At 35.2% G+C, this 91602-nt stretch carries 89 protein-coding genes and 3 pseudogenes (1 of these 92 only partly in view); 59 read left to right on the top strand and 33 right to left on the bottom strand.

Translation table 11 applies throughout. The features are described 5' to 3' along the window. The 3 genes from PSA_RS18600 to PSA_RS18590 form a co-directional block, all read right to left on the bottom strand. Window positions 1-373, bottom strand: a 373-nt coding sequence (locus PSA_RS18600; protein WP_059364986.1) for a secondary thiamine-phosphate synthase enzyme YjbQ, incomplete at its 3' end; no start/stop codon positions are given. A gap of 14 nt (window positions 374-387) precedes the next feature. After that, a complete protein-coding gene (locus PSA_RS18595; RefSeq protein ID WP_042152151.1) occupies window positions 388-855 on the bottom strand; it encodes a chemotaxis protein CheX in 468 nt (155 codons plus the stop codon). A gap of 140 nt (window positions 856-995) precedes the next feature. After that, on the bottom strand, window positions 996-1445 hold the full coding sequence (locus PSA_RS18590) for a transcriptional repressor (protein ID WP_042152154.1): 450 nt from the start codon (window positions 1443-1445) through the stop codon (window positions 996-998). Between the two features lie 379 nt (window positions 1446-1824). Between PSA_RS18590 and PSA_RS18585 the strand changes: the two genes are divergently transcribed. The 31 genes and pseudogenes from PSA_RS18585 (at window position 1825) to PSA_RS18440 (ending at window position 32062) form a co-directional block, all read left to right on the top strand. Then, a complete protein-coding gene (locus PSA_RS18585) occupies window positions 1825-2091 on the top strand; it encodes a hypothetical protein (protein WP_042152156.1) in 267 nt (88 codons plus the stop codon). Between the two features lie 12 nt (window positions 2092-2103). Then, entirely contained in the window at window positions 2104-2670 is a 567-nt protein-coding gene (locus PSA_RS18580; RefSeq protein ID WP_042152158.1) for a hypothetical protein, read from the top strand. 187 nt (window positions 2671-2857) lie between these two features. Further along, window positions 2858-3462: pseudogene (locus tag PSA_RS18575) on the top strand (hypothetical protein). 247 nt (window positions 3463-3709) lie between these two features. Next, window positions 3710-4687: a tRNA dihydrouridine(20/20a) synthase DusA gene (dusA, locus tag PSA_RS18570; protein ID WP_082305777.1), complete on the top strand. Its 978-nt coding sequence runs from the start codon at window positions 3710-3712 to the stop codon at window positions 4685-4687. A gap of 270 nt (window positions 4688-4957) precedes the next feature. Beyond that, a complete protein-coding gene (locus PSA_RS18565) occupies window positions 4958-5245 on the top strand; it encodes a hypothetical protein (RefSeq protein WP_042152162.1) in 288 nt (95 codons plus the stop codon). Window positions 5246-6162: 917 nt separating this feature from the next. Then, window positions 6163-6822 carry a phage shock protein PspA gene (gene pspA, locus PSA_RS18560; protein ID WP_042152165.1) on the top strand — a complete coding sequence of 220 codons (660 nt, stop codon included), beginning with the start codon at window positions 6163-6165 and terminating at the stop codon, window positions 6820-6822. A 22-nt stretch (window positions 6823-6844) separates the two neighbouring features. Beyond that, complete coding sequence (locus PSA_RS18555) at window positions 6845-7048, top strand: PspC domain-containing protein (RefSeq protein WP_042152168.1); 204 nt, start codon at window positions 6845-6847, stop codon at window positions 7046-7048. 53 nt (window positions 7049-7101) lie between these two features. Further along, window positions 7102-7443, top strand: coding sequence for a hypothetical protein (locus PSA_RS18550; protein WP_042152170.1), 342 nt, complete (start codon window positions 7102-7104; stop codon window positions 7441-7443). 97 nt (window positions 7444-7540) lie between these two features. Beyond that, window positions 7541-7990, top strand: coding sequence for a copper chaperone PCu(A)C (locus tag PSA_RS18545; protein ID WP_052380241.1), 450 nt, complete (start codon window positions 7541-7543; stop codon window positions 7988-7990). Window positions 7991-7999: 9 nt separating this feature from the next. Then, window positions 8000-8986 carry a DUF2333 family protein gene (locus PSA_RS18540; protein ID WP_042152172.1) on the top strand — a complete coding sequence of 329 codons (987 nt, stop codon included), beginning with the start codon at window positions 8000-8002 and terminating at the stop codon, window positions 8984-8986. A 3-nt stretch (window positions 8987-8989) separates the two neighbouring features. After that, the gene (locus PSA_RS18535) at window positions 8990-9751 is read left to right on the top strand and encodes a TIGR04219 family outer membrane beta-barrel protein (RefSeq protein WP_042152175.1); all 762 of its coding nucleotides are present in this window, start codon (window positions 8990-8992) and stop codon (window positions 9749-9751) included. Window positions 9752-9907: 156 nt separating this feature from the next. Next, window positions 9908-11263 carry an EAL domain-containing protein gene (locus tag PSA_RS18530; RefSeq protein ID WP_042152178.1) on the top strand — a complete coding sequence of 452 codons (1356 nt, stop codon included), beginning with the start codon at window positions 9908-9910 and terminating at the stop codon, window positions 11261-11263. A 268-nt stretch (window positions 11264-11531) separates the two neighbouring features. Continuing rightward, window positions 11532-12476, top strand: coding sequence for a hypothetical protein (locus PSA_RS18525; protein ID WP_127924239.1), 945 nt, complete (start codon window positions 11532-11534; stop codon window positions 12474-12476). Continuing rightward, window positions 12460-13059, top strand: coding sequence for a PilN domain-containing protein (locus PSA_RS18520; RefSeq protein WP_042152184.1), 600 nt, complete (start codon window positions 12460-12462; stop codon window positions 13057-13059). Before PSA_RS18525 ends, PSA_RS18520 begins: the two co-directional genes overlap by 17 nt. Then, window positions 13056-13745, top strand: a complete 690-nt coding sequence (gene gspM / locus PSA_RS18515) for a type II secretion system protein GspM (RefSeq protein ID WP_042152187.1) — start codon at window positions 13056-13058, stop codon at window positions 13743-13745. The genes PSA_RS18520 and gspM overlap by 4 nt, the downstream gene beginning before the upstream one ends. Then, on the top strand, window positions 13723-14088 hold the full coding sequence (locus tag PSA_RS18510; protein WP_052380242.1) for a hypothetical protein: 366 nt from the start codon (window positions 13723-13725) through the stop codon (window positions 14086-14088). The genes gspM and PSA_RS18510 overlap by 23 nt, the downstream gene beginning before the upstream one ends. After that, entirely contained in the window at window positions 14072-15751 is a 1680-nt protein-coding gene (mshL, locus tag PSA_RS18505) for a pilus (MSHA type) biogenesis protein MshL (RefSeq protein WP_042152188.1), read from the top strand. Before PSA_RS18510 ends, mshL begins: the two co-directional genes overlap by 17 nt. Beyond that, window positions 15752-16678: an ExeA family protein gene (locus tag PSA_RS18500; protein ID WP_042152191.1), complete on the top strand. Its 927-nt coding sequence runs from the start codon at window positions 15752-15754 to the stop codon at window positions 16676-16678. Continuing rightward, window positions 16675-17778, top strand: a complete 1104-nt coding sequence (locus PSA_RS18495; RefSeq protein WP_042152194.1) for a tetratricopeptide repeat protein — start codon at window positions 16675-16677, stop codon at window positions 17776-17778. Before PSA_RS18500 ends, PSA_RS18495 begins: the two co-directional genes overlap by 4 nt. Window positions 17779-17829: 51 nt before the next feature. After that, window positions 17830-19563: a GspE/PulE family protein gene (locus PSA_RS18490; protein WP_269432838.1), complete on the top strand. Its 1734-nt coding sequence runs from the start codon at window positions 17830-17832 to the stop codon at window positions 19561-19563. Next, a complete protein-coding gene (locus tag PSA_RS18485) occupies window positions 19564-20787 on the top strand; it encodes a type II secretion system F family protein (protein WP_042152199.1) in 1224 nt (407 codons plus the stop codon). It begins immediately after the preceding gene. A 1071-nt stretch (window positions 20788-21858) separates the two neighbouring features. Then, window positions 21859-22161, top strand: coding sequence for a hypothetical protein (locus PSA_RS18480; protein WP_042146887.1), 303 nt, complete (start codon window positions 21859-21861; stop codon window positions 22159-22161). 72 nt (window positions 22162-22233) lie between these two features. Further along, complete coding sequence (locus PSA_RS25415; RefSeq protein ID WP_157575793.1) at window positions 22234-22386, top strand: hypothetical protein; 153 nt, start codon at window positions 22234-22236, stop codon at window positions 22384-22386. A 104-nt stretch (window positions 22387-22490) separates the two neighbouring features. Further along, window positions 22491-23075, top strand: coding sequence for a prepilin-type N-terminal cleavage/methylation domain-containing protein (locus tag PSA_RS18475; RefSeq protein ID WP_042146889.1), 585 nt, complete (start codon window positions 22491-22493; stop codon window positions 23073-23075). 412 nt (window positions 23076-23487) lie between these two features. Next, window positions 23488-24006 carry a prepilin-type N-terminal cleavage/methylation domain-containing protein gene (locus PSA_RS26915; protein WP_052380052.1) on the top strand — a complete coding sequence of 173 codons (519 nt, stop codon included), beginning with the start codon at window positions 23488-23490 and terminating at the stop codon, window positions 24004-24006. 8 nt (window positions 24007-24014) lie between these two features. Continuing rightward, window positions 24015-24539: a prepilin-type N-terminal cleavage/methylation domain-containing protein gene (locus PSA_RS26910; protein ID WP_042146891.1), complete on the top strand. Its 525-nt coding sequence runs from the start codon at window positions 24015-24017 to the stop codon at window positions 24537-24539. A 19-nt stretch (window positions 24540-24558) separates the two neighbouring features. Then, complete coding sequence (locus PSA_RS26905) at window positions 24559-25101, top strand: prepilin-type N-terminal cleavage/methylation domain-containing protein (protein WP_042146893.1); 543 nt, start codon at window positions 24559-24561, stop codon at window positions 25099-25101. Beyond that, the gene (locus tag PSA_RS18455; protein ID WP_082305776.1) at window positions 25091-25780 is read left to right on the top strand and encodes a prepilin-type N-terminal cleavage/methylation domain-containing protein; all 690 of its coding nucleotides are present in this window, start codon (window positions 25091-25093) and stop codon (window positions 25778-25780) included. Before PSA_RS26905 ends, PSA_RS18455 begins: the two co-directional genes overlap by 11 nt. Then, on the top strand, window positions 25780-26760 hold the full coding sequence (locus PSA_RS18450; RefSeq protein ID WP_127924148.1) for a prepilin-type N-terminal cleavage/methylation domain-containing protein: 981 nt from the start codon (window positions 25780-25782) through the stop codon (window positions 26758-26760). The genes PSA_RS18455 and PSA_RS18450 overlap by 1 nt, the downstream gene beginning before the upstream one ends. A gap of 376 nt (window positions 26761-27136) precedes the next feature. Next, the gene (locus PSA_RS18445; protein WP_042146895.1) at window positions 27137-27643 is read left to right on the top strand and encodes a hypothetical protein; all 507 of its coding nucleotides are present in this window, start codon (window positions 27137-27139) and stop codon (window positions 27641-27643) included. A 321-nt stretch (window positions 27644-27964) separates the two neighbouring features. After that, window positions 27965-32062, top strand: a complete 4098-nt coding sequence (locus PSA_RS18440) for a DUF6701 domain-containing protein (protein WP_042146897.1) — start codon at window positions 27965-27967, stop codon at window positions 32060-32062. Between the two features lie 70 nt (window positions 32063-32132). Here the strand turns inward: PSA_RS18440 and PSA_RS18435 are convergent, their stop codons facing one another. Further along, a complete protein-coding gene (locus PSA_RS18435) occupies window positions 32133-33011 on the bottom strand; it encodes a DMT family transporter (RefSeq protein WP_082305775.1) in 879 nt (292 codons plus the stop codon). A gap of 153 nt (window positions 33012-33164) precedes the next feature. Here PSA_RS18435 and PSA_RS18430 point away from each other — a divergent pair, with 153 nt between their 5' ends. Then, the gene (locus tag PSA_RS18430; RefSeq protein WP_042146900.1) at window positions 33165-34232 is read left to right on the top strand and encodes an OmpA family protein; all 1068 of its coding nucleotides are present in this window, start codon (window positions 33165-33167) and stop codon (window positions 34230-34232) included. Window positions 34233-34354: 122 nt separating this feature from the next. Here the strand turns inward: PSA_RS18430 and PSA_RS18425 are convergent, their stop codons facing one another. Next, on the bottom strand, window positions 34355-34546 hold the full coding sequence (locus PSA_RS18425) for a hypothetical protein (protein ID WP_042146902.1): 192 nt from the start codon (window positions 34544-34546) through the stop codon (window positions 34355-34357). Between the two features lie 204 nt (window positions 34547-34750). Next, complete coding sequence (locus tag PSA_RS18420) at window positions 34751-37507, bottom strand: choice-of-anchor B family protein (RefSeq protein WP_052380053.1); 2757 nt, start codon at window positions 37505-37507, stop codon at window positions 34751-34753. A 66-nt stretch (window positions 37508-37573) separates the two neighbouring features. On the opposite strand from PSA_RS18420, the gene PSA_RS18415 reads away from it, so the two are divergent. From PSA_RS18415 to PSA_RS18380, 7 genes and pseudogenes are all read left to right on the top strand, one after another. After that, window positions 37574-38338, top strand: a complete 765-nt coding sequence (locus tag PSA_RS18415) for an MbnP family copper-binding protein (protein WP_042146904.1) — start codon at window positions 37574-37576, stop codon at window positions 38336-38338. Continuing rightward, window positions 38335-39462 (top strand): methanobactin export MATE transporter MbnM, encoded by a 1128-nt coding sequence (locus PSA_RS18410; RefSeq protein ID WP_042146907.1) that lies wholly within the window; start codon window positions 38335-38337, stop codon window positions 39460-39462. The genes PSA_RS18415 and PSA_RS18410 overlap by 4 nt, the downstream gene beginning before the upstream one ends. A gap of 77 nt (window positions 39463-39539) precedes the next feature. Next, window positions 39540-40586 carry a proline racemase family protein gene (locus tag PSA_RS18405; protein ID WP_042146908.1) on the top strand — a complete coding sequence of 349 codons (1047 nt, stop codon included), beginning with the start codon at window positions 39540-39542 and terminating at the stop codon, window positions 40584-40586. Beyond that, window positions 40583-41662 (top strand): Xaa-Pro peptidase family protein, encoded by a 1080-nt coding sequence (locus PSA_RS18400; protein WP_042146910.1) that lies wholly within the window; start codon window positions 40583-40585, stop codon window positions 41660-41662. The genes PSA_RS18405 and PSA_RS18400 overlap by 4 nt, the downstream gene beginning before the upstream one ends. Window positions 41663-41749: 87 nt before the next feature. Beyond that, window positions 41750-42697 (top strand): ornithine cyclodeaminase family protein, encoded by a 948-nt coding sequence (locus tag PSA_RS18395; RefSeq protein WP_042146912.1) that lies wholly within the window; start codon window positions 41750-41752, stop codon window positions 42695-42697. 191 nt (window positions 42698-42888) lie between these two features. Continuing rightward, on the top strand, window positions 42889-43278 hold the full coding sequence (locus PSA_RS18390) for a hypothetical protein (protein ID WP_042146913.1): 390 nt from the start codon (window positions 42889-42891) through the stop codon (window positions 43276-43278). Window positions 43279-43542: 264 nt separating this feature from the next. Further along, a pseudogene (locus PSA_RS18380) lies at window positions 43543-44209 on the top strand (hypothetical protein); the annotation flags it as partial. A 360-nt stretch (window positions 44210-44569) separates the two neighbouring features. Here PSA_RS18380 and PSA_RS18375 read toward each other — a convergent pair. The 10 genes and pseudogenes from PSA_RS18375 to PSA_RS18330 form a co-directional block, all read right to left on the bottom strand. Beyond that, window positions 44570-44767 (bottom strand): hypothetical protein, encoded by a 198-nt coding sequence (locus PSA_RS18375; RefSeq protein WP_042146920.1) that lies wholly within the window; start codon window positions 44765-44767, stop codon window positions 44570-44572. 370 nt (window positions 44768-45137) lie between these two features. Continuing rightward, window positions 45138-46240 (bottom strand): IS3 family transposase gene (locus PSA_RS18370; RefSeq protein WP_127924149.1). Its coding sequence is split into 2 segments (ribosomal slippage): window positions 45138-45988 and window positions 45988-46240, totalling 1104 coding nucleotides; the frame shifts between segments, so codons are not numbered across the junction. Between the two features lie 35 nt (window positions 46241-46275). Continuing rightward, a complete protein-coding gene (locus tag PSA_RS18360) occupies window positions 46276-46572 on the bottom strand; it encodes a hypothetical protein (RefSeq protein WP_042146925.1) in 297 nt (98 codons plus the stop codon). Next, complete coding sequence (locus PSA_RS18355) at window positions 46553-46744, bottom strand: hypothetical protein (RefSeq protein ID WP_042146928.1); 192 nt, start codon at window positions 46742-46744, stop codon at window positions 46553-46555. The genes PSA_RS18360 and PSA_RS18355 overlap by 20 nt, the downstream gene beginning before the upstream one ends. A 185-nt stretch (window positions 46745-46929) precedes the next feature. Beyond that, window positions 46930-47103, bottom strand: a pseudogene (locus PSA_RS27295) (diguanylate cyclase domain-containing protein); the annotation flags it as partial. A 12-nt stretch (window positions 47104-47115) separates the two neighbouring features. Further along, window positions 47116-47448, bottom strand: coding sequence for a PAS domain-containing protein (locus tag PSA_RS18350; RefSeq protein ID WP_042146930.1), 333 nt, complete (start codon window positions 47446-47448; stop codon window positions 47116-47118). Between the two features lie 239 nt (window positions 47449-47687). Beyond that, on the bottom strand, window positions 47688-49031 hold the full coding sequence (accC, locus tag PSA_RS18345; protein ID WP_042146933.1) for an acetyl-CoA carboxylase biotin carboxylase subunit: 1344 nt from the start codon (window positions 49029-49031) through the stop codon (window positions 47688-47690). 15 nt (window positions 49032-49046) lie between these two features. Next, window positions 49047-49502 carry an acetyl-CoA carboxylase biotin carboxyl carrier protein gene (gene accB, locus PSA_RS18340; protein WP_042146936.1) on the bottom strand — a complete coding sequence of 152 codons (456 nt, stop codon included), beginning with the start codon at window positions 49500-49502 and terminating at the stop codon, window positions 49047-49049. Window positions 49503-49526: 24 nt separating this feature from the next. Next, window positions 49527-49979, bottom strand: coding sequence for a type II 3-dehydroquinate dehydratase (gene aroQ / locus PSA_RS18335; RefSeq protein WP_042146938.1), 453 nt, complete (start codon window positions 49977-49979; stop codon window positions 49527-49529). 315 nt (window positions 49980-50294) lie between these two features. Continuing rightward, complete coding sequence (locus PSA_RS18330; RefSeq protein ID WP_042146941.1) at window positions 50295-52094, bottom strand: protein-disulfide reductase DsbD; 1800 nt, start codon at window positions 52092-52094, stop codon at window positions 50295-50297. A gap of 306 nt (window positions 52095-52400) precedes the next feature. Here PSA_RS18330 and PSA_RS18325 point away from each other — a divergent pair, with 306 nt between their 5' ends. From PSA_RS18325 to PSA_RS18270, 12 genes are all read left to right on the top strand, one after another. Beyond that, on the top strand, window positions 52401-52925 hold the full coding sequence (locus PSA_RS18325) for an FxsA family protein (protein ID WP_042146945.1): 525 nt from the start codon (window positions 52401-52403) through the stop codon (window positions 52923-52925). Between the two features lie 123 nt (window positions 52926-53048). Next, the gene (locus PSA_RS18320) at window positions 53049-53336 is read left to right on the top strand and encodes a co-chaperone GroES (RefSeq protein WP_042146947.1); all 288 of its coding nucleotides are present in this window, start codon (window positions 53049-53051) and stop codon (window positions 53334-53336) included. Between the two features lie 56 nt (window positions 53337-53392). Further along, entirely contained in the window at window positions 53393-55048 is a 1656-nt protein-coding gene (gene groL / locus PSA_RS18315; protein WP_042146950.1) for a chaperonin GroEL, read from the top strand. Between the two features lie 948 nt (window positions 55049-55996). Beyond that, window positions 55997-56272 (top strand): hypothetical protein, encoded by a 276-nt coding sequence (locus tag PSA_RS18305; RefSeq protein ID WP_042146956.1) that lies wholly within the window; start codon window positions 55997-55999, stop codon window positions 56270-56272. Continuing rightward, complete coding sequence (locus tag PSA_RS18300; RefSeq protein WP_042146958.1) at window positions 56269-57900, top strand: PepSY domain-containing protein; 1632 nt, start codon at window positions 56269-56271, stop codon at window positions 57898-57900. The genes PSA_RS18305 and PSA_RS18300 overlap by 4 nt, the downstream gene beginning before the upstream one ends. A gap of 152 nt (window positions 57901-58052) precedes the next feature. Then, window positions 58053-60338, top strand: coding sequence for a TonB-dependent receptor (locus tag PSA_RS18295; RefSeq protein WP_042146960.1), 2286 nt, complete (start codon window positions 58053-58055; stop codon window positions 60336-60338). 637 nt (window positions 60339-60975) lie between these two features. Next, a complete protein-coding gene (locus tag PSA_RS25410) occupies window positions 60976-61113 on the top strand; it encodes a hypothetical protein (RefSeq protein WP_157575792.1) in 138 nt (45 codons plus the stop codon). A 100-nt stretch (window positions 61114-61213) separates the two neighbouring features. Next, entirely contained in the window at window positions 61214-61693 is a 480-nt protein-coding gene (locus PSA_RS18290) for an RNA polymerase sigma factor (protein ID WP_042146962.1), read from the top strand. A 29-nt stretch (window positions 61694-61722) separates the two neighbouring features. Beyond that, window positions 61723-62280, top strand: a complete 558-nt coding sequence (locus PSA_RS18285) for a hypothetical protein (protein ID WP_042146963.1) — start codon at window positions 61723-61725, stop codon at window positions 62278-62280. A gap of 79 nt (window positions 62281-62359) precedes the next feature. Then, entirely contained in the window at window positions 62360-63820 is a 1461-nt protein-coding gene (locus PSA_RS18280; RefSeq protein ID WP_042146966.1) for an amidohydrolase family protein, read from the top strand. Beyond that, window positions 63813-64352: a hypothetical protein gene (locus PSA_RS18275; RefSeq protein WP_042146968.1), complete on the top strand. Its 540-nt coding sequence runs from the start codon at window positions 63813-63815 to the stop codon at window positions 64350-64352. Before PSA_RS18280 ends, PSA_RS18275 begins: the two co-directional genes overlap by 8 nt. A 742-nt stretch (window positions 64353-65094) precedes the next feature. Then, window positions 65095-65505, top strand: a complete 411-nt coding sequence (locus PSA_RS18270) for a hypothetical protein (RefSeq protein ID WP_042146969.1) — start codon at window positions 65095-65097, stop codon at window positions 65503-65505. A gap of 57 nt (window positions 65506-65562) precedes the next feature. Here the strand turns inward: PSA_RS18270 and PSA_RS18265 are convergent, their stop codons facing one another. The 3 genes from PSA_RS18265 to PSA_RS18255 form a co-directional block, all read right to left on the bottom strand. Beyond that, the gene (locus PSA_RS18265) at window positions 65563-66198 is read right to left on the bottom strand and encodes a 2OG-Fe(II) oxygenase (protein ID WP_042146972.1); all 636 of its coding nucleotides are present in this window, start codon (window positions 66196-66198) and stop codon (window positions 65563-65565) included. Between the two features lie 47 nt (window positions 66199-66245). After that, the gene (locus PSA_RS18260; protein ID WP_052380054.1) at window positions 66246-67136 is read right to left on the bottom strand and encodes a LysR family transcriptional regulator; all 891 of its coding nucleotides are present in this window, start codon (window positions 67134-67136) and stop codon (window positions 66246-66248) included. Window positions 67137-67318: 182 nt separating this feature from the next. Continuing rightward, window positions 67319-68845, bottom strand: a complete 1527-nt coding sequence (locus PSA_RS18255) for a DUF3369 domain-containing protein (protein ID WP_042146976.1) — start codon at window positions 68843-68845, stop codon at window positions 67319-67321. 251 nt (window positions 68846-69096) lie between these two features. Here PSA_RS18255 and PSA_RS18250 point away from each other — a divergent pair, with 251 nt between their 5' ends. Genes PSA_RS18250 through PSA_RS18240 form a run of 3 tightly spaced genes read left to right on the top strand, consistent with a single transcriptional unit; the run spans window position 69097 to window position 71795 of the window. After that, entirely contained in the window at window positions 69097-70836 is a 1740-nt protein-coding gene (locus PSA_RS18250) for a hypothetical protein (protein ID WP_042146979.1), read from the top strand. After that, a complete protein-coding gene (locus tag PSA_RS18245; protein WP_042146983.1) occupies window positions 70836-71156 on the top strand; it encodes a DUF2007 domain-containing protein in 321 nt (106 codons plus the stop codon). Before PSA_RS18250 ends, PSA_RS18245 begins: the two co-directional genes overlap by 1 nt. A gap of 48 nt (window positions 71157-71204) precedes the next feature. After that, a complete protein-coding gene (locus PSA_RS18240) occupies window positions 71205-71795 on the top strand; it encodes a YjaG family protein (protein ID WP_042146984.1) in 591 nt (196 codons plus the stop codon). A 53-nt stretch (window positions 71796-71848) separates the two neighbouring features. Here PSA_RS18240 and PSA_RS18235 read toward each other — a convergent pair whose 3' ends face one another. From PSA_RS18235 to rpsU, 12 genes are all read right to left on the bottom strand, one after another. Next, window positions 71849-72655 (bottom strand): DUF2797 domain-containing protein, encoded by an 807-nt coding sequence (locus PSA_RS18235; protein WP_042146987.1) that lies wholly within the window; start codon window positions 72653-72655, stop codon window positions 71849-71851. Window positions 72656-72694: 39 nt separating this feature from the next. Beyond that, window positions 72695-75163: an EAL domain-containing protein gene (locus PSA_RS18230; RefSeq protein ID WP_193216531.1), complete on the bottom strand. Its 2469-nt coding sequence runs from the start codon at window positions 75161-75163 to the stop codon at window positions 72695-72697. A gap of 208 nt (window positions 75164-75371) precedes the next feature. After that, the gene (gene purD / locus PSA_RS18225) at window positions 75372-76658 is read right to left on the bottom strand and encodes a phosphoribosylamine--glycine ligase (RefSeq protein ID WP_042146992.1); all 1287 of its coding nucleotides are present in this window, start codon (window positions 76656-76658) and stop codon (window positions 75372-75374) included. Window positions 76659-76672: 14 nt separating this feature from the next. Beyond that, a complete protein-coding gene (locus tag PSA_RS18220) occupies window positions 76673-77512 on the bottom strand; it encodes a class I SAM-dependent methyltransferase (RefSeq protein ID WP_231665292.1) in 840 nt (279 codons plus the stop codon). A 182-nt stretch (window positions 77513-77694) separates the two neighbouring features. Further along, the gene (gene purH / locus PSA_RS18215; protein WP_042146995.1) at window positions 77695-79299 is read right to left on the bottom strand and encodes a bifunctional phosphoribosylaminoimidazolecarboxamide formyltransferase/IMP cyclohydrolase; all 1605 of its coding nucleotides are present in this window, start codon (window positions 79297-79299) and stop codon (window positions 77695-77697) included. A gap of 102 nt (window positions 79300-79401) precedes the next feature. After that, window positions 79402-79692, bottom strand: a complete 291-nt coding sequence (gene fis, locus PSA_RS18210) for a DNA-binding transcriptional regulator Fis (RefSeq protein WP_042146997.1) — start codon at window positions 79690-79692, stop codon at window positions 79402-79404. A gap of 17 nt (window positions 79693-79709) precedes the next feature. Next, window positions 79710-80672 (bottom strand): tRNA dihydrouridine synthase DusB, encoded by a 963-nt coding sequence (gene dusB, locus PSA_RS18205; protein WP_042146999.1) that lies wholly within the window; start codon window positions 80670-80672, stop codon window positions 79710-79712. A gap of 510 nt (window positions 80673-81182) precedes the next feature. Next, complete coding sequence (gene prmA / locus PSA_RS18195) at window positions 81183-82061, bottom strand: 50S ribosomal protein L11 methyltransferase (RefSeq protein ID WP_042147002.1); 879 nt, start codon at window positions 82059-82061, stop codon at window positions 81183-81185. A 94-nt stretch (window positions 82062-82155) separates the two neighbouring features. Further along, window positions 82156-83985, bottom strand: a complete 1830-nt coding sequence (rpoD, locus tag PSA_RS18190) for an RNA polymerase sigma factor RpoD (RefSeq protein WP_042147005.1) — start codon at window positions 83983-83985, stop codon at window positions 82156-82158. A gap of 125 nt (window positions 83986-84110) precedes the next feature. Then, window positions 84111-85895: a DNA primase gene (gene dnaG / locus PSA_RS18185; RefSeq protein ID WP_042147007.1), complete on the bottom strand. Its 1785-nt coding sequence runs from the start codon at window positions 85893-85895 to the stop codon at window positions 84111-84113. 198 nt (window positions 85896-86093) lie between these two features. Beyond that, on the bottom strand, window positions 86094-86540 hold the full coding sequence (locus PSA_RS18180) for a GatB/YqeY domain-containing protein (RefSeq protein WP_042147010.1): 447 nt from the start codon (window positions 86538-86540) through the stop codon (window positions 86094-86096). Window positions 86541-86562: 22 nt separating this feature from the next. Next, complete coding sequence (gene rpsU / locus PSA_RS18175; protein ID WP_042147013.1) at window positions 86563-86778, bottom strand: 30S ribosomal protein S21; 216 nt, start codon at window positions 86776-86778, stop codon at window positions 86563-86565. A gap of 228 nt (window positions 86779-87006) precedes the next feature. Between rpsU and tsaD the strand changes: the two genes are divergently transcribed. Continuing rightward, window positions 87007-88032 carry a tRNA (adenosine(37)-N6)-threonylcarbamoyltransferase complex transferase subunit TsaD gene (tsaD, locus tag PSA_RS18170; RefSeq protein ID WP_042147017.1) on the top strand — a complete coding sequence of 342 codons (1026 nt, stop codon included), beginning with the start codon at window positions 87007-87009 and terminating at the stop codon, window positions 88030-88032. A 53-nt stretch (window positions 88033-88085) separates the two neighbouring features. On the opposite strand, the gene plsY is transcribed toward tsaD, so the two are convergent. Then, window positions 88086-88673 (bottom strand): glycerol-3-phosphate 1-O-acyltransferase PlsY, encoded by a 588-nt coding sequence (gene plsY, locus PSA_RS18165; RefSeq protein ID WP_042147020.1) that lies wholly within the window; start codon window positions 88671-88673, stop codon window positions 88086-88088. A gap of 183 nt (window positions 88674-88856) precedes the next feature. On the opposite strand from plsY, the gene folB reads away from it, so the two are divergent. The 4 genes from folB to PSA_RS18145 all read left to right on the top strand — a co-directional run bounded on the left by folB (window position 88857) and on the right by PSA_RS18145 (window position 91207). Next, window positions 88857-89222: a dihydroneopterin aldolase gene (gene folB, locus PSA_RS18160; RefSeq protein ID WP_042147022.1), complete on the top strand. Its 366-nt coding sequence runs from the start codon at window positions 88857-88859 to the stop codon at window positions 89220-89222. Window positions 89223-89236: 14 nt separating this feature from the next. Beyond that, the gene (folK, locus tag PSA_RS18155; RefSeq protein WP_042147025.1) at window positions 89237-89725 is read left to right on the top strand and encodes a 2-amino-4-hydroxy-6-hydroxymethyldihydropteridine diphosphokinase; all 489 of its coding nucleotides are present in this window, start codon (window positions 89237-89239) and stop codon (window positions 89723-89725) included. Then, window positions 89722-90540 (top strand): undecaprenyl-diphosphate phosphatase, encoded by an 819-nt coding sequence (locus PSA_RS18150; RefSeq protein ID WP_042147028.1) that lies wholly within the window; start codon window positions 89722-89724, stop codon window positions 90538-90540. Before folK ends, PSA_RS18150 begins: the two co-directional genes overlap by 4 nt. Window positions 90541-90631: 91 nt before the next feature. Then, window positions 90632-91207: a hypothetical protein gene (locus PSA_RS18145; RefSeq protein ID WP_127924151.1), complete on the top strand. Its 576-nt coding sequence runs from the start codon at window positions 90632-90634 to the stop codon at window positions 91205-91207. Here the strand turns inward: PSA_RS18145 and PSA_RS26900 are convergent. Further along, a protein-coding gene (locus PSA_RS26900) for a CCA tRNA nucleotidyltransferase (RefSeq protein WP_042147033.1) crosses the window boundary here: on the bottom strand, window positions 91197-91602 show its end. 701 nt of this gene lie beyond the right edge of the window; the window shows 406 of its 1107 coding nt (coding positions 702-1107); the start codon falls outside the window, past its right edge — the gene reads right to left on this strand; it ends in the stop codon at window positions 91197-91199. The genes PSA_RS18145 and PSA_RS26900 overlap by 11 nt on opposite strands.

Below are 91602 nucleotides of genomic sequence, written 5' to 3'. Positions count from 1 at the left end.
TATGCTCACCTAAATAAATTCCTTGCCAAGTACCTAAGCTCAATTGACCATTTGAAATAGGAATAGATAGGCTATTCCCTAACGTGCTAGCTTTAATATGTGCAGGCATGTCGTCATCACCTTCATAATCATGTAAGTAGTAGCTTTGTTGTTCAGGAATAAAGTGATTGAAATGACTTTCCATATCTATTCTAACGGTTGGATCGGCATTTTCATTAATGGTGAGACTTGCGGAGGTGTGCTGAATAAAAATATGGGCTAAGCCAATATGGTATTTACTCAGTTGAGGCAATGCGTGCTCTATTTCATTAGTGATTAAATGAAAGCCACGAGAACGTGGCTTTAATGTAATTGTTTTTTGAAACCAGCTCATTACTATAAGTTCAGTTATAGTTTATCGAAACAGACTTCAATATGAGCAGCGCCTGCATCACAGGAAAATGGCATTAATACTTTAGGACCATCACATTTATGAGTGATAGTATGGCCTTTACCTGATACAACTACGGGTGTCGCCATATCAAACTCATAGCCTTTTTCACCTAAAAGGTTTTTAGCACCGCCTGCAACCATATTAGTAATTTCACCAACCATATCGGTGACTTCTTCATTAATGTCATCAGGTCGCTCGCCTAACATACGTTCCATTATGGTTAATGATAGTTCTTCATCAAAAGAGATAGATAAAGAACCTTTGGTTTGTGGGCCCACCATGCCAATTAAACCTGATACATCGCCTTTTGCGACTTCCGATTTTTTCATCATAGGTTTACCTGGCTTTAATTGTGTTTGAGCCATGGTGCTTAATACGTTCATAAGAGATGATAAAAAAGGGTTGATGAATTCTACATTCATTATACAAATCCAATTGTTATTTCAAACGAAGGCTTAATGCCTTTCCTAATTACTAATTCAAGTGCTTTTAGTCTTAAATTGCAAACTATTTTATTAAGTCATTTTAATTTAAATTAAGCTTAAATCATTAAAGTTTACTTTTAATTACACTTTTGACAAAGACCATGTGCTTCAATTGTTTGTCTAGATACTGTAAAACCAAGCTCTTGCGCTTGATTATTAAGCTCATGCGATATAATTGTTGAGTGTAACTCATTAACATTACCACAATTATCGCAAATGAGTAACTGCACAGGGTGTGTATGGTCAAAATGGTGGCATAACATAAATGAGTTTGTGCTTTCTATTTTATGAATAAAGCCCATTTCAGATAAAAAATCCAAAGCACGGTATATTGTAGCTGGTTTGGCGTTTGGCTCAGTGACTTTTAATTGCTCTAGTAAATCATAAGCACCAACACCGCTATCTGTTTCGGCTAACAATCCAAAAACTTTTTCACGTATTGTTGTAAATCGCGTACCTTTGCTTTCACATACATCTTTCGCTTTTTGGATTAGTGCGCTTTGTTCTATTTGACAGTCTATTTTCATGCATTTATATCCTTATACCAACCAGATTATCGCTATATTGGTATTTATTAATGATTTTATTCTATACCAATGTAGCGTGAAAATCTGCTTAATATATGTACCATAATACGTAAGAGCTCTTATTTTCACTTTAAGTTTAACAATTTAAATGTATTTGCTTAATTTTTGCTTTTATAACTCGCAATTTTGAGTTCATTAACCTTTGATCTCAAGGCCATACAATAGCACTTATAAAATACAACTTATTTATTAATTTGAAAAAAATAAATAACAATGTTTTCCCAATATAGAATTACCATAGCTGTCTATTATTTATAACAAGTGGCATAAGTTATTACAGAAAACCTTTGTATTTTAAATAAAAGTCAAGGAGTAAGTTATGAATGTTACAGGAACAAAAGTAAATGATTATCAGGCAATAAATTCACTCAACTCGCAAGACATGAGCTCTTCTAAAGAGGGGGGAAATACTCAAACTAAAGCCACCTTAGAGTCAGATGTTGTAAGTTTTAGCATGGATGGGCTCAGGAAGTTAGCACTTGATAGTGTGATACTTGAACCGAATGGTTCAGGAGGAGGTGACGGTATTGAACCTCCTAAAACTCTAGGTTCAGGAGGAGGTGATGGTATTGAGCCCCCTAAATAAAGGCGCTCTTCAATGATAGGTATTGATATCGCACTTAAGACTTTAGGGGTCTTGATCATTAAATTTGAAGCGCTTTCGTTTACAATGATTTTGCTCTTATTTATGCGTGAAATAATTCCTTTAATATTTGGCGAAAAAAATAAAGATGAAAGTAATCATATTTTACTTTCTAGTTTTCTAAGTGCGCTCACAGTTTTCATTTTTCATTTTATGACTTCTGAAGTCAGAGATTTTACGTTCTCATTTGAAGTGGAAAAAATGAAACTTAGAAAGCTGTTTTATTTATCTATGTTTATGATGGAGCTTTTATTTGTTATTGCTTTATTTTATGTGCATAGAATTAAGAAATGTCCGTTTTATTTCGTCGCCCATTTTTGTTTTATGACATCGAGTATTATGTGTTTGATACAGCTTATTCAACTGTATTTAAGAGGTTTTCTTGACCTTGATTCTTTTGTGCCATATTACAAATTAACCGTTGTTAGTATTAATTTACTTGTTTTGGTTGTCATAAGTATTTATCCAATACATTCCCTTTATAAGTTATTCAATATATATAACCCATTTTATAAAAAATAATCCACTTCGTAATAATTATTAACAAGGTAAGTTCAAATCTTGTATTAACTATATCAACTGAGAATACAAGTAGCCGCATCTTAATAGCATACTAACTTAAGTTATTAGTAAGTGCCTGTAATGATATGCCAATATGTCGTTCACTTTAATTAAGCTTAGAACTCAGCCAATAAAAAATATAATAAAAATGATTTCAACTACGCTAGCTTTAGCCGCAGCTACGAGCGCAACAGCCAAAGAAACACCGATCATTTTAGAGGTTCCTTTCGTTTCAATCGCCAGCCAAGATGCTTACTTTAATAATTTAAAAGCCCATTGCGGTAAAGCCTATGAAGGCAAGCTAGTTGCAGATAGCGCAAACAGTGATTCTTTTGCAAATAAAAAATTGGTGATGCATGTAAGAAAGTGTTCAGTTCGAGAATTACAGATCCCATTCCACGTGGGTAACGATGCTTCAAGAACTTGGATTTTAACCAAAACAGGTTCGGGTATTTCATTAAAGCACGATGATAGACTAAAAGATGGCTCATATGATGATGTCACTATGTATGGAGGTCACACGGTTGATGCGGGTTTTGCGCTGGCGCAGTTTTTCCCTGCGGATCAATATTAAAAAGAAGATTTTATCCGACGTAAAATTCCACAATCTACTCATAACATTTGGGAAATGCATATTTACCCAAAAAGATTTACCTATAGATTAGTTAGGCAAGGAAAGTTATTTCGTGTTGATTTTGACTTAACTAAACCAATTACACCACCGGCAGCCCTTGGGGTTATTCAGATAAATAAAACATTCGAGGCCGCTAAATTAAAGTGGCCTTTATGAATTATAAATAAGTAAACTTTCTTATTGGCAGGCTTTACAACTTCTATGATAAAATACGCCATTATTTTTATCCGTCACCTAATGCAATTAAGAACAGTTTTATGGTTCATATTTGTGGTCCCGTGTGATGGTTAAATTAACAATTTTGAAGTTGAGCGGTTGCTAGGCCTTAGCCAGCTAAGCCCAGTAAATATAAGGCCTAGATAGAATATGAACAACAAACCTGTTAACCGTAGATTTTCAATTGCACCTATGCTCGATTGGACTGACCGTCATTGCCGTACTTTTCATCGCCAGTTAACTAAAAATACTGTTTTATATACAGAAATGGTCACGACTGGTGCTATTTTATTTGGCCGAGGGGATTATTTACATTTTAATCATCATGAACAACCTGTTGCTTTGCAGTTAGGGGGCTCAGATCCTGAAGCTTTAGCTAAGTGTGCAAAGTTAGCACAAGAACGCGGTTATAATGAAATAAACTTAAATGTAGGTTGTCCATCTGATCGTGTGCAAAATGGACGTTTTGGCGCATGTTTAATGGCTGAACCGACTTTGGTTGCTGATTGTGTTTCAGCAATGAAAGCACAAGTGGATATTCCTGTTACTTTAAAAACACGTATTGGAATAGACGAGCAGGATTCCTATGAGTTTTTATGTGACTTTATAGATACCACACATAAAGTGGGTTGTGATGACTATATTATTCATGCACGAAAAGCATGGTTAAGTGGTTTGAGTCCTAAAGAAAATAGAGAAGTACCACCACTTGATTACGAACGCGTTTATCAGCTTAAAAAAGATTATCCTCATTTAGATATTAGTATTAATGGCGGAGTTAAAACTTTGAGTGAGTCTATTGCGCATTTAGATAAACTTGATGGTGTGATGATGGGGCGTGAAGCATATGCAAACCCGTTTATATTGGCGCAAGTTGATCAGCTTATTTATGGTGATGAAACTGTTAACCCGATTACACGTCATCAGGTTGTACGTAATATGTATGACTACATTGAAGATGAAATGACTAAAGGCGCGAATTTTTGGCATGTGGCGCGTCATATGTTGGGCATGTTTCAAGGGTTACCTGGTGCACGTTCATACCGCCGTCATTTATCTGAAAATGGTCATGGTAAACAAGCTGATATTAATACAATGGAAAAAGCATTATCATTTGTGCCGGAATAACTGCACTTTAGATATTATAAAATGTAAGAAATAGTGTCTTGATTTCGGGATTTAGATTCCCGAAATCGGAATCACATTAAAGATAAATTTATAATTTTATCGTCAAACTCACCAATTATTTCGTTAAATTCACCACTTTATAAGTCTTTTATTTTAAAATCCCTTTACAATCAACTGCTTGCATCTTTCCTTTATAGTTGGCACATACCTTGTAATACCTAATGTAACTTTAAAACAAAATCGACATTATTTAATTTCAAGGAGAATAAAATGTCACAGTTTACTCAAAAAGTTGCAGTAGGTATTTTTACTATTTTAGGTGTATCAGCATCAGTTAGCGCAGAACAAGTAAATTTTAAAACTATGATGGATCATATTGTTTTATCTCAAGTTAATGAAGCAAAACTTCAAATAGAAAAAGAGACTTATAGAAGCATTAGTAAATATTTGAATGAATTTAATAATGAAATTCGACCAAATCGCGTGATTATCAGAGATTTAAAAGCCCAATCTCATACGAAAAAAAAGTCTATCATTATCAAACAATTAACTAAGTAGGGATGTTGCTATGATTCAATCATCATTATTGTTCAGCATATTACTTACACCTGTAGCAAGTTTATTAGTAACGTTTATGGGGATTCAGTTAAGTAAAAGAGCGCCAAATTTAATGCAATTGTGTTTTGACAGGAGATAAGTTTAACCTAAGTCACTCAGGTTAGATTTATCAATGTTTTAGTGTTTTTCCATTCATCATTTATATTAACCATTCATCACTTTATGAAATAATTTAAAAATAATTACGTTATTTTACGGTTTCTTCTTTATAGATAACATAAAATTAGGTGGCTCCAATGTTCGATTTATTTCCGCTTTTAACATTATTCTTAATTCCAGTATTAAGCATGGCTGCAACCTATATAGGTGTTAACTTATTTCAAAAGCTGCCTTATTACTCACAACTGTAATAGTCTGAAATCGTTGCCTTAAACAATGTCGACTTTATTTAAGTGATTACATGTATGAGATCTTAATACTTATATACTTTGCAAAAATCATAAATATTCATTCTGTTTTTTTATCCAGCAAAATTAATCTTCAAAAATTCATATTACTCCTCGAAAAACAAACATCTTGAATAATATTTTCGAACCTCGAACCTCGAACCTCGAACCTCGAACCTCGAACCTCGAACCTCGAACCTCGAACCTCGAACCTCGAACCTCTAACCTAAAAATGACTATAAATTCTCCTTCAAATCAGTTGGTCAATTAGACTATTTGTAGTGGTTAAATTAACCAAAATTTATACTGGCTAGAATACTTTAGCATTGTTAATTACTAAATATTTTTAAGTATTTGTTTTATCTTGTTGTTTTTATAGTGTTTTATTTTTTATAACTTAGTTGGCACAGCACTTGTAATAGTTAAATATATAAATTTAAAAATAAATATTAATCAACAAGGAGAAAGGTTATGGGAGTATTTACTCGTTTAACAGATATTATTCAATCAAATGTTTTATCAGCATTAGATAAAGCTGAAGACCCTGAAAAGCTAGTGCGCCTAATGATACAAGAAATGGAAGAAACATTAGTCGAAGTTAGAAGTACGCAGGCAGGATTTTTAGGAGATAAAAAAACGCTTAATAGAGAGTTGAGTTCAGTTAATCAATCAATTGACTTCTGGCAGGAAAAAGCTGAACTCGCACTGGAAAAACAACGAGATGATTTAGCAAAATCAGCTTTAATCGAAAAAAGTAAAGGAGCTAAAGCAGTCGAGAGTTTAACGCTTGAATTGGCAAAGGTTGATGATGCTTTAAATAAATTAAAAGAAGATGTGGATAATTTACAAGCCAAGTTAGATCAAGCAAAAGCAAAGCAAGCAAGCATTATGAAAAGGGAAGAAACCGTTACTTCGCTATTAAGAGTTAAAACACAGCTTCATAGCGAACAAATAAATAAAGCGTTTGAGCGTTTTGAATCTGTAGAGCGAAAAGTTGATGAGATTGAAGCAAAAGTTGAATCTTATGATTTAGGAAAAGCATGCAGTTTACAGCAACAATTTGAAGAGCTTGAAAAAAATGATGAAATAGAAGCTCAGTTAGCTGAACTGAAAAAGAAAGTTGCAGTTTAGTTTATAAATATAGGGGGAAGTTATGCGTAAATATCGAAATACAAGTTCATTTTATAAAGATAAGTTAAATAAAAAAATATCTGGTGTATGTGCTGGGTTAGCTAAAAGTAATGACTTTCCTGTTTGGGGTGTACGTTTAGCGACATTACTTTTATTTTTCATGTTTCCTGTTGCAGTTTTAATTGGATACTTTGTTGGTGCGATGGTTTTACCAGAGCGTTATTAGCCTTTTTCAATTTGATAGCCCCAAATCGAAATGAGATGGGGTTAGGAGCTTTTATGAAAACACTGATAATTATTGGCTTGATATGTTTTTTATACATGTGTGGGTTTTTCCACTTTGAGCATTTTCATATCCACTGGCCATTTAACTTTCAATTAGATGATTTATGGTTTGAACCTATCGCAACAGTGCTTTTTGTTGTTTTTGCAATTTGTGCCGTGATCGCGGTATGTGTATTTTTAGCTGTAGGTATTGCAGGTATTATTGGAGCGAGTTTGTTAGTTGTTGCGGGTGCGTTACTTTTTAGTGGCGTTGCTGTTTTATGGCCATTTTTATTAATCGGCTTAGTAATTTGGCTACTTATTGGAGAAAAACAGCCTGCTTCAGCACGTTATTAACGAAAAACTCATTAATACAAATTAATACAATGAGATAAGTGCGCCAAAGCATATGATGAGGTAAAATAAATATTCATTAGATAAATTGGGTACATTTATGAAGTGTTTAGTATTTATTTTTGCTTTTTTTATTTTAAATATCAGTATCGCTAAGGCGCATACAAATATAATCGATGCGCAAGTTCGTGCATTTATACCTGGCGCTAGCAACAGCGTCGCTTATTTTAATTTAGATAATGATACTAAAGATACGCGCACACTTGTCTCTGCTGAAGTTGCAGGTATACAAAGGGTTGAAATTCATCAACATGAATTTATTGATGGCATGATGAAAATGAGCCAGTTAAATACACTTGATATAAAACCTTATAGCCAAGTGCAATTTCGTCCAGGTGGACTACATTTGATGTTATTCAAGCCCGTTCACCTTCCAAAACCCGGAAAGAAAATCAAATTAACACTTCACTTTACAAAAGGTGAACCTATTTCTATTCTTGCCGATGTTGTAAAGATCGGTGAAGAAAAACAAAACCATAGCCATCATTAAGGAAGTTATATGTTAGAGCATAAAGGCAAAATAGCGGCTGGGCTATTAGGTGTATTATTAATTAATTATTTTATTGCTGTGTATTGGAGCTTTGAGCCCGCTGTTTTTAATGTCAAACAGCATGCGCAGCAGCAAGCAAATGAAAAAAATCAAAAATTAGTTGTAGGTTATGTCACGACTTCAACCTTAATTGAAGTCGCTAATACATTATTAGATAAACCTGGTGGTTATTTATCAAATGATATGATGCCACCTTCGGTGGTGATGGATAATATACCGGCTTGGGAATACGGTGCATTGGAAATGACACGAGACTTAGCGTTATCTATGCGTAAAGACTTTAGTCGTTCCCAGTCTCAATCAACAGAGCATGCAGCACTTAAAAAAGCGCAGCCACAATTTAATATTAGCTCTACGGCTTGGGCATGGCCAAGTGCTGAATCTGAATATAAAAAAGGTATAGATTTTTTAATTCAATATCGTGATGGCATTGCAGATGAAACTGTTAATTCAAGCCAGTTTTATGCGCGTGCGGATAATTTAAGGGAATGGTTAAAAGAGTCAGAAAAGAGATTAGGAAGTTTAAGCCAAAGATTAAGCGCCAGTGTCGGTCAAGATCGTATTAATACGGATTTAGCAGGTGATAGTGCAGCACAGCAAGCAACATATAGCCCAAAACAAAGCCAAATAAAAACATCTTGGTGGCAGATTGATGATGTATTTTATGAAGCGCGAGGTGCATCATGGGCATTGCTGCATTTTTTAAAAGCGGCTGAATTTGATTTTTCTGATGTATTAGAGAAAAAGAATGCTAAAATCAGTTTACAACAAATAATCAGAGAGTTAGAAGCGACTCAGGATACAGTTTGGAGTCCTATGATTCTTAATGGTAGTGGTTTTGGAATTGGAGCTAATCACTCTTTAGTGATGGCGAATTATATTTCCAGAGCTAATGCCGCTTTAATTGAACTTTCAGAACTTTTATCACAGGGATAAATTATGAAAAAGCACTTGTTAGCAGCTTTAGTTGCAACTGGTTTAACAGCACCTCTTGTACAAGCTGATACTATTTTAGGTGTTTATGCAGGTATTGAAGGCTGGCAGTCTCAAACAACAGGTAGTTTTGCTCAAGGAAATAATCTTGAAACTTTTGATTTTGAGGATGACACACTAACCAGTTTTTATGTTGCGCTTGAGCATCCAATCCCTTTAGTGCCAAATATTAAAATTAAACATAATGAACTTGAAGTTGTAGGTTCTACAACTTTAACTGAAGGGTTTAAGTTTGGTGATACCGTTTTCCAAGTAAATTCAGAAGCTGGTACTGTTTCAGATTTATCACATAATGATTATGTTTTATATTATGAAATTTTTGATAATGACTTACTTTCAATTGATTTAGGTTTTAATATTAAAGATATAGACGGTAGTATTTCAGTTTCAGGTACTGATGGTGTAGCCACCATAACTGAAGAGGAAAGTTTTTCTGCTTACGTGCCATTAGGTTATGCTGCTGCTGAAGTGGGTATCCCTATGACTGACTTTAGTGTATTTTTTGAAGGTAGTTTATTAGCAATTGACGATAGTGAAATTCAAGACTTTCAAGTAGGTGTTGCTTGGGAAGTGATTGATAATATGGCTGTAGATGTTGCAGTTAAATTTGGTTACCGTTCATTAGTGATCGAACTTGATGATGTTGATGATATTTCAACAGATCTAGACGTTAAAGGCCCATTTATGGGTGTGCAAGTGCATTTCTAAAATCATATTTTTAGCTATTTAAATGAGCTTAATTAAAAGCCTGCTTTATGCAGGTTTTTTTTGTGATTAAAATTTAAAACTTATTATTGCCTGGCTTGAATTCCCCTGATTGTTGAACAACACTTATGTTATTGCATCAATCATTGAAAGTATCTCATGGCAAAGTTATTTGAATTTATTATAAAGTTTTATGATTTGTTATTTTTTAAATTTCTTTCTAAAACTGTAAAACAAAAAAAACATCCTCTGAAAGTGTTTGAAAAAAAAATACAAGGTCCCGTATCCGAGTCTAAATTAACAGTTTCTTTATTAGGTGCACAGCAAGCTAATATTCAGAGTCTTGACTCAAAAAATAAAAAAATATTTTCTATTATTGAGGTATCTCAAATAGAAATCACACATGCTTTTTTTTCAATACTTAAAACACAATTACTTAAACAGTTTTCAAAGGTGAATAATGTCTCCATTAAAAAACTCAATACAGTCAGTTTTACATTAACCTTAAATAAAGCACCTTCTCATAGCGAGGCGCTATTTATACAAAGATTACATGAAGTGATATTACAGTGCATCTCATTAGCAGGTAAAAATAAACCGCACGATTTAATCAAAAACTTAAAAATGGGTGTATGCGATTTTAATGCGGGAGCCAATCAATTGATGGTTTATCAACTGGCACAGTCAGCACTGATGATCAGCAAAACTAGCGAGTGGTTATCTTATTATCGTTATTCATATAATCATACTCAAACTCAGTTACTTGCCTTAATATCTACTGATATCTCAGACTATATTGCAAAAAAACGCTATATATTATTGTTTCAGCCTGTTTTTTCAATTTTTAATGGCGATATTTTACAGCATGAAGCATTAATCAGAATTAGACACGAAACCTTAGGTTTACTGAATGCATCGCAGCTGCTACCAAACGTAAATTCAAAAAAGCAAATGTTGTTACTAGATAAAGCGATTGTAACGCAAGCGATGAATGTGATTAATTCTGAGGCCAGTTATCAACATGTCAGCATAAATTTATATCAATCAAGCTGGTTAGATATGAGTTTTTTTCAGTGGTTTTCTGATGTTTTACTGCGTTCACAGCGCCGTAAAAATATTATTTTAGAACTTTCTGAAACAGACTTAATCAACAAAGAAATACAATTGCAGGAAGCTTTATATTTATTAACACAGCATGATATTTCGATTATTTTAGATAAAGTCGAGGGTGCTATTTTAGATAAAAAAATAACTCCGGAGCTATTTGTTAAATATAACATTAAGTCATTTAAGTTGAGTTATAATTTAGTGCACAATATAAACTTTGATATCAATAAACAGAAAAAAGTTAAGGAAATAATAGGGTTTGCAAAAAAGAGTTTATTGCCTGTTTTTGCCGTTGGTATTGAGCAAAAATTGGAGTTAGATGTATTAAAAATCTTAGGCGTCGTTGGTGCGCAAGGACATTATTTTAGTGAACCTTTACAGGAGTTAAGTGAGTTTTCTAAAGCCTAAAATTAAAAGTTTTATATTAAATAAAGATACTTAAAATGTAACTGTTACATTTTCAATGCGATTACTTGTAATTATTTAATATTAATTTGAATTTTATCTCGTAAATATCCTCTTCATAAATGTGTTCTATAACAGTTTCTGTTAGTATGAAATTTATTTTGAAAATTCTCCATATTTAAACTACTTGCTATCTTTTAGTAATAATTGATAATTTACGTTATTGGGTATCTAAACTGAGTCATGTTATTTGAGTGATAATAAAAAATATATGATAAAAAACCTTCTTTCACGTTTGCCTTTTTTAAATAAAGGTAAAGGTTACACTAATTATATTGGTCTTGTAGTTCAGCTAGATAAAGTCATAGCTGTTAACTTAGCGTTTAAACAAGAGCAGTGGTTAATGGTAGCTCATAAAACAGTTTCGTATACTAATGACTCGCAATTGTCAGAATCAATTACGCACTGTATTGACGAACTTGATGTAGAATGTGCCCAAGTAGCGATTGTTTTACCCTCTCACTTATATCAAATAGTGCAAATGGATAAACCGAGCCTATCTATTGAAGAAATAAAACAATCACTGCCTTGGACTGTTAAAGATTTAGTGACAATTCCGGCTGAAAGCATTATTGCAGATTTTATAGAAAACCCTATTAAACAAGCAGGACAAGAAAAAATATCTGTTTTTGCTGCCAATAAAACATTATTAATGCCTATCATCAAAGCAGTTCACAAAAGCAAAGCAGAATTGGAGCTAATCACCTGTGAAGAGCTTGTATTAACAAATTTATTAGCGGTAGATACTTCAGCACATTTAATTGTGTATCAAGACGCTGGACTGGAACCTAGTATTCAAATAGTAAGAGATGGTTGCTTACTATTTTCGCGACGTTTAAGAGGTTTTTCTCGCTTGCCAACAATGTCTATAGAAGATTTATCTATGGGGTTATTGGACTCTTTTAGTTTAGAGCTGCAACGTTCCATTGATTTTTTTGAATCTCAGTTAAAGCAACCACCATTAAAATCACTGCAACTATATTTACCAAGTGACCACTTGGATCAAATAGTAGAGCAGTTAAAAGTACACTTTCCGGTTAAGGTTACAACATTGCAAAGACATTTAGCCTGTTGTGCTGGGCAAGATGAGTCATTACACTTTGCAATTAGTGCTGCAATTGAGATGATAGGAGGCGAAAATGAAGCAACGCATTAATCTCTATTTATCTGAATTAAGACCAGTTAAAGACCCATTAAGCTTAAATAACATCGCATTATCTTGGGCTATCGTACTCGTACTTTGTATCGGATATATGAGTATATTAATATATGTTAATAAAGACTTAACTCAGGAATTAACTCAATTAAAACGCAAGCTTACGCAACAAACTGCGCAAGTTAACGAGTTACAGGCTGCGCTTGCAGTTAAACAAGACAAAACTTTTTTATCTCAGCAATTAAATAAACTTAAGAAAGAGTATCAACATAAAGAAATGATGCTTAAGTATATTTCAGAAAAAAATAATGAAGATAAAATTAGCTATGCGGATGTTATGTCTGATTTAGCGCAGTTTCATCATTCAGATGTATGGTTAACTCAGTTTGAATTTATGAATCATGAAATTGAGCTTAAAGGTTTAACTCAGTCACCTTCAAAATTACCATATTGGTTTGATGGGCTTAAACAATCTGATTTCTTTTCAGGGAAATCATTTTCTGTTTTAGAATTTACCCATGTAGACGAGCAGTCAAAAATTGAGTTTCGTGTCGCTACCGCTAAAAAAGGTGATAACTCATGAAGCAACAATGGGAAATGTATTGTGAAAAAGTATCACAATTACAAATTCGCGAAAAGTATATGCTGCTTGGCATAGGGCTATTTTTAATATTGTATTTAATAGTGTGGTTTATTATTACACCTTTACATGATGAAATAGCTAAAAGTAAAAAACACATTAAGCAAAATCATCAATCATTAGCGCAAGCTAAAACTAAAATTGATATGTTTAACCATGCTTTAACACAAGACTATACTTTGCAGTTGCGTAAAGAGTTAGAACAAGCAAAATTAGAGCTTAAAAATATAGATCAAGATTTATCTCAATTTAGCCAGGGATTCATACCGCCATATAAAATGGCTCAGGTGCTAAAACAGCTACTTAAGGTTAATCAATCTTTGCAGTTAAAATCTTTTGGTTTAGAGGCTGTTAAGCCAATAGTGATAGGGCAAGCAGCTAAAGAAGGCAATGCTAAAAATAATAGCCAAACAAATCAAAATAAGGAAGTTGCTTTTTATGAGCATGGTATGTCTCTTACAATAGTAGGTGATTATTTTAGCTTATTAAATTATGTAAAAAGCCTAGGAAAAATAAAAGAAAAGCTTTTTATTAGTCAGTTCCAATATCAGGTTATGGAGTATCCTAAAGCGGAACTTAAATTGGTAATAGCAACAGTGAGTGCAGATGAGAAATTTATTGCACTTTAATTTAGTATTTTTAATAGTGATGACCTTATTCAGTACTATTAATGTAAATGCGAGCACAGTTAATTCTTTGCAATTAATTGATCCTACTCGCCCTAAATTAAGTGGAAATACAACAGGTTCAACAAGTGGTGAATCAGAAACTAATAAAAATTCTGAATTAAGACTTCAATCTTTAATTTTTAAAAATGGTCGATATAAAGCGATTATTTCTGGAAAACTTTATAAAGCGGGCGAGGCAGTAGGCGAATTTAATATAGCCAAAATAACGGCAAAAAAAGTTTACTTATCTCGAGGATCAGAACAACGTATATTAGAACTTTACTCTTATGAAATTAAACGTTAAAAAAATATATCAACTTAGTATTTTATCGCTAGCCATCAGTTTCATTGCCGGTTGTGAAATAACAGATAATAAAAGCGCAATACAACCTCATATTACAGGTGAGTTAACACCTAAAGAAGGTGATGCAAAAAACGTTGATGAAGATATTGTTCCTGATGCATTAGCACAAGAGTTATTAACTTCTGTAAGCTCAAATTTATTAATTCCAAAAGAATTGGAAATTAAACGTTTTGAAGTTGCGGCAAATGAAGTTGAAATCCGTGATTTTTTTGTCGGTCTTGTCGACGATACCCCTTATAGTGTTGCTGTTCACCCTGAAGTAAGCGGAAAAATAAGTCTAAATTTAAAAGATGTGAGCCTAGATGAAGTAATTAAAGTCATCATTCGCATGTATGAAATAGATGTTTTTCGTGAAGGTAAAGTAGTGCAAGTTTTACCTGCAAAAATGCGAACAGAATCAATTCCTGTAAACTACTTAATGATGAAGCGCTCGGGTAGTTCAAGTGTAAGTGTGGTCGCTGGTGGTGTTAGTCAGTTTGATCAAGGTGCAGGTAGTTCATCTAGCTCAGGTAATTTAAATAATAGCGTAAACAATCAAAATAGCTCAAGTGGCAATGGTTCTGGCGGGTCAGGTGGTGGTTCTCAGTTAAACGGCGCTAATATTCAAAGCTCTTCTAATACAGATTTTTGGGGTGAATTAAAAACAGCATTAGAATCTTTAGTTGGAAAAGATAAAGGCCGCTACGTGATAGTGAGTCCTCAAGCGAGTATGGTTACGGTTCATGCGTTGCCAAGTGAAATAGCAGCAATGAAAGATTTTTTAAATAAAAGCGAAGAAAGCCTGCAACGACAAGTCATATTAGAAGCAAAAGTAATCGAAGTGACACTTAAAGATGATTACCAGCAAGGAGTTAACTGGGAACAAGTAATAGGGCATATTGGCAGTACAGATATTACTTTTGGCACATCTGCTGTTGGTGCTGCTACAAATTCAATTGCTGCTGAACTTGGCGGTTCAACTAGTATTTCTTTTAAAAATACCGATTTTTCTGGTGTGATTAACTTACTTGAAACTCAGGGCGACGTGCAAATGCTATCTAACCCAAGAGTCACGGCAATTAACAATCAAAAAGCGGTGATTAAAGTGGGTCAAGATGAATATTTTGTAACTGAAGTATCAAGTACTACAGTGACAGGTAATTCAACTACCACAACGCCTGAAATTGAGTTAACACCATTTTTCACGGGTATTGCGCTTGATGTCACACCTCAAATAGATGTCAACGGTTCGGTTATTTTACATGTACATCCTTCGGTAACAGAAACTGCTGAGCAAAAGAAAGTGATCACACTCAATAACGAAGAATTCATATTACCATTAGCACAAAGTAATATTCGTGAGGCCGATACTATTATCAGAGCGGGCTCTGGTGAAATAGTAGTGATTGGTGGCTTAATGCAAACAGTGACAACAGATGAAGAATCTAAAACACCTTTATTAGGCGATTTGCCTGTATTGGGCAATTTATTCAAAAGTATTCGAAAACGCCAAGAGAAAAAAGAGTTAGTGATCTTAATTAAACCTACGGTCGTAATGGCTGACTCTTGGCAAAAACAGCAAAAGCGTTCAATGCAATTATTAAAAAGTTGGTATGCTAACTAAATGTATTTAAGTTTTTTTAACCTTAAAGAAATGCCATTTTCTTTAACGCCTAATACTGAGTTTTTTTGTGCGTTAGAGCCTCATAATGAAGCAATGCAGGTATTGTTTACTGCATTAAATATGGGCGAAGGCTTTATTAAAGTAACGGGCGAAGTTGGCACCGGAAAAACTTTATTGTGCCGTAAGTTGCTTAATAGTTTACCTAAAAATATGGTGAATATGGTTACAGCCTATTTACCCAATTCATATTTGAACCCTGAAGAGTTACGCTGGGCTTTTGCAAGTGAACTAGGTTTAGCGTTAGATGAGCAATTAGATCAGCAGGCATTGATACAAAAAATACAGCATAAATTGTTAGAGCTTCATAAAAATGGCCAAACGGTTGTGTTAATCATTGATGAAGCACAATGTTTAAGTTGGGATACATTAGAAGCCTTACGGCTATTTACTAACTTAGAAACCGAAAGTAAAAAGCTGCTACAAGTTGTGTTATTTGGTCAGCCTGAGCTTGATGAAAAGTTAGCAAATGAAAGGGTAAGACAATTACGTCAAAGAATTAGTTTTTCATATAATCTGCGTCCTATGAATGACTCTGAAGTTGTTCACTACATTCAACATAGGCTCATGGTAGCGGCTAAAGACTTAGCAGATAACAATAACTCACCCAAGCTTTTTTCAAATAACTTAGGATTGCAAATCGCAAAAGCCAGTAGAGGAATACCTAGATTAGTTAACTTATTATGCCATAAGGTATTACTGCAAGCTTTTGGCGAAGGTGCTCAAGAGTTAACGGCAAAACATATACAAGCAGCCATAAAAGATACTGAAGATTGTGCTGAGAATAATAATAACTATTGGTGGATTGGTAGTACGGCTTTGGTGTCGGCATTTGTTGCTGGTATTTGGATTTGGAGACAAGTTTTATGAGCGTAATAAATAAAATGCTCAAAGACATTGAGCATAGAGAGTCAAATGATGCGCTCTACTTAGATCCAACAGTAAAAGTAGAAAATGTTAGAAATAATACTCAGTTATTTCAACGTATAGGTCTAGTAGCAATGGCTGTAAGCATAGCCATTGGTGCATACTGGTTTATTCCGAGCAAACAGCAAGATGAGCCTGTTATAGCTGCACAGATTCAAAAAGTTGAACCGCAAAAAATAAGTCAAGCAGTTGATAAACAAAAAAAGAGTGTTGAATCTGATGATGCAGACTTAAAAAAAGTGAAAACATCGGCTTTAAAGGTAGCTCAAGAACGCATCAAAATACTTGAAGCTGATATTGCTAAAAAAGAAACTGAACAAACACTAAAACCTTTAGCTTCTTCAGAACAAGTTAAAGAGTCAATTAAAGAACCAGAACAGCAGACAATAGCGCTTGCAAAAGAAGTAATACCACCACCGACTATTATTAAAGATAAGCCAAAATCAGTAGCTAAAATCAGAAAAATTTCAACAAGAGAACGTGCTGAAAACTGGTTTACCCAAGGTAAAGAAGCGTTTCAATTTGGCTTAATTGAGGATGCGATTGCAGCTTTAGATAAAACCTTAATTTTAATACCATTACATATTGAAGCGCGTAGTTTACTTGCTGCAGCTTATTATGGCAGAGAGCAATCACAAGAAGCGGAATCTATATTAAGGCATGGTTTAAGTTTAAATCCTGATGTAATGCGCTGGCGTATTTTGTTAGCTAAAATATTAGTAGAGAAAGGGAGTTACCAATCGGTAGCACCTGTTTTATCGAAGCGATATGAAGTGAACGCCAATATTGATTTTTGGATTTTAAAAGGAACAGCTTCACAGCAATTAGGTGAGCATAAAGTGGCACAAAATTGCTTTGGTAAATTAACGCAGTTGGAGCCTGGTGAGGCAAAGTGGTGGTTAGCATTGGCAACATCAAATGATGCTTTAGGTAATTACCATAACGCTAAGCGTTTTTATTTAACAGCGATTGAGTTAGGTGGTTTATCTCCTAATGCACATAACCACGCAAAACAAAGACTTGCAAAAATTGGATTGTTATAATGTTGTTTTGTATCCCTAAAAATGATTTAACAAATAAGAGCTATTAAGATGATCAGACCTAAACTAAAAATGCGACTTGGTGATCTATTAGTTCATGAAGGGATCATTGAAGAACAAGATTTATTAAGCGCATTAAAAGAGCAAAAAGCTTCAGGCCGTAAATTGGGTGCCACCTTAATTGATCAAGGTGTCATTAGTGAGCCGCAGCTATTACGCTTTTTAGCACAACAACTTAATGTGCCATTTTTAGATATATCTCAAAGACAAATACCTTCAAAAATTGCTAATTTATTACCTGAAGTATTTGCACGTCGTTTTAAAGCATTAGTCATAGAAGACCAAGGTGACAGTGTATTACTTGGTATGAGTGATCCAGCAGATTTGAGTAGTTTAGATCAGCTAGCGCCTATGTTGGCACCTAAAGAAATTGCATTAGCGGTTGTTCAAGAAAGCCAAATGATGGCGGCTTTTGATAATTTATATCGTAGAACACAAGATATAGAAAATTTTGCAAGTCAACTTCAAGAAGAAAATAAAGACGAAGAAGAGTTTGATTTAAATGCACTTGATGATGATACCTCAGACGCAACCGTAGTTAAGTTATTGCAATCTATTTTTGAAGATGGAGCACAAATGCGTGCATCAGATATACATATTGAACCTGATGATGGGTTATTGCGTATTCGCCAACGTATAGATGGCATATTGCATGAGAGTGTTTTAAATCAGGTTGCGATTGCTTCTGCATTAGTTTTAAGATTAAAACTAATGGCAGGATTAGATATCTCTGAAAAACGATTACCGCAAGATGGTCGTTTTAATATAAAAGTTAAAAAGCATAGCTTAGATATTCGTGTTTCAACTATGCCAGTGCAGCATGGTGAGTCGGTTGTAATGCGTTTATTGGACCAATCAGCGGGTTTATTAACGTTAGACCAAACGGGTATGCCTGATCGTATGCTAAAGCGTGTACGCGAAACATTAAAACGCCCGCACGGTATGATATTAGTTACTGGGCCAACAGGTTCTGGTAAAACAACAACTTTATATGGCGCATTAAGTGAATTAAATCAGCCTAATAATAAAATTATTACGGTTGAAGACCCAGTTGAATATCGTATTGGTCGAATTAACCAAGTACAAGTGAATAGCAAAATAGGGCTCGATTTTGCGCGTGTTTTACGAACCACATTAAGACAAGATCCCGACATCATCATGGTGGGGGAAATGCGTGACCAAGAAACAGTTGAAATTGGTTTACGTGGTGCATTAACAGGTCACTTAGTATTATCTACACTGCATACCAATGATGCTATCACCAGTGCAATGCGTTTAATTGATATGGGCGCACCTTCATACTTAGTGGCCAGCTCACTTCGAGCGATTTTAGCGCAGCGATTAGTACGCCGTTTATGTGATAACTGTAAAGTAGACTACCAACCAGATGCGCAAGAGCAGTCTTGGATCCAATATTTAAGCAAAGGCAAAGAGCAAAACCATCATTACCATACAGGTAGTGGGTGTACTAACTGTAATCATACAGGGTTTAAAGGTCGAATCGGTGTATTTGAGCTATTAGAAATGAATGAAGCCATGATGGATGCACTTAGATTGTCGGATACTCAAGCTTTTGCCAAAGCCGCCAGAGATAACCCCGATTTTGAACCGCTTTCTATGATGGCGCTAGCTTATGCCACACAAGGTATTACTAGCCTAGATGAAGTATTTAGAGTGGCTGAAAATATGCCTGAAATTGAAGTGAAAACTATGGAAGCCACACTCTAGATGGCATTTTTCACTTATCAGGCTAAGGATAGCCAAGGTAAATTAATTAAGGGCACACTAGAGGCAACAAACCAAGCAGCAGCAGCTGATAGTTTATTAAAAAAGCAATGCATACCAATGCGCATTGTTGAAACAAAAAAATCATCCGATTCTGCTAGTTTTGATATTAATGATTTATTTGAAAAACCAGTTGGGTTAGAAGATTTAATAATTTTTTCTCGTCAAATGTACTCGTTAATGAAAGCGGGTATTCCGATTATTAGAGCAATAATCGGATTAGCCGAAACCACAACCCATAAACGCTTTAGCGAAACCCTCAAAGATTTAGTTGTGCAGTTAGAGCAAGGTCGAAATTTATCTACTGCTATGGCATCTCATAAAAAGGTATTTAACCGACTTATGGTGTCTATTGTGATGGTAGGTGAGAGTACCGGTAAGCTAGAAGATGCCTTTGAGCAATTAGCGACTTATTTTGAACGAGAGCAAGAAACCCGAAAGCAAATAAAATCTGCGATGCGTTATCCTATCTTTGTAATTTTTGCTTTAATCGCAGCGATGTTTATTTTAAACATTTTTGTAATTCCCACCTTTGCGGATATGTTTAAAAAATTCAATGCAGAATTGCCTCTGATGACGCGTATTCTAATTTCTACTTCAGATTTTATGGTGAATTATTGGGGCGCGGTATTAGGTAGCATGGCAGCAACGGGTGTGATTGCACGTAACTACATCGCCTCTGAAGTCGGGCGATTAAAATGGGATCGTATTAAATTAAAAATTCCCTTAGTAGGTAGTATTATTGAACGTTCGTTATTATCTCGTTATAGCCGAAGTTTTGCCATGATATTACGCTCAGGTGTACCTATGACAACAGGGCTTACTTTAGTATCAGAAGCCGTTGATAATGCGCATATGGCTCATAAAGTCATTGATATGCGTCGTGGCATAGAAAAAGGCGAAAGCTTGTTGAGGGTATCTCGTAACAGTGGTTTGTTTTCTCAGCTTGTATTGCAAATGGTTGCGGTAGGTGAGGAAACAGGTCAAGTTGATGAGCTACTACAGGAATCAGCAGAGTTTTATGAACGTGAAGTCGATTTTGATTTAAAAAGCCTAACAGCAAAAATAGAACCCATATTAATTTCTATTGTAGCAGGCATGGTACTTGTATTAGCTCTAGGTATATTTACACCTATGTGGGACATGATGTCAGCAATAAAAGGTTAGTATTCATAAAGGTTAAGTTGCAGAGAGAGTTAGGTAAATTCACCTCTCAATACGGGACATGATGTCAGCAATAAAAGGTTAGTATTCATAAAGGTTAAGTTGCAGAGAGAGTTAGGTAAATTCACCTCTCAATACGGGATATAATGTCAGCAATAAAAGGTTAGTATTCATAAAGGTTAAGTTGCAGAGAGAGTTAGGTAAATTCACCTCTCAATACGGGACATGATGTCAGCAATAAAAGGTTAGTATTCATAAAGGTTAAGTTGCAGAGAGAGTTAGGTAAATTCACCTCTCAATACGGGATATAATGTCAGCAATAAAAGGTTAGTATTCATAAAGGTTAAGTTGCAGAGAGAGTTAGGTAAATTCACCTCTCAATACGGGACATGATGTCAGCAATAAAAGGTTAGTATTCATAAAGGTTAAGTTGCAGAGAGAGTTAGGTAAATTCACCTCTCAATACGGGATATAATGTCAGCAATAAAAGGTTAGTATTCATAAAGGTTAAGTTGCAGAGAGAGTTAGGTAAATTCACCTCTCAATACGGGACATGATGTCAGCAATAAAAGGTTAGTATTCATAAAGGTTAAGTTGCAGAGAGAGTTAGGTAAATTCACCTCTCAATACGGGATATAATGTCAGCAATAAAAGGTTAGTATTCATAAAGGTTAAGTTGCAGAGAGAGTTAGGTAAATTCACCTCTCAATACGGGACATGATGTCAGCAATAAAAGGTTAGTATTCATAAAGGTTAAGTTGCAGAGAGAGTTAGGTAAATTCACCTCTCAATACGGGATATAATGTCAGCAATAAAAGGTTAGTATTCATAAAGGTTAAGTTGCAGAGAGAGTTAGATAAATTCACCTCTCAATACGGGACATGATGTCAGCAATAAAAGGTTAGTATTCATAAAGGTTAAGTTGCAGAGAGAGTTAGGTAAATTCACCTCTCAATACGGGACATGATGTCAGCAATAAAAGGTTAGTATTCATAAAGGTTAAGTTGCAGAGAGAGTTAGGTAAATTCACCTATCAATACGGGATATAATGTCAGCAATAAAAGGTTAATTCATATGGCTAAATATAAAACTAACTTTGATCACAAGCCGCATAAATGGAAATTATTTTATGTTAGTGTGTTTTTTATATTAGTTATTGTATTTTTTGGTCATTTTAGTCGATATATTATTGGTTTTTTAGATTCTGTCGATAAAGTAACAGATAATCAATCTGTTGCTGAGTTTTCTCAAAGTATCAGTGAAATTCATGGTAAATGGTTAGAAAGTAAAAACGCTATAATTACATTACAACTGATCGATTCTTTAGATTTGAAGAGTAAAGGTGAGTTGAGCTTTATCATAAATGAAGTCGGTTGACCTATAAATTTAAGCCAAAATGGTAAAACCCAAGCTACAAAACAAGTAGATTGTAAAGCCCTATTGCTCAACATGCAGTCACAGCAAGTGTTAAAAGCATTGCGTATAGATGCTATGTTTGATACAAAGAAGAATGTAACAGGGTGTATGTATTTTAGAGGTCAAAATAAGCTTTTTGATTATAACTTATTCAACGGTAAGGTTGTAAATGCAATCATCCCTTAAATATTTGAGTCATTTTTATAGTTAATTGTCTAACTTAAATTTTTATTAAATTTTTGAAAAGTAATGTTTTAAAAAATCATAAACGAAGGGTAAACAAAATTAATATGATGAAAAAACAAAGTGGTTTTACATTAATTGAATTAATAATTGTAGTGATTATTTTAGGTTTGTTAGCTGCAACTGCTTTACCGCGTTTTTTAGATGTAACAGATCAAGCTGAAGAGGCCTCAATTGAAGGCGTTGCTGGTGGCTTTGCTGCAGCTGTAGGGCTTGTTAGAGCACAATGGGAGCTTGAAGGGCGACCAAATGGCGAGTCACGTGCGGCAAATAAAACATTAGTAACATACGATACCTTGCAAATCGGTGTTGATGGCACTATTGGCTACCCAACAGCACGAAGTACCGAAGGCGACACTCGCGCAACTCAAATGACTAAGGACAAATGTCAGCAAGTATTTAATGATATATTGCAAAGTGCGCCTAATAACACAATAGGTTCATTAGAAGCGGATATACAAGAAAATAGATATTTAGTGAGATTAGATGAAAATTCAGGTAATGATCAATGTATTTATTACTTAACTAACTCTTTAGATATAAATGATATACCGGTTGATGGTACAATAAAAACAAATACCCAAGGCTTTACCTATTTACCACAAACGGGTCAAGTTTTAGTCTTTAACTAAAATATTTGCTGCGCAGATTTTTTAAAAGCTACTTCGTAGCAAAAGATAAAAATAAAGCAAAAAGTGCAATAACTAATAAAGAATAATAAACATCGTCATTCCCGAAGTGTTGTATCGGGAATATAAGTGTTAAAGGCTTTATCTGTAAAATAGAATTGTCATTGCTTGTATCTTAGCTGTTAAGTGTAATATATGAGCAGAAAAATATGATTGAATTCAAGTAATAATATAAATAGATAAATTCAAAACAAATTCAAAACAAATTCAAAATGGATCTTTGTTTAGTAAGATAAGCATTTAGCTTATGCAGTATTAAGTAGTTAAACATTTACCATTTGGTAATCAATTTTAAGTATTTCTTATGGGTTTTTATTAACTTTCATAAGAGTTAAATTAGTAAAAGAGGAACTTTATGAAGTTGATGAATAAAAAACAAACAGGTTTTACATTAATTGAATTAATTATTGTTATTGTTATTTTAGGAATTTTGGCAGTAACGGCCGCACCTAAGTTTTTAAATTTGCAAGGAGATGCAAACGCATCAACAATTAAAGGTGTTGATGGAGCTATAAATAGTGCAATGTCAATAGTTTATGGTAAAGCGATAATAGCAGATAAGCAATCATCAACAGGTGAAAGCTTAACAATTAATGGCGATACAATTAATATAGAATATGGTTATCCCGAAGCTTCAGATGATGGCGTAGCTGAAATGTTAGATATCGATATAGTTAATGATTTTTCTACCTCTACGGTAGCGACAACTTTAGAATATGTAATTCGTGCTAAAGGGAGTACAGCACCAACAGTTGTAGCAGCAAGCGATGGCGATTCAGCTGATACTACATCTGATGGATGTTATGTTTCGTATAAAGAAGCAGCAGATGCTGATACACCACCAGTAGTAATTGTTAATACAGATAAATGTTAGGAGTTAAAATGAATAAAAATAAAGGCTTTACTTTAATCGAATTAATAATAGTGATTGTTATTTTAGGTATTTTAGCTGTAACAGCTGCTCCTAAGTTTTTAGATTTACAAGGCGATGCAAACTCTTCAACAATTCAAGGTGTTGATGGGGCAATAAATAGTGCTATGAATGTTGTATATGGTAAGGCTGTTATTGCAGGTGTAGCTTCAATTACTGCAAATACCGGTGTAGGTATTGATATGAATGGGAATGGGAACGCAACAGATACCGGAGTTGATATTTTGACATCATTTGGTTACCCAACAGCGAATGCTAATGGTTTATTAGTTGCATTAGATTTAGATACCACAACAGATTTTGATGGGGCTGAAGTATCCCCTTATTACGTAATTTCAGCAAAAGGAAGTACAGCTCCTAGCGCTGCAGATGTTGTTGCTACAAATGGTGATGAAGATGGATGTTATGTCGCTTATCAACCTGCTACAGGTACTACAGTTCCAGCAAAAACAATTGTAAATGTGGATGCTTGTTAATTTTTGATGAAGGTATGATTTGAAAAGTAATCTAGGTTTTACCTTAGTCGAGCTGATCATAACATTAATTATTTTGGGGATCCTGTCGGTGACAGTGATCCCCAAATTTTTTGGCCCAGCATTATTTGATTCTTATACTGCACGCGATCAAGCGATGTCGGCTTTAAGAACTATGCAGTTACGTGCCATGCAAATGACTGATGATAATAAGTGTCATAAATTTATTATTTCAACTGATTTAATCGCACCACCTTCTCCTATTACAGATACCAATACCTGTTCAAATACTGCCAATGCAGCAGATAACCCAGATTATTTATCTGTGACTTTAGATAGCAGCCGTACTGATGTCACTTTTGATGCTGATAATGCAGCCGGTTCTACTTTCAGCCAAATTGCATTTGATGATTTAGGCAAACCATGCTTAGGTAACCCTGTCACTTTCACTAATGGCCACTGTACCAGTACTAATGAAGGCAATTGCGATACGAACGGATGTAAAATAACAGTTGGCGAAGTGGCTATTTGCATATCTGGTGAGGGGGCCATTTATGGCTGTTAATAATGATATAAAAAGAACACCCGTAGGCGGGGATTTATCCGCGCAAGTCATAGAAGAAATTTTACCTTTTAATGCAAATTTTAAACACGCGACTAAAGTCCCGCCTACAAAAGAAAAAGGCTTCACTTTAATAGAACTCATATTAGGCATGGTGGTATTGGCAATTGTAATGACCATTATGACTGGTTTATTAGCACCACAAGCGAGGCAAAGTGCAGATCCCGTTGTGCAGATCAGAGCAACAGAATTAGGCCAAGCTTTAATGAATGAAATACTTGGTAAATCGTTTGATGAAAATTCAGATCGTAGCCCGCCTTGGACTCGCTGTGGTGAAAATGGAGTGACTTGTACAGAAACTGATGATTTTGGTGCGGATTGTTTAGATAATGCGATAACAGCACCAAATTGCACAGGCTCTAGCTTACAGACTCGAGTCAATTATAATGATGTAGATGATTATCATGATTTAACCTTGAATGACTCTGATTTTAAAAATAGTTTAGAAGAAGATGTATCTGATTATTATAAGGATTTTACAGCTGAAATTACGGTTGTATATGATGATGATTTTGATGGTACAAATTCAGATACGAATAAAATAGCGAAATTAATCACAGTTAAAATCACAGCAAGCAATAATGAAGTTTATGGGTTCTCTGCTTACAAGGGGAATTATTAATGCCCTCTAATATTAAATGTAAACCCGTAGGCTCGGATTTATCCGCGCAAAGTAGCGCTCCGATTTCAGCTTTTAATGCAGAGTTCATAAACACGACTTATCGGCAATCGCTCCTGCATTGCTCTAGTACTGACATCCATGTCAGCAAAGTCCCGTCTAAGATTTTAAATACAAGTCGCTCGGGTGGTTTCACTTTAGTTGAATTAATTTTAGTGATTATTATTTTAGGCATTGTAAGCATAGGAACAGTGCAATATCTCTCACTAGGTGCACAAATTTATGCAGAAGCAACAGAACGAGATGAAGCGGTAGCCCAGTCTCGTTTCATGTTGGCGAGGTTAACAAGAGAGCTACGTCATGCTGCACCTAATTCTGTCCGTTTAAGTTGCTCAGTTGATAATCTTGCTTGTAGTGTCAATCAATGCTTAGAGTTTGTACCATTTAAGGCGAGTACTATTTATACTGGTAATATCACAGATAACCCTATTATAATTGTAGATCCACAAAATACTGCAGCCCCCAACGATTGGTTAAATGTTTACGCTTTAAATGCCAATGATGTATACGATACGAGCAATAATAAAAGAGTTCAACTAAGAACGATATCTGATGGTACCCCAGCAAGTTTAGATAACTGGACTATTAATCCTTCTTTAGCTATAGAGTCACCTACTAAAAGGGTTTATGTATTAGAACAGCCCGTTAGTTTTTGCATTGTTTCATCGCAATTATTTAGATACGAAGGATATGCTTTTAGCACTAATCAAAATACACCTAATGCAAGTAATGAAATAGGTGGGATAAAAGGTGTATTATTAGGAGGGTTGATTCAAAATTCAATCTCTAAGACTGCTTTTTTTAGTTATAATACTGCAAGTCTTACACGTAACTCTGTTGTGAATATTCGTAGTGAAATGGGGTTTAATGATTCTGAAACCGTGTCCTTTAACCATGAAATTCATTTACCTAACGTACCATGATTATTAGCGTATTTTTAAATTATTAAAATTCATTTTAGTACAATTTTGATCATAATTTAATTAAGAATAAGCGTATTATCTATATTTTATAAATGATTTTACTTTTATTTAAATTAAGATAAACAAGGCTTAAATGTAAGTAATAGATCTCCGATAAAAACACTTCGGAGATGACTAAGGTATTTAAACACGATATATATATATGAAATTTATAAGTTTATTTCTAGCTGTATATTTATTTTGTAGGTTGGGCTTTAGCCTAACTAATAACAAATCATATTTTAATTAAAATGTTTTATTTGAAAAACAAATGTTCGAAATTGGCTTAGTTACTGGTAGTCATCAATTTTATTAAAGCAACTAAAATAGGAGCGTAATGCAAAGTCTTAAAAAACAAGCGGGCAGTATGCTTATGAGTGCACTATTTATTGCAATATTGATGTTAGCACTCGGTTTGGCTTTAGTTAATATTTTATCTAGCTCTGCTCATAATAATACGGTTGAATATTATGGTGCGCGTGCGTTTTTAGCAGGTCAAAGTGGCGTGGACTGGGCTTTAGTTGAAATATTTGAGTTAAATCCTAACTCAGATCCTGCCGTTGCTAATCAAAACTCAGTTGACGCATGTAATACCTTTAATGATTTAACACCAAAAACATTAAGTTATTCTGATCCTTATTTATTAAACTGTAATGCTAAAATCACTTGTGATGTAATTGAGGATGTACCGGATTCTTCCGTTTCAACTAGTTTTGTAAACGTATTTAGAATAAGTAGCGAAGCCACTTGTTCAATAAGCAATTGTGCAGAGGGCGATGCTTGCCGTAAAGATTTTTGGCAAACTCAAAGGAGTATAAGTGTTGAAGCTAAAACACTTAATTAATTTTTACATTGGTATATTTTTTGTATCATCGGCTTTGACAGATACTATGAAAATATAGGAATTCAGTCCTATTAATGCTCACTGAGTCATAGAAAGTTTGTATTTCATATAAGTAGACTCTAGTAAAACATTGATTAAGCAATGAAAGGTAATTATTTTAGCATTTCCTAATCAGAAGTTTGGTAAAATAACAATAAACTTAATCCGAACTATAGTGGGCAGTTATAGTGCATTAACTATGTATGATAGTGCCATATTTAATAGATTAATGTACTATTTCTTTACTTTAACTATCTTTACGAATTTTTTAGTGAGTTTTTGATGTATAAAAAACAAATAGTTAAGTTATTCATTTCATATATTTGCTTACTGTTTATTTCTTTTACAGCAGTGGCACTGCCTAAGTGTGTAGAGGTATTTCCTGGTGGAGTAGCCACTTTTGATAATAGTGACGTTATTTTAAGAAATAAAGTTAAAATAAATGATAACAATAATGGTCAGATAATAACTCAAAACCTGACGATTTCCGCCGGAAATGGCAATGGAAACCAGCCCAAATGTGATTCCGTTACATGTTACAAATCTAACTCAGATGCTATCTCTAGTGATGATAGTTTATCTATCCCCAGTATTATCAACGATGGCTCAACGACTACTTTGCCAACAAATTTGAATGGTGATTATTTTATTCAATCTCAGCAAGTGAATATGCTGACAAACTATACAGTTTCAGGCCCAACAAGAATCTTTATTGAGTCAGGAATTGTAGGCCTAGATGCAAATTTAACAATTACAGGTAGAGTTAACAACAATGGTTCACCGAGTGATTTACTCATTTATATCAAGGGTAATTTATCAACGGCATCAAATGCAAAGGTTTTTGGTTATGTGTATTTATCAAACTATGCAGTACTGGGTAGTAAAACTAAAATAACCGGTGCGCTAACTACGGGTGGAGGAGCAGATTTAGGAAATCAATCGGTTGTTAATTATATCACGCCACCTGATTTATTATCTGGTGTGTGCGGTAATACATTTACTGAATATAGATTTGATGAAACTAATTTTTCTGGTGTTGATGCAATTTTAGATAGCTCTGGTAATAACTTGCACGCGACAGCAACCAATGTTCAGCCAGTTGATGGTTTGTTATGTAATGCTGCGGACTTTAGTGCAAACTCAATAAATGACTATATAACACTTAATCCATCGGCAATGAATGGCTTGAGTGACTTTAGCGTTGTTATTTGGGGTAAAAGCAACTCAAGTCAAGATAGTAGTATTTTATCTGGAGCCCGAGATTCCAGCGCTCAAGGTACTAATGAAGCCGTATTCTATTTTGATAATAATAATGAATTTTGGCCATCTATAACAACATCATTTTTTGATACGGGTACACAGCTAGGTTCGACTGTTAATATGAATAATGGAGATTGGCATCAATTAGTATGGACGAGAAAGGCAAATACTGCGCAAAGTTGTTTTTATTTTGATGGCGTGAACCAGGGGTGTGTGACACATTCTGATGGTGACGATAATGATGCTTTGCAAATAGCCAGCCTTATACTAGGTCAAGAGCAGGATGACTTTGAAGGGGGCTTTGATTTAAATCAAGATTGGGAAGGTTTATTAGATGAATTAATTATTTTTGATTCAGTACTCACAACAACACAAATAAACGATATTAAAACGAATATTGAAGCAGGCAATAATTGGAATGGCTCGACACGCTCTTGTGGCTCATTACCAGTTGCAGAATATAGATTTGATGAATTAGATTGGAATGGTTCTGCTGGCGATGTTAAAGACTCCTCTGGAAATGACTTACATTTAACATCTTATAATGCCAGTACTGAAAATACTTCACCTGTTATATCTGGCACGCCTGGTTTTTGTCGTTATGGTGAATTTAATGGCATTAATAGTTATTTACAAATTACGACTCCAAGTAGTTTAGTGGGCTTTGCTGATGAATTTTCTGTCACAACATGGATTAATATTGATGCGATTCCTAGCTCTGGTTTAAAGTCGATTCTTTCAAAAGATTCTAACTATGAATTTCATGTAAATTCAAGCGGAGAAATTTTTTGGTGGTGGGGCGGCGGTTCTCGTTCTTTAACAACATCGGGCGCAAATATTACACCAGGGCAATGGCATCATCTTGCGATTGTGTATAAAAATGGTGAACAACATATATATGTTGATGGTGTTTCAAAAGCGACCAGAAATACCACTGGCACTTTAACTTTGGATAATGATCCATTGCAAATAGGACAAGACCAAGGTTTTCCTGGCCGATACTTTAATGGTTCAATTGATGAAATACGAATTTTTGATAAATACTTAACCCAAGCCGATGTTGCAGCTATTATGGCTGATACGCGTGATTGTGGTTCAGTGATTGATCATTATCGCATAGAGCATGATGGCGCAGGTTTAACATGTGAAGCTGAAACAATTACAATTAAAGCGTGTGAAGATTCAAGCTGTACTAATCTTTATGGTTCTAGTACTACATTAGATTTTAAAGCTGATGGTGTTACACAATCTACCCCTACTTTTTCAGGTTCAACTACAGTTAGTTTAAGTCAAACAACCATAGATACTTTAACTTTGTCTGTTGCTAATGAAACCGTCGCAGCGAGTAACCCACTTGTTTGCATCAATTCAGGAAGTGGTGCAGATTGTGATATTGCGTTTGCTGATGCTGGGTTTAAGTTTTTATATGGTGCTGCAAATACATCAACTATCCCAACACAAATAGCAGGTATTGATTTTAATACCCCTACAGACAAACTAAAGTTGCAAGCAGTAAAAGATGATAATGGTGTTTGCACTGGGCTATTTACTGGAAATGTTAATATTGATTTAGCACAGCAAAGCATTTTACCTGGAAATGCATCAACTTTAGAGTTTAAAGTTAATGATATTAATATAGGGAAAAATGATTCATCTTTAGTAAGTAATTATACAAATATTCAGCTTAATTTTGGAACTGATAGTATTGCTACTATTCCAACGCCTTTATATAAAGATGCAGGCCAAATAAAACTGCATGCAAAATATAATGTTGGTGGAGTATCATTGGTTGGAAGTACTGACAATGATTTTTGGGTGAGACCTGACAAGCTAATTGTAACCGCGAAAAATGAGATACCTCAAGAGTTAAATGGTAGTAGCGCATTGTCTAATATAGTACATACGGCAGGTGAAGATTTTACTTTAAATGTTTCTGCTGTTAACTCTGATGGTGATGCCACTCCAAATTACTCTCCTGGGCAAATAGAGTTTAAGTTAACGCGCACTGGGCCTACCTTAGGAATTGTAGAGGGAAGCCTTACATATGCTACGTCTAGTACTATTAATACTAAACTAGCAGCAAGTGCTCAATATCAAAATGTTAGTTTGACTAGTTTTTCTTTTGGTACGTCAACCTTTTCGGAAGCTAAATATAATGAAGTAGGTTTATTAAATTTAGATATTAGAGATAGTAATTATGGAGATGACTCGATATTAGTAGATGGAGATGCAATAAATATAGGTCGATTTATTCCTGATCATTTCACACGATTGACTTCTAAAACTAAGGTGAAATGTAGTAGCTTTAATTATATGGAACAGCCTTTCAAAGTAAATTACGATATTGCTGCAAGAAGTTTAAATGGGACTAATATTACACAAAACTATATAGGTGATTTTGCTAAAGGTGTTGTTTCGCTCCATATAGAAAATGAAGGAGCAAATTATAAAAATGCAGAATACTTTGGCAGCAGGTTATCAGTACAAGCACCTTCACCTACATGGGCGCTCGGGCATACTATTTTGACCGGAGATGATACTGCAACTTTAGCGAAAGCAGCCACACCTGATGGGCATTTTAATATGGCTGATATTATTATGACAATTATTGATAGTGATGGTGTGGAGTTTATAGCAGATGATTTAGACCAAAATCCGACTTTGCCTAATCCTAGTGTTTATACTGGTACGAAATTAGGCTCAACTATAGATTTGCGATATGGTCGTTTAATTTTAGAAAATAGTTATGGATCTGAGCTTGAGGATATTTTAGTCCCTCTGAAAGCTGAATACTGGGATTATATAACCAATGAATTTAAATATAATACATTGGATGGCTGTACTGGTTATTTGCAAGCGAACCTTAACCCTTTAGCTCCTAATGGTTCACATGTTGTTTTAGGAGTTGATGGCACTTTAACATCTGGAGGTTACCCTACTGGTTTTGGGCTTTCTTTAGAGAAGTCGAACGTAGTAAAAAGTGTAGAAGTTGAGTATAGTGTCCCGGCTTATTTACAATTTGATTGGAAAGGAGATAGCTCTCAGCTAAATCCTAGAGCTACTATTCAATTTGGTCGTTACAGAGGCAACGACCGCGTTATTTATTGGCGAGAACAGTAGTTGAAAAGATACTGAAAAGCCAACTATGAGAAGTTGGCTTTGTGTAATTTTACAATTTTTATGAAATTAGCTATTTAACTAACTTTTGCACCATTAAACCGGCAACGATAAATAATAACCCCACTAAAGTCGCTGGGTGAATTTCTTCTCCTAACAATTGATTAATTAAAATTAATGATATAAACGGCGAGATAAATATAAGATTGCTAACCTTGGCTGTATTTTCAGCTTTTTTCATGGCTATTAGCCATAAAACAAAAGTAATCCCCATTTCAAATAATCCAACATATAAAGCGGCTAAAGTACCTTTTAAATTTGGTATCACCCAAGCGTTTTGCCAGGTAACTACTGCTGCAATCAAGGGTAAGCCAATACTAAAACAAATAAATAAACTTAAAATTGGTTTGTCTTTGTTTTTTGTACTATAAATCCAGTACAATGCCCACAAAACGGTACTGAGTAATGCAAGACCTACTCCTAAAGGGCTTTGAAAGTTAAGCTCAGTTAATTGGCCTTTAGTACTTATAATAAGAACACCAAAATAAGCGAAACTTAATGCTGTTATATCTGTTTTTCTTAATTTTTGGCCAAGCATAGGTACAGCTAACAAACTCAAAGCAATTGCCCAAGTGTAATTTAGTGCCTGAGCCTGTTGTGCCGGTAATAAATCGTACGCTTTGAATAAAATTAAATAATATAAAAATGGATTTAAACTACCTAATTTAATGTAGAGCGCTTTGTTGCGTCTAAAGGTAGGCAAAATCTCAGCTAGTTGCTTGTTTTTAGTTAAACAGCCTAATAAAAATAACCAACTAAAAACAGAAGCGTAAAAAACTAACTGTAAAGGTGATAGCTGTTGTAAAGCCAGTTTAAAAGCGGTTGCAACAGTTGACCATAAAAAAACGGCTGCAAGAGCAAAATAAATAGCGTGACGCTGGTTTTTAATCATATGTAATGTTCAATTTCTTTGATTATATGTATTGGCGCTTATTAGATTATAGCTATTTGACGTTGCGCAGAAATAAGGCCGGGTAAAATATCACAAATTAACTTAATTTAAACTGAATAATGTATATTTTTTTGTAATTAAAAAGGGATAACAATGAAACTTAATAAATTAGCAAGTAGCATTGCATTAGGTTTTTTAATTTTAACAAGTACGACTTTATCTGCTGAAGAAGCAAATAAGGAAGGCTTTTATGTTGGTGCTTTTGGTGAGTATTACTGGGCTGATTGGGATGAAGTAGAGTCATCTAATACAATTGATTTAGGTGAGTCGTTAGGTGGTGGTATTGAGTTTGGCTATAGATTTACGCAAGAGTGGTCTGCAAGAATTGAATATGCGTTACATAGTTTTAATATTGAAGATGAAGATAGCCATAAAAAAATAGAATACTATGGCGGTGCACTTTTATACCACATTGGTGATAACGGCCTTTATGGTGTAGCAGGCTTAAAGCACATGAATTCATACCGCGCTGTTAATATGGGTAACCTTGGCTTAGGTATGCGTCATTACTTAGCTGATAATCTTGCGGTTTCTGGTGAAGTAAATTGGTATGAAGGTTTAAATGAAACTCACACAGATATTTCATTAAAATTAGGAATAAATTACTTTTTTGGGCAAAGTAACAATAGCTACACCCCTAAAAAAGCAGCACCAGCTCAAGTGACTCAAGTTGCGGCACCAGAAAAGCCTGTTGATTCTGATAAAGATGGCGTATTTGATGTAAATGATAATTGTGCTAACTCACCTGTTGAATATGCTGTAGATTTAAAAGGTTGTACAGTATATGAAGATAAGCAAGTATCAGTACATTTATTAGTTAATTTCAGTAATGATAATTCAGATGTAAATTCGCAATACTTAAGTGATATAAAAGATGTTGCAGACTTTTTAAATGAATTTGAACAAAGCAGTGTGAGATTAGAAGGTCATACTTCTGCTCAAGGTAATGCAGCTTACAATCAAAAATTGTCGGAACAGCGTGCTAAAGCTGTAGGTGAAGTTTTAAGTTCAAAATATCAGATTGATGAACATAGAATATCAACAGTTGGTTTTGGTGAAACACGTTTAATTAATAAAATGAATACTGTTGAAGCCCATGCTCAAAATAGACGTGTGGTTGCAAATATAAGTACAACTCAGCGTTTACCGGTAAAACGTTAATTTAGCTTTTAATAAAACAACAAAAGCACATACTGGATAAGGTATGTGCTTTTTGTTTTTAGGGGATTATAAAATAGTCCAGGGAGTGGTTATTTTATAATTTATATTAAACTCTGTTTAAGCTATTTACGAAATAGCAGTGATATACCTGCCACAATAGAACCTACAACTAATAAAGTCATTAATCCGCTAAATACTAAAGATAAAACCAATGCGGAACCTACAATAGCACCTGCCATTTTTAACTTTGATGTAAACCTTCCAGGTTCTTTATCTACAAATGTTCCTTCTGATGTTTGTGTAAATGTCGTCATATTAAGATCCTTATCTTAAAAAATACGATTTATGTTTTCTTGAGATAAATAATAAAGGATTTAAACACAGAAGCATTGAATTTATGCTAAACGGTAAAACACGGTGATATATGGTCAAGTGTTTGGGTAAAGTGGTCGTTAGTATGGCGTTTTAGGTTATTCATATTAGGGGATCATGAATAACCTAAATACTTTAAGACGCTTTTATAAGTTAAAGTTAGAGCTATTTCTTTGGTATCTTTGTCGCATGCTACCAATACAAAGCATTAAAAAGATTAGGATATAGGTACTACCTGAAGAAGAGTTCGATTTTGATGGTTCAGGCTGCGTTTCAGATGTGATATTCATAGTAACCGTTTCGCTACTACTAGCACCTCTTTGATCTGTTACAGTTAGCTTTATTGTAAACTCTCCCGATATGTCTCCCACATTTATATTCATAGCAGCTTGTGTTGGATTGATAAACTCTATACTCGGCCCTGAAACTTGCTCCCATAAAAAAGTGAGCTCATCACCTTCAGGATCTGAGATATCAGGCAACGCATAATAAGTACCTCGCCCTGGCAGCTCACTCACTATTCCTGAGATATTGATGATTGGCGCTTGATTATTTTCATCATCTAATAAAGTGATCATTAGCTGGTTTGTTTGTACTGCGCCATCTTCATCAGTCGCTAACAGTGATATATTTATGATTTCATCTTGCTCAGATAAATCATCGTCCACTAAAGTTACTATAATTTCTTTGGAATTTGTTTCACCATCAGCCCAAGTTAATTGTGTATGGCTAATAGCGTAATCATCTTTTAAATCAGTGTTATTTGATAAATCTAGATCAAGTGTAATTTCGCCCCTATCACCACCTAAACGATTAAAGGTAAGCACGAGTTCACCTTGGTTTTCAGCTATCCTTATTTCATTTTGATTTAAAGAAATATTACCGACAGCAGCTACTCCTTTGAGGTTAACTTTTATATAACCATATTCACCAATAGCACTTTGAGTTTGTGAATTTAATAAACGAACAAAGAAATCGTTTTTAATTTGGATGCCCGCGAACTCTTTATTGATCTCTAAGGAGATATATTGGGTTGAGTTATCACCTGCTTGCCAATGTAAGGTACCAGACTTATAAGTGTAATCTGATTCCGCTTTTGCGCTACCATCTAAGGTTTCAAAATCGATGCTTGCAGCAAGTTGGGTATTACCTTCTCTGTTAACGGGTATTTTTATAGTACCTTTGTTATCAACTTCGAATTCGGCACTATCGAAAGATAATCTATCGTTGGCTATTTGCTTTGTATTATCTTTAAGTACATAGAGGCCACTATTGATATCGCTCAATAAAATTAACCCCGATGGTAAAAATGGATAAACACCCCAGGCACCATTAAAGCTGCTGTTATTTGAACTAGGGAATGTATCAAAAAAACCAATTTCTACTGGATTTATCGGATCACTGATATCTAATATTGTTAAACCACGTTCATAGTTAGACATGTAGTAGCGGTTTCCGCGGGCAAAACCATTATGATCGATTGTTGGGTTGTTGCTTTTCCAACTTGCCACTTGCACTGGCGCAGTTAAGTTTTGTAAGTCAAAAATGCGTACAGTCGTATTAAGTGAACCGCGAGTTTCATCAAATTCATCATGTAAGTAAACATATCGATTATCCTCACTAAACCAGCCTGAATGTACGTATTTATTATCATCACTGACTTCATTATAAGTGATACTTGATAATAATTTAGTTTCGTTACTGTTAGATATATTCCAAACACGCATTTCATTTTCATTAAAATCAACTAATACGGTGCACTTTCCAGAAGTTTCACCACAGTCTCTTTGTGCTCTTTCATCTTTTATAAATGCAGAAGCAGCATCGTGCGTATAATCGAGGCGAGATGCTTGTGAATTTTCAAAACTGATCGGAATGTTTGTGGGATCTGATAGCGAATAACTTCTAAATGCACCACCTGACTTGGAACCACCTAATGCAATAACATTTGCTTCACTACCTGGCAACGCAAGGCCAAGACCATAATCTACATTTGAAATATACACGTTATGTATAAACTGTTCTTTTTGATTTAACTGGTTAATTTTAGAAACCGAATTAGGTAAGTTATTTAAATCAATAATCACGATACCATCACTGGATTCAGCGGTAGTGTATGCAAATGCTTGGTAGGCATTTAATGTGTCATCAAAATATTGATAAACTTTTATATCACGCCAGCTAGTTGCAATACCTGTTATTGTGCCTACTTGTTTAGGTTGGCTTGGTACACTTAAATCAAATACTGTTACGCCTTTTGTATGGCCCATAATGGCGTATTCAGTATTGTTATTTAAATCAACATGCCCCCAAATATCACTGCCTGAAAAAGGACTTCCTGAAATACTGGTTAAGGGAATATGGGATATTAAATCGACATTTTGACATTCAAACCCTGCGGCTGAACCATTTTGGCAAGCTTGATTATTTTGTATTTGTGATAATTGACTTAATTTGTTTAATTTTACTTTTAATGCCGCTGAGTTTAAGTTTGATTTACCATCACTGACGACTGTGAACCCCGCCTTATATAATGCATTATGCATCGACTTTGGCGCATTACTGATAAAAGTTGGATTGTTTATTGGGCTTTGTATTTGAAAGTGATCCATACGATTAAAGCCGGCTTTTACTGGTACTAATTGACTTTGTAGATAAAAAACATCAGATTCAGATTCAAGTTTATAATGTCCACTGGCAACAAGTACTTTATCGCCTTTACTCGCTTGTTGAACAGCATAGCTAATCGTTTTACATGCACGAAATGGTTTATCGCAATAGCCTTTATCTATGCCATTTTCAGATACATATCTGGCTTTATCATGTTCAATATGGGCGAAGCTTAATGAACTTATCGTTATCAATATAAAACTTAATGAGGTTTGTAAAGTTTTCTGGTACATACTTTATTCCTGTGCTTATAATCCCTAGTCATTAATATTTACATAAAAATATAATAATAGGTATGTATGAGACGTTTTTTAATCACTTTTATTATTTTAGCTCTGTTTTTGGCTATTGCTTGTCAAAAAACACTCCCGACTAAACTTAACTTTATTCCAGTTATAAATGGTCAGCCAGTAACATGTGACAGTGATTTGATAATTGCTGAAGAAGCTTGGCGATTAAGTACATTTCAATTCTATTTATCAAAAATACTACTTGATAAAAAAATGCAAAATATTAATTATGATGGCAGTTTAAAAGAAGTGAATAATGAAATTGCTTTGATTGGCGGAAATTGTAGAGGTGAATTTAATTGGGAAGTTGAACTCGATAGCCAGTTAAAGCACAAGGCATTATTGGAATTTGAACTTGCTGTGCCTTTTGAGGTTAATCATAAAAATCCATTAACAGCGAAGTTCCCATTGAATCAATCAGATATGTTTTGGGCTTGGCAGCTAGGGCATAAATTTTTGCGTTTAGATTTGGCTAATAAAACAGTAAAAGGTGAAAGTTGGTCTTTTCATTTAGGATCAACTGGCTGTGATTCAGCATCAGTTATGCGCGCGCCTAAAGTACCTTGTAAAAATCCAAATCGGGTGAGTTTTGCCATTAAAAACTTTGAGCCCAGCAAACCCATATATATTTCATTTAATAACTTAACTTCAGAGTTAGCACTCAACTCTGAAAACTCATGCATGGGAGAATTAAACCAATCAGCGTGTCGTGTTTTATATCAGAACTTAAATCAAAAGGTTATTTTCACCCAAGATATAGAGCTTATAAAATGATTCATTTATTCAAGTCAGCAGTGATCTTAGGTTTTATTTTTAGTTTAATTGCGTGTGATAACGCCAAAAAAACGACGGAATATAAATGGCCAATCCCTAAAGGCTATCCTAAGCCGCAAGTACCAACAAACAACCCTATGTCAGAGGCTAAAGTTAAGTTGGGGCGATTTTTATTTTATGATAAAAATTTATCTGCTAATCAAACGCAAAGCTGTGCGACATGTCATCAGCAAGATAAAGCTTTTTCAGAGTCCTTGGCTGTTTCTATAGGTTCTACAGGTCAAAGCCATAGGCGTAATTCACTGGCTTTGGTGAATATCGCTTATAATAAAACCCTTACTTGGGCACATCCTAGTTTAGATAGCATTGAGCGCCAGATTTTATTACCACTATTTGGTGAAGAACCCATTGAAATGGGCGTAACAGGTTATGAAAGTGAAATATTAAGCCGATTTAATACTGAAGATTATAAAGCCATGTTTAGCGCAGCTTTTGATGATGACGATATTAACTTCGATAAGATTAATAAGGCATTAGCAAGTTTTGTAAGAAGACTTGTTTCATTTAATTCCCCTTTTGATCGTTATGCTTATGCAATGCAAGATGATGCACTTAGTGAAAGTCAAATTAGAGGTATGGATTTATTCTTTTCAGAAAGATTAGAGTGTCATCATTGTCATGGTGGTTTTAATTTCACGCAATCTACAACTCATGAAAAACAATTATTAGATAGGCGACCTTTTCATAATACGGGTTTGTATAATTTAGATGGTAAAGGGAGTTATCCGTTAGCGGATATTGGCTTAAGTGAAATTACCTTAGATCCAAATGATATGGGGGTATTTAGAGCGCCAACATTAAGGAATATCGCACTTACAGCCCCTTATATGCATGATGGAAGCATTAGCACATTAGAAGAGGTGGTAGAGCATTATAATGCTGGCGGGCGTGCTGATAAACAGTTTAATAACCAAACACAAGTATTGAAAAATATCTATAAAAGCCCTTTTGTAAAAAAGCTCGTTTTAACTTCAAAGGAAAAGTCTGATTTAATCGCGTTTTTAAACGCATTAACCGACGAGTCTTTTGTTTCGGATCCTCAATTGAGCAATCCTTTTAATTGATCTTGATATAGCATATTTGCAATTTAATTTAATGTGAGTATATTGTATGCAATATGTTATTATAAATTAATTTACCTATGCAACAAAATCCTTTTGCTAACTGGCAAGTACCAACAGATTGGCTCCATATTACGACATTAGAAATGCATACTGGCGGTGAACCATTAAGAGTGATCACTGGCGGTTTTCCTGAACTTAAAGGGAAAACGATTTTAGAAAAACGACAGTATTGTTTAACCCATTTTGATGATTTACGTAAAGCGATTATTTTTGAACCGCGTGGACATGCTGATATGTATGCCGCATTGATCACTGAGCCTGAGCGTGAAACAAGTCACTTTGGTGTATTGTTTTTGCATAATGAAGGTTATAGCACTATGTGTGGCCATGCGATTGTTGCTTTATCTAAGGCTGCGGTGGAAGCTAAAGTGATTGATGTTATTGAAGGTGATAATGAACTTCGTATTGATAGCCCCGCAGGATTAATTACTTCATATATTACAGTTAAAAATGAGAAAGTAATTGATATTCGGTTTAACAATGTACCTTCATTTTTAGCTTTAAAGCAACAACAAGCCGCGGTAGCCGATTTAGGCAATGTTACTTTCGATTTAGCTTATGGCGGGGCTTTTTATGCGTATGTAGATGCAGACGTTTTAGATTTAGACCTCAGTGATACAAATAGCATTACCATAATTGATATGGGTAAACGGATAAAAGAAGCAGTACAAACTCAGTTTATAATAAAACATCCCTTTGAAGCTGATTTAAGCTTTTTATATGGCGTGATTTTTGTTTCTCATCAACAAACATTAGCTAATGATGCCCATAGTCGTAATGTATGTATTTTTGCTGAAGGTGAATTAGATCGCAGTCCTACAGGTACAGGAGTGAGTGGTAGAGTGGCGATTCATCATGCAAAAGGTGAATTAGTAATTGATGAGTCAGTTAAAATTGAAAGTATTTTAGGTTCATACTTTAATGTAAAAGTGGTTGAAACTATCCAATTTGGCCAATATAACGCGATTATTCCCCAAGTAAGTGGTATGGCGTATATCACAGGCAAGTCTGAGTTTTATATTGATCCTGAAGATCCATTAAAAGAAGGTTTTATTTTTCGATGAAAGAAATTTATCAGCAAAGGCAAAATCAATGTCGCGCACAGCTTGTGGAACAAGATTTAGATGCATTATTGGTGCTAGGTTTTGAAAATTTACGTTATTTAAGTGGTTTTAGCGGTCATGCCGCTTATGGAATTATTACCCCTGAGCAGAATTATTTAATTACTGATTATAGATATGCTGAGCAAGCAGTTAATGAGTGTCGTGATTTTGAAGTGATCACCAGGGATCGCGAAAAAGAAACATTAGGAGCTTGTATCAAGCGCCATATAGGCATTACAAAAACGTTAGGCTTTGATGCTGCTTTTATAAATGTGGCTATGTGGCAGGGCGTATGTAAAGAGCTTGGCAATATTACAGTTGTACCTATAACAGGTGTTATTGAGCGACAACGTATGGTTAAGGATCATTGGGAAGTTAAACAAACTAAATTAGCTGCTGCGATTGCGGATCAAGCTTTAAGTGAGTTAATGCCGTACTTTGTTGAAGGGGTAACTGAAAGAGATGTTGCTTTAGAGCTTGAATATCGCATGCAAAAGCTTGGATCAGAAGGGTTAGCATTTGACACTATCATGTTATTTGCCGAGCGCAGTTCATTACCGCATGGTATTCCGGGCGAGCAAAAGCTTAAAAATGGTGATTTCATCACACTTGATTTTGGTGCGGTAATAAATGGTTATCGCTCTGATATGACACGTAGTTATATATTAGGAGAAGCATCAAAAAAACAAACGGATCTTTACAATACTGTTGCGCAAGCACAGCAAGCAGCGATTGATATTTTAAAACCTGGTTTACATGCAGTTGAAGCTTATAAGGCAGCACGTGAAGTTTTAAATGCATCTGAATATGGTCAATGGGCGGGTGATGGTTTAGGTCATGGTGTTGGTTTGTTTTTACATGAAGCGCCAATTATAGGCCCTAACTGTGATTATGTGTTAGAGCCGGGCAATATTATTACGATTGAGCCTGGTATATATATCCCTGATTTTGGTGGGGTGAGATTAGAAGATGACCTGCTTATTACAGACGATGACTTTCAAGTTTTAACCCATGCACCTAAGCCATTTGTTATTTAACCTTTTATGTAATTGAGTCATTCAAGGCTGTAGGCGGGGATTTATCCACGCGGTCTTAAATACCGTTAATTGTTATACAGGTAAAAAATGAAAGTAATAGAAAAAGAACAAGTTCACAAAGTACTTAATTTTAAAGATTTAATTCCTGCTTTAGATAAAGGGTTTGCTGGCGATTTTAATATGCCAAAGCGTCAGGTATTTGAACTAGCTCCAGGTTGCGAAAAACATAACGCATTTGCTGTATTGCCAGCTTGGAATGAAGAAGTCATAGGCGTTAAATCTTTTACTTATTTTCCACAAAATTCAGATGTGGGATTCGATTCATTATATTCAAAAATAATGCTATTTAGTCGAGAGCATGGTGTGCCTTTAGCTTTGGTTGATGGTACGAGTGTTACTTTTTGGCGAACTGCTGCGGTATCTGCATTAGCATCGCGCTACTTATCCAAAGAAGACAGTCAATCACTGGTATTTTTTGGTACCGGAAACTTATCAACATACATGATCAGTGCACATTTAAGCGTTAGAAACCTGAAAAGGGTAACAATAGTTGGTCGTAATACCGATAAAGTTGCTAGCTTAATAGCGCAAATGCAAAAACGTCATACGGATGTTGAGTTTGTTGCTTGTGAGCAAAGTAACGTTGAAAAAGCGATAAAACAGGCTGATATTGTTAGCTGTGCAACAGGTTCTGCAACGCCTTTATTTAAAGGTGAATGGTTAAAAGCAGGCGCCCATGTTGACTTAATTGGTAATCATAATAGTGACCGTAGAGAGTGTGATACTCAGGCCCTTTTAAATAGTTCAGTTTATGTTGATAGTCGTACTAATGTTTTAAATGAAGCGGGTGAGTTACTGATACCTATTAGTGAAGGTGTATTTAGTGAAAATGATGTTAAAGCTGAACTTGCACAATTATGTTCTGGAGATGTACCAGGGCGTAAATTGAAAAATGAAATCACTTTATTTAAATCTGTAGGAACAGCATTAAGTGATTTAGTTGGCGCACATTTGGTTTATCAGAACCACAAATAACACGATTGTGAATGGTATTTAAACTTAAATAAAAATAAATTAAGGGAGCTACCTTTTATGTTATTAATGAGTATGAAAAATATAAAATGGTTAATTTCCCTTAATTTACTTGGAATGATCTTCGCATAAAATAATAAAGCAAAGTAGGCTCACGCGTAATTTTAGCTTCAGTTTTGCAATAAGGATATGCTATGAAATATGAACTTTTTTTAACTGGATTAGTATTAACAGCTTTAGGGGTTGAGCCATTAATTTATTTTATATATGGCTTATATCGAAAGCGCACTTGGCGCGTATGTTTTATTGACAAGGTAACTATGGTATCACTTCAGGATTTGATGCCGTTTAGTTCATTTAAAGACAAACAAATGCTGGTGGAATATGGCTTTGAAAGTAAGCCTTTAAGTGCTATTACCAACTTTGATAAACAGCTTTTTAAAAAGACGAAACAACAACCACATACATGTCAAATATATGTGGATCCTGTTAATCCAAATAATATTTTTTTACCAAAAAACACTAGTAAATTAACTGGAGCGATTTTACCTGTCATGGGTATTGTATTGATTTTATTATCATAATTTAATAATAACATCTACAAAAATTAAGATCTCTAACTTACCTTAGAGATTTCATTTTTACTAAAACCTAATGCCTACAATTTATGAAAATAAGCTGATCTATTCATCAAATTTATAATAAGTATAAAGTAAGGATCCGCTTCACTCACTTTCATCTAGCGAAAAAATCGTATACTTTTGATATATTTTTAGTCTGATAAATAAACATATTCTGTAACTCTGCTAGAGTTGTTGAATATAAGGACGTCACCAAGAGGGCATATCATGCTTCAAGAATATCGAAATCACGTAGCAGAACGTGCAGCACAAGGGATTGTACCTAAAGCACTAGATGCAGAACAAACTGCAGATTTAGTTGAATTAGTTAAAAATCCACCTACAGGTGAAGAAGAGTTTTTATTAGATCTTTTAACTCATCGTGTACCTGCGGGTGTTGATGATGCTGCCTATATTAAAGCTGGCTTATGTGGGTGATGTTGTTGGCACGGGTTCATCTCGTAAATCGGCTACTAACTCTGTTTTATGGTTTATGGGTGATGATATTCCTTTTATTCCTAATAAACGTGGTGGCGGTGTATGTTTAGGCAGTAAAATAGCGCCTATCTTTTATAATACAATGGAAGATTCAGGTGCATTACCCATTGAATTAGACGTTCAAAAAATGAATATGGGTGATGTTATTGATATTTACCCTTACGAAGGTCTTGTAAAAAATGCTACTGGCGAAGTGATATCAACATTTGAACTTAGTCCTGTATTATTAGATGAAGTGCGTGCTGGTGGTCGTATTCCACTGATCATCGATCGAGGTTTAACAGGCCGTGCTCGTGAAGCATTAGAGTTAGCTGAAACTGAGTTATTTTCTAAACCAGAAGACATCGCGGAATCGACTAAAGGATATACGTTGGCTCAAAAGATGGTTGGTAAAGCCCTTAAGCGCTGCTTCACAATCTCTCTTAGTTAAATATTGTCGTACTATGAGTTGTTCAATAGCTAACATAGATGCGTATTGATAAAATCGTGTTTTAGACAGTGTTGTATTTTGCAGTGCTTGTTTTTTCCATGCGCTTTCACATCCTCAAGCACTTTCGATTCCAGCACTTTTTGTGAGTAATACTTATGTTTTTGCACAATAATCCTTAATCCTTTTGCTTGAACTGGGAGGGATACCCCTAAAATAGACCCAGTAAACTATGTAAGTTAATTTAATAATTGAAATTTAAAAAAGTAAACCAAAAATTTAATCCACTGTTAAAATTGAATTTAATGTTAATTATAAAGAAATATTTATTTATTTTAAGTTTGATTGGATTTCTTGTAATGTAATGATTCCTTCTGTTGCTTTAGTTTTCATTACTTCAACTGATGAAACTCTAAATTCTTTCTTTACTAACATTAAATCAAAAAAAGCTTCCATCTCTATAAATGAATCTAAACTTTTTTGAATTTCGCAAGAATAAACATCTTTAATCTTATTTCCACTTTGCATATAAACACCAATTAAATTTGTAACTAAAATGCTACCAACTTTCAGATGTGACTGACAATAAATCACAAAAATTCAATAATAAAGGTTGTTTTCTGATGTTCTGGTAGTAGCTTTTTATATTTAAACGAAATAAAAAACCCATAAAATAAATGTAAGCTACTGTATTTGTTATTTATTTTATTTTATGAAAACCTATATTATAAATTCAACTGTTAGCATATTTATTATGCTTTTTTTAAATTACATTAATTCAACAATATAGAAGGGATGTAAAATTGCAAATGTTATAAATAAAACACACATGATAATTAAAAAATTACTAGTTTATATTACTTCAACTAAGAAGAGGTTAGCGGTAATCCCCCCATTTTTAATAGAGTTCAAAAGTAGACGCTTTTCTCTGTGTTAGTTTACGTTTTTGAATTGAGGTTATACCACCAATTCCCATGTTAGGTCGTTCATGGTTATAAGTCCATAACCATTGTGTTGCTCTGTTTTGTAATTCTTCAATATCACGATAAATATAATGGCTGAGCCAGTCATATCTTACCGTCCGATTAAAACGTTCAATATAAGCATTTTGCTGTGGGTTACCTGGCTGAATGAAACATAGTTCAATATCGTGTTTTGTTGCCCAAGCAGCAAGCTTATGACTAATATATTCAGGTCCATTATCAGAGCGAATACGCTTAGGTTTACCACGCCATTCGATAATTCTATCAAGTGATTGGATCACACGCTCTGCGGGTAAGGATATATCAGCATCTATTGCTAACCCTTCTCGGTTAAAGTCATCAATCACATTAAATAAACGACAACTTCTTCCATCCGATAATTGGTCATGCATAAAATCCATCGACCAACATTCATTCATCGCTTCAGGCACAGCTAATGGCTCTGGAACTTCACGTTTCAGTCGTTTATTAGGCTTTATTCGCATATTCAGTTCGAGTTCACGATAGATACGATAAACGCGCTTATGATTCCAGTGATAGCCCTTTACGTTTCTTAAATATAAAAAGCATAAACCAAAACCCCAGTTACGCTGATTTTGAGTTAACCCTAACAGTAAATCTGCAATAAGCTCATTATCATCACTTAGCTTAGGCTGGTACCTGTAACAGGTTTCACTAATCGTGAACGTACGACATATCAGGCTTATACTGACCATCGCTTCTTTAGCCATCACTTTACGCTCAGAAGCTCTTACCACTTTTTTGCCATGGCCTCCTGAATTATTTCAGCTTTTAAACGCTCTTCGGCATACATCTTTTTTAAGCGCCGATTTTCATCTTCTAGCTCTTTCATTCTTGCCATAAGTGAGGCGTCCATACCGCCATATTTAGAGCGCCATTTATAGAATGAAGAATTACTCATGCCGTGTTCACGACATAGTTCGGGGATAGGTACGCCATTTTCGGCTTGCTTTAAAATGGCTAAAATTTGACTGTCACTAAAATGTGCTTTTTTCATGAATGATCTCCTGCGGTTAAGCATACGAGAAAATTCTACTTTTGACTTCGATTATTTTTCGGGGGGATTACCATATCTCTTTGTCTATCTTCAAAACGAATAACCTTAATGAAGTCTGAGGCAGAGTCTTTATTCAGTAAAAAACCTTTTAAATCATCGGTATTTACGTCGTTATTACTTAAAGCTTCATCTATATATGCTTTAGCATCTTTTAAATCGATAATTCCTGAAAGTAAGTCTGGATGCGCAGATACCTCGCGAGCACTACTATGACCCGGCTCATTAAATACTAGATAACTTTTAGTAGTAAAATTAGAAAAAATCAACAACATTTACAATTTTATTTTCTTGAGTTGCTTCGGCTGATAATTTCATTCTATTATCACTACAGCTATTACAAGTAATATAATCTATCTCAGCTTGCGCACTAAAAGCTGTTAAGAAATTTGCAGTTACAAGCATAGATATTGAAATTATTGATTTCACCTTTTTTATTTTTAACATTTTACTTTCCTTTTAAGTTAGGTTTAACTATTCCGTTACATTTAGATTATAGTCTAAAAACTAAGGATTAAATTGTATATGAACGATTATTATTTATGTTCATAAATCTTGGGCATTTTTAGAGCCTGCATCATCAAAAGCAATGCCAATACTTGCAGTCGCAACATATTCAATATTCTCTAATGTCATAGGTTGAATCTAAAATACCTCATGATTTTTAACAGTCTATCTCCCATCTCATGACCATAAGTATCATTTACTAATTTAAAATTATCTAAATCTATAAATATAAGCGCAATATGGTTTTGTTCTATCACTGTTTGTTGAATTGCATCTTGCAGCTTAGTTTGTAAAAGTTGTCTGTTAGGTAATTAAGTCAGAGGGTCGTGAGTTGAAGACCAAAGCATATTTTCTTGTATTTTGGTTTTTTCAGTGAAGTCATTTATGGTGACACATAAAAGCCATCGCTCATTGATTTTTGTTTTGTTTAAATATAAAAGCGCAGGAAAAGGGATGTCATTTTTTTGATAACATATGACCTCTTTCGTATCATTAGATTGCAATAAATTATTTTCAGCTAACAAGTGAGTTAAATCATAGTTGTTTGGTTGATCTTGGCTATTTGTTATTAGTTTGGCAAATTTTTTACCTTTAAGTTCTTGTGAATTAAAGTTGAAAAGTGTTTGTGTTTTTTTGTTAGCCAAAGGATTTGTCTGTCATCATTTAAAATTACCAATGACTCTTTTACCATATCGAGTGCATGGCTAAATTCATCAGCTGATAACGCATAGTGCATAGCGACACTCTTCCTTAAATATTCAGTATCAAATTTCTTTGTCTAAGTGTAGTACATGAAAGCAGGTTTGTTGATCTCGTTGGTTTTAAAATTAAATGTACAAAAAAGCCAGCAAATGCTGGCTTTATAATTAATTCGGCTAATAACTTATTGTAGACCTAATTTCTTTTCTAAATAGTGGATGTTTGCACCACCATTTTGAAAGTTTTCATCGGCTAAGATTTCTTTATGTAATGGGATATTAGTTTTAATACCTTCAATTACTAATTCATCTAAAGCGATTCGTGCACGCGCAATCGCGATATCACGGTTTTCACCATAAGTAATTAACTTACCTACCATAGAGTCATAATATGGTGGTACGCTGTAATCAGCATAAATATGGCTATCCCAACGTACACCTAAACCACCGGCAGGGTGGAAACGTGTAATTTTACCCGGTGAAGGAATAAATGACACTGGATCTTCTGCATTAATACGACACTCAACAGCATGACCTTTAATCACGATATCATCTTGAGTGAGGCTTAGCGGTTGACCAGCAGCTATTTTTAGTTGCTCTTTGATTAAGTCAACACCAGTAACCATTTCAGTTACAGGATGCTCAACCTGAATACGTGTATTCATTTCAATGAAGTAGAATTCGCCATTTTCATATAGGAACTCAAAAGTACCTGCACCACGATAATTAATATCGATACATGCACGTGTACAACGCTCACCAATGAATTTGCGCATTTCTTCAGTAATACCTGGCGCAGGCGCTTCCTCAACAACTTTTTGATGACGACGTTGCATAGAACAATCACGTTCACCTAAGTGAATTGCATTACCTTGACCGTCAGCTAATACTTGCACTTCGATATGACGTGGGTTTTCAAGGAATTTTTCCATGTAAACCATTGGGTTACCAAAGAACTGTTGTGCTTCACTTTGCGTTAATGCAATAGAATCAATTAATTCTTCATCGTTACGTACAACACGCATACCACGACCACCACCACCACCGGCAGCTTTAATGATCACAGGATAACCAATGCGTTTTGCAATTTGCAGGTTACGTTCAGCATCTTCAGTCAATGGACCGTCTGAGCCTGGTACACATGGTACACCGGCTTTACGCATCGCTTTGATTGCTTCAACTTTATCACCCATGATGCGAATAGTATCGCCTTTAGGACCGATAAAGATAAAACCACTTTGCTCAACTTGGTCAGCAAAATCAGCATTTTCAGCTAAAAATCCGTAACCTGGGTGTATCGCAACAGCATCAGTAACTTCAGCAGCGGCAATAATGCGAGGGATATCTAAGTAACTTTCTAAAGCAGAAGGTTTACCGATACAAATCGTTTCATCGGCTAACAATACATGTTTTAGATCTCTGTCTGCAGTAGAATGCACGGCAACAGTTTTGATGCCAAGCTCTTTACAGGCACGCAATATACGAAGTGCAATTTCACCTCGGTTTGCGATAACAACTTTATCTAACATAGCGTTTGCCTTAGATTATTCGATGATAAATAGTGGTTGATCAAATTCGATTGGATCTTCGTTATTAACTAAAATCTCTTTGATCACGCCAGCTTTATCAGCTTCGATTTGATTCATCATTTTCATAGCTTCTAAAATACATAAAGTATCACCAACATTTACTGTAGAACCAACTTCTACATATGAAGGCGCTTCAGGAGAAGCTGAACGATAGAAAGTACCAACCATTGGAGATTTAATAACGTGACCAGAAATTGCTGCTGGAGCGCTTTCTGCTGCTGGTGCAGCAACTGCAGGAGCAGCTGCTACTGGAGCCGGAGCTGCAATTGGTGCTGCCATTGCTTGAGTCATAACAGGCGATGGGCTGTAACGGTTAATACGTACTGATTCTTCACCTTCAGTGATTTCTAATTCAGAAATACCAGACTCTTCAACTAGCTCAATTAATTTTTTTATCTTACGAATATCCATGGATAAACCCGTCTCTATTTTATATTAATGTGTGTTTTGCAATTGGTTCGCCGCGGCTGTTAAAGCCATGGAATAACCCATTGCACCAAATCCTACGAGTACGCCTTGTGCAACATCAGAAAAATACGAGTGATGTCTAAAAGCTTCTCTTTTGTGAACGTTTGATAAATGCACTTCATAAAAAGGTATATCAACACTTAGTAATGCATCTCTTAAAGCGACACTGGTATGTGTAAATGCGGCGGGGTTAATAATAATAAAATCAACCTTGCCCCAAGCTGAATGTATACGCTCTATTAATGCTTGCTCACCATTACTTTGGAAGTGCTCCAGCTCAATATTAAGCTTAAGCGCTTGTTGCGTTAATGATGCGGTAATATCGTCAAGGGTTTGTGAACCGTACGTTTCAGGCTCTCTTTTACCTAACATATTTAAATTTGGTCCATTTAGGACTAAAAGTTTAAATTTAGCAGTCATTTTCTGCGAAATTTCCTTAAATGTTGTGAGTGTCGTTGTTTTTTATGATTTGAGTCATAACTTAATAGGTTCTGACTTAAATCGCAACTTTTTATCACGTTCAGCAACGATTATAGTTATTTCAAAGAAAATAGCAGCAAAATACTGGTCTAATCAGTAAAAAGTCAGGTGTGAAGCTTAATGCCGATAATACAGCTGGGGAGATTTAGTTTATCTTTAAAAAGGTGGCATTAAATCTTTAGCATAAAGATAGAGAGGTTTGTTAAAAACAGAGCTAAAATTTTATAATTTAATTTTAGCTCTTTAAACTATTTGCTATTTTAGTTTGTCTAAATGCGCTGAAAAATTATCTGCATCCATAAAGCCGGTTACTCGTTCAGATGAGAGTTCTTTTCCGTTTTTATCAAAAAACAAAATACTTGGTAAACCAAACACATTAAAGTGTTTCATAAATGCCATATTAGTATCATTAGCATCGGTTAAATCTACTTGAAAGAGTTCATAGCCTGAGAATGCTTTAAGTACCTTATGATCAGCAAAGGTATAATGCTCAAATTCTTTACAAGCAACACACCAGTCTGCATATAAATCTACCATAACTAATTTATCGTTTTGATTAGCAAGCTTAATCGCTTCATTAAGTTCTGCTAAATCAGCAATTTTTTTGAATTCTCCATTACTTTGTTCACTAGTGATGGTTTGTGTTTGCTGGCTTGGCGCAGTATCCGTTGTTAAATAAAGTTTCTGTAATAGGCTTAGCGCTGAAAATAATATAATAAAAGCACTTAACCATAATATTGTTTTACCCTTAGCTTGTGTTGTTTGCGTATGCCAATAATATAAATATGTCGCAGTTGCTATCATAAGTATTGCGCCTAAAGTTAAAATAATATCAAAACTTAAAATACGCTCTAACAATATTAAAGGTACAACTAACATGATAAAACCAAATAAGGTTTTAACTTGATCCATCCAACTACCAGACTTAGGCAATAGCTTACCGCCTGAAGTGCCTAATAATAATAAAGGTAAACCCATGCCCATACTCAATACATATAGCGTTATACCACCTACAAAATAATCACCATTTTGAGCGACATATAATAAAACACCTGAAAGTGGTGCAGTTGTACAAGGCGAAGCGATTAAGCCCGATAATACTCCCATTAAAAATACACCAATATAATTACCACTTTTTTGCTGATTACTCATTTGCGTCAAACGTGACATCCAGCTACTTGGTAGTCTTATTTCAAATAAACCAAACATAGATAGCGCTAAAACAACAAACAATAAACTAAAGCTGATTAATACATAAGGGTGTTGTAAATAGGATTGTACTTGACCGCCTAAGGTTGCAACGACCAAGCCTAATAAGGCATATGTGATTGCCATGCCTTGTACATAAACAAAAGATAAAGCAAAAGCACGTTTGGTAGATAATGAGCCTGATTGTCCTGCAATTAGGCTAGATAAAATTGGAAACATTGGGAATACACAAGGTGTAAATGCCAAACCTAAACCTAAGAAGAAAAATACAATGAGGTTTTTAGTGAATCCTTGTTGCGATAATTTATCGGTAAGCGACAATTCATCGTTATTACTTTGTGAAGTCGTAGTCACGTCATTAGAAGGCGTTGTTACTATTTTATTAGCAGCAGTGAGTGTACTTAATGGAATTGAGATAGTTTCTGGCGGGTAACACAAACCGGCTTCAGCACAGCCTTGATAGCGAATTTTGACAATCGCGTTTTCTTTAATATCTGAGATAGGAATAACAAGATTTAATACATTAAAGTAAACCTGAGTTTTACCAAAAAACTCATCTTCTATCCATTGGCCATCAGGTAATTTAGGCTGTTCAAGGTTGGCCTCTTTAGCAATAAACTGTAGTTTTTTTTGATAAATATAATACTCAGGCGCGATTTCCCAAGTAATAAAAAGCTTTTCGCCTTGTTGATCAAAGTCCAGCTTAAATGCTTCAGAGACAGGTAGAAAAGTTTGCTGTGGTGGAGCCATTAAATCATCTAGTATATTGTTAGCATAGCTAGTGTTAGGGGTTAATAAACTGACAAATAAAAGCAAATATAAAAATATTGAAGATATAAAACGCATTGAACTGTTACCTCATCAAGTCTAGTAAATAGCTAAGACTTATACTTTAAATAGCCTAAACCATAGGCCGCTGTCATCTTTTATATTTTTAAATAAATTAAGTGGATTTGACTCATTTAAAGAGTTTAAAAAATCAAACTTAATACAAACTTAAACCATACAAACAATGACTTAATTTTTAATGTTGTATTTATACCTTAGTTTGCTGAGTAAATCAGCAAAATAAGCATAAACTTGGGTTGAAAAAAGACCGCTTAACCCTCATTTATATTTCGTTATATGTAATTTATTTTCTCTGAGGTTAGTATGTTTAAGGCATTATTATTCGTTTTTATTATTATTCCGATAATAGAAATTGCATTATTAATTCAAGTAAGTGAGGTAATTGGGGGTTGGAGTACAATCGCCTTAGTCATCATCACTGCATTTATAGGTGCTAAATTAGTTAAGCAGCAAGGCACTGATGCATTAAAAAATGTGCAAACTCAAATGGCGCAAGGTCAAATGCCAGCGCAAGATTTATTTTCTGGCTTATGCGTTATTATTGCAGGTGTATTATTAGTAACACCTGGCATAGTCACTGATATTTTTGGTTTTTTATTATTAACGCCATTCATACGTAATAAAATGGCCGCAGGCATTTTAAAGCAAGTTGCGGCTAAAGGCGCATCATCTGGTGCGCATGGTTTTCACTTCTCTTCAGGTGGTTTTAATCAAAGTCCGTTCAATCAAGAACAGAATCAAGAAAATAGCCAAGGGCAAACTTATGAAAATCAACCTCAAGTACCAAAACCAAAAGTGCTAGAAGGTCAATTTCAGCGAAAAGAGTAGTTTTTATCTAATTTTTAAGCTTTTTTGCTTGGGATAAATAAAATCATCCCCATAAATATAATCAAATATTATTGTTGCATAACTAAGCGCAATATTAAGAATCAACATTATTAGGAATAAAAAATGAACTTACGTCCATTAAGTGATCGCGTTATCGTAAAACGCTTAGAAGAAGAAACAAAATCAGCTGGCGGCATTGTATTAATGGGTTCAGCAGCAGAAAAGTCTACTCGTGGCGAAATCGTTGCAGTAGGTAATGGTCGCATTTTAGATAATGGCGAACTTAAAACATTAGAAGTTAAAGTTGGCGAAACAGTTCTTTTCGGTCAATACATCGAAAAAACTGAAAAAATTGAAGATCAAGAGTACTTGATCATGCGCGAAGATAACATTGTTGCAATCGTAGAATAAATTTACACAAAATTTATTGATTCTCAGAACAGATAAAAATTTTATAGGAATTCAAAATGTCAGCTAAAGACGTAATTTTTTCAGGTGATGCTCGTGCAAAAATGCTTGCGGGTGTAAACATTCTAGCAAATGCAGTTAAAGTAACTTTAGGTCCAAAAGGACGTAACGTTGTATTAGATAAATCTTTTGGTGCACCAGTTATCACTAAAGATGGTGTATCAGTTGCTAAAGAAATTGAACTTGCAGATAAGTTTGAAAACATGGGCGCACAAATGGTTAAAGAAGTTGCTTCTAAAGCCAATGATGCTGCTGGTGACGGAACAACAACTGCAACAGTATTAGCGCAAGCAATCGTAAATGAAGGTTTAAAATCAGTTGCTGCTGGTATGAACCCAATGGATCTTAAGCGTGGTATCGATAAAGCAGTAGCAGCAGCTGTTATTGAATTAAAAGAAATTTCACAGCCATGTTCAGATACGAAAGCAATTGCACAAGTAGGTACTATTTCTGCAAATTCAGATACTGAAATTGGCGATATTATTGCAAACGCAATGGAAAAAGTAGGCAATGCTTCTGGTGTTATCACTGTTGAAGACGGTCAAACTTTAGAAAATGAATTAGATGTTGTTGAAGGTATGCAGTTTGATCGTGGTTACTTATCACCATACTTCATTAACAATGCTGAGAAAGGTGTAGTTGAACTTGATAGCCCATTTATTTTATTAGTAGATAAAAAAGTATCGAGTATTCGTGAGCTTTTACCAACACTTGAAGGTGTTGCAAAAGCAAGCAAGCCATTACTAATTATTGCTGAAGATCTTGAAGGCGAAGCATTAGCAACATTGGTTGTTAACAACATGCGTGGCATCGTTAAAGTAGCTGCTGTTAAAGCACCTGGTTTTGGTGACCGTCGTAAAGCTATGTTACAAGACATCGCAATCTTAACTGGCGGTACAGTAATTTCTGAAGAGATTGGTCTAGAGCTTGAAAAAGCACAAATGGAAGACCTAGGTACAGCTAAGCGTGTTGTTATCTCTAAAGATGATACAACTATCATTGATGGTGCTGGCGAGCAAGATGGCATTTCAGGTCGTGTTTCACAAATCAAAGCACAAATTGAAGAAGCAACTTCTGACTACGATAAAGAAAAATTACAAGAGCGCATGGCAAAACTTGCCGGTGGTGTAGCTGTAATTAAAGTTGGTGCTGCAACTGAAATTGAAATGAAAGAGAAAAAAGACCGTGTTGAAGATGCATTACATGCAACTCGCGCAGCGGTTGAAGAAGGTGTTGTTGCCGGTGGTGGTGTTGCATTAGTACGTGCAGCAAGCAAATTAGTAGACCTTAAAGGTGATAACGAAGATCAAAACCACGGTATTAAAGTTGCACTACGTGCAATGGAAGAACCACTTCGTCAAATCGTATCAAACGCAGGTGATGAAGCATCAGTTGTTGTAAATAACGTTAAAACTGGCGAAGGTAGCTATGGTTACAACGCAGCTTCTGGCGAATACAACGATATGATCGAAATGGGCATCCTAGATCCAACTAAAGTAACACGTTCTGCAATACAGTACGCAGCGTCAATTGCTGGTCTTATGATCACAACTGAAGCTATGATTGCTGATGTACCACAAGAAGCAGCTGCACCAGCAGCTATGCCTGATATGGGCGGCATGGGTGGTATGGGCGGAATGGGCGGTATGATGTAAAAATTGAGTTTTTACTCTATATAATATAATCCAAACACTTTGAAATTAATAAGCCTGAACAGAAATGTTCAGGCTTTTTGTTACTTTTTAAATGTAAAACAACACTGTTTGTTGTAATTAAATCTATTACTTGCTAGGCGACTGTTTACTCAACATTTTCCATATACCTACTAAAACTTCACCAAATGAAATAATAATATAACTGATAAAAAAACATACTTACCTTAGATATACCAATGCCTAGATTACCTATAATTGTAAATGTATTTATTAATGTTAAGCCTATAAAAACAGAACTTTACAATTAAAGGAGTCTGCGTTTAACAACATAAGAAAAGCAACCTAACCGCATGCGCAAAGGTCCGAGTAAAATTGCATAAATATGAGAGAATTAAAATTGCGAATTTAGTTGCTACTTAGTCATAAAGACTCCTTTGATACGTGATTTTCTACTATGGGAGTTATAAGAGTTGGCTAAGATTAGATGCAAAGTGAAACCAGTTATTACTATCAGCTCATTTATCCATTATAAATGATAGTATTTTTTATTCGCATTTACGCTTTTATTTGCTTTTCAAATCATTTAACATTTGGCTATTCTCCAGTTTATAAAATATAGACCCATGACTTTTTTGGTTAATGTTGCAGCACTGTGCTTGTGTTGGTTAGGCAGTGTCAGCCCCTATGTTGCATCTGAACGACAAATGATTCTGTCGAAACCTATTGCTAAAAAGTTTGGCTGGTTATTATTCTGTGTCAGCATGATTGGTGCATTTACATTGTTACTGAAGCTGCATCACTGGTTATCAGCCACTTTGATACTAATCGTAATGATCATGTTGGTTTGGATTTTACTTGCCTTAACTATTCCATATTACCCCTATCAAAGAAAAACGCTCGTTTTCGGCACGGTTATAACTTTATTTACGGCGCTGATCGGAGGTTTTTATGTGGTCTGAATCCTTATGGTCTAAAACGCTGATTGGTTTTTTACTGGGGTTTTTGCTTAGTATGAGCCTGTTTATGAACATTGGTTTTATTGTTCCGCTACCTCGTGATGTCTTTTTATTTATCGCTGTTATCGGTGGATTTACCTTATGGAGTGCACTGATTAGTTGGTTTTATTGCGTGCATTCACTCAAAAAGCCGGCTTTGATTTGTCTGGTAGGTTTTTTAGTTACGGCGTTGATTAATGCGTGGTTTTATATTCAGGAGGGAGTATGAAGTCTGAAACATTAAAGAGCGCAATAAATGCCCATGGTTGGGTAGGTTTAGTCATTTCTCTACCATTATTTATTGTCTTTTGGGCTGGCGCTATTTCGTTTTTTCAACCTGAGTTAGATCAATGGGCTACATTGCCTTATTACAATATTGATACCGAAGCAAAACAAGATGGTAGTTCTGTTAACTACAATGACTTGGTTGAAGAGCAAATAAAAGTTCATGGCATTTTACCAGGTGAGCGAATTACTCTGCGCTTTCCTAATGACAAAATGCCTTATCTGAAGATGTACTTTCAAGTCCCCGTACAATCTGAAAAGCAGCCTGAAAAAGAAACTATAACAGCCCCGCCTGTTGATGCTAATAAAGTAAAAAAGAAATTTATTAGTCTGTTGATTGACCCATATAGTGGCTCAGTATTTACTGAGCATAGCCCATTTGATTTCGCTCATTTTTTGTATGAGTTGCATTACAGCCTGCAACTACCGCAGGGCTTGTACATCGTCGGTATCATTACCTTATTTTTCTTTGTGATTACGATTACTGGAGTGGTTATACAGCTTAAGAAAATTATCAAAAATTTCTTCCTATATCGTAAAGATCAAACAATACGCGCTCAAATGACTGATATGCATAACGTGGTCGGCGTAATAAGCCTGCCTTATGCGATCATGTATGCACTTTCAGGTGTGATATTAAACTTACTGATTTTGGTTCAAATACCCAGTGTATTAGTACTTTATAAAGGTGATTTAAATGGTGTTACGCAAGACGCTGGCTTTTATACCCATAACAGTGAAGCTAGTGGTGAATCAATAAAAATGCCTAATCTGAAAACCTTTGCTGCAAGACTTTCACAAGAACATCAAGCTGATATCACCCAACTTAATATCTACGCCTATGGCGACAAAAATGCAGTGTTGCAGTTTAGGGGATTATATAACTCAGGCTTTAATAAACAGTTTTCGCGCTTCTATGAAGTGTCGACAAATAACTTTCCACAAAATATGAATTTACCAGAAGATAATACCTTCGCCGTAGGCTTACAAATGTTGTACTCAATGCATTTTGCCAACTTTGCGGGAACAGATATGCGTTTGATTTACTTTGTTTTAGCAATCGCATTTTGCGGCATGATCATCGCAGGTAATGTCCTATGGGTGGTTAAGCGCCAAAAGAAAAATGAATACCCCAAAACGCTTGCCTTCACTCGTGGTGCAACACTAGGCGGATGTATTGGTGTAATAACCGCTACGGCTCTTTGCTTTTTCCTAGAAAGAAGCTTACCTGAAGCATTAAGCGAAAGAGAGCATGTCATTGAATATGTTTTTGGCCTTTCGCTCTTACTGATTACTATTGCAGGCTTCTTTGTTAATAAATTACGCCCTTTCATTGGCTATAACTTGATAGTTAGTGGTGCTTTGCTCGCTGTTACAGTCGCTTTTGAATGGTCAGTACTTGGTCAAGAAATGGTGTTAATGATAGAAAATGGCTATTGGATGATTGGTTGTGTCAGTGCGGGGTTTGCTTTTATTGCTTTACTGCTTTTGTCGGTAGGTATTAAAACACTGAGATATGTCAAACATGAAGAACTCACGACAATTGAAGAAATTGATGAGGCGCCTGCCTAAGGCGGATTTAAGCAACGATGACTAATCCTTTCTTTATATAAATAGCATTACCCAAATAAACAAATCCTTACCTTGATTTACCTATCGGCGAGTAACGATTATTTAACTGAATAATTAAATTTAACAAACATAAAACTTAAGAGAATATAACAATGAAAATTTTTGCTAAAAGTGGCTTGGCAATTGCTGTAAGCCTTGCATGTTTTTCTGCTTCGGCAGAACAAATGAGTACAGAAAAAAAAGAACAAAAAGGTATAGAGCGAATTGTCGTAACTGGGCAAAAAATAGCTAACACACTACAAGAAACTAAAGAAAGTGTGGTTGTTTTCACTGAAGCATCTCTAGAAGAGCGTAACTTGGCTGATTTGACCGATGTTTTCTTACAGACTCCGGGTGTTAGTGGCAACAAGTTTGGTTTTCGTATTCGAGGCGTCAGAAATAGCGATAGTGCTTCTCTGCCAAACCGTGGCGACTTAGCATCAACGGTGATTGATGGAGTAACGCTTTCAGGTTGGGTAAAAAGTGAAGCGGCGGGTCAGCTTTGGGATGTTAATCAAGTAGAAGTACTTCGTGGTCCTCAGTCAACTAATCTTGGTCGTAATGCCTTAGCTGGAGCTGTTGTGGTTAATACAGTAGATCCTACATTTGAAAATGAAGGAAAGGTTCGTTTAGGCTTTGGTGAATATGGTCGACAAGAAATTAAAGGTGTTGCTAACTTCAATTTAGTTGACGATGTTTCTGCTATTCGTTTTGCGGTAGAGCAAAATGAATCTGACGGTTATGTGACTAATATTACCCGTGATGAAGACGATTACGCTCACGCAAATAATAATGTATATCGTGTGAAGTGGTTATATCAACCGAGCGACAATTTTAAATCTGTATTCTCTTATCAACGTATTGAAAGTGAATATGGTCGGGCTGTTACCTATCTTGTTGATGGATATGATAAAGAAGATCGTGTCACGCCTGCAGACGCTGATTCCACTTTCAATACAGACGCAGATTTATTCTCACTCAATATTGACTATGATATTAATGATAATTGGTACTTGAAAAGTATTTCTGCCTATCAGAAAGGCGAGCGCGTGCGTTTTAACGACGCGGATAATACGGCAACGCCTGTAGAAAGCGGTGGCGGTTTGATTAATCGCCAGAGTGAAGACAATAACTGGTCGCAAGAGTTTCGCTTTAATTACGAAAGTGAGGGTATTCGAGGTAGTTCAGGTGTGTATTTTTCGGGTATTGAAGCCAAGCGTAGTCAAACAAATACGATTAATTATAATTTGCCCGTTTTATTTGATGAATTTATGCCAGGGTTAGGTGCAGTCCTAACAACAAATGCTGTATTGCCTATTGCCCTTTATGAGCCATTTTTCCCGACCATTAACTCAGGAAAAACTAATGTAGACACATCGACTTGGGCAATCTTTTCTGAATGGGAATTCGATTTAAATGAAAATTGGATAGTAAATGCAGGTCTTCGTTACGATAATGAAAAACAAGAATATTTAACTGCTTCAATCACTGATAGTACTTATGCTTTGCCACAAATGGGCGGGACATTTGGCGGTGTTGATTTAGGTGGCGTTACCATTGATCAAGTTATCTTTTTAATTAACTCTCAGTTAACTGGGTTAGTGACGGAAGTACCAGAAACAGCTAAAACAGAAGATTTTAGTAATTTACTTCCTCATGCTGGCATAACGTATAAATGGAATGATGATGTATCAACCAGCTTTTTTGTTAAGAAAAGTTATCGTTCTGGCGGCTCAGAGCTTACACTATTAAATGGTATCAATAACTTTGATGCAGAAGAACTGTGGAACTATGAAGCATCACTTCGCGCAGTTATTTTAGATGGTAAAGGCGTGTTTAATGCTAATGTTTACTATAGCAACTGGACGGATCAACAAGTTGCTATCACGGAGCCTGGTACGACTAATGACGCATTTACAATGACAGTTAATGCGGGTGAATCTAATTTATCAGGAGCTGAAGTTAGCTTTTCTTACGAAATAAGCAATAACTTTGATTTATATACCGGCTTGGCTATTTCACATACAGAGTATGATAACTTTGTATCTCCCGATGGCTCAGAAGATTATAGTGGCAATGATTTTAGCTTTGCACCTAAAGAAACAGGTGTTATTGGACTACGCTATGCAGATGATAATGGCTTTTTTGGCAATGTTAATGTTAGCTACACGGGTGATTCATACTCTAACGTAGATAATACTCGTGAATTGGATAGTTATACCTTGGTGAATTTCAATGGTGGGTATGAATTCGATAAAGTGAAATTAGAAGTTTATGTTCGAAACCTTACTGATGAGTTATACGCTACAAACAATAATATTACATCATCAGATGGTACGCCGGGTGTAATACTTGGTGCGCCAAGAGAGGCCGGAGCTAAAATTACATATTCATTCTAATGTAGTAATGGTGTGAATATTCTATAGTTGTTAATTACTATAAAAAATAGAATTCTACAAGTCAGTTAAGTATCTATAGGGTTGTAATTTTTATTAAAGTATTCAATATGTTAGGTTTTGTATTGAATTCGTGGGGTATAAAGTGGGGTACCATTGATTTATCCCATGTATCTATTTACGTAAAAACAAACAGTTAACTTCTATATTGGCGGCATGATGTGATAGATTTTAAATCTATTACTGTAGCTCTAACCATTTAAACGGAAAGCCTGAATAGTGATATTCAGGCTTTTTTATTGGTTTTGAAATGTTTGTTATAAGCCTTGGCTTCAAATGGTGAATGAAGCGCTACCCTTAATACAAAATAGTGTAGCCATGATTGAAGGCTTTGGAATAAATATAGTACTGAGCAGAAAGTTAGAATTTTTTAGCTGAAGCATTAAGGCAGTGTTTGTTGGTCATTACTACTTTTTATCTCCCCTTCAAAACAAACACATTGCAATTAACCTCGAAAGGCAACCTTACTCCAATCTTGATACATGCAATAAATTCAATTTAGAAATATATAAAAAAAACTGTAAGGATTTTTACTTAATGACTACTTAGTAAAAGAATCATAAAATAATAGGGTATTATAATGAACCAAGTATTAAATAAGATTAAACAAAGTAAGTTGTCTCAACGTATCTTAAAAGTAGGGTTAGTTTATGTTGCTTTGGAGATAATAATTGCAGTTGCTGCTATTCTCTATGTCGCAAAAGAGACCATAATCTAAGGCTCTTACCACTTAATCACTTGTATCTCCGTTAATACTTCATCCGAAATGATAGCTATTAGGAATTAGTGGCTAGTGGAGTACTATATGAAAATTAAATATGAATAAAGATAAATTGCTTGAGGCGTTTTGGCCGCGCCTTTCCAGAATAGCTTCAACTTATGAAGCTATTCCTCAATTACAGCAAGAGCTTGTGCAAGAAATGGCTATGGCAATATGGCAGTCGTTGAATAGTTTCCGTGGTGACAGTTCAGTAGAAACATTCATGTATAAAATTTCGCATAATGTTGGCGTGGGTCATATAAAAAAGCAGGTAAAACAGGTGAAAACAACGAGTGAAGATTATGACATTCCAGTTGCTTCATCTTTAGAAAAAGGGCTCGCTAATGATCAGCAGTTAGACCGTTTGATGAGCGCCATTTGGCAGTTACCTTTAATCCAGCGACAAATAATTACGCTATATCTAGACGGTGTTAAACAGCAAGACATCGCGGAGATCGTCGGGATGAGTGAAAACAATATAGCGGTCAAAATCACCAGAACAAAAAAATCTTTAGCGCAATTAATGTCTAATGATTAGTTATCAATTTATATACGGGAAGAGAAATTATGAGCGATGATTTCGATATAGAGTCTTTATCGGCAGCTTGGCAAGCTCAAAATACCCCAAGCAAATTCACAAAAGAGCAAATAAAAAAACGGCTCATTAAAAAGCGACTGAGTTTATTCGCCGTAACGACAGTTGAATTAGGTATTATTTTTGCGGTTGCTTGGTTTTTAATAATGGCATTTAACGAGTCTTGGGCTATTCATTTAAAAGTGGGTCTTACCTTTGCGCTATTCGTCGGTGTACTCACCTTCATACTCATGTCAAAAAGCCGATTTAAAGGCTACCAAATGATTAAAAACTCGACAAGTGAATGCATTGAATTTGAAGAGCGTATGAGTCTCGAAGCGCTACGACGAGCAAAGTATACTAAATACCTTATTGCTATTTTTTCTGGAGCGGTCATAACTTCTTTTACCTATGAGTATTTATATATTGGAAGTCAGATAAGTGACCTCGCCGCACGTTATTTATTTGGCATCATTTGGTTAATGCTCGTATGGTTCTTTAATATTAATCAAATCAAAAAGCACAACAATTTTTTATCTAAATTAAAATAAAATTAATAAATTGTAAGGTTTTTTTTAAATACTCCACTGTTAGTTTGAATTTAAATTGAAGTTAATTTGTGGAGTTTTTATGAACATCTTTAAAATTATTACGACTGCAATATGTCTATGTTCTTCATACACAGCATTTGCCAATCAAACACCGAATAACCCTGTTAAATCTTTTAGTAATGCCAATATCGTTGATGTGAACAAAGGCGTAATTCTCGAAAACAATTTTTTAGTGCTCAATGGTGACACTATTGAGTATGTTGGCCGAGAGTTGCCAAAGCAATATTCACAACTTGATACTATTGATGCTCAGGGGCAGTACGTTCTTCCTGGTCTTATTGATACTCACGCTCATATCTCACTAGGCGAAGTGACCTTTAAAAAAACACGTGGAAAGCTAGCCATTAATGCAAATAGTAGTGATGCAATATCTGAATGGAATGCGAGGGAGTTACTGCGTTGGGGGGTTACCTTCATTAGAAACCCAGGTGGTAGTAGTGAACATAACCTTCGATACAAAAGCAACTTAGCGACTGGAAACCTTATTGGTCCAGAGGCGATAATTGCTGGTGAAATTATTAATCAAGGAGCCTTTGAAGGTTTAACCGTTGATATCAATAAAAATATGTCACTGCAAACAGCAATTGAGCAACAAAAGGCTGCGGGTATAGATATTATTAAGCTTTACGCTGGCTTAACTGACCAACAAATTCGGGATGCTATAAACATTGGCCATACACTCGACATGCAAGTTATTGGTCACCTAGAAGAAGTGAGCTGGACAGACGCTGCAAACTGGCAAATAGACGGGATAGTTCATGCTATGCCGGTTTCATCTAAATTACTCAGTAATGAAGCAAAAGAGGAATATCAGAAAAACAGTCGCCCTGGTCCTTTCGCTCATTTTGAGTGGTATGAACATGCTGATTTAAACTCAAAACCTATGCTTGAACTTTATCAAGCTTTACGTGAGAACAAGGTTCATATTGATCCGACATTAATCGCGTTTAAAAATAGTTTTTACGGTGATAGCCAACAAGTTATCGCACACCCAAACCTTGAATACGTTCACCCAGAGTTACTCAATAATTGGCAATCATTTTTCACATTTAACATAGGTTGGAAAGAGCAAGATTTCAGCCGCGCTAAAAAAGTGTGGCCAAAAGTACTGCGTTTTGTAAATCGTTTACACAAAGAAGGAGTACCGCTTACCATTGGTACAGACTTAGGTAACCCTTGGGTGATCCCAGGCTTTAGTGTGCATCAGGAAATGCAAATATTTGCAGATGCTGGCATTCCAAATAGTGACATCTTAAAAATGGCAACTATCAATGCTGCTAAACAACTAAATATCTCTGATCAACACGGCTCTATCGAGCAAGGCAAAGTCGCTAATGTTATATTCCTTAAAAATAATCCGTTGGAAAATATTGCTAATACAAAAACAATTACTCAAGTGTTTCTCGCAGGCAACTTGATTGATGCAAAATTAAGTCAACCTGAATATGTATTAACAAGCAAGGAGCAAGCGAATGATTAATTTCAAGAAAACACATAATTTAGTGGTCGTCTTTTTATTTACTCTATTTACCAGCACTATTGTAACTGCCAATGAAGCTGATAATGACGTTTATGCGAATGACTGGAAAAGTCCTGCAACAATTATAGATGCAATGTATAACATCATTTCGGCAGGCCCAAATGAAAAACGAAACTGGGACCGCTTTAGAGACTTATTTTTTGACAATGCAGAGATGTTGATTGCAATGCAATCGTCACAATTCTCAGGGATTATTGCGGCTGATATTGAAGCCATTATTGCTCAGACCGAATCGGCTTACGGCAAAACAGGGTTTTATGAATTTGAAACAGCAAAGAAGGTTGTTCAATACGGCAACATGGCCAATGTATACAGTAGCTTTGAGGTGAAGTTAAAAACCACCGATGAAAAACCCTTAATGAGCGGGCTAAATCACTTTCAGTTATTATTTGATGGTGACAGATGGTGGATCATTTCTAATACCAGTATTATTGACAACAAAACTTACAAGGGATCGCAGGTATTGCACTGATAGTAAGGTGAATATAAATTGTCGTATGTGCCTGAATTTTCTCTTTTCATAGATTTTGTAATTTTATTGGTTTAAGGCTCTATGTCCGTTATGTCTGCTATGCAGACAACGAGTCGTAACAATTTTAGAATCCGTATTGGAATAGTGGTGAACCACGATGTTTGTTTTTAACAAAAACTTTATTTTATTATTTTTCAAAAGCTTAATTAAGTTACTTGAGCTGTCGGGGTATAATGTGGGGTATCCCACTTGGTTGGTTTTATTTTTTAGTTGATTATCAACTGGGTAGGTTGTGAGTGGGCGGTATGGTTTATTTTATGCTGGTCTAAATTCTTAATTACTGCGTTGCTTTATTGCTCGTTTAAGAAAACATTAAACGTCGTAATAAAGCGCCTTGTACTAATACCAATTTTAATAAATATATGATCAATCTAAATGGTCTAAATCTACAATAGCGTCGTTCCTTTCAATCCCAATAGCGGGCTATTGCTCAATCAAGCGCCTAACTCTTGAAAATTTATCCTAATTTATATTTGGTCAATTATTTAATAGAACTGATATGAATGATTTACCCTACGTATAAATGGCAGTTGCTATTTTGCTAAAAAACCTGCTTAGGCAGGTTTTTTTGTATCTGCGATCTTTTTTAGATCATTTCACTACTTTGATCTTTGGCATGTTTCTTGTTTGATATTTGTTAAGGTGAGTAAATGACAAATTTTTGAACTTCAATGGAGGCAATATGCAAATTAATAGTGAATTATTGACTAATGTAACAGCAAGCCAAGAAACAAATAAGAAAATTTTAGATATGTTAAAACTAGATCATGAGGGCGATATTCAGTTTCATGTATATCATACACAAGTAGATGATAAAAAAGTATATTGCTGCTTATCAGGTGGTGTGGTTGAAAATAATGAAATCGTTTTTACACCTATAGGTTTAGGCGCTTTTGAAGCTTTATCTCATGTAGAAGTTGAACAAGATAATTATTATGCTGAAGAACTTAAAGTAGAGAATGGTTCTATTCAAGAACAGATAGAGGCTGTTTTTAATAAAGTGCCAGCTGATTCTAAAGTATGTTTTATCGGAGATATGACAGGTGAATTAAAATCATCTATCTCAGAAATTTTTCCACTTGCTTTAAATTGAGCGATTTAAATTAGCGAGTCATATAGTATAGCTGACTTGCTAACTTACAGTTTTGTTTTATGACGATGGGTCTAAGGTACCCGCTATCGAGTTGTTGGTTCTAAACCAACCCGCGATAGAGTAACGTAGATCATCGGCTGCGAGCACTTCATGTGCAAAACGTTCGCTTTGAAATACTACTAGTGTGCCAGCTTTGGGGCTCACTCTTGCTATCACATCGTTTGAATTTTCCGAGTAAATTAACAATTCCCCACCTTTTGATGGTGTATTTAAATAACATACAGTCGAAAATACTCTGTTTGAACGACCTTTAAAAGCATCTAAATGTTTTTTGTAAAAATCACCGATTTCATACTTCGCAAAGTGACTTTCATAATCAAATAAGCCCAAATAAAAAGAACGATTTAAGCTTGTTCTTATGTGCTCCATCAGGCTCAGGAAGTTTTTTTGCTCAGGATTACAGCCATCAAGCCAAAAAGTTTTATCGGTTCTTATTTTTTTATCTGTTTTGAAGTCTTGTTGTCGACCAATACCAGCTGGATTAAACTTTTCGGGGTGCTTTATACAGTCTTGATGTAGCTGTTTTATTAAATCATCAGGGATGGCATTTTCAATAACGCCATAGCCATCACTGTGAATCTTATCGAGTACAGTTTCAATAGTTTGGGAGAATTGTTTATTGTTGCTATCCACAAAGCGACCTAATAATGTTTATTTATAGGAGGCTAATTATACGTTAATTAAATTTTGGTTTCTGCATCTATATAGTTTAATAAATTTAATATGTCAGGATGTGTTTCTTTATCGCTAGCAACAGAAATAGCTAAAGTTAGGTCTTGAAATTGCTTTTCTGGTTTTATGATCACAAGTTCCGAGTTGTTTTCAATTTCATTAGTATGCTCTATACCTGCCAGTGCAACATGTTCAGCATCTTTTAAGTAACCAATTATTTGCTCAAATGTGCCTACTTTCATTGTGGGGAGCTTTTGCAATGATGCAGCCGTTTTTTGAAGCATTTTTTGAACTTGCAGATTTTTAGATAAACATCCAAGGATAGGGTAAGGAGTTAAAGTGCCTTTATCTATACAGGTATCTGAGCTCAGAGGGTGGTTCTTATTAATAAATAAAATGACTTGCTCAGGTAAATAAACTAAATGCTCTGTGATGGGGAAATTGTTGGGAATATGTTTTGAGCTATCTATTGTGATATCTAGCTCAGCAGAGGCGAGTTTATGGGATAATTCTTGGCTATTTTGTTGTTGAATTTCAATTTGAACGTCAGGAAATTTTTTCATGAAATTGTTACAAACAAATGGCGCAATAGATGCTGTGTTTTGTGTGATGCCAATTTTAATATGTGTTGTACTATTGTGATTGAATTGGTCTAATTCTTGTTTGAAATGAGAAAATTGATTTAAAGTATCTGTACAATATTGTAAAAAAAGTTCACCTGATTTAGTGATAGACACTGAACGCGTTGATCTTGTAACTAATTTACAATCGAGCTCTTGCTCTAATGTTTGAATGCTGCGGGTTAATGCTGAAGTGCTTAAATTACAATGCTCAGCTGCTTGTCTGAAATGACGAAATTTAGCTAGTGCCAAAAACTGTTCAAATTGTTCCAGTCTCACTTTATTTTCCTTTTAAACTCATTAATTGAGAGCAAACTCCTGCTGCTAATATCAGCTTTAAAAGCTGGTACCTCTCTATCTTAATAAAGTCCATAAGGTAATTGCAATAAAAATGAGCGCTAAAAGTGAATATATGGAAAAGTATTTAAGTATTTAGTGAAAAAAAGAATTTATAATGCTAATTAATCAGGAAAACTGTCTCTAATGGCAAGAAAAGCATCAAGATCATCAAGAAACAGATCTATCAATTTAGGATCAAAATGTTTGCCTCTTTCTTCTTTTAATAAGCCAATTATTTTCTCAAGTGGCCATGCTTTTTTATAACACCTATCACTACCTAAGGCATCAAATACATCGGCGAGTGCTGTAATTCTACCTGAAATATCAATATTTTCACCTTTGAGTCCTTGTGGATATCCAGAGCCATCCCATTTCTCGTGATGTTGATAAGCAAGTAGGGCGCCTTGCTGCAAAATTTCATTATTTGAATTTTTTAATATATCAAAACCTTGCTGAGCATGTGATTGCATGATGTCCCATTCATTAGCATCATGCTTTCCTGGTTTATTTAAAATCATATCAGGAATGGCAATTTTGCCAATATCATGTAGTGGTGAAGCAAATTTAATTATTTCAGCTTGATACGGGGTTAAACCATATTTAATGGCTAGCATATAGCTATAATTAGCAACACGCTTAACATGGCTGCCTGTTTCTTTACTGCGTTTTTCAATTGCTTCTCCTAAAATATATGACAGCTCTTTTTGCGATTCTCTTACAGTTTCACGTAAACATAAATTATCGTAGGCAAGGGAAATATTGTTGGAGAAAAACTCTAATAACTGATGATCTGAAGGCTGTAGCTTTGATGATTTACTTACATACAGCATGGTTTCTAAGCCATCTTTAGTGGGAAAGTAACCAACAAATTGATTATCATTTTTTAACGATTCTTTTTTATTATGCGCGTTTACAAAAAGCTCTTTTATTTCTTCAGGTACTTCAGTGTTTTCGTTGGTATCAGTAATTCCTGATGCAGCTAACAGTTTAAAGTCCGAAGCGGGTTTTGATTGGGAGTTAACTGCTGCGGCACAATATATTTCATTATCTTCTAAACCCATAACATCAGATACGTGATCTAAAATTGTTGAGGCAAACTGATTGACTGTATCGCATTGTAGGAAATGTGCAGAGGCATCTATAATTTTTTCCAGACTATGTTTGTGTTTTTCTATGGTTCTGATATCTCTATATGCCCTCAGTGCTGAGTATAATAAGGTTTTTAGCTTTATAGCGGTTAACTCTGTTTTGTTCTTGTAGTCATTTATATCATAATCACGAATAATAGACTCTTCAGGTGCCTCACCTGGCTGACCTGTTCTAAGTACTAATCTAACGTCATGATTTTGCGCATCTTCTCTGATATATTTTATTAAATCTAATCCTGCATGGGTTGTTTCCATTACAACGTCAACTAAGCAAACCGCAACATTTTGAAGTTCCTTAATTTTTGTTTTTGCCTCAGCTGCCGAATAAGCATGATGAAAATGAAGTTTTTTACCTTCAAAATTAAATCCAGACAATACAAGTTTAGTTACCTGATGAATATCATCTTCATCATCAATAACTAAAATGTCCCATTCATCTAAGTTATTAGCTATAGGAGATTGAGTTTCTGTTGCATCATTAGCGAATAAAAAATCTGTCACAGATTTAAGGCCCTCTTTTACTTTAATTTAAGCGTAGTATAGAGATAATTTAAATAACAATTTTTTTGACTAAATCTTTAATAGTTTTTGTTAGCAAAAAGTAAATTACTTAAATGTTCACTAAATGGAAGTGATCAGCTAAACTGACATAAATAATTACCTTAAGATTAATTCAGCTTGTATTAGTCTTTGTAAGTAAATGAATAATAGAGCAATCAATAATAATATAAAAAGCTCAAAGGGGATAAAAAATGGTGGGTTCTCAAAGTAAGCAGCTACATGAATTACTGCAAGCTTTTACTTCTACATCTGCAGTTGATGTTTTTCAACCTATGGCAGAAAAATTAGAGTTACAGCCATCGGAGGCTAAACGTGCACTCCTTAATGAAATATCAACTAAATATCCTTACATAGAGCAATCATCTACCCAATTGGTTGATTTATTAATTCCACAATTACAAGGTTTTATGCTATCAGCTTGCCAACAAGCTCTAGAGAAAGGCCATCAAGCTGCCATGGTTCAACAGCAATCTGATGAAGATGAGCAATTAAATAAGGCGATTCAGCAGTTAGCTGCTTTAACTAAAAAGCACTCAGTGCAATCAAAAGAGTTAGAGGCGTCTGAGCAGCTTAATATTAATCAAATTGAACAACTTAAAGCTTTGCAGAATGATAAGAAACGGAATGAAGATAAAAACTCTGAATTTAAAGAAGAATTGTCAAAACTGAAAATGGTGTTCGAAGATACTTCAGAAGAAAACTTAGCCATTAAAAAACAATTAGATGAATCTAAAGTTGAAATTGAAAAGTATCAACATATTGTTGAGCAAACAGAGCATGCTTTAACAAAGCAAAAAGAACATAACGAGTTGCAATCTACTAAGTTAAAAGAACTTATTACACAACGTAGTGAAGAAAATAGTTCTTTAGATAAAAAACTTGAACAACATGCTCAAGAAGTGCATTTATTGAAAGATGAAAATAAAGCACTAGTTACTACTGATGAGCAAAAAACTAAAATCCTCTCAGATAAAACACAAGAAATAGCGACATTACATAGTGAAATTGAAAGGTTTGATATTACCATTAAAGAAAAAGATTTAGTGATTGAGCGCCTGCAAAAGCTAGGTGACAGTTTAACCTCAAAAGAGCTTAATCTTGAACAAGAAAATAAAAAGCTTACCGAAGCGTTAAATGAATCTCAAAAAGCATTGGTGGGATCCAACGATGAACTCTCAAATATAGCGCAAACGAACGCTACAATGAGTGAATCAAATAATAAGTATCAAAAAGAAAACACTCGCTTACTTGAAGAAATGGACTCACTAGAGCAAAGCTTAACAGTTACTAAAGACGAATTAGCAACATTAGAGCAAGCTTCAAAAAATAAAATAGAAACCTTAGAGCGAGGCACAAAAGCACAAATAAAAACCCTTGAAGAGCAATCTCAAACTCAAAAAGAAGCATTAGAACAAGAATCTAAAGCCAAAATGGACGAATTAGAGCAGCAATATCAAGTTAAGCTTGAGGAGTTAGAACAACAGACTACAAAGCTTAAAGAAAACGCTGAAGTTTCAACAACAAAAAATGAAGGGCGCTTTAATGACTTAAAGAAAGATCTCAGAGAAGAAGCTAAGCGTTTAGAAGCATCGTTACTTGAAGCACAAAATAATATTGCAGCTTTAGAGCAAGATAAGAAAGAGTTTATAGATCAAGTTTCCCAGCTTAAAGAGTTGGAACTTGAATACAAAGATGAAATTTTAAAAAGCCGTAGTAAGCTTGAAGAACAAGATAATGAATTAAACTTTGCAAAAGGTCGAAATTCAAGTATGCAATCTAGGCAAGAAACTGAAATACATCAAGCCAGAACTGCATATGAAAGTTTACGCTCTGAAAATTTAGAGTATATTCAAACAATTGAAGATTTAGAAGCTAAGGTCATGGAGTTTAAATTAAAATTTGAATATGCACAAAAGCAGTTGGTTAGCTAATGATATCAGCATTTGATTGGGTGGAGACTTACTCTGCTCAAAATGCCATAGAAGCAAATCTTTTAAAAGGTTTGCTAGAACTCAATTCAATTATGGTATTGCTAAAGGGGGAGTCACTGTCTGGAGCGCTTGGTGAGATCCCAATAGATCAAACAGAAGTTAAAATATTAGTTCCTCAGATAAAACAGCGCCAAGCACAAAAAATATTGCTAGAATACCAATCTAAGCAACAAGATTCTGAAGACTGGCAATGCGCAAACTGTGAAGAGTATAATGGTTGCGGATTCGAAGTGTGTTGGTCTTGTTCGATATCGAAATAAAAGCTTTAATTAATAAAGTAGCCACTCCCAATTATATGATGGAAATAAATGAAAAAGCCTAATAACTTTCAGCGTGTTCGTGAATTAAATTATATGCAAAAAGCAGTATTAGCCGCTGCGTTATTAGAACGTATGTTACCAAATTATGCGCTATTTAGTGATGCTACAGAATTTGGTGATGCTAAAATTTTCAGAAATGCGCTCAATTCAATTTGGGAAAAATTAGTTTTTCCAAAAAGTAAAATTAACTTAGAGCTATTAGTTGATAAAATAGAGCCCAATGTACCAGAAATAGAAGACTTTGATATGTTTGGTGTTTATCCTGCAATCGATACTGGTACTGCTTTATTGAGTATGCTAAATGGCATGATGATTGAAGATGAACTTGAATTTGTAAATATTAGTAAAATATCACAAGCTTCAGTTGCTAAATTAATAGAATATCAATTAGGTTCTGATAATTTAAGTGCTAACAATGAAGCGATTAGAGAACATCCTTTGATGAAGTATGAAATTGAAGTTTTATCTGAATTAATTGATTATGTAGAAAGTATGGGTCGTATAAGCACAGATTCAATTAAAGGTTTAAAAGCAAAATCGATTGCGGATGGTCAAACTAATATTGGTATCGAAATCTAGTATTTATAAGAGTTAATAAGATAGTTGTTTATTAACTCTTATAAATTCAATTATTAAATACTTACTTCTATTTCATAAGAGCTAAATTTTCTGATATTAATTACACCATTATCAAAAATTAAATACTGACCTTTAATACCTTTTAAAACTCCGCTTACTTCTGGGTTTTTATCAAAGTTAAATGAGCTTATTTTTGTTGGAAATTCTAATACTGGAAATTCAAGCTCTACGACTTCTTCATCTAATTGTGTAATTGCTGTCGCGCCATACAACTGCGCAAGTTCGTCAAGTTTAGCTTGAATTTGAGGAATTAACTCTGCTGCTTTTACTTTTAAATCAATTTCTTCATTATTACCTTTAAGCATATTACGCCAATTTGTTTTATCACTGATAAACTCTGCTAAAGCTATCTCAACTAAACCTGATTGTTGGCGTGTTTGTACTGTAAATATAGGCAGCGCTTGTGTTGCGCCTTGGTCAACCCAGCGGGTAGGTACTTGACGGGTGATCCCAACTTTAAGGCCTGAGGTATTAGCTAAGTATACAGTGTGTGGGATCATACAGTGTTCTAAGCCCCATTGAGGCTCTCTACAAGTCCCTTGCTCGTGATGACATGTCTCGGGCTTCATCATACACATATCGCAGCTAGCAAGCTTACGCATACATACAAAGCAATGTCCTTGCGAGTAACTCTTTTTTGTTTTTTTCTCGCAATTACTACAGAATATATTTCCTGTATGGGTCAAGGTGAGTTTTTTACCTATGAGTGGATTTAAATCTATTAATTGATCGCCAACAGGTAGTTGGTATTCGATTGGTTTGACTAATGACGATTTTAATTTCGAAAGTGTGCCTTTCATCTTGTTATGCCCCTGACTAGTAAGAGGCATATAGTAGCTTTAATTACTTTTATAGTCAGCTAACCATTGCTGAAATTGTCCAAACTCTAATGGTTTAGAGTAATAGTAGCCTTGGCCAATATCACAGTGACAATTCAGTAGGTTTTTTTCAATTTCTGCTGACTCTATTCCTTCAGCCACAACTTTAAGCTCTAAGCTTTTAGCCATATCGATAGTGGTTTTAACGATCGTTAAATTTCTTTTTGATTCAGCAAGATCTAAAATAAAACTTTTATCTATTTTTAATTCATTAAATGGTAATTGTGAAATATAAGCTAAAGATGAGTAGCCCGTTCCATAGTCATCTACCGATACTTGAATACCCATTTGAGATAGGTTTTTCATTAATTTACTCAAGTGATTAAAATCACTCACCATCACAGATTCTGTTAATTCAAAATTGAGTAAATTATTAGGGATCTTATATTGAGCTAAAATATCTTTTACTTTTGTTAAAAAGTCATGGTTGGCAACATCTCTGCCGCTAATATTGATTGATAAATTATGTTCAGTGTAATTTAAGTCAATTAAAAGGCTTAACTGTTGGCAGGCAGTATTGAGTACCCACATAGTTAATTCGTTTATGATGCCAGTATCTTCTGCTATGCGGATAAACATATCAGGTGGAATAAAGCCATGAACAGGATGCTGCCAGCGTAATAGCACCTCGGAGCCATGTATTGAAGTGTCAGCTAAATTAATTTGTGGTTGATGAAAAAGCTGTAACTCATTATTTTGAATTGCTTGTTGAAGTTCAGTTGCAAGGGTGAGCCTTTGCGCAATATTGTAAGTATCACTTGTTTGATAAAAGCTCATATTAAGTCCTTCTCGTTTGCTTTTATCTAATGCCTGAAAGGATTTTTTCAGAATAATAGCTGCCGTTTCACAGCTTTCATTTGCCGAATAAATACCAATTTTAGTTTGTAAATTTATAAAAAAACCACTGAGATTTATATCTTTTGAGAGTGAGTTTTGCAGTTGAGTGAGCTGTTTGATGAGCTCTTGTTCATTAATAAATCGTGATGCGAGTATGGCAAGTACCCCATCTTTTGCTTTTGCAATTTTAATTTCTAAATTGTTTTTACGCTCAAAATATAAAAAATGACTGTCAGTATTTATGTGAAAATCGATATCATTAGCGACATAAGAGATCAGTGTTTGGCTTTCTTTATTGCTAATATAGGGTGCTATGGTATTAAAGCGAGATAGCTCAATTAAACATACAGAAAATCGACGATCGTTATCTATTAGTTTTTGTATGGTTGTTTCTAAGAAATTAAAGTTAGGTAAATTTAGCTCATGATCATGAGTCGCGTTGTAAAATGCTAATTCTTTTTGATGGCTCATTCGTTCGGCTAATGCCATTGCCATTAAAGTTACTTCAAATAATACACCGATTAAAAAAGCATGGCGGGCTAAAAATGAATACTCAATCACGCCTGTTAACATCATAGGTTGTATTGCCGCACCTATTATTAAAGGTAGCCAAGAAATGATATAGAACTTTGCCCAATGAAAGTTAATTGTGAGTTTTTTATAAATTAAAACAAAACTTAAAATATAAAATAGAAATAACACAACAAAAAATATTTGTGCAGCTATGTATTCGGGGATCCATAACGATGCTATTCCCATCACAGTCATAAACAAAGTGTAATACATAGCAAGGTTATAAAGTTTGTCTTTTTCTTTGTGATATCGAAGAAAGAAGATAGCAAAGAGCAGGGTGAAAACAGCAATTAGGTAATTAAGAGAGACAACCTGTTGCTGAAACACAGTTTGAATTGATTGCGGCCAAATAAGATGTCCAAAACCTAGTACAACACCCATTAACATTAAAACAGATATTATATAGCTGATATATATTAAATAAATACTGTCTTTTATACCAAAAAAAAGCACTAAGTTATATAAAGCTATCATTATCATAATACCAATAAATATGCCCCATATAAGGTAGATATCATTGGTTAAGATTAAAAAATCGTGGTACTCATAAATTCGAATAGGGGTTTTTGCAATGCCTGTTGTTTTTATTTTTATAAGTAATTCGGCCTCACCTTTTGCTGCAATATTAAATTCAAATGATAGGGTGTTTTTATCATTTAAGCTTAAATCTAAATTTAAGTCTCCCATTAACTTTTCATTTAAAATATTTAGGTCCTGACCAATTTGCATAACGTGCAATACATCTAACATAGGGTTATCAAAATGGGCGACCAATGAATGAGGGGTATTGGCTTTATTGTTGAGTTTTATCTTTATCCAGTAAGTTTGTTGAATAAAACTCCAAGGTATATCAGTTAAAGCACCTTGACTAAATAAGTTTGGCTTTAGCAATAATTCCTGTGTCGTCAATTTATCTGTGGGGTCTAATAAAAAAGCGGTATTACTATGAATTGAATATGTTTTATCTATGGCTCTTTGTGTTGGGTCAGAAATGGCAGATACTAAAAATAATATTAACATAATTAAAATTGTTAATATAAAAAGAGCATAAGTTTTTCTTTGGAAGTGCGCAGAAAGCATCAAGTAGTGAACACTAAATCATATGATATAAAGATATTAGCATTAGTTTGAATTATTTACTGTTTAAAAGTATTAATTAACTTTACAAAATATAAACAAATGTAAAAGTAATAGGGACGAAAGCCCCTAATACTTTAATTTAATCGATTTAGCTTTGTTCGCGTTCAATTGCACGATAAGCGATGTCTGTACGATACTCAACACCTTTCCAATCAATTTCTTTCACTAGTTCATAGGCGCTTTGCTGTGCTTCAGTTACTGTGTTACCAAGTGCAGTTGCACATAAAACACGACCACCTGAAGTTACAACTTTACCATCTAACTCCTTAGTACCAGCATGAAAAACTTTAGTGCCAGCTGGGTATTCTACTTTAAGGCCTGAAATTTCATCGCCTTTAGGGTAAGAGGCTGGGTAACCTGCTGCTGCTAATACAACGCCTACTGCAGCTCGCGTATCAAACTGAATTTCTGCTTGATCTAGCTCCACACGCTCAGCTGCTAGTAACAATTCAACTAAATCAGATTTTAAACGTAACATGATAGGTTGTGTTTCAGGGTCGCCAAAACGACAATTAAATTCGATAACTTTAGGTGTGCCATCAGCATCAATCATTAAACCAGCATATAGGAAACCAGTGTAGGGGTGACCTTCATCGTGCATGCCTTGCACTGTTGGAATGATAACTTCATTCATGATGCGTTGATGAATTTCATCAGTTACAACTGGTGCTGGAGAGTATGCACCCATACCACCTGTATTAGGACCTTTGTCTTCATTGTACGCACGTTTGTGATCTTGGCTTGTAGCAAATGGTAGTACATTTTTACCATCAACCATTACAATGAAAGAAGCCTCTTCACCTTCAAGAAATTCTTCAATTACAACTCTGCTGCCAGCTTCACCAAATGCATTACCTGCAAGCATATCTTTGATTGCATCTTGTGCTTCAACTTCTGTCATTGCAACAATAACGCCTTTACCAGCTGCTAAGCCATCAGCTTTAATTACAATCGGAGCACCATTTTCTTTTACATAAGCGATAGCAGGATCGATTTCTGTAAATGTTTGGTAATAACCAGTTGGAATATCATGACGTGCTAAGAAATCTTTTGTAAATGACTTCGAACCTTCCAGCTGTGCAGCTGCTTGAGTAGGCCCAAAGATAGCAAGTCCTTCTTCGCGGAATCTATCTACAACACCAATAACTAGAGGCGCTTCAGGGCCAACAATTGTAAGCTCAACTTTGTTTTCTTTAACAAAATTGATTAGCGCTTCAATATCTTCAACACCAATCGCAACATTTTTAAGTTTTGGTTCTAATGCAGTTCCTGCATTACCTGGTGCGACAAAAACGTTTTTTACTTCAGTTGATTGAGCGGCTTTAAATGCTAATGCATGTTCACGACCACCACTACCAATAACAAGTATGTTCATTTTTTTTTCCTAATTTAAGGTTTGGCTAAAGGTTTTATAAATTTTAAAGTCATGCGATCGCTTTCGCCTATCGCTAAATATTTATTTGTATCAGTTTCGCCTGATGCTAATCGCGGAGGAAGCGTCCACACGCCTTTTGCATGATCAGCGGTATCTTTTGGATTAGCGTTAATCTCACTTTTTGCAACTAAGACAAAGCCTGCTTGTTGAGCTAAAGCTATCACCCAGCTTTCTTTTACGTATCCTGAGCGTTTTGCTTTTGCTGAATGTCTTACTTCCGGTAAGCGGTGATCAACTAAACCTAATACACCACCAGGTTTTAAGGCTGCAAAAAAAGCTTTAAAGGCATTCTCAACACCTTCATTGTCCCTTTGCATATACCAATTATGTAAATTTCTAAAAGTGAGCACCATATCGGCGCTTTCTTCGGGAGCAATGGCATGGTGACTACCAGGATAAAACTCTGAAACATTTACTTTACTGTAGGCTTGATCAGTTGCGAGTTTATCTTTGTAGTTTTGTAATGCACGTTGGTAGTACTTAACTTCAGAATCTGAAGGGAAGTTTGCTGCTAAGTAATTGCCTTGCTCTGCTAGCACTGGTGCTAATATTTCAGAGTACCAACCAGAACCTGGCCAAATTTCAACAACGGTCATATTTGGTTGTAAGCCAAAAAAGGATAAGGTTTCTTTTGGGTGTCGGTATTGATCTCTATTTTTATTTTGCTGCGAACGTAAATCGCTATTAATTGAGTCCGTTAAGAGGGTATTAATATCTGTGGATTTACATGCAGTTAAACTGGATGCAAAAGTTAGAATAAATGCAGTTTTTATTATAAGTGGTGTTAATTTCATTTTTATCTCAAGATATAAAAATTTTGATAATTTGATTATTGTTATTAAGGACTCGAAAATAACAGAAAAAAAGCAAAGACCCCAATAAAACTTTATTTTTATAGCAAACAAGATTATATATGAAAATTTGTTTTGTTATAAAAACAAAAAAGCCGATATAAATCGGCTTTTTTTGTTGGTTTTTAGTGGCGGAAGTGACGCATGCCAGTAAATACCATAGCCATGCCTGCTTCATCAGCTGCTGCGATGATTTCTTCATCACGAATTGAGCCACCAGGTTGGATAACCGCTGAAATACCCGCAGCAGCTGCTGCATCGATACCATCACGGAATGGGAAGAACGCATCTGATGCCATTACAGACCCTTTAACTTCAAGGTTTTCATCAGCAGCTTTAATACCCGCTATTTTAGCTGAGTATACGCGGCTCATTTGGCCTGCGCCTACACCGATAGTCATGCCGTCTTTAACATAGATAATGGCATTCGATTTAACAAATTTAGCTACTTTCCAGCTAAACATTAAATCTTTCATTTCTTCTTCTGTTGGTTGACGTTTAGAAACAACAGTTAACTCGCTTGTTTCTACCATCCCTGTATCGCGATCTTGAATTAAAACACCGCCGTTTACACGCTTGATATCAACGCCAGATGTTTTAGCTGACCATTCACCGCACTCTAATAGACGTACATTCTTTTTAGCTGCAACAATTTGTGCTGCCGCATCTGAAACTTTAGGTGCAATAATCACTTCAACAAATTGACGTGAAACAATTGCTTCAGCAGTGTCTGCATCTAATTCTTGGTTAAATGCGATGATGCCACCAAATGCAGATGTAGGATCAGTTTTAAAAGCACGTTCGTAAGCTTCTAAAATATTATCACCTTGTGCAACGCCACATGGGTTAGCATGTTTTACGATTACACATGCAGGTGTAGTGAATTCTTTAACACATTCAAGCGCTGAATCTGTATCTGCAATATTATTAAAAGATAAAGCTTTACCTTGTAATTGTTTTGCAGTTGCAACAGATGCTTCTTCAATGCCATTTTCTACGTAAAAAGCAGCGTCTTGGTGTGAGTTTTCACCGTAGCGCATATCTTGCTTTTTAGTAAACTGAAAATTAATTGTACGTGGGAATTTAGACTCTGGAACATTGTTATTTTCAGCAGTCTCATCAAGTACGTGTGCAGGTACTTTTGTTCCGAAGTAGTTTGCTATCATGCCATCGTATTGTGCAGTATGCTCAAATGCCGCAATCGCTAAATCAAAACGTGTTTGGTATGTAGTAGCACCGTCGTTTGCGTCCATATCCGCTAATACGCGGTCATAATCAGTAACATTAACTATGATAGTCACGTCTTTGTTATTTTTAGCTGCTGCACGCACCATAGTTGGTCCGCCAATATCGATATTCTCGATTGCATCTTCTAAAGAACAATTTTCATTTGCGACAGTTTGTGCAAATGGGTATAGGTTAACTACAACCATATCAATTGCTGAAATATCGTTTTCAGCCATTACAGCTTCATCTTGACCACGGCGAGCTAGAATACCACCATGAATTTTAGGGTGAAGCGTTTTTACACGACCGTCCATGATTTCTGGATGACCAGTATGGTTTGATACTTCAGTGACCGAGATGCCATTGTCAGCTAGTAGCTTACAAGTACCACCTGTAGAAAGTAGTTCAACACCTTTAGCCGAAAGAGCTCGAGCAAAATCAACAATACCGGTTTTATCTGAAACGCTTAATAATGCGCGACGTACTGGACGAAGAGTATCCATTGTAGTTTTATAACCTCTATAGTGGGGTAGATTAAGTTGTTATTTAAAAGAGTTAACAAAAAAGCACCCGAGGGTGCTTTTTATGCAGTTTAAACTGCGTATTTAGTTCATGCCGTATTTTTTAAGCTTCTTACGTAGCGTACCACGGTTGATGCCTAGTAAGATTGACGCACGCGTTTGATTACCACGTGTATATGTCATTACTTCTTCAAGTAGTGGCGCTTCTAGTTCAGAAAGAACAAGCTCATAAACGTCTTCAACGTCTTGACCATTAAGCTGCTTCAGGTAGTGATGAACAGCTTTTTTAACTGCGTCACGTAACGGTTGCGGTTTCTCTTGTGACTGGACATGAGCGTTTGTAATAAATGGAGAAGTCACATTTTGTTCGAACATTGTCTTGTTTCTCTTTCTTAAATTGCTTGAAAATAATTATTTAGTACCGAAACTTGCTCTTGAGCTGTCTCTAGGGCATTAAATACACGCCTAAACTGTCCTTCTTTATCATGGGTTTGCAAATACCAAGATACATGTTTTCGTGCGATGCGCACTCCCATTACTTCACCGTAAAACTGATGCAAATTAACTAAATGTTCCATTAATATGCTTTCTACCTCAGCGATTTCTGGCTCAGGTAAAAACTCACCGGTTTTTAAGTAATGTGCAGTTTCCCTGAAAATCCAGGGTCTGCCTTGAGCTGCTCGACCTATCATGACGGCATCTGCTCCCGTGTAGTCCAATACCTGTTTTGCTTTTTCAGGAGATGTAATATCTCCATTAGCGACAATAGGTATGGACACTGAACGTTTTATATCCCTTATGGTGTCGTATTCTGCTTCACCTTTATACATACAGGCTTTTGTTCGACCATGCACGGCTAAAGATGCGATACCATTTCGTTCAGCTATCCTTGCGATTTCAATACCATTACGATTATCGGTATTCCAACCGGTACGAATTTTTAAAGTAACTGGAACATCAACAGCATCGACTACTGACTTTACAATTACTTCAACTAAATCCGGATATTGTAATAATGCTGAACCCGCAAGTTTTTTATTCACTTTTTTGGCTGGGCAACCCATGTTGATATCAACAATTTGGGCGCCATTAGCTACATTCAATTGTGCTGCCTGTGCCATTAATGTTGGATCAGAACCTGCAATTTGCACTGCGCGGATCCCTGATTCGCCACTATGGTCCATACGGTTCATAGATTTCTCTGTTTTCCATACTTTTGGATTTGACGATAACATTTCAGATACAGCTAGTCCTGCGCCTAAGCGTCGGCAAAGTTGTCTAAAAGGTCTGTCTGTCACACCGGCCATTGGCGCTACTATGACATTGTTTTCCAGTTTATAAGGGCCTATCTGCACTATGTTTTATGGCTCACCATTCAAGGGGCGCTAATTCTACTTTTTTTTCAGCAAAAATCAAAGGTTATATTTTGAACAAAAGTGCTTTTTTTTAATCTTTTTCTATTGACTTTCTATAAGCTCAAGGAAATTGATTTATTTTTGTGGTTAAGTAGCGTTAACTCAGAGAATTTAATGCTTGGGCTATAAACTCACCTAAGGTGTTTAGCCAGATATTTGAGTTTTTTTGGGTCTTTTTGTGTGGAAGGTGTTTTTTCAGGCATTGATTTAATAACTCATCACCAGCGGAAGCATTATTACTATCGAAATCTTGAATTAACTGATGGCAATTTTTAGATTGCATTGTATTTTTTTGAGGCTGGCTTGCACATGCAGTTACAAAAAAAACACGGAGATAATAAATAATGCTTTAGTGAATTTCATTTAAGCCTTCTTTAAATTTAACATTAAAATAGAGTTAGCATTTTTTAATTAAATGCTAACTCAATATAGGCTAAATAATATACTCGTTTACTTTTTTGTACCACTTACACGAACCCACTCGCCATCAATTTCAATTGGAGACAGTTCACATAAAGGCTGGTAAACATCACATACTGATTGTGCTTGCTCTTCTAAAATGCCTGATAGCGCAAACTCAGCACCATTTTTACCTAAACCTAAAATAACTTTGTGCAGTTCACGAAGTGGTGCCGCAAGAATATTAGCAACAACAACATCTGCTTTAAACTCAGGTTGGTTTTCAGGTAAATAAACTTCTAATTGATCTCTTACACCATTGCGCTGTGCATTATCTAAGCTTGCCTCTAAGGCTTGTGGATCGATATCAATACCAATAACACGATTTGCACCCAGTTTAATGGCTGCAATACCTAAAATGCCTGAACCACAACCAAAATCAACGACAGTTTTATCTGTTAAGTCTAACGACTCTAACCATTTTAAACATAATGCAGTTGTAGAGTGTGTACCAGTGCCAAATGCTAAGCCCGGATCTAACATGACATTTACGGCTGTTGGATCGGGTACATCTCTCCAGCTTGGGCAGATCCATAAACGTTCACCAAATTTAATTGGGTGAAAGTTTTCCATCCATTCACGTTCCCAGTCTTTATCTTCAAGCTGCTCAATTTTGTAGTTGAAGCTGTCTTTTAGCTCAGGCTTTTCTTGCAAATGCTCTATAACTTGCTGCATATCATGGCTAGCATCAAAAAGGCCGATAATAGTTGTTTGTGCCCAAAAAATCACTTCACCTGGTTTAGGTTCATATACTGGGCTGTTATCTGAATCCATAAAGGTTACAGATGCACTACCTACTTCAACTAAGTAGTCGCTGATCACATCGGCTGTGGTTTTTGTAGCTGGTATACGAATTTGGATCCAAGCCATGGGATTATCCTCTTTATATATTTCATCAAAATTATTCATTAAAAAAGGCCGCTAAGCGACCTTTCTATTTTTCACATCAAAATCGCTGAGCGATTTAGCCTTTAGCGTCTAAGAAACTCTTAAGTAAATCAGAACGTGAAGGGTGACGTAGTTTACGTAAAGCTTTTGCTTCAATTTGACGTATACGCTCTCGTGTTACATCAAACTGTTTGCCCACTTCTTCTAAAGTGTGGTCAGTATTCATATCAATACCAAAACGCATTCTTAATACTTTAGCTTCACGTGCTGTTAGACCAGAAAGTACATCTAATGTTGCACCTTTTAGGCTTTCCATAGTCGCAGCATCAATTGGAGATTCAATTGTTGAATCTTCAATGAAGTCACCTAAGTGTGAATCTTCATCATCACCAATTGGTGTTTCCATTGAAATTGGCTCTTTAGCAATTTTTAATACCTTACGAATTTTATCTTCAGGCATTAACATGCGTTCTGCTAATTCTTCTGGATTTGGCTCTCTACCCATTTCTTGTAACATTTGACGTGAGATACGGTTAAGTTTATTAATCGTTTCTATCATATGTACCGGAATACGGATTGTACGTGCCTGATCCGCAATTGAGCGAGTGATAGCTTGGCGTATCCACCATGTAGCATAAGTTGAGAATTTGTAACCACGACGGTATTCAAACTTATCAACAGCTTTCATTAAACCAATGTTACCTTCTTGGATTAAATCTAAGAATTGTAAACCACGGTTTGTGTATTTTTTAGCAATTGAAATTACAAGACGTAAGTTTGCTTCAACCATTTCTTTTTTAGCACGGCGCGCTTTCGCTTCACCAATACTCATACGACGGTTGATGTCTTTAATATTCGAAATTGATAAGCCACACGCTTGTTCAATAATATGTAATTTTTTAATACAACGACCAATGTCGCCTTCACATTCAGCTAGCTTATCAGAGTAAGATTCACCTAGTGCAACTTCAAATTTTAACCATGCATTGTTTGTTTCATTATTTACAAAATGCTTAACAAAAGTCTTTTTAGGCATTTTTGCATATTGAACAGCATGTTTCATAACAAGACGTTCTTGAACACGGACTTTGTCCATTGTTTCACGCATGTTATTAACTAAACGATCAAATTCTTTTGGAATTAATTTGAAAGTTTGGAATAATTCAGCAATTTCAGCAAAAGCAGCTTTAGTATCAGCATGGTCACGACCATTAACTTCAATTATTTCACGTGCTTTTGTATTTAAATCTCTTAGATTTTCAAAGTTTTCACGAGCAAGTTCAGGACAAGGGCCTGTATCAATTTCTTCCTCGTCTTCATTATCATCGTCTTCATCTTTAAGTTCTTCGTTACTTAAAGCTGAACCGATATGAGTTGCTTGAATAGCAATTTCTTCTTCGTTTGGATCGATAAAGCCATTGATGATGTCGCTTAGGCGAATCTCTTCAGCTTCAAATTTATCCCAACGGTCTAAAAGGTATGTAATTGTTTCAGGGTATTCTGCAACAGAAATCTGAACTTGGTTGATACCGTCTTCGATACGTTTAGCGATTACAATTTCGCCTTCACGTGTTAGAAGTTCTACAGTCCCCATTTCACGCATATACATGCGAACCGGATCTGTTGTACGACCAATTTCTTTATCTACCGTAGCAAGTGCGGCAGCAGCTGCTTCAGCAGCATCTTCATCAGTTGTTGTTTCTTGCATCATAAGTTCATCGGCGTCAGGTGCGCTTTCGCTAACCTTTATACCCATGTCATTAATCATACTGATGATATCTTCAACTTGATCTGAGTCGATGATGTCTTGTGGAAGGTGATCATTCACTTGTGCGAATGTTAAATAACCTTGTTCTTTACCTTTTTGTATGAGGAGTTTTAGCTGAGACTGAGGACTTTGCTCCATAGAGATTTTCTCTTCCACTTAGATAAGTTGATATGTTGCGCGCAAGTTTTAAATAATTTAAAAACAACAAGCGCAGGTTAATAGAATAGTGTAACACAGGAAATTAATATCGGCTAGGACTTAAATTAATCTGCTGTCTGTTCTTTTTTCGAGTTAGCCATAGCTAAAACGAGTAATTGGTATTCTTGTCTTTCATCACTCGTTAGGCCTTGAGTCTTATCTTTTATTAATAGGGTCTCGGCGCGATGATTTAAACACTGATCTTCAATAAATTTAAAGGTATTTTGAAAATAAGCGACTAATGTTTCATCTCCTATCTGGTGTTGCCACGATGCAAGCTTAGTTAATGCACTATATTCGGGCGTATCTCTAAATAATTCTAGAATTTTACCTGTATTGATGCCATTATTTTTTAGGCTTAAAGATTGTAAGTTTTTAAACAGTGCAAGACCAGGCAAACCTAATTCAACAAGTTCTGGTAAATGCGGGATTTCACGCGCTAATTCTGGATGCTGTACGATTAAACCTATGGCGATACGCATAGGTGTCATTTTGAATTTCTTTTGCAATGTATTTTGTTGTCTTGGGTTATTGAGCTTTTGATTTAATTGCTCTTTAGTTCTGCCAATAAGACGGGCTAATTGCTCTAATAGGTTTTCTTGATAAAACTCACTTTTTACTTTTTCTATTAAAGGTAAAGCTAAACTGAGTATTTTTGATTTTCCTGCATCGGTTGTTAGGTCGCATTCAATTGCTAACTTTTCAAATAGTACTTTTGTAAAATCTTGGGATTGGCTGAGTCGTTGCTCAAAATCCGCTTTTCCTTCTTTTAGCACTAAAGAATCAGGGTCTTCACCATCAGGTAAAAAAGCAAACTTTAATTCTTTTCCGTCAGCTAAGTAGGGAAGTGCATTTTCAAGGGCGCGCCAAGCAGCATCACGGCCAGCCCTATCGCCATCGTAACAACATATAACACGATCTGTCGTTCTAAAGAGGGTATGCATATGTTCAGGTGTAGTTGCTGTGCCCAATGATGCAACTGCATATTCAATGCCTTGCTCTGATAGCGCAACAACATCCATATAGCCTTCAACTATTAGGATTTGTTCTAGTTTTTTATGTGCTTGTTTTGCTTCATATAAACCATAAAGTTCAAACCCTTTATGGAAAATTCGTGTTTCTGGTGAGTTGAGATATTTAGGGCCGTTACTTTTATCATCACCATTACTTGGCATAATCCGACCACCAAAACCAATGACACGGCCACGCTTATCTTTAATCGGAAACATTAATCTGTCTCTGAAAAAGTCAAATGATCTTCCAGGTGTTTTTTCTGAGGCTAACTTTAAATCAACCAGTTGCTGCTTTTGACTTGGATTTCGAGCAAATAAAGAACATAAACCATCCCATTCACTTGGAGCATAACCAATCAAATATTTTTTGACTGTTTCTCCGCTGAGCCCGCGACCTTTTACGTATTCAATCACTTGACTTGAGTTTTTATGATGTTTTAGCTGATGACCATAGAAACGCGCAGCTTGAAGCATTAATTCATAATCAGAACGTTTTTGTTCAGAGCTTATTTTTGGTCCTTTTGAGTAATTATCTTGTTCTCTAGGGACCTCTAAATGCAATAAAGAGGCTAGCTCTTCAATGGCATCTACAAATTCTAGCTTCTCATATTCCATCATAAATGAGATGGCATTGCCATTAGCACCACAGCCAAAACAGTGATAAAACTGCTTATCTTGAGAAACTGTAAAAGAGGGGGACTTTTCATTATGGAACGGACAACACGCCTGATAATCTTTACCAGATTTTTTAAGGCCGATATAGGAATCAATTAAATCGACAATATCTGTTCGAGCTAATAAATCATCAATAAAATTACGAGGGATTTTTCCAGCCATAAATGTCTAAGCCATCAACTTTTAAGTAAGTAAATAAAGTGGGGGTGGTACTGTAAAGAATAACCAAAAATTGCAATTGGATCTATTCTTATCTATTCTTATCTATTTTTGAAAGTGCTAGCTATCATTTAAAGTATCGTAAAAATGAAAAAACCGAGCATAAGCTCGGTTTTTAGTAACAATTAATTATTTGCTACTTTATGCAGTTAATTTTTGCTTTATCAAACCAGAGATTGTTCCCATATCGGCACGACCTTCGGCTTTGCTTTTAATTAACCCCATTACTTTACCCATATCTTGCATACCTGCAGCATTACAATCAGTAATAGCAGTGTCAATAAGTGAAAGAATTTCTTCTTCAGTTAAAGGTTTCGGTAAGAAACTTTCAAGTACACTTATTTCATTTGCTTCAATATCAGCTAAGTCTTGACGACTTGCTTCATGATACTGATCGTGGGCATCGCGACGTTGTTTAACCATTTTCACAATAATTGATGTTATTTCAGCATCATTTAAAGTTACTTTGTCATCAATTTCGCGTTGCTTTATTGCAGCTAGAGCCATACGTATTGTGCCAAGACGTAATTTCTCTTTGGCGCGCATAGCATCTTTCATTGCATCTTTTAGTGTTACTAATAAACTCATCTACAAGACTCTGGGAAAAGTTTTAGTATAATCTAACGCGACGTGCATTTTCGCGAGATAATTTTTTCATAAGACGTTTAACAGCTGCAGCTTTTTTACGCTTACGTTCTGCAGTTGGCTTTTCATAGTGCTCACGACGACGAACTTCTGAAAGGATACCTGCTTTTTCACATGAACGTTTAAAACGACGTAGTGCAACGTCAAACGGTTCGTTTTCTCTTACTTTGATTACTGGCATTAAAATTACCTAATAGCTAATGAGATCAACTCATATACCGATCAATAATTGACCGTTTGGTTTAAAAATGGTGCGGTATTGTAATCCGAATCACCTTTTGATGTAAAGGTTAATTATAGTAAATATATTAATCACTGGCAAAATCGCGGTAAGTCAGTAAAATTGCGCTCTGATTTATGGCTTTTTTATAATTTTTTGCTCTTTAATGGGCGCTGGGAGTAACTAATAATGCGAATTTTAGGTATTGAATCGTCATGCGATGAAACAGGTATTGCTATTTATGACGATGAAAAAGGGTTATTAGCACACCAGTTATACAGTCAAATTAAGGTTCATGCAGATTATGGTGGTGTGGTGCCAGAATTAGCATCGCGAGATCATATCCGTAAAGCGCTGCCTTTAATTGAAGCTGCATTTAAAGAAGCAAATTGTACAGCTGAAGATTTAGATGGTATTGCATTTACTGCAGGACCTGGTCTTGTTGGCGCTATCTTAGTGGGATCTTCTATTGGTCGTTCTTTAGCATTTGGATGGGATATTCCTGCAGTCGCTGTCCATCATATGGAAGGACATTTACTGGCGCCTATGCTTGAAGATAAAAAACCTGACTTTCCTTTTGTAGCATTACTCGTATCTGGTGGGCATACATTATTGGTTGAAGTTAAAGGCATAGGTCAATACCAAATTTTAGGTGAGTCGGTTGATGATGCAGCTGGCGAAGCATTTGATAAAACGGCTAAATTATTAGGCTTAGATTACCCTGGTGGTCCGTTATTGGCTAAAATGGCAGAACAAGGTGAAAATAAAAAGTTTGTATTTCCACGTCCTATGACGTCAAAACCTGGGCTGGATTTTAGTTTTAGTGGTTTAAAAACAGCCACAGCCATCACGATTCGTGAGCAAGGCGGTGTTGAAGGCTGTAGTGAGCAAACTAAAGCTGATATTGCCCACGCTTTTCAAACAGCAGTAGTTGATACCCTTGCAATAAAATGTAAACGCGCATTAAAACAAACGGGCATTAAACGCTTAGTTATAGCAGGCGGTGTAAGTGCTAATAAAGATTTACGAGAAAAATTTGAACGTATGATGCAAGGAATGCAGGGTGAAGTTTTTTATCCTAGAACGGAGTTTTGTACTGATAACGGCGCTATGATTGCCTATGCGGGTATGCAAAGGTTAAAAGCAAAACAATATGCGCCTATGGATATGAAAGCATATCCTAGATGGCCTATCGATTCACTGCCACCAATTTAATTTAATAATAAATATTGTTAGCGGGTTTAAATTTGCTCGCTAAATAAATTAAACTATATTTTTTTATCTTTTACTTTTGGCTCTTCACCTTTAAGCAAACGTACAATATTTTCGTGATGTCTAAAAATAATGAGTACACTTAACATGAGTACAGGCACTGTATATAAAGGTTTTATAAACCAAGTATAAATAGGTGCAATGGCAACCGTTAATAATGCAGCAAGTGATGAATATCCAGTAAGCCACACTATTAATACCCAAGTAAAAATTAGTAAACCAGCCAGAGATAAACCGATAGGTAACATAGTACCAAAAGCGGTCGCGACTGCTTTACCGCCTTTAAAACCAAAAAATATCGGATACATATGACCTAAGCAGGCAGCAATTCCGATGAAACCTAAATATATGGGTTCTACCTTTAAAAAATAAGCGCCCCAAACAGGCACAGTGCCTTTGAGTATATCAAAAGTCATTACTAGTACGGCGGGAAACTTACCGCCTAAACGGTATATATTTGTAGCGCCCGGATTTTTTGAACCAAAATGTCTCGGATCGGGTAATCGAAAAATTTTGCTGATCAATATTGCAGATGAGATAGATCCCAAAAGGTATGCAAATATGAACATCAATCCAGCTATCACTATAATCCTTATATTTTAATTAGTAAAATTGGGCTATCATCTGCCGCTTATTTATTTGTTTGTTTGGCGCAAGAGTACGGAAAATTTTCGAAAAAAGGTATCCGACCAGCTAAGTTTAGCGCAAATACACGCAAATAACCTAATTAGAGAATTACCACATTATATTCTAAGAGTATGCCATATATGGATAAAGTATTTATAAGCCAATTACATGTTGATACCATAATTGGTGTTTACGACTTTGAAAAAGAAACAAAACAAAGTTTGTTTTTTGATATTGAAATGTTGACGGATATTCGTGCAGCAGCTAATTCTGATGATATTAATGATACCGTTGATTATGCAGTTGTAAGTGAACGCATTATTAAATATGTCACAGCTAAACCTGTAGAATTATTAGAAACACTCGTTGAGCAAATTGCTGAATTTATTTTATCTGACTTTAATGTGAGTGAAGTAAAGGTTAGGGTCAGTAAACCCGCAGCGGTCAAAGAAGCAAATACAGTGGGTGTTGAAATCATTCGTGCAGTAAATAATACGCGTAATTAAGGTAAGTAAAGTTAATGGCAAACATATTTATCAGTATTGGTTCTAATGTGGATAAAGAATTAAATATTGTAAATTCAATAAAAACATTGAAAACGCATTTTCCTGATTTGATTTGCTCTGCTGTTTTTGAAAGTGAATCGATTGGTTTTGATGGTCATAATTTTTATAATTTAGTTGCTGGCGCCAATACGGATATGTCATTAAATGATGTGTGTTCATTGTTAAAGCAAATAGAGCGAGATAATGGACGTTTACCATCGGATAAAAAATTCAGCCCAAGAACCCTTGATTTGGATTTATTATTTTTTGATGATGTTGTTTGTGATAGCCCTGCGCAATTACCAAGAGATGAGATCACTAAAAACGCCTTTGTTTTATGGCCATTAGCCGATATCGCAGCTGAATTTATACATCCAATTAATAATTTGCCAATAAAAAATATCTGGCAAAAATATGATAAAACGCAACAAAAACTATGGAAAGTGGAGTTATCTTTTAAATGAGTATTATCGAAATAATCGTATTGGCCTTGATCCAAGGTTTCACTGAATTTTTACCAATATCAAGCTCAGCGCATTTATTATTACCTTCACAAGTTTTGGGTTGGCAAGATCAAGGTTTAGCATTTGATATTGCAGTTCATGTAGGTACATTGATTGCCGTCATTATGTACTTTAAAAAAGAAGTGGTAGATATTCTTAGTGCTTGGTTTAAGTCTTTAGGCAGCATAGAGACAATGAAAACAAAGTCTACTGATGATAGTAAACTAGGGTGGTGGATTATACTCGGTACAATTCCTGCAGCATTAATCGGTTATTTAGCGAAAGATTTTGTAGAGCTTTATCTGCGTAATGCTTGGGTTGTCGCAATCACAACTATTGTTTTTGGTTTATTGCTTTGGTACGCAGATGTAAAAGGTAAACAAACAAAAACAATTTATCAATTAAATTGGAAATCAGCTTTAATTTTAGGTTTTTCGCAGGCTATAGCAGCTGTTTTTCCGGGGACTTCTCGTTCAGGGATCACAATTACAGCAGGTTTGATGCTAGGTTTAAATAAGCAAAGTGCAGCGCGTTTTTCATTTTTATTAGCGATACCAATTATTTCAATGATGGGTTTATATTACACATTGGAGCTGGCTTTAAGCAATGAAGCGGTTGATTGGGCGACTTTAGGTTTAGGTACATTATTATCTTTTATCTCAGCGTATGCCTGTATTTATTTATTTTTAAAAATAATAGAGCGTATGGGAATGATGCCATTTGTCATTTATCGTTTATTATTAGGTATAGGATTATTTATATTTTTACTTTATTAATACCACTCCTAATTTATATTAGCTCATTAACTTAATAGGATTGGTGTAATCAGCCACTTGAATGTGGCTTGTTATAACTAAAGGACAAGCTATGAAATACTTATTGCTGCTAATAACACTGTTATCATTTTTTGTAGGATTAGGCTGCAGTCACAACCCTAATGATTTAAAAGAGAAAAGAGTAGTCGCAGTAAGTAATCCTCAAATACCAATATCACGACAAACAGAGCTCACTTGGTATGCAGATTTTAAAATATATACAGGGACGCAAAGTCCAACAGAACTACAAAAATCCGAAAAATCGGAATTTACGCAATTAATAAAACATAAGATTGAACAAGAAATTATAGGTAAAGGCTTTAATTTTAGCCTTGCTCCTGGTTTAGAAGAAACACAATATCAAGTTGTCGCATTAGCTGTTGCTGATGATAACTTTACAAGTTCTGAGTACTTAGAGTTGTTCCAGCTTTTTCCTGAGCTAAGCAATGATAGTGATTTAAAACAAGGTACATTAATTGTTGCTATAGTTGATCCCATACAAAGGAAAGCTGCATGGCGAGGCTCTATTCAACTATATTTAGAGCCAAGCTTAGATAAAAACATTCGTAAAAAACGTATTTCAACGTCAGTAGCTAAACTATTAAAAAGTTTAAAGCCTAATGATTAGCTAAAAACTTTTCTAATAAATGTAACTTTTCAGCCATAATTGCTTTGCCAATTTCAGGGCCTTTAATGCCTTGTTCAACAAATTGCTTAGCAGTTACAGCGGCAGCAATTTTATATGATTTTTCTAATGTCTCACATTTGATTTGTGTAAATAATGCATTACCTTGCAGAGATTTTATTAATCGCTCAAAGCGGTCATGTCGTCGCCAAATATCTACTTTATTAAATAACGCAAGCATTTCACTACCAGTAAGATTATCAGCTTTTAATAAGTCAGCTTGATGGCTGTGTTTTAAAAGTATTAATTCTTTATATTGGTTTGGCAGCTTTAAATCAGTAATTAATTGTTTAACTTGCTCTTGAGATAAAAAATCAGCGAGTTGGCTAAATAGAATA

It is taken from the genome of Pseudoalteromonas sp. '520P1 No. 423' (assembly GCF_001269985.1).
Classification (GTDB): domain Bacteria; phylum Pseudomonadota; class Gammaproteobacteria; order Enterobacterales; family Alteromonadaceae; genus Pseudoalteromonas.
Note: the sequence above shows the minus strand (reverse complement) of the source record. Positions and strands in the feature narration are given on the sequence as shown.

Bases quoted from the DNA above. Each gene is read 5' to 3' on its own strand.
- PSA_RS18545 (WP_052380241.1), top strand. From the start codon at position 7,541: ATGAAGTGTTTAGTATTTATTTTTGCTTTTTTTATTTTAAATATCAGT.
- PSA_RS18535 (WP_042152175.1), top strand. From the start codon at position 8,990: ATGAAAAAGCACTTGTTAGCAGCTTTAGTTGCAACTGGTTTAACAGCA.
- PSA_RS18235 (WP_042146987.1), bottom strand. From the start codon at position 72,655: ATGAAAGGCACACTTTCGAAATTAAAATCGTCATTAGTCAAACCAATC.
- PSA_RS18405 (WP_042146908.1), top strand. From the start codon at position 39,540: ATGCAACAAAATCCTTTTGCTAACTGGCAAGTACCAACAGATTGGCTC.
- PSA_RS18580 (WP_042152158.1), top strand. From the start codon at position 2,104: ATGATAGGTATTGATATCGCACTTAAGACTTTAGGGGTCTTGATCATT.
- PSA_RS18415 (WP_042146904.1), top strand. From the start codon at position 37,574: ATGAGACGTTTTTTAATCACTTTTATTATTTTAGCTCTGTTTTTGGCT.
- PSA_RS26910 (WP_042146891.1), top strand. From the start codon at position 24,015: ATGAATAAAAATAAAGGCTTTACTTTAATCGAATTAATAATAGTGATT.
- PSA_RS18555 (WP_042152168.1), top strand. From the start codon at position 6,845: ATGCGTAAATATCGAAATACAAGTTCATTTTATAAAGATAAGTTAAAT.
- PSA_RS18330 (WP_042146941.1), bottom strand. From the start codon at position 52,094: ATGCGTTTTATATCTTCAATATTTTTATATTTGCTTTTATTTGTCAGT.
- PSA_RS18360 (WP_042146925.1), bottom strand. From the start codon at position 46,572: ATGTTGTTGATTTTTTCTAATTTTACTACTAAAAGTTATCTAGTATTT.
- PSA_RS18240 (WP_042146984.1), top strand. From the start codon at position 71,205: ATGAAAAAGCCTAATAACTTTCAGCGTGTTCGTGAATTAAATTATATG.
- PSA_RS18565 (WP_042152162.1), top strand. From the start codon at position 4,958: ATGTCACAGTTTACTCAAAAAGTTGCAGTAGGTATTTTTACTATTTTA.
- pspA (WP_042152165.1), top strand. From the start codon at position 6,163: ATGGGAGTATTTACTCGTTTAACAGATATTATTCAATCAAATGTTTTA.
- PSA_RS18375 (WP_042146920.1), bottom strand. From the start codon at position 44,767: ATGCAAAGTGGAAATAAGATTAAAGATGTTTATTCTTGCGAAATTCAA.
- PSA_RS26915 (WP_052380052.1), top strand. From the start codon at position 23,488: ATGAAGTTGATGAATAAAAAACAAACAGGTTTTACATTAATTGAATTA.
- PSA_RS18325 (WP_042146945.1), top strand. From the start codon at position 52,401: ATGTTTAAGGCATTATTATTCGTTTTTATTATTATTCCGATAATAGAA.
- gspM (WP_042152187.1), top strand. From the start codon at position 13,056: ATGAAGCAACAATGGGAAATGTATTGTGAAAAAGTATCACAATTACAA.
- PSA_RS18270 (WP_042146969.1), top strand. From the start codon at position 65,095: ATGCAAATTAATAGTGAATTATTGACTAATGTAACAGCAAGCCAAGAA.
- rpsU (WP_042147013.1), bottom strand. From the start codon at position 86,778: ATGCCAGTAATCAAAGTAAGAGAAAACGAACCGTTTGACGTTGCACTA.
- PSA_RS18395 (WP_042146912.1), top strand. From the start codon at position 41,750: ATGAAAGTAATAGAAAAAGAACAAGTTCACAAAGTACTTAATTTTAAA.
- PSA_RS18280 (WP_042146966.1), top strand. From the start codon at position 62,360: ATGAACATCTTTAAAATTATTACGACTGCAATATGTCTATGTTCTTCA.
- PSA_RS18485 (WP_042152199.1), top strand. From the start codon at position 19,564: ATGGCATTTTTCACTTATCAGGCTAAGGATAGCCAAGGTAAATTAATT.
- PSA_RS25410 (WP_157575792.1), top strand. From the start codon at position 60,976: ATGAACCAAGTATTAAATAAGATTAAACAAAGTAAGTTGTCTCAACGT.
- prmA (WP_042147002.1), bottom strand. From the start codon at position 82,061: ATGGCTTGGATCCAAATTCGTATACCAGCTACAAAAACCACAGCCGAT.
- PSA_RS18290 (WP_042146962.1), top strand. From the start codon at position 61,214: ATGAATAAAGATAAATTGCTTGAGGCGTTTTGGCCGCGCCTTTCCAGA.
- PSA_RS18425 (WP_042146902.1), bottom strand. From the start codon at position 34,546: ATGACGACATTTACACAAACATCAGAAGGAACATTTGTAGATAAAGAA.
- PSA_RS18410 (WP_042146907.1), top strand. From the start codon at position 38,335: ATGATTCATTTATTCAAGTCAGCAGTGATCTTAGGTTTTATTTTTAGT.
- PSA_RS18475 (WP_042146889.1), top strand. From the start codon at position 22,491: ATGATGAAAAAACAAAGTGGTTTTACATTAATTGAATTAATAATTGTA.
- dnaG (WP_042147007.1), bottom strand. From the start codon at position 85,895: ATGGCTGGAAAAATCCCTCGTAATTTTATTGATGATTTATTAGCTCGA.
- tsaD (WP_042147017.1), top strand. From the start codon at position 87,007: ATGCGAATTTTAGGTATTGAATCGTCATGCGATGAAACAGGTATTGCT.
- groL (WP_042146950.1), top strand. From the start codon at position 53,393: ATGTCAGCTAAAGACGTAATTTTTTCAGGTGATGCTCGTGCAAAAATG.
- mshL (WP_042152188.1), top strand. From the start codon at position 14,072: ATGAAATTAAACGTTAAAAAAATATATCAACTTAGTATTTTATCGCTA.
- aroQ (WP_042146938.1), bottom strand. From the start codon at position 49,979: ATGACTGCTAAATTTAAACTTTTAGTCCTAAATGGACCAAATTTAAAT.
- PSA_RS18510 (WP_052380242.1), top strand. From the start codon at position 13,723: ATGAGAAATTTATTGCACTTTAATTTAGTATTTTTAATAGTGATGACC.
- PSA_RS18250 (WP_042146979.1), top strand. From the start codon at position 69,097: ATGGTGGGTTCTCAAAGTAAGCAGCTACATGAATTACTGCAAGCTTTT.
- folK (WP_042147025.1), top strand. From the start codon at position 89,237: ATGGCAAACATATTTATCAGTATTGGTTCTAATGTGGATAAAGAATTA.
- PSA_RS18435 (WP_082305775.1), bottom strand. From the start codon at position 33,011: ATGATTAAAAACCAGCGTCACGCTATTTATTTTGCTCTTGCAGCCGTT.
- PSA_RS18430 (WP_042146900.1), top strand. From the start codon at position 33,165: ATGAAACTTAATAAATTAGCAAGTAGCATTGCATTAGGTTTTTTAATT.
- purD (WP_042146992.1), bottom strand. From the start codon at position 76,658: ATGAACATACTTGTTATTGGTAGTGGTGGTCGTGAACATGCATTAGCA.
- PSA_RS18230 (WP_193216531.1), bottom strand. From the start codon at position 75,163: ATGTTAATATTATTTTTAGTATCTGCCATTTCTGACCCAACACAAAGA.
- PSA_RS18480 (WP_042146887.1), top strand. From the start codon at position 21,859: ATGGCTAAATATAAAACTAACTTTGATCACAAGCCGCATAAATGGAAA.
- PSA_RS18305 (WP_042146956.1), top strand. From the start codon at position 55,997: ATGTGGTCTGAATCCTTATGGTCTAAAACGCTGATTGGTTTTTTACTG.
- PSA_RS18400 (WP_042146910.1), top strand. From the start codon at position 40,583: ATGAAAGAAATTTATCAGCAAAGGCAAAATCAATGTCGCGCACAGCTT.
- PSA_RS18245 (WP_042146983.1), top strand. From the start codon at position 70,836: ATGATATCAGCATTTGATTGGGTGGAGACTTACTCTGCTCAAAATGCC.
- PSA_RS18220 (WP_231665292.1), bottom strand. From the start codon at position 77,512: ATGAAATTAACACCACTTATAATAAAAACTGCATTTATTCTAACTTTT.
- PSA_RS18530 (WP_042152178.1), top strand. From the start codon at position 9,908: ATGGCAAAGTTATTTGAATTTATTATAAAGTTTTATGATTTGTTATTT.
- PSA_RS18500 (WP_042152191.1), top strand. From the start codon at position 15,752: ATGTATTTAAGTTTTTTTAACCTTAAAGAAATGCCATTTTCTTTAACG.
- PSA_RS18390 (WP_042146913.1), top strand. From the start codon at position 42,889: ATGAAATATGAACTTTTTTTAACTGGATTAGTATTAACAGCTTTAGGG.
- PSA_RS18150 (WP_042147028.1), top strand. From the start codon at position 89,722: ATGAGTATTATCGAAATAATCGTATTGGCCTTGATCCAAGGTTTCACT.
- PSA_RS18420 (WP_052380053.1), bottom strand. From the start codon at position 37,507: ATGTACCAGAAAACTTTACAAACCTCATTAAGTTTTATATTGATAACG.
- PSA_RS18145 (WP_127924151.1), top strand. From the start codon at position 90,632: ATGAAATACTTATTGCTGCTAATAACACTGTTATCATTTTTTGTAGGA.
- fis (WP_042146997.1), bottom strand. From the start codon at position 79,692: ATGTTCGAACAAAATGTGACTTCTCCATTTATTACAAACGCTCATGTC.
- PSA_RS18180 (WP_042147010.1), bottom strand. From the start codon at position 86,540: ATGAGTTTATTAGTAACACTAAAAGATGCAATGAAAGATGCTATGCGC.
- PSA_RS18355 (WP_042146928.1), bottom strand. From the start codon at position 46,744: ATGTTAAAAATAAAAAAGGTGAAATCAATAATTTCAATATCTATGCTT.
- PSA_RS18495 (WP_042152194.1), top strand. From the start codon at position 16,675: ATGAGCGTAATAAATAAAATGCTCAAAGACATTGAGCATAGAGAGTCA.
- PSA_RS18445 (WP_042146895.1), top strand. From the start codon at position 27,137: ATGCAAAGTCTTAAAAAACAAGCGGGCAGTATGCTTATGAGTGCACTA.
- accC (WP_042146933.1), bottom strand. From the start codon at position 49,031: ATGTTAGATAAAGTTGTTATCGCAAACCGAGGTGAAATTGCACTTCGT.
- PSA_RS18585 (WP_042152156.1), top strand. From the start codon at position 1,825: ATGAATGTTACAGGAACAAAAGTAAATGATTATCAGGCAATAAATTCA.
- PSA_RS18455 (WP_082305776.1), top strand. From the start codon at position 25,091: ATGGCTGTTAATAATGATATAAAAAGAACACCCGTAGGCGGGGATTTA.
- PSA_RS18295 (WP_042146960.1), top strand. From the start codon at position 58,053: ATGAAAATTTTTGCTAAAAGTGGCTTGGCAATTGCTGTAAGCCTTGCA.
- PSA_RS18275 (WP_042146968.1), top strand. From the start codon at position 63,813: ATGATTAATTTCAAGAAAACACATAATTTAGTGGTCGTCTTTTTATTT.
- PSA_RS18300 (WP_042146958.1), top strand. From the start codon at position 56,269: ATGAAGTCTGAAACATTAAAGAGCGCAATAAATGCCCATGGTTGGGTA.
- accB (WP_042146936.1), bottom strand. From the start codon at position 49,502: ATGGATATTCGTAAGATAAAAAAATTAATTGAGCTAGTTGAAGAGTCT.
- PSA_RS18440 (WP_042146897.1), top strand. From the start codon at position 27,965: ATGTATAAAAAACAAATAGTTAAGTTATTCATTTCATATATTTGCTTA.
- purH (WP_042146995.1), bottom strand. From the start codon at position 79,299: ATGGATACTCTTCGTCCAGTACGTCGCGCATTATTAAGCGTTTCAGAT.
- PSA_RS18450 (WP_127924148.1), top strand. From the start codon at position 25,780: ATGCCCTCTAATATTAAATGTAAACCCGTAGGCTCGGATTTATCCGCG.
- folB (WP_042147022.1), top strand. From the start codon at position 88,857: ATGGATAAAGTATTTATAAGCCAATTACATGTTGATACCATAATTGGT.
- PSA_RS18525 (WP_127924239.1), top strand. From the start codon at position 11,532: ATGATAAAAAACCTTCTTTCACGTTTGCCTTTTTTAAATAAAGGTAAA.
- dusA (WP_082305777.1), top strand. From the start codon at position 3,710: ATGAACAACAAACCTGTTAACCGTAGATTTTCAATTGCACCTATGCTC.
- PSA_RS18320 (WP_042146947.1), top strand. From the start codon at position 53,049: ATGAACTTACGTCCATTAAGTGATCGCGTTATCGTAAAACGCTTAGAA.
- PSA_RS18590 (WP_042152154.1), bottom strand. From the start codon at position 1,445: ATGAAAATAGACTGTCAAATAGAACAAAGCGCACTAATCCAAAAAGCG.
- PSA_RS18520 (WP_042152184.1), top strand. From the start codon at position 12,460: ATGAAGCAACGCATTAATCTCTATTTATCTGAATTAAGACCAGTTAAA.
- PSA_RS18595 (WP_042152151.1), bottom strand. From the start codon at position 855: ATGAATGTAGAATTCATCAACCCTTTTTTATCATCTCTTATGAACGTA.
- PSA_RS18285 (WP_042146963.1), top strand. From the start codon at position 61,723: ATGAGCGATGATTTCGATATAGAGTCTTTATCGGCAGCTTGGCAAGCT.
- rpoD (WP_042147005.1), bottom strand. From the start codon at position 83,985: ATGGAGCAAAGTCCTCAGTCTCAGCTAAAACTCCTCATACAAAAAGGT.
- PSA_RS18550 (WP_042152170.1), top strand. From the start codon at position 7,102: ATGAAAACACTGATAATTATTGGCTTGATATGTTTTTTATACATGTGT.
- PSA_RS25415 (WP_157575793.1), top strand. From the start codon at position 22,234: ATGCAGTCACAGCAAGTGTTAAAAGCATTGCGTATAGATGCTATGTTT.
- PSA_RS18540 (WP_042152172.1), top strand. From the start codon at position 8,000: ATGTTAGAGCATAAAGGCAAAATAGCGGCTGGGCTATTAGGTGTATTA.